106 protein-coding genes and 1 pseudogene (2 of these 107 only partly in view) are annotated in these 111,953 nt (G+C 68.3%); 35 read left to right on the top strand and 72 right to left on the bottom strand.

The window, feature by feature from the left end; translation table 11 throughout:
• The 5 genes from ACT54R_RS03610 to ACT54R_RS03590 form a co-directional block, all read right to left on the bottom strand.
• Positions 1–361, bottom strand: partial view of an ABC transporter ATP-binding protein gene (locus ACT54R_RS03610; RefSeq protein ID WP_476323757.1) — the 5' portion only. The gene continues 455 nt to the left of window position 1, outside the view; 361 of the gene's 816 nt are visible here — the first part of the coding sequence; it begins with the start codon at positions 359–361; the stop codon falls past the left edge of the window.
• Entirely contained in the window at positions 358–1,188 is an 831-nt protein-coding gene (locus tag ACT54R_RS03605; protein WP_476323754.1) for an ABC transporter permease, read from the bottom strand. Before ACT54R_RS03605 ends, ACT54R_RS03610 begins: the two co-directional genes overlap by 4 nt.
• Positions 1,178–2,059, bottom strand: a complete 882-nt coding sequence (locus ACT54R_RS03600) for an ABC transporter permease (protein ID WP_476323751.1) — start codon at positions 2,057–2,059, stop codon at positions 1,178–1,180. Before ACT54R_RS03600 ends, ACT54R_RS03605 begins: the two co-directional genes overlap by 11 nt.
• A 283-nt stretch (positions 2,060–2,342) precedes the next feature.
• On the bottom strand, positions 2,343–3,443 hold the full coding sequence (locus ACT54R_RS03595) for an ABC transporter substrate-binding protein (RefSeq protein WP_476323748.1): 1,101 nt from the start codon (positions 3,441–3,443) through the stop codon (positions 2,343–2,345).
• Positions 3,444–3,512: 69 nt separating this feature from the next.
• Positions 3,513–4,481 (bottom strand): TauD/TfdA dioxygenase family protein, encoded by a 969-nt coding sequence (locus ACT54R_RS03590; RefSeq protein WP_476323745.1) that lies wholly within the window; start codon positions 4,479–4,481, stop codon positions 3,513–3,515.
• A gap of 212 nt (positions 4,482–4,693) precedes the next feature.
• On the opposite strand from ACT54R_RS03590, the gene ACT54R_RS03585 reads away from it, so the two are divergent.
• Both ACT54R_RS03585 and ACT54R_RS03580 read left to right on the top strand, forming a co-directional pair.
• Entirely contained in the window at positions 4,694–6,319 is a 1,626-nt protein-coding gene (locus ACT54R_RS03585; protein WP_476323742.1) for an FAD-binding protein, read from the top strand.
• On the top strand, positions 6,316–6,639 hold the full coding sequence (locus ACT54R_RS03580) for a 4Fe-4S dicluster domain-containing protein (RefSeq protein WP_476323739.1): 324 nt from the start codon (positions 6,316–6,318) through the stop codon (positions 6,637–6,639). The genes ACT54R_RS03585 and ACT54R_RS03580 overlap by 4 nt, the downstream gene beginning before the upstream one ends.
• 131 nt (positions 6,640–6,770) lie before the next feature.
• Here ACT54R_RS03580 and ACT54R_RS03575 read toward each other — a convergent pair whose 3' ends face one another.
• From ACT54R_RS03575 to ACT54R_RS03540, 8 genes are all read right to left on the bottom strand, one after another.
• Positions 6,771–7,835, bottom strand: a complete 1,065-nt coding sequence (locus tag ACT54R_RS03575; protein ID WP_476323736.1) for an ABC transporter substrate-binding protein — start codon at positions 7,833–7,835, stop codon at positions 6,771–6,773.
• A 34-nt stretch (positions 7,836–7,869) separates the two neighbouring features.
• Positions 7,870–8,652, bottom strand: coding sequence for an ABC transporter ATP-binding protein (locus ACT54R_RS03570; protein WP_476323733.1), 783 nt, complete (start codon positions 8,650–8,652; stop codon positions 7,870–7,872).
• A 3-nt stretch (positions 8,653–8,655) separates the two neighbouring features.
• On the bottom strand, positions 8,656–9,513 hold the full coding sequence (locus tag ACT54R_RS03565; RefSeq protein WP_476323730.1) for an ABC transporter permease: 858 nt from the start codon (positions 9,511–9,513) through the stop codon (positions 8,656–8,658).
• 27 nt (positions 9,514–9,540) lie between these two features.
• Positions 9,541–10,761 (bottom strand): acyl-CoA dehydrogenase family protein, encoded by a 1,221-nt coding sequence (locus ACT54R_RS03560; protein WP_476323727.1) that lies wholly within the window; start codon positions 10,759–10,761, stop codon positions 9,541–9,543.
• Positions 10,762–10,988: 227 nt separating this feature from the next.
• Positions 10,989–11,657 (bottom strand): ABC transporter permease, encoded by a 669-nt coding sequence (locus ACT54R_RS03555; protein WP_476323724.1) that lies wholly within the window; start codon positions 11,655–11,657, stop codon positions 10,989–10,991.
• Between the two features lie 152 nt (positions 11,658–11,809).
• Entirely contained in the window at positions 11,810–13,012 is a 1,203-nt protein-coding gene (locus ACT54R_RS03550) for an ABC transporter substrate-binding protein (RefSeq protein ID WP_476323721.1), read from the bottom strand.
• Between the two features lie 36 nt (positions 13,013–13,048).
• Positions 13,049–13,258 (bottom strand): hypothetical protein, encoded by a 210-nt coding sequence (locus ACT54R_RS03545; RefSeq protein WP_476323718.1) that lies wholly within the window; start codon positions 13,256–13,258, stop codon positions 13,049–13,051.
• Positions 13,259–13,524: 266 nt separating this feature from the next.
• Positions 13,525–14,073 carry a hypothetical protein gene (locus ACT54R_RS03540; protein WP_476323715.1) on the bottom strand — a complete coding sequence of 183 codons (549 nt, stop codon included), beginning with the start codon at positions 14,071–14,073 and terminating at the stop codon, positions 13,525–13,527.
• Between the two features lie 229 nt (positions 14,074–14,302).
• Between ACT54R_RS03540 and ACT54R_RS03535 the strand changes: the two genes are divergently transcribed.
• Entirely contained in the window at positions 14,303–15,280 is a 978-nt protein-coding gene (locus ACT54R_RS03535) for a LysR family transcriptional regulator (protein ID WP_476323712.1), read from the top strand.
• Between the two features lie 68 nt (positions 15,281–15,348).
• Here the strand turns inward: ACT54R_RS03535 and ACT54R_RS03530 are convergent, their stop codons facing one another.
• Genes ACT54R_RS03530 through ACT54R_RS03515 form a run of 4 tightly spaced genes read right to left on the bottom strand, consistent with a single transcriptional unit; the run spans position 15,349 to position 19,380 of the window.
• Positions 15,349–16,584, bottom strand: coding sequence for an ABC transporter substrate-binding protein (locus ACT54R_RS03530; RefSeq protein WP_476323709.1), 1,236 nt, complete (start codon positions 16,582–16,584; stop codon positions 15,349–15,351).
• Between the two features lie 37 nt (positions 16,585–16,621).
• Positions 16,622–17,638, bottom strand: coding sequence for an SMP-30/gluconolactonase/LRE family protein (locus ACT54R_RS03525; protein ID WP_476323706.1), 1,017 nt, complete (start codon positions 17,636–17,638; stop codon positions 16,622–16,624).
• An 18-nt stretch (positions 17,639–17,656) separates the two neighbouring features.
• Positions 17,657–18,583 carry a 3,5-dioxohexanoate:acetyl-CoA acetone transferase gene (gene kce, locus ACT54R_RS03520; RefSeq protein ID WP_168462564.1) on the bottom strand — a complete coding sequence of 309 codons (927 nt, stop codon included), beginning with the start codon at positions 18,581–18,583 and terminating at the stop codon, positions 17,657–17,659.
• Between the two features lie 23 nt (positions 18,584–18,606).
• Positions 18,607–19,380, bottom strand: coding sequence for a cyclase family protein (locus ACT54R_RS03515; protein WP_476323703.1), 774 nt, complete (start codon positions 19,378–19,380; stop codon positions 18,607–18,609).
• 173 nt (positions 19,381–19,553) lie between these two features.
• Here ACT54R_RS03515 and ACT54R_RS03510 point away from each other — a divergent pair, with 173 nt between their 5' ends.
• A complete protein-coding gene (locus ACT54R_RS03510) occupies positions 19,554–20,321 on the top strand; it encodes a TetR/AcrR family transcriptional regulator (protein ID WP_476323700.1) in 768 nt (255 codons plus the stop codon).
• Here ACT54R_RS03510 and ACT54R_RS03505 read toward each other — a convergent pair.
• Entirely contained in the window at positions 20,318–21,094 is a 777-nt protein-coding gene (locus ACT54R_RS03505; protein WP_476323697.1) for an enoyl-CoA hydratase-related protein, read from the bottom strand. The two genes, ACT54R_RS03510 and ACT54R_RS03505, sit on opposite strands and share 4 nt — an antisense overlap.
• A 327-nt stretch (positions 21,095–21,421) precedes the next feature.
• On the opposite strand from ACT54R_RS03505, the gene ACT54R_RS03500 reads away from it, so the two are divergent.
• Entirely contained in the window at positions 21,422–22,588 is a 1,167-nt protein-coding gene (locus ACT54R_RS03500; RefSeq protein WP_476323694.1) for an acyl-CoA dehydrogenase family protein, read from the top strand.
• On the opposite strand, the gene ACT54R_RS03495 is transcribed toward ACT54R_RS03500, so the two are convergent.
• Complete coding sequence (locus ACT54R_RS03495) at positions 22,554–23,120, bottom strand: MarR family winged helix-turn-helix transcriptional regulator (RefSeq protein WP_476323691.1); 567 nt, start codon at positions 23,118–23,120, stop codon at positions 22,554–22,556. The two genes, ACT54R_RS03500 and ACT54R_RS03495, sit on opposite strands and share 35 nt — an antisense overlap.
• 209 nt (positions 23,121–23,329) lie before the next feature.
• Here ACT54R_RS03495 and ACT54R_RS03490 point away from each other — a divergent pair, with 209 nt between their 5' ends.
• From ACT54R_RS03490 to ACT54R_RS03465, 6 genes are all read left to right on the top strand, one after another.
• Positions 23,330–24,100: an SDR family NAD(P)-dependent oxidoreductase gene (locus ACT54R_RS03490; RefSeq protein WP_476323688.1), complete on the top strand. Its 771-nt coding sequence runs from the start codon at positions 23,330–23,332 to the stop codon at positions 24,098–24,100.
• A gap of 9 nt (positions 24,101–24,109) precedes the next feature.
• Positions 24,110–24,892 carry a 2-ketocyclohexanecarboxyl-CoA hydrolase gene (gene badI / locus ACT54R_RS03485; protein ID WP_476323685.1) on the top strand — a complete coding sequence of 261 codons (783 nt, stop codon included), beginning with the start codon at positions 24,110–24,112 and terminating at the stop codon, positions 24,890–24,892.
• Between the two features lie 219 nt (positions 24,893–25,111).
• Entirely contained in the window at positions 25,112–26,284 is a 1,173-nt protein-coding gene (gene aliB, locus ACT54R_RS03480; protein WP_476323682.1) for a cyclohexanecarboxyl-CoA dehydrogenase, read from the top strand.
• Between the two features lie 22 nt (positions 26,285–26,306).
• Entirely contained in the window at positions 26,307–27,965 is a 1,659-nt protein-coding gene (aliA, locus tag ACT54R_RS03475) for a cyclohexanecarboxylate-CoA ligase (RefSeq protein WP_476323679.1), read from the top strand.
• Between the two features lie 81 nt (positions 27,966–28,046).
• Positions 28,047–30,095, top strand: a complete 2,049-nt coding sequence (locus ACT54R_RS03470) for a 3-hydroxyacyl-CoA dehydrogenase NAD-binding domain-containing protein (protein WP_476323676.1) — start codon at positions 28,047–28,049, stop codon at positions 30,093–30,095.
• A 9-nt stretch (positions 30,096–30,104) separates the two neighbouring features.
• The gene (locus tag ACT54R_RS03465; RefSeq protein ID WP_476323673.1) at positions 30,105–30,539 is read left to right on the top strand and encodes an acyl-CoA thioesterase; all 435 of its coding nucleotides are present in this window, start codon (positions 30,105–30,107) and stop codon (positions 30,537–30,539) included.
• A 6-nt stretch (positions 30,540–30,545) separates the two neighbouring features.
• On the opposite strand, the gene ACT54R_RS03460 is transcribed toward ACT54R_RS03465, so the two are convergent.
• Positions 30,546–30,992, bottom strand: coding sequence for a MaoC/PaaZ C-terminal domain-containing protein (locus tag ACT54R_RS03460; RefSeq protein WP_476323670.1), 447 nt, complete (start codon positions 30,990–30,992; stop codon positions 30,546–30,548).
• Positions 30,993–31,153: 161 nt separating this feature from the next.
• Here ACT54R_RS03460 and ACT54R_RS03455 point away from each other — a divergent pair, with 161 nt between their 5' ends.
• The gene (locus ACT54R_RS03455) at positions 31,154–32,356 is read left to right on the top strand and encodes an ABC transporter substrate-binding protein (RefSeq protein WP_476323667.1); all 1,203 of its coding nucleotides are present in this window, start codon (positions 31,154–31,156) and stop codon (positions 32,354–32,356) included.
• A 62-nt stretch (positions 32,357–32,418) separates the two neighbouring features.
• Here the strand turns inward: ACT54R_RS03455 and ACT54R_RS03450 are convergent, their stop codons facing one another.
• From ACT54R_RS03450 to ACT54R_RS03400, 11 genes are all read right to left on the bottom strand, one after another.
• Positions 32,419–33,798, bottom strand: coding sequence for an aminotransferase class III-fold pyridoxal phosphate-dependent enzyme (locus ACT54R_RS03450; protein ID WP_476323664.1), 1,380 nt, complete (start codon positions 33,796–33,798; stop codon positions 32,419–32,421).
• Positions 33,799–33,817: 19 nt separating this feature from the next.
• The gene (locus tag ACT54R_RS03445; RefSeq protein WP_476323661.1) at positions 33,818–34,891 is read right to left on the bottom strand and encodes a tartrate dehydrogenase; all 1,074 of its coding nucleotides are present in this window, start codon (positions 34,889–34,891) and stop codon (positions 33,818–33,820) included.
• Positions 34,892–34,925: 34 nt separating this feature from the next.
• Positions 34,926–36,419: an NAD-dependent succinate-semialdehyde dehydrogenase gene (locus tag ACT54R_RS03440; protein WP_476323658.1), complete on the bottom strand. Its 1,494-nt coding sequence runs from the start codon at positions 36,417–36,419 to the stop codon at positions 34,926–34,928.
• 11 nt (positions 36,420–36,430) lie between these two features.
• Positions 36,431–37,357: a 2-hydroxyacid dehydrogenase gene (locus tag ACT54R_RS03435; RefSeq protein WP_476323655.1), complete on the bottom strand. Its 927-nt coding sequence runs from the start codon at positions 37,355–37,357 to the stop codon at positions 36,431–36,433.
• A 28-nt stretch (positions 37,358–37,385) separates the two neighbouring features.
• Positions 37,386–37,739 (bottom strand): cupin domain-containing protein, encoded by a 354-nt coding sequence (locus tag ACT54R_RS03430; protein ID WP_476323652.1) that lies wholly within the window; start codon positions 37,737–37,739, stop codon positions 37,386–37,388.
• 91 nt (positions 37,740–37,830) lie between these two features.
• A complete protein-coding gene (locus ACT54R_RS03425; protein WP_476323649.1) occupies positions 37,831–38,625 on the bottom strand; it encodes an ABC transporter permease in 795 nt (264 codons plus the stop codon).
• Positions 38,626–38,627: 2 nt separating this feature from the next.
• Complete coding sequence (locus tag ACT54R_RS03420; protein ID WP_476323646.1) at positions 38,628–39,500, bottom strand: ABC transporter permease; 873 nt, start codon at positions 39,498–39,500, stop codon at positions 38,628–38,630.
• Positions 39,501–39,581: 81 nt separating this feature from the next.
• Complete coding sequence (locus ACT54R_RS03415; RefSeq protein ID WP_476323643.1) at positions 39,582–40,619, bottom strand: ABC transporter substrate-binding protein; 1,038 nt, start codon at positions 40,617–40,619, stop codon at positions 39,582–39,584.
• A 62-nt stretch (positions 40,620–40,681) separates the two neighbouring features.
• Positions 40,682–41,986, bottom strand: a complete 1,305-nt coding sequence (locus ACT54R_RS03410) for an NAD(P)/FAD-dependent oxidoreductase (protein WP_476323640.1) — start codon at positions 41,984–41,986, stop codon at positions 40,682–40,684.
• 20 nt (positions 41,987–42,006) lie between these two features.
• Positions 42,007–42,729 carry an HAD-IA family hydrolase gene (locus ACT54R_RS03405; RefSeq protein WP_476323637.1) on the bottom strand — a complete coding sequence of 241 codons (723 nt, stop codon included), beginning with the start codon at positions 42,727–42,729 and terminating at the stop codon, positions 42,007–42,009.
• A 42-nt stretch (positions 42,730–42,771) separates the two neighbouring features.
• Positions 42,772–43,863 carry an ABC transporter ATP-binding protein gene (locus ACT54R_RS03400; protein WP_168461158.1) on the bottom strand — a complete coding sequence of 364 codons (1,092 nt, stop codon included), beginning with the start codon at positions 43,861–43,863 and terminating at the stop codon, positions 42,772–42,774.
• 217 nt (positions 43,864–44,080) lie between these two features.
• Here ACT54R_RS03400 and ACT54R_RS03395 point away from each other — a divergent pair, with 217 nt between their 5' ends.
• Complete coding sequence (locus ACT54R_RS03395) at positions 44,081–45,043, top strand: LysR family transcriptional regulator (RefSeq protein WP_168461156.1); 963 nt, start codon at positions 44,081–44,083, stop codon at positions 45,041–45,043.
• A gap of 33 nt (positions 45,044–45,076) precedes the next feature.
• On the opposite strand, the gene ACT54R_RS03390 is transcribed toward ACT54R_RS03395, so the two are convergent.
• A complete protein-coding gene (locus ACT54R_RS03390; RefSeq protein WP_476323630.1) occupies positions 45,077–45,964 on the bottom strand; it encodes a LysR substrate-binding domain-containing protein in 888 nt (295 codons plus the stop codon).
• Between the two features lie 155 nt (positions 45,965–46,119).
• On the opposite strand from ACT54R_RS03390, the gene ACT54R_RS03385 reads away from it, so the two are divergent.
• The 6 genes and pseudogenes from ACT54R_RS03385 to ACT54R_RS03360 all read left to right on the top strand — a co-directional run bounded on the left by ACT54R_RS03385 (position 46,120) and on the right by ACT54R_RS03360 (position 52,774).
• Positions 46,120–46,869, top strand: a complete 750-nt coding sequence (locus tag ACT54R_RS03385) for an SDR family oxidoreductase (protein WP_168461152.1) — start codon at positions 46,120–46,122, stop codon at positions 46,867–46,869.
• Positions 46,870–46,958: 89 nt separating this feature from the next.
• On the top strand, positions 46,959–47,798 hold the full coding sequence (locus ACT54R_RS03380; protein WP_168461150.1) for a transketolase: 840 nt from the start codon (positions 46,959–46,961) through the stop codon (positions 47,796–47,798).
• On the top strand, positions 47,795–48,814 hold the full coding sequence (locus ACT54R_RS03375) for a transketolase family protein (protein ID WP_476323625.1): 1,020 nt from the start codon (positions 47,795–47,797) through the stop codon (positions 48,812–48,814). The genes ACT54R_RS03380 and ACT54R_RS03375 overlap by 4 nt, the downstream gene beginning before the upstream one ends.
• A 43-nt stretch (positions 48,815–48,857) precedes the next feature.
• Positions 48,858–49,745, top strand: a pseudogene (locus ACT54R_RS03370) (NAD(P)-dependent oxidoreductase); the annotation flags it as partial.
• A gap of 54 nt (positions 49,746–49,799) precedes the next feature.
• Positions 49,800–50,825 carry a TRAP transporter substrate-binding protein gene (locus ACT54R_RS03365; protein ID WP_476323622.1) on the top strand — a complete coding sequence of 342 codons (1,026 nt, stop codon included), beginning with the start codon at positions 49,800–49,802 and terminating at the stop codon, positions 50,823–50,825.
• A 2-nt stretch (positions 50,826–50,827) separates the two neighbouring features.
• Positions 50,828–52,774, top strand: coding sequence for a TRAP transporter large permease (locus ACT54R_RS03360; RefSeq protein ID WP_476323619.1), 1,947 nt, complete (start codon positions 50,828–50,830; stop codon positions 52,772–52,774).
• Between the two features lie 187 nt (positions 52,775–52,961).
• On the opposite strand, the gene ACT54R_RS03355 is transcribed toward ACT54R_RS03360, so the two are convergent.
• Both ACT54R_RS03355 and tkt read right to left on the bottom strand, forming a co-directional pair.
• A complete protein-coding gene (locus tag ACT54R_RS03355; RefSeq protein WP_476323616.1) occupies positions 52,962–53,921 on the bottom strand; it encodes a D-2-hydroxyacid dehydrogenase in 960 nt (319 codons plus the stop codon).
• Positions 53,922–53,952: 31 nt separating this feature from the next.
• A complete protein-coding gene (tkt, locus tag ACT54R_RS03350) occupies positions 53,953–55,908 on the bottom strand; it encodes a transketolase (protein ID WP_476326356.1) in 1,956 nt (651 codons plus the stop codon).
• A gap of 334 nt (positions 55,909–56,242) precedes the next feature.
• Between tkt and ACT54R_RS03345 the strand changes: the two genes are divergently transcribed.
• The 5 genes from ACT54R_RS03345 to ACT54R_RS03325 all read left to right on the top strand — a co-directional run bounded on the left by ACT54R_RS03345 (position 56,243) and on the right by ACT54R_RS03325 (position 60,434).
• Complete coding sequence (locus ACT54R_RS03345; RefSeq protein WP_168461124.1) at positions 56,243–56,572, top strand: hypothetical protein; 330 nt, start codon at positions 56,243–56,245, stop codon at positions 56,570–56,572.
• A 271-nt stretch (positions 56,573–56,843) separates the two neighbouring features.
• On the top strand, positions 56,844–58,013 hold the full coding sequence (locus ACT54R_RS03340) for a zinc-dependent alcohol dehydrogenase (RefSeq protein WP_476323612.1): 1,170 nt from the start codon (positions 56,844–56,846) through the stop codon (positions 58,011–58,013).
• A gap of 11 nt (positions 58,014–58,024) precedes the next feature.
• Positions 58,025–58,843, top strand: coding sequence for an SDR family NAD(P)-dependent oxidoreductase (locus ACT54R_RS03335; protein ID WP_476323609.1), 819 nt, complete (start codon positions 58,025–58,027; stop codon positions 58,841–58,843).
• 169 nt (positions 58,844–59,012) lie between these two features.
• A complete protein-coding gene (locus ACT54R_RS03330; RefSeq protein WP_168461105.1) occupies positions 59,013–59,525 on the top strand; it encodes a ferritin-like domain-containing protein in 513 nt (170 codons plus the stop codon).
• Positions 59,526–59,555: 30 nt separating this feature from the next.
• On the top strand, positions 59,556–60,434 hold the full coding sequence (locus tag ACT54R_RS03325) for a manganese catalase (RefSeq protein WP_476323605.1): 879 nt from the start codon (positions 59,556–59,558) through the stop codon (positions 60,432–60,434).
• An 87-nt stretch (positions 60,435–60,521) separates the two neighbouring features.
• Here ACT54R_RS03325 and ACT54R_RS03320 read toward each other — a convergent pair whose 3' ends face one another.
• Positions 60,522–61,223: a Crp/Fnr family transcriptional regulator gene (locus ACT54R_RS03320; protein ID WP_476323602.1), complete on the bottom strand. Its 702-nt coding sequence runs from the start codon at positions 61,221–61,223 to the stop codon at positions 60,522–60,524.
• A gap of 142 nt (positions 61,224–61,365) precedes the next feature.
• Between ACT54R_RS03320 and ACT54R_RS03315 the strand changes: the two genes are divergently transcribed.
• Both ACT54R_RS03315 and ACT54R_RS03310 read left to right on the top strand, forming a co-directional pair.
• Positions 61,366–63,471 carry an alkyl/aryl-sulfatase gene (locus ACT54R_RS03315; RefSeq protein WP_476323599.1) on the top strand — a complete coding sequence of 702 codons (2,106 nt, stop codon included), beginning with the start codon at positions 61,366–61,368 and terminating at the stop codon, positions 63,469–63,471.
• Between the two features lie 22 nt (positions 63,472–63,493).
• Positions 63,494–64,303: a hypothetical protein gene (locus ACT54R_RS03310; RefSeq protein ID WP_476323596.1), complete on the top strand. Its 810-nt coding sequence runs from the start codon at positions 63,494–63,496 to the stop codon at positions 64,301–64,303.
• A gap of 12 nt (positions 64,304–64,315) precedes the next feature.
• Here ACT54R_RS03310 and ACT54R_RS03305 read toward each other — a convergent pair whose 3' ends face one another.
• From ACT54R_RS03305 to ACT54R_RS03295, 3 genes are all read right to left on the bottom strand, one after another.
• Positions 64,316–64,990, bottom strand: coding sequence for a L,D-transpeptidase family protein (locus tag ACT54R_RS03305; RefSeq protein ID WP_476323593.1), 675 nt, complete (start codon positions 64,988–64,990; stop codon positions 64,316–64,318).
• Between the two features lie 309 nt (positions 64,991–65,299).
• Positions 65,300–65,497 (bottom strand): transcriptional regulator, encoded by a 198-nt coding sequence (locus ACT54R_RS03300; RefSeq protein ID WP_476323590.1) that lies wholly within the window; start codon positions 65,495–65,497, stop codon positions 65,300–65,302.
• Between the two features lie 163 nt (positions 65,498–65,660).
• Positions 65,661–65,870: a cold-shock protein gene (locus ACT54R_RS03295; protein WP_024278120.1), complete on the bottom strand. Its 210-nt coding sequence runs from the start codon at positions 65,868–65,870 to the stop codon at positions 65,661–65,663.
• 257 nt (positions 65,871–66,127) lie between these two features.
• Between ACT54R_RS03295 and ACT54R_RS03290 the strand changes: the two genes are divergently transcribed.
• On the top strand, positions 66,128–66,409 hold the full coding sequence (locus ACT54R_RS03290) for a hypothetical protein (RefSeq protein ID WP_476323587.1): 282 nt from the start codon (positions 66,128–66,130) through the stop codon (positions 66,407–66,409).
• Positions 66,406–66,777: a hypothetical protein gene (locus tag ACT54R_RS03285; RefSeq protein WP_476323584.1), complete on the top strand. Its 372-nt coding sequence runs from the start codon at positions 66,406–66,408 to the stop codon at positions 66,775–66,777. The genes ACT54R_RS03290 and ACT54R_RS03285 overlap by 4 nt, the downstream gene beginning before the upstream one ends.
• 43 nt (positions 66,778–66,820) lie before the next feature.
• Here the strand turns inward: ACT54R_RS03285 and rpsU are convergent, their stop codons facing one another.
• Positions 66,821–67,105: a 30S ribosomal protein S21 gene (gene rpsU, locus ACT54R_RS03280; protein ID WP_168461079.1), complete on the bottom strand. Its 285-nt coding sequence runs from the start codon at positions 67,103–67,105 to the stop codon at positions 66,821–66,823.
• A gap of 135 nt (positions 67,106–67,240) precedes the next feature.
• Positions 67,241–68,056: a transglutaminase-like domain-containing protein gene (locus ACT54R_RS03275; protein WP_168461077.1), complete on the bottom strand. Its 816-nt coding sequence runs from the start codon at positions 68,054–68,056 to the stop codon at positions 67,241–67,243.
• Between the two features lie 116 nt (positions 68,057–68,172).
• On the opposite strand from ACT54R_RS03275, the gene ACT54R_RS03270 reads away from it, so the two are divergent.
• Entirely contained in the window at positions 68,173–68,988 is an 816-nt protein-coding gene (locus tag ACT54R_RS03270; RefSeq protein WP_476323580.1) for an N-formylglutamate amidohydrolase, read from the top strand.
• 37 nt (positions 68,989–69,025) lie between these two features.
• On the opposite strand, the gene ACT54R_RS03265 is transcribed toward ACT54R_RS03270, so the two are convergent.
• The 10 genes from ACT54R_RS03265 to ACT54R_RS03220 form a co-directional block, all read right to left on the bottom strand.
• Positions 69,026–69,730 carry an ABC transporter ATP-binding protein gene (locus ACT54R_RS03265; RefSeq protein WP_476323577.1) on the bottom strand — a complete coding sequence of 235 codons (705 nt, stop codon included), beginning with the start codon at positions 69,728–69,730 and terminating at the stop codon, positions 69,026–69,028.
• Positions 69,723–70,499, bottom strand: coding sequence for an ABC transporter ATP-binding protein (locus ACT54R_RS03260; RefSeq protein WP_476326354.1), 777 nt, complete (start codon positions 70,497–70,499; stop codon positions 69,723–69,725). Before ACT54R_RS03260 ends, ACT54R_RS03265 begins: the two co-directional genes overlap by 8 nt.
• A 29-nt stretch (positions 70,500–70,528) precedes the next feature.
• A complete protein-coding gene (locus tag ACT54R_RS03255; RefSeq protein WP_476323574.1) occupies positions 70,529–71,578 on the bottom strand; it encodes a branched-chain amino acid ABC transporter permease in 1,050 nt (349 codons plus the stop codon).
• Positions 71,575–72,447, bottom strand: coding sequence for a branched-chain amino acid ABC transporter permease (locus tag ACT54R_RS03250; protein ID WP_168461067.1), 873 nt, complete (start codon positions 72,445–72,447; stop codon positions 71,575–71,577). Before ACT54R_RS03250 ends, ACT54R_RS03255 begins: the two co-directional genes overlap by 4 nt.
• Before the next feature lie 100 nt (positions 72,448–72,547).
• Entirely contained in the window at positions 72,548–73,702 is a 1,155-nt protein-coding gene (locus ACT54R_RS03245; RefSeq protein ID WP_476326352.1) for an ABC transporter substrate-binding protein, read from the bottom strand.
• Between the two features lie 38 nt (positions 73,703–73,740).
• Positions 73,741–74,952: a xanthine dehydrogenase family Fe-S subunit gene (locus ACT54R_RS03240; RefSeq protein ID WP_476323570.1), complete on the bottom strand. Its 1,212-nt coding sequence runs from the start codon at positions 74,950–74,952 to the stop codon at positions 73,741–73,743.
• Positions 74,949–75,812 (bottom strand): FAD binding domain-containing protein, encoded by an 864-nt coding sequence (locus ACT54R_RS03235; RefSeq protein ID WP_476323567.1) that lies wholly within the window; start codon positions 75,810–75,812, stop codon positions 74,949–74,951. Before ACT54R_RS03235 ends, ACT54R_RS03240 begins: the two co-directional genes overlap by 4 nt.
• A complete protein-coding gene (locus ACT54R_RS03230; RefSeq protein WP_476323564.1) occupies positions 75,809–78,166 on the bottom strand; it encodes a xanthine dehydrogenase family protein molybdopterin-binding subunit in 2,358 nt (785 codons plus the stop codon). The genes ACT54R_RS03235 and ACT54R_RS03230 overlap by 4 nt, the downstream gene beginning before the upstream one ends.
• A complete protein-coding gene (locus tag ACT54R_RS03225; protein WP_476323561.1) occupies positions 78,163–79,026 on the bottom strand; it encodes an alpha/beta hydrolase in 864 nt (287 codons plus the stop codon). The genes ACT54R_RS03230 and ACT54R_RS03225 overlap by 4 nt, the downstream gene beginning before the upstream one ends.
• On the bottom strand, positions 79,023–80,300 hold the full coding sequence (locus ACT54R_RS03220; RefSeq protein WP_476323558.1) for an amidohydrolase/deacetylase family metallohydrolase: 1,278 nt from the start codon (positions 80,298–80,300) through the stop codon (positions 79,023–79,025). Before ACT54R_RS03220 ends, ACT54R_RS03225 begins: the two co-directional genes overlap by 4 nt.
• A 139-nt stretch (positions 80,301–80,439) precedes the next feature.
• Here ACT54R_RS03220 and ACT54R_RS03215 point away from each other — a divergent pair, with 139 nt between their 5' ends.
• Positions 80,440–80,958, top strand: coding sequence for a MarR family winged helix-turn-helix transcriptional regulator (locus tag ACT54R_RS03215; RefSeq protein WP_476323555.1), 519 nt, complete (start codon positions 80,440–80,442; stop codon positions 80,956–80,958).
• A gap of 50 nt (positions 80,959–81,008) precedes the next feature.
• Here the strand turns inward: ACT54R_RS03215 and cls are convergent, their stop codons facing one another.
• The 8 genes from cls to ACT54R_RS03175 form a co-directional block, all read right to left on the bottom strand.
• Positions 81,009–82,454: a cardiolipin synthase gene (cls, locus tag ACT54R_RS03210; protein WP_476323552.1), complete on the bottom strand. Its 1,446-nt coding sequence runs from the start codon at positions 82,452–82,454 to the stop codon at positions 81,009–81,011.
• A gap of 68 nt (positions 82,455–82,522) precedes the next feature.
• Positions 82,523–83,368: a beta-keto acid cleavage family enzyme gene (locus tag ACT54R_RS03205; RefSeq protein WP_476323549.1), complete on the bottom strand. Its 846-nt coding sequence runs from the start codon at positions 83,366–83,368 to the stop codon at positions 82,523–82,525.
• 15 nt (positions 83,369–83,383) lie between these two features.
• Positions 83,384–84,751 (bottom strand): sigma-54-dependent transcriptional regulator, encoded by a 1,368-nt coding sequence (locus tag ACT54R_RS03200; protein ID WP_476323546.1) that lies wholly within the window; start codon positions 84,749–84,751, stop codon positions 83,384–83,386.
• Positions 84,741–86,618, bottom strand: a complete 1,878-nt coding sequence (locus tag ACT54R_RS03195) for a sensor histidine kinase (RefSeq protein WP_476323543.1) — start codon at positions 86,616–86,618, stop codon at positions 84,741–84,743. Before ACT54R_RS03195 ends, ACT54R_RS03200 begins: the two co-directional genes overlap by 11 nt.
• 76 nt (positions 86,619–86,694) lie before the next feature.
• Positions 86,695–87,546: an ABC transporter ATP-binding protein gene (locus tag ACT54R_RS03190; protein ID WP_476323540.1), complete on the bottom strand. Its 852-nt coding sequence runs from the start codon at positions 87,544–87,546 to the stop codon at positions 86,695–86,697.
• 8 nt (positions 87,547–87,554) lie between these two features.
• Complete coding sequence (locus ACT54R_RS03185) at positions 87,555–88,376, bottom strand: ABC transporter permease (RefSeq protein ID WP_476323536.1); 822 nt, start codon at positions 88,374–88,376, stop codon at positions 87,555–87,557.
• 10 nt (positions 88,377–88,386) lie between these two features.
• Entirely contained in the window at positions 88,387–89,358 is a 972-nt protein-coding gene (locus tag ACT54R_RS03180; protein ID WP_476323533.1) for an ABC transporter substrate-binding protein, read from the bottom strand.
• A gap of 223 nt (positions 89,359–89,581) precedes the next feature.
• Positions 89,582–90,754: an MFS transporter gene (locus ACT54R_RS03175; RefSeq protein ID WP_476323530.1), complete on the bottom strand. Its 1,173-nt coding sequence runs from the start codon at positions 90,752–90,754 to the stop codon at positions 89,582–89,584.
• Between the two features lie 103 nt (positions 90,755–90,857).
• On the opposite strand from ACT54R_RS03175, the gene ACT54R_RS03170 reads away from it, so the two are divergent.
• Positions 90,858–91,781 carry a LysR family transcriptional regulator gene (locus ACT54R_RS03170; RefSeq protein ID WP_476323527.1) on the top strand — a complete coding sequence of 308 codons (924 nt, stop codon included), beginning with the start codon at positions 90,858–90,860 and terminating at the stop codon, positions 91,779–91,781.
• 73 nt (positions 91,782–91,854) lie between these two features.
• Positions 91,855–92,805: an HpcH/HpaI aldolase/citrate lyase family protein gene (locus tag ACT54R_RS03165; RefSeq protein ID WP_476323524.1), complete on the top strand. Its 951-nt coding sequence runs from the start codon at positions 91,855–91,857 to the stop codon at positions 92,803–92,805.
• On the opposite strand, the gene ACT54R_RS03160 is transcribed toward ACT54R_RS03165, so the two are convergent.
• Positions 92,772–93,935 carry a GGDEF domain-containing protein gene (locus ACT54R_RS03160; protein WP_476323521.1) on the bottom strand — a complete coding sequence of 388 codons (1,164 nt, stop codon included), beginning with the start codon at positions 93,933–93,935 and terminating at the stop codon, positions 92,772–92,774. The genes ACT54R_RS03165 and ACT54R_RS03160 overlap by 34 nt on opposite strands.
• A 403-nt stretch (positions 93,936–94,338) precedes the next feature.
• Here ACT54R_RS03160 and ACT54R_RS03155 point away from each other — a divergent pair, with 403 nt between their 5' ends.
• Positions 94,339–95,823: a carbohydrate porin gene (locus ACT54R_RS03155; RefSeq protein WP_476323518.1), complete on the top strand. Its 1,485-nt coding sequence runs from the start codon at positions 94,339–94,341 to the stop codon at positions 95,821–95,823.
• 67 nt (positions 95,824–95,890) lie between these two features.
• On the opposite strand, the gene ACT54R_RS03150 is transcribed toward ACT54R_RS03155, so the two are convergent.
• From ACT54R_RS03150 to ACT54R_RS03120, 7 genes are all read right to left on the bottom strand, one after another.
• On the bottom strand, positions 95,891–96,418 hold the full coding sequence (locus tag ACT54R_RS03150; RefSeq protein ID WP_476323515.1) for a DUF5943 domain-containing protein: 528 nt from the start codon (positions 96,416–96,418) through the stop codon (positions 95,891–95,893).
• A 27-nt stretch (positions 96,419–96,445) separates the two neighbouring features.
• Complete coding sequence (locus tag ACT54R_RS03145) at positions 96,446–97,420, bottom strand: dipeptidase (protein WP_476323512.1); 975 nt, start codon at positions 97,418–97,420, stop codon at positions 96,446–96,448.
• Positions 97,421–97,461: 41 nt separating this feature from the next.
• On the bottom strand, positions 97,462–98,517 hold the full coding sequence (locus ACT54R_RS03140) for an ABC transporter ATP-binding protein (protein ID WP_476323509.1): 1,056 nt from the start codon (positions 98,515–98,517) through the stop codon (positions 97,462–97,464).
• An 11-nt stretch (positions 98,518–98,528) separates the two neighbouring features.
• The gene (locus ACT54R_RS03135; protein WP_476323506.1) at positions 98,529–99,335 is read right to left on the bottom strand and encodes an ABC transporter permease; all 807 of its coding nucleotides are present in this window, start codon (positions 99,333–99,335) and stop codon (positions 98,529–98,531) included.
• A 7-nt stretch (positions 99,336–99,342) separates the two neighbouring features.
• Entirely contained in the window at positions 99,343–100,269 is a 927-nt protein-coding gene (locus ACT54R_RS03130; RefSeq protein WP_476323503.1) for an ABC transporter permease, read from the bottom strand.
• An 11-nt stretch (positions 100,270–100,280) separates the two neighbouring features.
• Positions 100,281–101,348 carry an ABC transporter substrate-binding protein gene (locus ACT54R_RS03125; RefSeq protein ID WP_476323500.1) on the bottom strand — a complete coding sequence of 356 codons (1,068 nt, stop codon included), beginning with the start codon at positions 101,346–101,348 and terminating at the stop codon, positions 100,281–100,283.
• A 232-nt stretch (positions 101,349–101,580) separates the two neighbouring features.
• Positions 101,581–102,291: an isochorismatase family protein gene (locus ACT54R_RS03120; RefSeq protein ID WP_168461011.1), complete on the bottom strand. Its 711-nt coding sequence runs from the start codon at positions 102,289–102,291 to the stop codon at positions 101,581–101,583.
• Positions 102,292–102,417: 126 nt separating this feature from the next.
• Between ACT54R_RS03120 and ACT54R_RS03115 the strand changes: the two genes are divergently transcribed.
• Positions 102,418–103,311 carry a LysR substrate-binding domain-containing protein gene (locus tag ACT54R_RS03115; protein ID WP_476323497.1) on the top strand — a complete coding sequence of 298 codons (894 nt, stop codon included), beginning with the start codon at positions 102,418–102,420 and terminating at the stop codon, positions 103,309–103,311.
• A 116-nt stretch (positions 103,312–103,427) separates the two neighbouring features.
• Here ACT54R_RS03115 and ACT54R_RS03110 read toward each other — a convergent pair whose 3' ends face one another.
• The 6 genes from ACT54R_RS03110 to ACT54R_RS03085 are packed head-to-tail and all read right to left on the bottom strand — an operon-like array spanning position 103,428 to position 110,876.
• Positions 103,428–105,227: a BatD family protein gene (locus ACT54R_RS03110; protein ID WP_476323494.1), complete on the bottom strand. Its 1,800-nt coding sequence runs from the start codon at positions 105,225–105,227 to the stop codon at positions 103,428–103,430.
• Entirely contained in the window at positions 105,224–107,272 is a 2,049-nt protein-coding gene (locus tag ACT54R_RS03105; RefSeq protein ID WP_476323491.1) for a vWA domain-containing protein, read from the bottom strand. Before ACT54R_RS03105 ends, ACT54R_RS03110 begins: the two co-directional genes overlap by 4 nt.
• Positions 107,272–108,330: a vWA domain-containing protein gene (locus ACT54R_RS03100; RefSeq protein WP_476323489.1), complete on the bottom strand. Its 1,059-nt coding sequence runs from the start codon at positions 108,328–108,330 to the stop codon at positions 107,272–107,274. The genes ACT54R_RS03105 and ACT54R_RS03100 overlap by 1 nt, the downstream gene beginning before the upstream one ends.
• Positions 108,327–108,959 carry a DUF4381 domain-containing protein gene (locus ACT54R_RS03095; RefSeq protein ID WP_476323486.1) on the bottom strand — a complete coding sequence of 211 codons (633 nt, stop codon included), beginning with the start codon at positions 108,957–108,959 and terminating at the stop codon, positions 108,327–108,329. Before ACT54R_RS03095 ends, ACT54R_RS03100 begins: the two co-directional genes overlap by 4 nt.
• The gene (locus ACT54R_RS03090) at positions 108,956–109,942 is read right to left on the bottom strand and encodes a DUF58 domain-containing protein (RefSeq protein WP_476323483.1); all 987 of its coding nucleotides are present in this window, start codon (positions 109,940–109,942) and stop codon (positions 108,956–108,958) included. Before ACT54R_RS03090 ends, ACT54R_RS03095 begins: the two co-directional genes overlap by 4 nt.
• Before the next feature lie 13 nt (positions 109,943–109,955).
• Complete coding sequence (locus ACT54R_RS03085) at positions 109,956–110,876, bottom strand: AAA family ATPase (RefSeq protein WP_051460815.1); 921 nt, start codon at positions 110,874–110,876, stop codon at positions 109,956–109,958.
• A gap of 485 nt (positions 110,877–111,361) precedes the next feature.
• Here ACT54R_RS03085 and ACT54R_RS03080 point away from each other — a divergent pair, with 485 nt between their 5' ends.
• Positions 111,362–111,953, top strand: the beginning of a protein-coding gene (locus ACT54R_RS03080) for a sarcosine oxidase subunit beta family protein (RefSeq protein WP_476323480.1). Its footprint extends 662 nt past the window's final position; the window shows 592 of its 1,254 coding nt (coding positions 1–592); it begins with the start codon at positions 111,362–111,364; its stop codon lies off the right edge, out of view.

Raw genomic sequence — 111,953 nt, 5'->3', positions numbered from 1 at the left:
CGGAATGCAGCAGGGCGGCACCCACATTGCCCTCCACCGTCAGCCACGGCAGCAGGCGGTGTTCCTGGAAGACGATGGAGCGCTCCGGCCCCGGCCCCTCCACCGCCCGCCCGTCGAGGCGGATGTCGCCGGCATAGTCCAGATCGAGCCCGAGGATGAGGCGCAGCAAGGTGGACTTCCCGCAGCCGGAGGCGCCGACGATGCTCACGAAGCTGCCCGCCTCCACCGAGAGCGAGATGTCGGAGAGCACCTCCACGGCCTTGCCGTCCACCACGAAGGCCTTGCTCACATGGCGGATGTCGAGGGCCGGAACGGCGGTTGCAGGAGCCTGCGGGGACGGAGAATGGAAAGGGGCATTCATCGGTTGTTCCAGCGGATCAGGAGAGCCTCGGCGCGCTCGGCCAAAGTATTGAAGCCGAGGCCGATCAGGCCGAAGAGGAGGATGACGAGGAACAGGAGGTCGATCTCGAACAATTGGCTGCCCTCGTTCAGCCGCCCGCCGAGGCCGGGCGAGATGTTGAGGAACAGCTCCGAGCCCACGGTAGCGAGCCACGCATAGATGAGGGCGCCGTGGAGGCCGGTGAAGATCATCGGCAGGGCGTGGGGGAGCGCGACGAGCCGCATGTAGTTCCAGCGGCTCAGCAGCAGCACGTCCGACAGTTCGCGATAGGTCGAGGGCACGAGGCTGATGCCGCGCCATGTGCCGATCACCACCGGCTGGAAGGCGGCCACGGCGATGAAGGTGATCTTGCCCGTGTCGCCGCCACCGAACCACATGGCGAGCAGCGGCACCCAGGCGAACAGCGCCGTCTGCCGATGCGCCAGCACGGTTGGCCCGACGATGCGCCCAACGAGGGAGGAGGCGCCCAGCAGCGCCCCCAGCGCGAGGCCGGCCGCGACGCCGATGACGAGGCCGGAGAGATTGCGCCGCAGGGTCTCGTGCAGGTCGTGGAGCAGCGTGCCCGTCGTCACCTCGCGCACCAGGCGCTGCACCACGGCAACGGGCGAGGGCAGGTATTTGGCCGGCACCCAGCCGAAGCGATGGGCGGCGAACCACACGGCGAGCAGGGCCGCGAATGCGGCCCATGGCCGCCAGTTCAGCCGGGGCGTCCCGCCGCGCCGGGCGCTGGCTTGCCGTGTTTCAGGGCGGGCTTCGGCGGGCAAAGCGGTGGCGGTGTCAATGGACATCGCGCGTCCCCCGCTTCCACGGCTGCGCCCGGCGCTCCACCCAGCGCAGGACGAGGTCCATAGCAAGGCCGGCGAGGGCCACCACGATCATGGCGATGATGACGAGATCGAGCTGGAACAGCTGCCGGCCCCAGGTCATCAGATAGCCCAGCCCCTCGAAGGAGGCGAAAAGCTCGGCCAGCACCAGCGTCTGCCACGCATTGGCGAGCCCCTCGCGCAGGCCGGCGAAGATGGAGGGCACCGCGCCGGGCAGCACCACGAGGCGCAGGGTGTCCCGCGTGTTGAAGTGCAGCACGCGCCCGAGTTCCCGGAAGGCCGGCGAGACATTCTCGATGCCGCGCGCCGTACCGAGGATGATGGGGATCGCTGCCGACCAGCCGATGACCACGTATTTCAGAGGCTCGTCGATGCCCATGAACAAGGTGAGGAGCGGCATCCAGGCGAGGACATTCACCCGCGCCACCGCCTGCACCGGCGGATAGAGGAAGGCCCGCACGGTGGGCGAAAGCCCCGCCGCCGCGCCGAAGACGAGGCCGAACAGGGCGCCGAGGCCGAAGCCCACCAGCACGCGGTGGGTGGAGACTTCGAGATGCGTGGCCAGCGAGCCGTCGGCGATGAGGCTGGAGACGGTCTCATAGATGGTCGCTGGCGCGGGAAGGATCTGTTCCGGCACGAGACCGAGGCGCGCCGCCCACCACCAGGCCACCAGCAAGGCCAAGGGGAAGGAGAGGCCGAGCAAGACCGAGCCGAGGGCCGTCGGGCGGGAGGGCCCACGCCGGCGGGCGCGTCGCCGGGCTGCGGTATCGGCCGCGGCGCCGTCGCGGGGCGATGTGTCGAAGGCCGGTTTGTCGAGCGTCTCTGCAAGGCTCATGCTGTGTCACCTTCCGTCTCTGCTGCGTGCCGGCGCTTTGAACCGGTCCTGCCGCTCGCCGATGCCCAACCGCGCGCTATGGTCGTTCCTCGTGTTTTCGCCGTTCGTCATCCCCCGCCTCGTGCGGGGGATCCACGGCATGGCCGGGCGCGGTATCTGGCCGGAAACACCCGATGCGCGGCCCGGTGGATTCCCCGGACAAGCCGGGGCACGACGGCTGAACGAGGAGCGCGGGGCGCGGGCGCATCAGCCTCCGTCCGTCGTCGAGCCTGCGTGCCGCCCGCTAGTTTGACGCCTTCTGGTCGATGCGCCCGCGCGTCTCGATGTTTCCGCGCCCGTCGCGGGTGGACCAGAAATCGTCGAGCTTCAGCGTCTTCAGCGCCGCGTCGAGATAGGTGCGGTCGAACCAGTGGTCGATGTCGGGATCGCCCTTGAGCAGGCCGTAGTCCTTGGCGGCCTGGGCCTGTTCCTTGTAGCGGGCGACCACATAGTCATCGATCAGCGGATTGACGATGAGGGAGAGCCGCTGGCCCTCGAAATTGGTGGCAAAGGTCTCCTTGGGCAGCCCCGAAAGTGCCCAGGCCTCGAACGCCTCGTCGCGGTTCTCGTCCTGCGAGATGAAATGGGCGGCCTTGATGAAGGCGGTCACCACGCGCTGGGTGATGTCCGGGTGTGCGGCGGCGAAGGCCTCGGTGACGAAGTAGGAGGAATTGCGCCCCAGCGTCGGGTCGTCGCCCTTGGTGGTGTAGACGATCTTCACCACGCCCTTGGCCGCCAGCGGCAGATATTCCTGCCCGCCGAACACCGCATCCACATTGCCGGAGGTCAGGGCGGCGACCGCGGCGTTGGCGTCGAGATTGATGAAGCGCACGTCCCTTTCCGAAAGCCCGTGCAAGGCGAGGATGCGGTCGGTGGCGTTCTGCAAATTGGTGCCCTTGAACAGGGCGACCTTCTTGCCCTTCACGTCCTCCACCTTGGTGATGGTGCTGTCGGTGGGCACGGCGAGGAAGATGGGGTTGTTGCGCCCGGTGGCGAAGATGAACTTGTGCTTCAGCCCCCGCGCGCGGCCGACGATGGCGGGCAGGTCTCCCAGCAGGAAGAAATCGAGCTGGCCGGAGGCCACCGATTCATTCAGCGCGGGGCCGGCGCCGCGGAAGAAGGTCCATTCGATCTTTACGTCCTTGTCGTTCGCGAACTCCTTCTCGATCAATTCGCGGGCGCGGGCATAGGTGGTTGCGTCGCCATAGGAATAGGGCCGCTGCTCGGCACCGACGCCGGGATGGCCGAAGCGGATCACCGTCTCCGCCGCGGCGGGGAGAGTGAGAAGGGCGAGGCAGGCCAGCCCGTAAACGGCGCGGGCGAAAGGACGGAGCAGGGCGGGCATCGATCTCGAACTCCAGAAATGGCGAGGGGGAGGCCGGCGGCGGGACACCATCCGCCGGCCTCCGCGAGGTCAGGCGGCGCGGTCGGTCGGCTTGTCGAAGCGGTTGCGGGTGACGCTGGTGCGGCCGTCCACGCTCACCGGCACCTCGCCATCCACGGTCACGCGACGCACGACGCGATGGGCGTCGCCATAGTCGTTCACCGCGTAGTGCTGGGTGGAGCGGTTGTCCCAGATGGCCACGTCGCCGGCCCGCCAGCGCCAGCGCACGGTGTTCTCCGGCGCGGTGATGTGGCTCTGGAACAGGTCGTAGAGCTTCTGGCTGTCGCCCTTGTTGAGGCCGACGAAGCGCTGCACGAAATTGCCCAGCACCAGCGAGCGCTCGCCCGTCTCGGGATGCACCCGCACCACAGGATGGTCGGTCTCGAACACGGTCTTGGTGAAGGTGCGGTCGAATACCTGCCGGTCGTCGGCGGTGGCGTGGGGGCGCACGGCGGCATAGTCGTAGGCGTTGGAATGGGTCGCCCACAGGCTGTCGGCAAGCTGGCGCAGCGGCGCGGGCAGGTGATCGTAGACGGCGGCAGTGTTGGACCACACGGTGTCGCCGCCGGCCGCCGGGATGACCACGCCGCGCAGCACCGAGATCTTCGGGTAGGCGTCCACGAAGGTCACGTCGGTATGCCACTGGTCGGCCCGGCCGGCGCCCTGGCCGGAATCGCGCTCCCCGGTGCGGCGGGTATCCAGCTCCAGCACCGAGGAGGTGCCGGTGAGCGCCCCGATAGTCGGGTGGGGGACAAGCCCGCCGAAGCGCGCGCCGAACGCCTCCTGCGCAGCGTCGTCCAGATGGTGCTGGTCGCGGAAGAACAGCGCCTTGTGCTTCAGCAGCAGGCGGTGGATCTCGTCGAACAGCGGCTGCGGCAGGTCGCCGGCGAGGCGCACGTTGCGGATCTCGATGCCGATGCGGCCAGAGAGCGGGATGATGTCGCTCTCGGGAATGACGGGCTCGGGCGAATTGGGAAGGGTGCTGATCGAAGCGCTCAATGGGGCCTCCTGACAGGCTGCAGCGGACCAAGGGACCGCATCTCGGCGACCGCACCTCGCCGGGCGGCCGAGGGATATTAATCTTGATAATTTCAATTAAGTCTATAAACTAAATGAACAATAAATTGTCGTTATTTGGCGCGGCCTGCCCGTCCCCTCCGCCGATGCGCGAGGCGGGGGTCGCACGGGCCATCCTTGCGAAGGCATTCCCCATGGGCTTTTCCTCCTCGCCCCCCTCGGGGCTCCACCTCACCTGCGACGTGCTCGTGCTCGGCGGCGGTCCGGCGGGCACCTGGGCCGCCTTCGAGGCGGCGCGCGCGGGGGCGCGGGTGGTGCTGGCGAACAAGGGCTTCTGCGGCACCTCCGGCGCCACCGCCCCGTCCGGCACCTCCATCTGGTATGTCGAGCCGGACCCGAAGCTGCGTGCCGCCGCCATCGTCAGCCGGGAGGCGCTGGGCGGCTTTCTCGCCGATCGCGACTGGTCGGCCCGGGTGCTGGAGACCACCCACGCGGCCCTCCATGAACTTGGCGCGCGCGGCTATCCCTTCCCCGTGGACGGCGAGGGCAATCTCATCCGCGTGTCGCTGCAGGGGCCGGAATACATGCGCCTCATGCGCAAGCTGGCCAAGGGCGCGGGCGTGCGCATCCTCGATCATGCCCCGGCGCTGGAGCTGCTGGTGGACGAGGCCGGCGCGGCGGCCGGCGCGCGTGGCATCCGCCGGCAGCAGGGGGATGGCTGGCAGGTGAATGCGGGCGCGGTGGTGATCGCCACCGGCGGCTGCGCCTTCCTCTCCCGCGCGCTCGGCTGCACCGCCCTCACCGGCGATGGGCACCTCATGGCGGCGGAAGCGGGGGCGGACTTTTCCGGCATGGAATTCTCCAACGCCTATGCCATCGCGGCGGATTTCGCCTCCGTCACCAAGACCCTGTTCTTCAAGTGGGCGACCTTCACCGACGAGGCTGGAGAGGTGATCCCCGGAGCCGCCTCCAACGGCGGGCGTTCGGTGATCGCCCGCCATCTCCAGAAGGGCCGCGTCTTCGCGCGCCTCGACCGCGCCGATGCGGCCATGCAGGCCAACATGCGCGCGGCCCAGCCCAATTTCTTCCTGCCGTTCGATCGCATGGGCATCGATCCGTTCACGGATCGCTTCCCCATCACCCTCCACCTCGAAGGCACGGTGCGCGGCACCGGAGGCCTGCGCATCGTGGACGAGACCTGCGCGACCCGCGTGCCGGGCCTCTATGCGGCAGGCGATGCGGCCACGCGCGAGCTGATCTGTGGCGGGTTCACCGGCGGCGGCAGCCACAATGCGGCCTGGGCGGTCTCGTCCGGGCGCTGGGCCGGCCGTGCCGCGTGGGAGTTCGGCCGCCACGTCCGGGACGGGCGTGTGCGCCGGGGCGCCGGCACCGTGGGGCTGCGGGATGCCGGCGCCCGCCCCTTCGATCCCGCCGAGGCGGCGCGGACGGTGGTGGGCGAGGTCCATCCCTTCGACCGCAATTATTTCCGCACCGAGGAGGGCCTGACGCGCTCCCTCGAACGGCTCGACAGCCAGTGGGCGCGCCTTGCCGCCTCCGCTCCGGCCGATGCGGCCAACGTGCTGCGGGCCCGCGAGGCGGTAGCCATGACGGCGGTGGCCCGCTGGATGTATCGCAGCGCCCTCGCGCGCACCGAGAGCCGGGGGATGCACCGGCGGATCGATCACGCGGCGGCCGACCCGGCCCAGCGCCACCTCCTCACCTCGGGCGGGCTCGACGCGGTGTTCGTCGCCCACCGGCCGGCCCCGCCCCTTGCGGCGGATGTCGTGGAACAGCGCGCGGGCGAGGGGATCGCGGCATGATCGAGATCATCAGCGCCGCCCGCTGCACCGGCTGCAACATCTGCGTCGCCGCGTGCCCCACCAATGTGTTCGCGCCGTCCCCGTCCGGTCCCCCGGCCATCGCTCGGCAGCAGGATTGCCAGACCTGTTTCATGTGCGAGCTGTATTGTCCCGAGGATGCGCTCTACGTGGCGCCAACGGCCGGGACGCCCCTCGGCCTCGCCGGTGAGGCGGACGCGCCGCTGCCGCTCGGCACCTATCGCGCCGCCATCGGCTGGACCCCCGCCACCGCCACCAGACGCTCGGTGGACGCCATGCACGCGGTGCTGTCGGCGAAGTAGCGGGACAGGCGCTTTACGAAGCCCAAAAGGCAACGGCTCCTGCCCATGGCAGGAGCCGCTTTCGTTTGTCTGTCAGGACAGCTCAGGTGACGCTTGCGGGGCCCGCCCCCCGCCGACACCGCGGCGCCCAATTAATTGGTCGGGGCCTTGTCGCCGCTGAGAATCTGCTCGGCGTAGCGGCCGTCTACCACGGTCGCGAAATCCACCGGGCGGGGATAGAAGCCGGCCTTCACCAGCTTTTCGGTGGCTGCGATCTCCTTCTCGAAGCCCGGGCTGCCGGGGTTGACGGGAATGAGGGTCACGGCCTTGGCCCGCGCGGCGGCGAGGGCATCGCGTTCGGCGAGCTGCTGGGTCTTCACATAGGACTTCGCGGTCTCCTCGGGCCGGCTCGAAGCCCAGCGCAGATAGCGGGCCAGCCGGTTGAGGAAATCGCCGATGGCCGGGCCGAGCTTGGGATCATCGACGGCGGCGGTGCGGGCGGTGACCGAGACAAAGCCGGGGAAGCCCACGTCGATGTCGCGCGCGATCTCGATGAGCGTGCCGTCCGCGAGGGCATCGGCGACGCGGGCGCGGGTGACGGGCGCGGCATTCACTGCGCCGGCGATCAGGGCGGTGGAGGTTGCGTCATAGGTCAGCAGGCGCACCTGCACGTCCTTGGTGGTCAGGCCGGCGGCGTAGAGGCCGAGCAGTGCGAGGGCGTTGATGTTGCCGCCTTCGTTATAGGCGTAGGTCTTGCCCTTGAGATCGGCGAGCGTCTTGATGCCGGCGCTCTTGTGAGCGGCGATGAGGCTGTTGGAGAACTTCTCTTCATCCAGGGGCTTCAGCAGCGCCACCACCTTGATGGGCGCGTTCTGGGCGGTCCAGTTCTGCCGGTCCTCGGACGAGGCCTTGGCGGCCGCCGTGTCGCTGAGGCCCCAGGAGATGTCGATGGCATTGCCGCCCAGCGCCTGCACGGTCGGCCCGGCGCCGTTGAGCCGCGCCCACTGGATCTTGTAGGGCGTGCCCTTCAGGAAGTCGGTGGCCTCGATGGCGTCGCGGGTCACATCCTCGAAGATGCCGATGCGCAGGGTGACGCCGGAGAGGTCCGGCTCAGCCGCCGAGGCGGAGGCGCCAAGCCCGATGGCGAGCGCCGAGGACAAAGCGAGGGCGAGCGCGCGGCGGCGCGAGAACGGCGGTTTCGTCGGGAAACGGGTCATCGGTGGGTCCTTGGCTGGTCAGGGGAAACGAAGGTCAAGGCGCGCGGCCGGACGCGCCGGTGGCTTCCAGCCCCAGCGGGTCGACGCCGAGTTCGGCATAGAGGCGGGCGCGCAGCCGGGCACCGGCGGGCGTGGTCCCGTCGCGGGCCTCGCCCACGGTCGCGTCGAGGGTGAGGCGGCGGTCGCGCAGCACCAGGACGCGGTCGGCGAGACGCGCCGCCTCGTCCACGTCGTGGGTGACGAGCAGCGTGCCGGGGTGGTGGCGGGCGCACAGGCGGCGCACCAGATCCTGCATCTTGAGGCGGGTCAGCGCATCGAGGGCGGCGAAGGGTTCGTCGAGCAGCAGCAAGGTGGGTTCGAGCACCAGCGCGCGGGCGAGCGCCACCCGCTGCGCCTCCCCGCCGGAGAGGGTGACGGGCCAGGCATCGGCGTGATCGGCGAGGCCCACCTCGGCCAGTGCATCGAGGGCCTGCCGGCGCTGGCGGGCGCGGCGGGGCACGCCCATCAGCACGTTGCGCCACACGGGCTGGGAGGGCACCAGCCGCGGCTCCTGGAACACCGCCGCCCGGGGCGTCGCGACCTCTCCGACGCCGGCATCCAGCGTGTCGAGGCCCAGCAGGATGCGCAGCAGCGTGGTCTTGCCCGAGCCGGAGGCACCGAGCAGCGCCACGAATTCGCCCCGGCGGATGGTGAGGTCCAGCCCCTCGAACAGGGTGCGCCCGCCGAAGCCCTTGGCAGCGCCCTTGAGTGAAACTGCCTCCTCCTGAAAATGCACGGCCTCGGCGGGCAGGAGGGGGGTGCGGATGGCCTGGTTCATGGCTCAGCGCGCCTTTTCGAGCACGCTGCGATGCCATGGCAGGAGCCGGCTCTGGGCGATGCGGATGAGGAAATCGACCGCAAGGCCGAGGACGGAATAGAGCAGCACCACGCCGAGGATGATGTCGGTGCGCAGCGAGGCGCGCGGATTGAGCGCGAGATAGCCGATGCCGGAGGTGGCGTTCACCTGCTCGGCCGCCACCAGCGAGAGCAACGCGACGCCCATGGCATAGCGCACGCCCACCATGATGGAGGGCAGCGCCAGCGGCGCGACGATCTCGGTGGCGATGGCCGCCCTGCTCATGCCGAAGACGGTGGCCGCCTCGATGATCTTCGGGTCCACGTTGCGCACGCCGGAGAAGGTGTTGAGATAGACCGGGAAGATGCAGGCGAGGGCGATGAGGAGGATCTTCGGCTCCTCGTCCACGCCGAACCAGATGACGAACAGCGGGATGACGGCGAGGAACGGCACCATGCGCAGCATCTGCAGCAGCGCGTCATAGGCCCGCTCCCCGGTGCGCCAGAGGCCCGCGACGATGCCGAGCCCCAGCCCCAATCCGCCGCCGATGAGGAAGCCGGCGGAGGCCCGCTTGAAGGAGGCGACAAGGCTTTCCCACAGCACGCCCGAGACGGTCAGCTCCACCAGCGCACCCACCACCGCCACCGGCGATTCCAGCGTGCGCGGGCTGATGAAGCCGAACGAGCAGGCGCCCTGCCAGATCGCCAGCAGAGCGAGCGGCAGCACGAGGCGCGCGGCATCCGCGCCGACGAGCTTGAGCCGACCCGCGCGCGGCCGGGGCGTGAGCTTCAGGGCGATCTTCCCGGGGGCAGGGAAGGCGGAGGCCGTGGCTGTGTCGGTCATGGATGATCCCGGCTTCGGCGCGCGGCCTCAGAAGAAGGCGGCGGACGGCAGCGGCGTGCCGTCGAGCAACTGCCGGCCGAGGGCGCGGGCCTTGTAGGAAACCGGGTTGTGCGAGGCCAAGGTGCGGATGTTGCGCCAGTGCCGGTCGAGCCCGGCGCGGCGGGTGGCGGCCGAGGCGCCGCCCACGTCGAACAGCCGGCTCGCGGCATCGAGGGCGAGCCCGTCCAGCACTACCTTGGACTGCGCCGCCCGGCGCGCCGACTCCTCGAACAGCTCCGCATCGGGTGCACCGGCGCGGGCACTGTCGATGGCGCGGTCCAGCGCCTCGGCGGCGCGCAGCACGGCGGCCTCCGCCACATAGGCGGCGCTGGCGATTCGGCCGAGCGCCTCCTGCAATTGCGGGTCTTCCGCCGGCTGCGCGGCCGTGGCGTGGTAGAAGTTCCGGTCGCGGGACCGGATCAGCCCCGCCGCATCGCGCGCCACCGCCTTCAGGATGCCGGTGACGATGGACGTGAGGTAGAGCTGTGCGAGGGTGGCGTCGTGCGGCACCGGCACCTCGTCCTGCGCCTGGACGATCACCTCGTCCGCCGAGAGCTTCACGCCGGAGAAGGTGGTGGTTCCCGAGGCCGTCAGCTCCTGGCCGATGCCGTCCCAGTCGTCGAGCACGCTCACGCCCTCGCGCTTGCGTGGCACGACGGCGGCGACAGGCACGCCCTCCGGGGTGCGGGCATTGACGTAGATGTAGTCGGCGAAGGCATTGCCGGTGCTGTAGTATTTCACGCCGTCGAGGACAAAGCCCGCGCCCTCCGGCCGCACCACGGTGTTGCCGCCGCCCGCGCCGATGTTCTGGATGCCGGTCTCGCTGGCGCCGAGGCCGAACAGCTTGCCGGCGCGCACCGCATCCAGCCATCGGGCGAACTTCGGGCTGGCCTTGGAGCGCTGGGCCTTCTCGACGAAGAGGAAATGGTTGCGCAGCACATGCGGCAGGTTGGAATCGACCTCGGCGAGTGCGATCACCACGCCGATCAGATCGGGGACGGAAGCGCCGGCGCCGCCCTCGGCCTTCGGCAGGCGGAAGGCGCCGAAGCCGGCAGCGCGCAACAGTTCGACATCGGCCCGCACATCCTGCGGGCTGCGTCCCGCCGGGGCGCGGCTCGCGGCGATGCGCGCGATGATGGGGGCCAGCTCCGCCGGTCCAGCGAGAGAAGAGGATGGCGCTGCAACGATCTTCTGGGCGGCGATGGTCACGGCGCGAACCTCTTGATTCAGGGAAGGACAGAGCCGCCCAGGCACCGGGAAGGCGCGCCCTCTTGCCACCCGCGGCAGCGGCGAAGGTTCGGGCGATCTGCAATTATTTTATAATTTAGATCGAAATAATAGACAATAGGAAATGCCGCCCCCGCGCGCAGCCGGGACCGCCCGCGTGCGGTTCGGCACCGGGCGGGCCGCCTTGCGTCAAGGGATGGGCTTTGGGCTCAGGACCAGCGGCGGCAGAGGGCGCGGGCGAGGGCGTCGAGGGCGAAGCCGAGCACGCCGATGAGCAGCACCATGGCCATCAGCTCGGAATAAGCGAGCCGGTCGCGGGTATCGAGGATGAAATAGCCGAGCCCGGCCGAGACGCCCAGCATCTCGCATGGCACCAGCACGATCCACAGGATGCCGATGGCGAGCCGCACGCCGGTGAGGATGTGCCCCACGACCCCCGGCAGGATCACCCGAGAGAGCATTTCCCACCGCGTGGCCGCGAGGCTGCGCGCCAGCAGCAGCCAGCGCGGGTCGAGCTGGCGCACGCCGGCGGCGGTGGACAGGAGGATCGGCCACACGGCGGCGAAGGCGAGCAGGAAATAGATGGGCCGGTCGCCCACGCCGAACACCATCACCGCCAGCGGCATCCACGACAGCGGCGAGATCAGGCGCAGGAACTGGAAGGCGGGCGTCGTCGCCGCTTCCAGCGCGCCGAAGGTGCCCGCGGCGAGCCCCAGCGGCACGCCGATGGCGAGCGCGAATCCGAGGCCGATGACGATTCGCTGGAGGCTCACATAGACATGGATGGGCAGATCGGAATGCGGCAGCAGTTCGCCGAGGCTGGCGAAGGCGCTCGCGGGCGAGAAGCGCCGCGCGAAGCTCCCCGGCGCGGCCAGCACTTCCGTCCCGAGCTACCAGAGGGCGACCAGCACGACGAGGCCGGCGATGCCGAGCAGCGCGCGCCCAAAGCGGTGCCGCGCCGCCCCGCTCGGCCGCGCGGCGGTCCCAGATTTGTCCCCGGAGACGAAGGACTCCCGCTGCGGCTCCGCATTCAAGGCGCGATCACCTCGGTGCGGTCGAAGGAGGCCGGAAAGCCGAACGCCGGCAGGCCGCCGGAGGCCGCCAGTGCCGTCTTCACGAACCGGTCGTCCACCAGTTCCTTCGCCGCGGTCGCGGGGTCGAGCTGGGCGAGGAAGGTGGCATCGCCTTCGATCAGCGTGCCCTTGAGGCGGCGCACCAGTTCCTCCGTGTAGCTGGGGAACGGGTAGGGCTGGAAGTCGATGCGCTTCTCCCTCCAGTCCGCATGGCGGATGGCGCCGGACTTCAGATAGGCCTCGGTGTCCGCCTCGGACGGGGATAGCACCTTGTCGCGCACCGCCTGGGCGTGGGGCGTGTAGCGGTTCGGCCCCTCCTTGGAGAGGAGGCGCGCGGTCTCGGCGCGGTTGGCGCGGGTCCACAGCTGCGCCCTCACGATGGCATTCACCACCTTCTGCGACCACTCCGGTCGCCCGTCGAGGTCGCGCTCGTGCATGAAGACGACGCAGCAGGCGTGGTCCTTCCACACGTCGCCGGTGAAGCGGAGAATCTTGCGGATGCCCTGCGTTTCCGCCACCGCGTTGAACGGCTCGGCGACGATGTAGCCGGCCACCTGACGGGTGGCGAGGGCGGGGGGCATGTCGGCCGGGGCCATCACCACGAGATTGACCTCGTTGGCCGCGGGCGCGCCGGTCTTCTTGGTCACCGGGGTCAGGCCGTTTTCCCGCAGCAGGTTCTGCACCACCACATTGTGGATGGAGTACCAGAACGGCACGGCGATCGTCTTGCCGCCCAGATCCGCGACGCTGCCGATATCCGGGCTCACGGTGAGGGCCGAGCCGCTGACATGGTTCCACGCGACGACGCGCGCCGGGGCCCGCGAGCCGAAGCGCGCCCAGATGGTCATGGGCGAGAGCAGGTGGATGACGTTCACCTGACCGGAGATGAAGGCCTCGATCACCTGCGCCCAGCTGCGGAGCAAGACGGGCTTTTCCGCCTTCAGGCCCTCGGCCTCGAACAGGCCGTTGGCATGGGCGACGAGGAGGGGCGTCGCATCGGTGATGGGCAGGTAGCCGATGCGCACCGGGGCGTCCTGATCCTGCGCGCGGGCCTCGGCGGCGCGCAGCAGGGGGAGGGCGCCGGCGGCGGTGAACAAAGCGGAGAGCTTCAGCATCTCGCGGCGGGAAAAGCCGCCGCGGGGAAGGCAGGCCATGCACATGGTGGGGTCTTCTTCGCCAGATTCTCTTTGGCTGCGTCAGTGGCGGCGGACGGCGCCGCGCAGCGCCTTCAGAATGTCGATGCGGAGCGCCCCGAGGGCCGCCACCTCGTCACCGCGCGGCTTGGGCAGATCGAGGGTCCAGCTCGCGACCTGCCGGGCCAGCGCGCCGCCGATGAGCACCACCCGGTCTGCGACCAGCAGCGCCTCTGGCGCAGGGCACGCTCGTCCGAGCGGGTGACACAGCATGGGACATCCCCATCGAGATCCATCTCTTCCGCCCGCGCACGCGCCTTTCCAGCACCGCCGAGGCGTTCTGGGCGACCGTTGCCGGCGGTGGAGCTGCGGACCGGCGATAGTCTAAGGCTGCCCCGGGATCGCACGCCGGACGGCCCGCATCCGAGATGCTACCCCCATGTAAACCTTGACCAGAAGATCGCCGGGGCGAACCTCCGGCGACACGTCGCCGAGATGGAGCACGTCGGCCGGGCCCAACGCATCCAACACGATCGCTTTCATTTCGCCGCGGCCTTGGCGAGCGCACGGCGTCCGATGCTGGCGGCGAAGAGCGGCGTCTCCCGGCGGTTGTGATCGCCACCGGCTTCCTGCCGGGCGATGGCCGCCTGCTCGAAGGTCTGGCCGTGGGTGGCGAGGAAATCCATGAACACGTCGGTCGGGTGGGAGGTGACTCGATTGGTGTAGCGGGTCCTGCCGCCCTCGATCTCCTCGGCCATCAGCTCCCAGAGCACATTGACCTGCGTGCGGCCGACGGGCGTGAACACGTTGGAGATCGAGTTCATCCGGCAATAGTTCGCCGTCGCCTCCTCGGCGATGTAGTGCTGGATGACGAGGCCGGTGCCGATCATCTCCACATTGATGACCATGCGGCGACCATCGTCGGTGGTCGTGACGCCGGAGCCGATGTGATCGGGCGGGCAACAGCGCAGATATTCCGCTTCCGGCAAGTTGAAAAGCCATTCCGCGATGTCGATCTTTTCAAACCGAACGTCGATCTCCGCAGTATAGGCAGACTGCGAGAGGATCTTATCAGTCAGAATCTTCATGGAGTTTTCCTTCTAGATAAGCGTGCGAATGAGATGGCTCGCGTGCGCGGGACGCAGATACGCGAGGCAGTGAAACAGAATCGGCCGCGCGCGGCCCCGGTGCCGGCGTATTTCAGTATGCCTGCGACCCAGTGATATCTTGCGAGATGGAACGTCGGCGCGCTGCGATTGCGATGAACCCGGCCGAGTGGAGCGGCGCCGCCGATGTGGTGACGCTGCGAATATGCGAGTGTCCCGCATCGGCGATAAGCCGGAGCCTCCTGCAAATGGCTTTGCCCGGATCGCAAAGATGAGACCCCACTTCGCCGAATTCCTTGCCACCTTCGTGGATGTCGTCCGGGCTGGGAGTTTCTCCGGGGCCGCGCGACGACGCGCCGTGACGCCGTCGGCGATCGTCCGTCAGATCGATGCGCTGGAGGAGGATCTGGGTGTCGCGCTTTTCATCCGCTCGACTCGTGCGCTGACTCTTACCGATGCCGGCCGGCGGCTTCACGAGCGCGCGCAGCGGCACCTGGACGACCTCGCCGACACCCATGCGGAAGTGGCCGCCTTCGATGGCTCCGTCTCGGGCACATTGCGGATCGCCTGCTTCCCCTCCTTCGGCAAGCGCTACGTGCTGCCGGTCGTCGCTACCCTGCAGGCCGAGCATCCCGCATTGCACGTCGAACTCGATCTGACGGAGCGGCTGGCCGATCCAGTCATCGAGCGCCTCGACGTCGTCATCCGAATGGGCGCGCTGAGCGACAGCACGCTGATCGCGACCAAGGTGGCGCCCTTGGAGCGCCAGCTGGTGGCGAGCCCGGACTATCTGAAGCGGGCCGGCAGGCCCGACAGCGCAGAAGACCTGCCAGCGCACCGGCTGATCGACAAGCTGCACGGCGCCGACCTCCTCGGCTGGCGCGATGTGCTCGGCCGCCCGGCCGGCCATGCCGGGACTGGAACAGTGAGCTTTCGTTCGGATGATTTCGACGCCCAGCGCGCGGCGGCCGAGGCGGGTCTGGGGATCGCATTTCTGCCGAGCTGGGTCGTCGGCCCGGACGTGATGGCCCGCCGGCTCGTGCGCCTGCCGGTCGGGGGCGAGTCCTGGAACGAAGGGGCCGCGGGCATCTATCTCCTGCGTGCCCTGCCGCAACCAAGCGCGAAGGTGCGAGCTTTTTCCGAGGCGTTGCGCACGTTCATTGGCAGTCCCCCCCTATGGGCGTCATGACCCGCGGACGATTGGCGGCTGGCGTGGATGATGGGGAACAGGGCCGCGCAGGGGCGCGGCCCTTGATGTCAATTCGACTTCTTCTCCCCACGCGCGGCGATCACCGCGGGACAGGCGCTCTCGGAGAGGGGGCGGAAGGCCTCGTCGCCGGGCAGCGTGGCGACCAGCTTGTAGAGGTCCCACTCGCCCTTGGAGGCCTCGGGCGACTTCACCTCGAAGACGTAGAAATCGTGGACCATGCGCCCGTCCTCGCGGAGCTTGGCGTTGCGCACCACGTCGTCCTTGATGGGCAGTTCGCCCATCTTCTTCACCACGGTCTCGGCATCATCGCTCTTCGTCGCCGCCACCGACTTCAGATAGTGCAGCACGGAAGAATAGACGCCGGCATGGATTGCGGAGGGGATCTTGCCGTTCTGCGCCTTGAAGCGCTCGGAGAAGGCGCGGGTGCCGTCGTCGAGGTCCCAGTAGAAGCCTTCCGACAGCAGCGTGCCCTGCGCCACCGGCAGGCCCACGCTCTTCACGTCCAGCGCGGTGAGGAAGAAGGCGACGAGCTTCTGCTTGGAGGTGGTGATGCCGAATTCGCGCGCGGTCTTGATGCCCGTCACCGTGTCATTGCCGGCGTTGGCGAGGGCGATGATGTCCGCGCCCGAGCCCTGCGCCGTCAGGAGCGGCGAGGAGAGGTCCACCGCAGGGAAGGGGTGCCGCACGGAGCCGAGGAACTTGCCGCCCTTCCTGCCCACCACGGTCTTGGCGTCGGCCTCCAATTGCTGGCCGAGGGCATAGTCCGCTGTCACGAGATACCAGGAGGTGCCAGGCTGGGTGAGGCGGTTGGCGATGCCAGCCACCTGCACATAGGTGTCCCACATCCATTGCACCACATGGCCCGGCTGGCAGGCATCGCCGGTGAGGCGCGCGGTGCCGCCGGGGAAGAGGGCGACGCGGTTCTTCTCCTTCACCAGCGGCGCGATGGCGAGCTGGATGGAGGCGTTGGACATGTCGGCGAGGACGTCCACGCCCTCCTGGTCGATCCACTTGCGCGCGGTGGCGGAGGCGATGTCCGCCTTGTTCTGGTGATCGGCCGAGACCATCTCGATCTTCATGCCGGCGCACTCGGCCTTGAGGCAGTCGTCGATGGCCATCTGGGCGGCGATCAGCGAGCCCTTGCCGGTGATGTCGGAATAGACGCCGGACATGTCGGTGAGCACGCCCACCTTCACCGTGCCGCCGGAGATTTCCGCCGCCGCGGGCGATGCGGTGAGGCCCGCCGCGAGGGCTAGAGCGAGGGGGCCGAATTTCGCTGTCATGGATGTCCTCCCGGTCGTTCTTGTCATTGATCGTCCCTCACCAGTGGACCATGGGCAGGCCCGCCACCGGGGAACGGAAGAAGGGAATACGGGTGCCGCGCAGGCTGCCCACATAGACGGTTTTCAGGTCCGGTCCGCCGAAGGTCACGCTGGCGAACCAGGGGGCAATGGTGCCGCCGCAGGCGAGCATCAGCTCGGGCGTCACGGCGTCTTTATCCAACGCCGCCATCAGCGCCTTGCCGGCGGCGCTGCCGCGATCGTCGTCGAGGATGATGCGCAGGTCGCCATCGGGGGTGATGGCGAAGATGCGGTCCGTCATCACATGGGTGCCCCAGAGGTTGCCATAAGTGTCGAAGGCGATGCCGTCGATGAAGGCGCCGTGGTCCGAGGGCCCGAAGGTCTCGCGGTCCACGAGGTCGCCATTGGGCAGCGCCCTGAGGCGCGTCACCCGCTTGCCGCCCGTCTCCACCACATAGAGCCATTCCTCCTTGGCGTCGAAGCGGATCTCGTTGGTGAAGCAGAAGCCGTCGGCAACGATGCGCAGATGGCCGTTCTCATAGAGCGCCACATAGCCGTCGGAGACGTTCGGGCTCATGGCCTGCATCCAGTTCTTGATGCGGGTGGAGATGGTGAGCCAGATGCGGTCCCTTCTGTCGCGCAGCACGAAATTGACCTTGCCGATGGGCGTGCCGTCGATGGTGTCGGCGAGCACACGGGACTGGCCGTCGCGGGTCATGATCTCCAGCCGGTCGGTGCCGAAATTGGAGATCAGGATGTCGCCGTTGCGGGCGAAGGCGAGGCCGTTCGGCAGGGTGCCGGAGACGAAGCGCGTCTCCTCGTCGGTAGCGGAGGCGAAATGCGTCGCCTCGCTCTGCGCGATCAGCGTCTGGGTGCCGTCGGGGCGTATGTGCACCACCCCGCCACGCGCGTCCGCGCTCCAGAGCGAACCGTCGCGCTCGGCGAGAATGCACTCGGGACGCTGAAGGCCCTCGCCCACGTAGGCGATGGCGGCGGGGTCGACCGTAAAGCCGTCGATGGGGTTGGGCGATGCCATGGCGTTGCTGCCCTTTTTCTAGAAGCTCACCTTGTCGGCGCCCTTGAGGCCGAGGGTGGCGCGGGCCTCGTCCGGGGTGGCGATCTCGTGGCCGAGTTCTTCCAGAATACGGCGGATCTTGGCCACCTGCTCGGCATTGGAGGAGGCGAGCTTGCCGCGGCCGATGAACAGGCTGTCCTCCAGCCCCACCCGCACGTTGCCGCCCATCATGGCCGCCTGCGTCGCGAACGGCATCTGGTGGCGGCCGGCGGCGAGCACGGACCAGTGATAGTCCTTGCCGAACAGCTTGTCCGCCGTGCGCTTCATGAACATCAGATTGTCCATGTCCGGCCCGATGCCACCGAGAATCCCGAAGATCAGCTGCAGGAACACCGGCGGGCGGAACCAGCCCTGATCGAGGCAATGGGCGAGATTGTAGAGGTGGCCCACGTCGTAGCATTCGTGCTCGAACTTGGTGCCGTGCTCCTCGCCCAGCATCTTGTAGATGCGCTCGATGTCGCCGAACGTGTTGCGGAAGATGAAGTCCTTCGTGCCGGTGAGGTACGGTTCCTCCCACTCGTGCTTCCAGTTGGAATAGCGCTTCGCCAGCGGGTGCAAAGCGAAGTTCATGGAGCCCATGTTCAGGGAGCACATCTCCGGCGCGGCCTTGAGCGGCGCGGCGAGGCGGTCCTCCACCGTCATGTTCAGGCCGCCGCCGGTGGTGATGTTGATGACCGCATCGGTCGCCTGCTTGATGCGCGGCAGGAATTCCATGAACACGGCCGGATCGGGCGTCGGCCGCCCGTCCTTGGGGTCGCGGGCGTGCAGGTGCAGGATGGCGGCGCCGGCTTCCGCCGCGGCGATGGCCTGCTCGGCGATCTCGTTGGGCGTGATGGGCAGCGCGTCGGACATGGTGGGCGTGTGAATGCCGCCCGTCACCGCGCAGGTGATGATGACCTTGCTCAAGACATGTCTCCGCGAAAATGCGTTCAATCGGGAAGGATGGCGACGGCCCGCGTCCAGCCGGCGGAGGCGGCGCGCACCTTCACCGGGAAGCAGCTGATGGTGAAGCCGGTCGAGGGCAGCGCTTCGAGATTGTGCAGCTTCTCGATCTGGCAATAGCCCTTCTCGCGCCCGGCCTTGTGGCCTTCCCAGATGAGGGAGGCATCGCCCGTCTCGGCGAAGCGGCGGGCCGTAAAGGAGAAGGGCGCGTCCCAGCTCCAGCCGTCCGTGCCGACGACGCGCACGCCCTGGTTCACGAGGTGGAGGGTGGCGTCCCGGCCGAAGCCGCAGCCCTTGTCCACGTAGTCGGCCTGACCATAGGCGGTGCCGGCGGCGGTGTTGGCCACCACGATGTCGAGGGGGCTCAGCGTGTGGCCGATGCGGGCCAGCTCCGCGTCGATCTCGGCCGGCGTCACCACATGGCCGTCGGGCAGGTGGCGGAAGTCCAGCTTCACGCCGGGGCGGAAGCACCAGTCGAGCGGGATCTCGTCGATGGTGATGGCGCGGGCCCCGCCGTCCATGGTGGGGTGATAATGCCAGGGGGCATCCACATGGGTGCCATTGTGGGTGGAGATGTGAGCCGTCTCCACCGCCCAGCCCATGCCCTCGGGAAGCTGCTCGGGCGTGAGGCCGGGGAAGGCGGCGCAGAGGGTGGCCGCGGTTTCCGTGTGGACGGAATAGTCGATGCGGACCCGCTGGAAGGGCGGGTCGGCGGGCACGTCGTTTTCCAGCGGAATGGAGATGTCGACGAATCTTGGCACGGCGTCTCGTCCTCCCGGCCCCGAGCGTGAGCATCGCTCTTGCAGCCTTCATTTTGTACAGGCGTACAGGTTATTGTACGATTGTACAAGATGGAGCAGGCGGGGCGCCGCCTTTGCCGCCTCGTGTGACGCCGCGGCTGGTGCGGATGCAGCGGCAACGCTAGAAAAGGCCTATGGAGACGAAGACGAAGACATCCGCCGCCAGGCGCTCCGCCTCGCCGTCCGGGCGCGGGAAAGGCGCGCGCCGCTCGGCGGTCGCGCCCGGCGATCCGCAGCGGCCCGATCGCCGGCAGGACATTCTGGCCAGCGCGGAATTTCTCTTTGCCGAACGGGGCTATGCCGCGGTCTCGGTGCGCGATATCGCCGCCCGCGCCGGCGTGCCAGTGGCGCTGGTGGGCTATTATTTCGGTCGCAAGCCGGAATTGCTCGCCACCGTCTTCGCCCATCGCCAGGCCAATCTGGACGAGCGCATTTCCCGCATCCGCGAAATCGGGGCGCGTGGCCCCGGGGAGGGGCGGGTCGCGGAGATCGTCACGGCCTGGGCGGAACCGGTGGTGCGGCTGCACGGCTCGGCGAGCGGCGACAGCTTCTCCCTGCTGGTCGCCCGCACCGCCTGGGACCCCGGCCCGGAAGCCACCGAGACCATCGAGCGCTTCTATGATCCGCTGGTCCGCGCCTTCCTGGAGGCCATGGCCGTCGCGATTCCCGGTTGCCCGCATGACCGGCTGCTCTGGGCCTACGAGTATGCGGTCGGGGCCCTCTTGATGTACGTGGCCGACAAGCGCATCGAGCGCCTGTCCGATGGCCGGGCGACGGCGGGCGATCCGGCGCTGTTCGAGGATTTCGTGCGGTTCGTCACCGCCGGCCTTGAGGCGATGTGCGGTTCGCCGCCGGCGGCGCCTGCCGGTGCCGGCGCGGTCCGGCGTCGACCGCCGGGCTAGATGTTGCGGAACGTCGGCCGGCGTTTTTCCGCGAAGGCGTTCATCCCCTCGCGCCGGTCCTCAAGGGCAAAGGTGGAATAGAGGAGCCTGCGTTCCACATAGAGGCCCTCCTGGAGATGCGTTTCATAGGCCTGGTTCACCGCCTCCTTGGCGAGGCGGATTACGGGCCGGGATGAGCCGGAAATCCGAGCGGCGATCGCCACCGCCTCGGCGACATGCGTGCCGGCCGGCACCACGCGGCTGACGAGGCCCATCGCCAGCGCCTCTCCGGCGGACAGCGCCCGGCCGGTGAGGATCATGTCCATGGCCACGGCCTTGCCGACGATGCGCGTGAGCCGCTGGGTTCCGCCCGCGCCGGGAATGATGCCGATGGTGGTTTCCGGCAGCGCGAACCGCGCGGTCTCCGACGCGATGATGATGTCGCACATCAGGGCCAGCTCGCAGCCCCCGCCGATGGCATGGCCCGACACCGCCGCGATGGTGGGCTTGCGGACCCGCGAAAGGCCTTCCCAGGTAGCGGTGATGAGCTGCTCCTCGTAGACCTCGGCGAATGTCTTGTCCTTGATCTCCTTGATGTCGGCCCCGGCGGCGAACGCCCGCTCCGAGCCGGTGACGACGATGGCGCCGATGGCGCGGTCGGCGTCGAAGGCGGCCGCCGCGTGGGACAGCTCGGCGGTGATCCGGCTGTCGAGGGCATTCAGCGCCTCGGGTCGGTTGAGGGTGATGATGCCGACGGCGCCGTCCGTGGCCGTGAGGATGGTCTCGTAGGTCATGGGATTCTCACGAAATCAGGATCAGGATCAGGATTTGGGCGAGGCGGGCCGGCTCCTCGAGCCGGGCGAAGTCCGTCCCGCCGGCATGGCTGGCCCGGGCATGTCTCGCTGGATGGCGCCGACACCGCTGCATATCGCCGGAACAATGGCCTGCTGGCCCTCCGCAATTAGGAAATGTATTGTTATAATCTCTCGCAGGCAAGGCATCCCCTTGCGCAATTGCGGCGATTTCTCCGTTGAGGCATGGCATGCGTTCGATCGCTTGCGGGGCGGTCCCATCGCGAATATATATGACAATATATTTCCATAGAAGCGGGAGGGAATGTCATGGCTCTGGATCCGGGAACCCTGTCCCAACTCATCGAGGCGATCCGCCGTTTCGTCGATGAGCGGCTGATCCCCGCCGAGGCCGAGGTGGCCGAGAGCGACGCCATTCCGGCCGAGATCGTGGCCGGGATGCGGGATCTCGGCCTGTTCGGCCTCACCGCGCCCGAGGAGTTCGGCGGCCTTGGCCTCACCATGGAGGAGGAGGTGCTGGCCCTGTTCGAGCTGGGCCGCGCCGCGCCCGCCTTCCGCTCCCTGTTCGCCACCAATGTGGGCATCGGCATGCAGGGCATCGCCATCGACGGCACACCCGAGCAGAAGGCGAAATACCTGCCCGGCCTCGCCTCCGGCGACATCATCGGCTCGTTCGCCCTCACCGAGCCGGACGTGGGGTCGGACGCGGGCGCGGTACGGACCACGGCGCGGCGCGAGGGTGACGTCTATGTGCTGAACGGCACCAAGCGCTTCATCACCAATGCGCCTCACGCGAGCCTGTTCACCGTCATGGCCCGAACCGACCCGGCCCAGAAGGGCGCGGCCGGCGTGTCGGCCTTCGTCGTGGAGCGCGGTACGCCGGGGCTTTCCACCGGCAAGCCGGAAAAGAAGATGGGCCAGCAGGGCGCCCATGTGTGCGACGTGATCTTCGAGGATTGCCGGGTGCCGGCATCTGCGCTCATCGGCGGGGTCGAGGGGCAGGGCTTCAAGACCGCCATGAAGGTGCTCGACAAGGGGCGGCTCCATATCGCGGCCGCCTGCGTCGGCCTCTCCGAGCGCATCCTCGAAGACATGCTCGCCTATGCGGTGGGGCGCCGGCAGTTCGGCCGTCCGCTGGCCGATTTCCAGCTCCTCCAGGCCATGTTTGCCGATTCGAAGGCGGATGCCTATGCCGCCCGCTGCATGGTGCTGGACGCGGCCCGCAAGCGGGATGCGGGCGAGGATGTGAGCGTGGAGGCCTCCTGCGCCAAGATGTTCGCTTCCGAGGCAGTGGGCCGCATCGCCGATCGCAACGTGCAGGTCCATGGCGGCAACGGCTATATCCGCGAATACCGCGCCGAGCAGCTCTATCGGGACGCGCGCCTGTTCCGGATTTACGAGGGCACCACCCAGATCCAGCAGATCATCATCGCCAAGGCCCTCACCGCCGAGGCGAAGGCACGCGCCGGACTCTAGGCGCCGGTGCGGGCGCGGCAGCCCGCACCTCCTCCTCTTGGCGGGCGGAGGCTTCCGGGTCGAGAGCCTTGAAGTTGGTCAGCATCTTGTCGAGGTAGTGGATCATGTGGATGCGGTCCTCGGTGGAGAAGCCGGCGAGGGCCGCGTCGTAATAGTCGGCGATCACGGGGCGCATGTTGGCGTCCCACAGGCTGCGCCCCTTGGGTGTCAGGCGAATGAGGCGGGAGCGGTTGTCGTTGGCGTCGACCGTGCGCTCCACATAGTCCATGGCCTCGAGCCGCTGCAGCACGCCGGCGAGATTCTGCCGGGTGACCAGCAGGAAGGCGGCGAGGTCGCCCACCGCCACCCCTTCCGCGAAAGCGGGGCGGGTCAGCGCGCCGAGCACCGCCCATTGCTGGGTGGTGATCTCGTAGTCGTCCAGCGCCCGTGTCCCGGTCTTATGCAACATGTTGGCGCATTGATAGAGCCGGAAGAAGAGCCTGTTGCTCAAGCCCGGCGAAATGCCCCGCGAACCGCCGCCATCCTTTGTCATGCCTGCACTCTGACTGCGCCGCACGGTGCGGTCAAGGGCGACTGCTGCGGCGCAATAATGGAAATATATTGACATAAAAATGCGAGTGCCCGTAGATTGAATATACGGAGTTCGGCGCGGTTCCGGGGATGTCGATATCGATCCATAGGCAATAACGGAGCGGTTCTCGTCGTTTCGGTCCCGGCTTGCGATTTGGAAGAGGTGCCGTCGTGCGAGGCTTGAAAGGCAAAGTTGTTGTTGTAACTGGCGGCGGCGGCGGTATCGGCTCTGCCACCTGTCGCCGCTTCGCCGAGGACGGCGCGCGGGTCATCGTGGCGGACATCGGCGCCGCAGCGGCGGAGAAGGTGGTGGAGGGGATCAGGGCCGGCGGCGGCGAGGCGGTCGCGCTGGTGGTCGATCTCACCGACTACGATGCCGTTGCGAAGGCGATCACCGCGGTGGAGGTCGATTTCGGCCCCATCGACATCCTCGTGAACAATGCGGGCTGGGACCTGTTCGTCCCCTTCCTGAAGTCGGAGCCCGACTTCTGGTCGAAGATCATCGATATCAACCTGCGCGCCGTGCTCAACATCACCAAGCCGGTGCTGGCCTCCATGGTCGCACGCGGGCAGGGTGGGCGCATCGTGTCCATCGGCTCGGACGCCGGGCGGGTCGGCTCGTCCGGCGAGGCGGTCTATGCCGCCTGCAAGGCCGGCGTGATCGCCTTCATGAAGACGCTGGCGCGCGAGAATGCCCGCCACGGCATCACCTTCAACACCGTCTGCCCCGGGGTGACCGAGACGGCGATGCTGGAGAGCTTCATGGAGGCGGCGGGCGACAAGGAAAAGCTGCGCACCGCCTTTACCCGCGCCGTGCCGCTCGGCCGCCTCGGCAAGCCCGAGGACCTGCCCGGCGCCATCCTGTTCCTGTCCAGCGACGACGCCGCCTTCATCACCGGCCAGGTGATCTCGGTTTCCGGCGGCCTGACCATGCACGGCTGAGGATCAATCATGAACTATACGGATATCCTCTACGAGATCCGCGGCGGAGCCGCCTGGATCACCATCAACCGGCCGGACAAGTACAACGCTTTCCGCGGCCACACCGTGGACGAGCTGATCCACGCCTTCCAGACCGCCGGCTGGGACCGCAAGGTGGGCGTCATCGTGCTCACCGGTGCCGGCGACAAGGCCTTCTGCACCGGCGGCGACCAGTCGGCTCATGATGGGCAGTATGACGGGCGCGGCGTCATCGGCCTGCCCATCGACGAACTGCAAAGCCTCATCCGCGACGTGCCGAAGCCGGTCATTGCGCGCGTGAACGGCTTCGCCATCGGCGGCGGCAATGTGCTGGCCACCATCTGCGACCTCACCATCGCGTCCGAGAAGGCGCAGTTCGGGCAGGTCGGCCCCAAGGTGGGCTCGGTCGATCCGGGCTTCGGCACCGCCTATCTCGCCCGCGTGGTGGGGGAGAAGAAGGCGCGGGAGATCTGGTACCTCAACAAGCGCTACAGCGCCGCGGAGGCCCTCGCCATGGGCCTCGTCAACGCGGTCGTGCCCCACGAGGACCTCGACGCCGAGGTGGACCGCTGGGTGGCCGAGCTGATGGAGCGCTCGCCCACGGCGCTCGCCCTCGCCAAGGTGTCCTTCAACGCCGACAGCGAAAGCATCCGCGGCATCTCCGCCCTCGGGATGCGGGCGCTGAGCCTCTATTACGACACCGACGAAAGCAAGGAAGGCGGCGTCGCCTTCCGCGAGAAGCGCAAGCCCGACTTTCGCAAGTTCGGCAAGTAGGGTCCCCGCTTCGGGGAGGTCCGTTGCCGCCGCGCGCGCCCGTCCCGCAGGGGGTGCGAGGGGCCGGACGGTTCCACCATGCCGCGCGTCAGGGCGCCGGCATGGCGGGCCTGCCACGTGCGGCCGCGCCAGTGGAGCGGCCGCCAGACGCTCCGCCCGCGCTCGCTCCGCATGGCGGCTCATTTCATCCGGCAAGAAGACGTCCAGGCAGGAAATCCCATGACGCCCACGGCCTATCCCACGGTTTTCGACACGGAAGACCTGATCGCCCTGCGCGATCTCGCCGCGAGGTTCGCCGCCGACAAGCTGGCCCCCGGCTACAAGGAGCGCGAGCGGACCGGCACGTTCGGCGCGGAGCTGGTGCGCGAGATGGGCAGCCTTGGCCTGATCGCGCCCGAGCTGCCCGAGGAATTCGGCGGCAGCGGCGCGGGCTCCATCTATTCGGGCGTCATCATCGAGGAGATCGCCAAGGGCGACTTCAACTTCGGCTATATCAACGTCCTCGCCTCCCTCAACGGCCAGATCCTCGCGAACTTCGCCAATCCCGAGATCAAGCGCCACTGGCTGCCCAAGCTGACCGCCGGCGAGATCCTGCTGGCCATTGCGCTCACCGAGCCGCGCGGCGGCTCGGATGCGGCCAATCTGGGCCTGCGGATGGAGCGCGACGGCGACCATTACGTCATCAATGGCGAGAAGACCTCCATATCGGCGGCGGACCAGGCCGCGGCCGCCGTCGTCTTCGCCCGCACGGGGCGGCCGGAGGACAAGGCGCACGGCGTCTCCGCCATCTTCGTGCCCATGGACACCCCCGGCATCTCGACGACCCGCTTCACCGACCTGGGCCAGCATGCCATCGGCCGCGGCTCCATCTTCTTCGACAATGTGCGGGTGCCGGTCGATCACCTGCTCGGGGCGGAGAACAAGGGCTTCGTGCAGGTGATGCAGGGCTTCGACTTCTCCCGCTCGCTCATCGGCCTGCAATGCCTCGGCACGGCCCGCCAGTCTCTCAACGAGGCCTGGGCCTACATCGGCGAGCGGCGCGCCTTCGGCAAGCCGCTGGCGTCCTTCCAGGGCATCACCCACCAGCTCGCCGACTTCGACACCCGCGTCGAGGGCGCCCGGCTGCTGAGCTACAACGCCCTGTGGCTCAAGGACAATGGCCTGCCGCACGTGGCGGAGGCGGCGATGGCCAAGTGGTGGCCGCCGCTGCTCGCCTATGAGGCGATCCACGCCTGCCTGCTGATCCACGGCCACGCCGCCTATTCCACCGAGCTGCCGTTCGAGCAGCGACTGCGCGATGTGCTCGGCCTCCAGATCGGCGACGGCACCGCGCACATCATGAAGAACATCATCGCCCGCGAACGGGCGGGTCGGGTCGCGGTCAACGGCTGATCCGGCGACAGGGGAGGGAACCATGCAATTCGACGCCGTGCTCATCGCGCCCCGCCGCGCCCGGATGGAGGCGGAAGGCTTCTGGCCAGGCAAGACCCTGCTCGACTATTTCGAGATCTGCCTCGCCGAGAAACCGGATGCCGTGGCTGTCCTGACCGTGCTGACGGGCGCGGGCACGCGGCGCGAACTGACCTATGCTGAAATCGACCGCCTCGCCTGGCGCGCCGCCGCCGGGCTGCGCCGCCTCGGCCTCGGAAAGGACGATGTGCTGTCCTGCCAGTTGCCGAACGGCTGGGAATTCGTGGTGCTCTACATCGCCTGCCTCAGGCTGGGCGTTGTCTTCAACCCGGTCATGCCCATCTTCCGCGAGCATGAGCTGTCCTTCATGCTCCGCCACGGCGAGACCAAGGTGTTCGCCATTCCCCGCATCTTCCGCGGCTTCGACCATGAGGCGATGGCGCACCGCCTGAAGGCGGACCTGCCCGACCTGGCCCACCTCGTGGTGGTGGGAGGGGAGGGGCCGGACGCGTTCGAGGCGTCGCTCCTCGATCCCGCGCTCGATGCGGAGGTGCCTGCCGCCCAGGAGATCAGCGCCCGGGACCGCAGCGACGCCAACGCGGTGTGCCAGCTCATCTACACCTCGGGCACGACGGGCGAGCCCAAGGGGGTGATGCACACCGCCAACACCATGTATTCCAACCTCGTCGCCTATGCGCAGCGGCTCGGTCTCGGCGCGTCGGACGTGGTGCTCATGGCCTCTCCCATGGCCCACCAGACCGGCTTCATGTACGGCCTGCTGATGCCGTTCATGCTGAAGGCCCGCATGGTGCTGATGGACAGCTGGGACAAGGCGCTGGCGGCGCGGCTCATCGCGCAGGAGGGCGTCACCTTCACCATGGCCTCGACGCCGTTCCTCATGGATATCACCAACACGGTCGAGGAATTGGGCACCGAATCGTCTTCGCTGCGCATCTTCCTGTGCGCGGGAACCGCCATCCCCGGCGTGCTGGTGGAGCGGGCCCGGAAGGTTCTGGGCACCAAGATCATCTCCGCCTGGGGCATGACGGAAAACGGGGCGGTGACCCTCGCTTCTCCCTCGGACCCCGACGAGCGCTCCATCAACACCGACGGCTTCGTGCTGCCCGGCATGGAGCTGCAGATCCGCGGCGCCGACGGCTCCGTGCTCGCGACCGGACAGGAGGGCGCGCTCTACGTGCGCGGCTGCTCCAATTTCGGCGGCTATCTGAAGCGTCCGCAGTGGAACGCCACCGATGCCGAAGGCTGGTTCGACACTGGCGACATCGCCCGGATGGACGAGCAGGGCTACATCCGCATCTGCGGGCGGACCAAGGATGTCATCATCCGCGGCGCCGAGAACCTGCCGGTGGTCGAGATCGAGGCGGTGCTCTACAAGCACCCGGACATTCAGCAGGTGGCCATCGTCGCCTATCCGGACGAGCGCCTCGGCGAGCGCGCCTGCGCCTTCATCGTGCCGAAGGCCGGCAAGACCTTCACCTTCGAGGACATGGTCGCCTTCCTCGATCGCCAGCATCTCGCCAAGCAATATTATCCCGAACGGATCGAGGTGCGCGACCAGCTGCCCTCTACCGCCTCCGGCAAGATCCAGAAGTTCGCGTTGCGGACCCTGCTGCGCGAAGACTACGAAAAGTCGCGCGCCTGATGGCTCCCTCGCGCCTTGGCCCGCCGTCCGCGTCCGATCCGCGCCCGGCGCGCTCCCCTCATGTGTGCAGGTGAGGCCGCCATGCCCGGACCCGTCCATTGCGTCCTCGACGAGGGCATCGCCCTCGTCACCATCGACAATCCTCCGGTCAACGTCACGTCCCTCGCCGTGCGGCAGGGGCTTGCGGCCGCGCTCGATGCTGCCGAGGCGGCAGGCGTGCGGCGGGTGGTGCTGACGGGCGCCGGAAAGACCTTCGTCGCCGGTGCGGACGCCAGGGAGTTCGCCGCCGCTCCCGTGGCGCCGCATCTGCCGGACCTCGTGCGCCGGATCGAGGCTTTTCCGGTTCCGGTGATCGCCGCCATCACTGGCGCGGCCCTCGGCGGGGGACTTGAGATCGCGCTTGCCTGCCGCGCGCGCATCGCTGCCCCGGGCGCCACGCTGGGACTGCCGGAGGTGACGCTCGGCGTCGTGCCGGGCGCCGGTGGCACGCAGCTTCTGCCCCGGCTGGTCGGGCTGGAGGCGGCGCTTTCACTGATCGTCGAGGGCCGGATCCTCCCGGCGCAGGAAGCCGAGGCCCTGGGGCTGGTGGACGCCATCGCCGCTGATCCGGTGGCCTCGGCCCGAACCCTCCCGATCCCGGCGCGGCCCGCGACCGGCGCGCTCCCGGCTCCCGGGCCCGATCCGGCAGCGATCGAGGCCGCGCGCAAGCTGGCGGGAAAGCGCAGCCCCGGCCAGATCGCGCCCTTGAAGGCCATCGATCTCCTTGCAGCCGCCACCCGCCTCCCCCTCGATGAGGGGCTGGCGCTGGAGCGCGCGACCTTCCTCGATCTCAGGACGTCCGATCAGGCGGCGGCCCTGCGCCACGTTTTCTTCGCCGAGCGCGCCGCCATGGCGCAGGGCAAGACCGGCGGTGCGGAGATCGGCTCCGCCGTGGTGGTGGGCGGCGGCACCATGGGCGCCGGGATTGCCTATGCCCTGGCCGCCATTGGCATTTCCGTGGCGCTGGTGGAAAGCGATGCGGCCGGCGTCGCGCGGGCGCGGACCAATGTGGCCCGGCTCTATGCGGATGCGGTGAAGCGGGGCAAGAGCACCGTCGAAGCCGCCGCAGCGGAGCAGGCGGCGCGCTTTTCCTTCCACGAAGGCTATGGCGCCCTGCCGCCGGCGGATTTCGCCATCGAGGCGGTGTTCGAGGACATGGAGGTGAAGCGGCAGGTCTTTGCCGCCCTCGATCAGGCGTTGCCCGAGACCGCCATCCTCGCCACCAACACCTCCTATCTCGACGTGAACCGGGTGGGGGAAGGCCTGCGCTGTCCCGAACGGTTCCTGGGCCTGCATTTCTTCAGCCCGGCCCACGTGATGAAGCTGCTTGAAGTGATCCGGGCGCGCACCACCTCCGCCGAAACGCTGGCAACGGTCCTGCGCCTCGCCGCGCGGCTGAAGAAGATCCCGGTACTGGCCGGCGTGTGCGACGGTTTCATCGGCAACCGCATCCTCACCCGCTATCGGCAGACCTGTGACATCATGCTGATGGAGGGCGCCCTGCCGGCCCAGGTGGACCGGGCGCTGCGCGGCTTCGGCATGGCCATGGGGCCTTACGAGGTGCAGGACCTCTCCGGCCTCGACATTGCCTATGCCAATCGCAAGAGGCTCGGCTGGCGCACGAAGGACGGCTTCCGTTACATCCCAATCGCCGACCGCATCGTCGAGGAGACCGGCCGGCTCGGCCGCAAGACCGGCGCCGGGTGGTACGACTACGACGGTGGCAAGGCTTCCGCCTCCGCGGTCATCGACAAGATCGTGGCGGAGGAATCGGAGCGCGCGGGTCTCACGCGCCGGAGCTTTTCCGACGACGAGATCGTCGCCCGTGCCGTGACCGCCATGGTGGAGGAAGGCTTCCGCATTCTCGAGGAAGGCATCGCCGCGAACCCGGCCGACATCGACCTCGTGATGATCCATGGCTACGCGTTCCCGCGCTGGCGCGGTGGTCCCATGCACTATGCAGGCCGGCTCGGCTTCGGAGAGATCCTGCGCCGGATCGAAGCATTTGAGGTTCAGGACCCGCTGTCCTGGGGCGTGCCGGACCTCCTGCGCCGCGCAGCGGTCGACGGGACGCACGATCCCACCACCTGATGAGGGCCCATGGGCGACGACGCATTCATCTGGCAGCGGCGGGTCGGCTTCGGCGACTGCGATCCCGCGCGCATCGCTTACACGGGCCGGATTCCGGACTTCGCCCTGGAGGCGATCGACGCCTTCTGGGAGGACCTGCTGGACGGCACGAACTGGTTCCGGATGAACGTGGACCAGGGCATCGGATGCCCGTTCGTGCACATGGAGATGGACTTCAAGGCGCCGATCACGCCGCGCGCCCCGCTGTTCTGCCATGTGGAGCCCGCGCGGCTGGGCACCTCCTCGCTCACGTTTCGCGTGACGGGCAGGCAGGACGGGCAAATCTGCTTCACCGCCGGCTTCGTCTCAGTCTTCGTGGTGGCGGGGGATCTGCAGAAGATTCCGGTCCCCGACTCCATCCGAACGCCGCTGCTCGCGCGCTTCGCGCATCTGCGCGAGGCCTGACAGGAGCTATCCGGCCGCGGGCGAGTTCGCCAGCCACGCGAGCGTGTGGGAGGCGACCGCCACCAGCGTGCCGTGCTGGTTCGTCACCTCGATCCCGGCGCTGGCGCGCCTGCGGGCGATGTCCACACTGCTGACGCGGTAGAGGGTGGTCACCGTGTCCCCCAGGAAGACCGGCTTGATGAAGCGGATGCGGTCATAGCCGAGCGCCACGGCGATCTCGTTCGCCTCGGGCGGCGTGCGCGCCGCGATCAGTCCGGCGGTGGTGGACATGAAGCCCACCAACAGCGCGCCGTGGGCCTGCAGACGGCCGAAGCGGGAGCGCTGCATATAGGTCAGGTTGACGTGGTTCGGGGCGAAGTCGCCGGTGATCCCGGCGAAGAGATACACGTCGCTTTCGCCCACGGTCTTGGTGAAGACCGCCGAGTCCCCCGGCTTCACATGGAAGTCCTGCATCACCCTGTCCTTTCCGCTCGGAGCATCCCGCGAAAGGCGCGGGAGAACAGCGTAGCGCGGGCTTTCAGATTGGCAAATATATTTACACAATATATGGAATGTGATTGACATAAATTGGCGCCGAAAATGGCAGAGATATAAGGCGCCATGGAGGATACGCCATGCGTAATTATATCAGTATATGTGTGCTTCTGTCCGTAATCGCCCTGGGCCTGGGGCCGGCGGTGGCCGAGACCCGGATCAAGATCGGAATCCTCAGCGACATGAGTGGACCCTACTCGGACCTCGCCGGTCCGGGCTCTGTCGCCGCCGCCCGCCTCGCGGTGGAGGATTTCAAGGGGAAGGACAAGGGCATCGAGGTGGAGATCGTCTCGGGCAATCACCAGAACAAGGCGGACATCGGCTCCGTCATCGCCCGCTCATGGATCGATCAGGAGGGCGTCGACGTCATCGGCGACGTCACCGGCTCGCCCGTCGCGCTGGCGGTCAGCCAGATCGTCAAGGACAAGGACAGGATCCAGCTCAATGCCGGGGCGGCGACGGCCGACCTCACCGGCTCCAAATGCACGCCCAACACCATCCATTGGACCTACGACACCTGGGCCAATGCCAACGGCACCGGCAGCGCCATGGTGCGCCAGGGCGGCAACAGCTGGTTCTTCATCGCGGTGGACCAGGCGTCCGGCCACGCCATGGAACGCGATACGGTGGCGGTGGTGAAAGCAGCCGGCGGGCAGGTGCTGGGATCGGTCAAGCACCCGCTCGGCACCAGCGATTTCTCATCCTACCTGATCCGGGCGCAATCCTCCGGCGCCAAGGTGGTGGGCCTCGCCAGCGGCGGCGAGGACATGATCAACGCCATCAAGCAAGCCTCCGAGTTCGGCATCGTGCAGGGCGGACAGTCCATCGCCGGCCTGTTCACCTTCATCACCGACATCCACGCCCTCGGCCTCAAGCTGGCGCAGGGGCTGGTGCTGACGGAGGCGTTCTACTGGGATCGGGACGACGCGAGCCGCGCATTCGCCAAGCGCTTCGCCGCCCTCCACAAGGGCAAGATGCCGACGCAGGTCCATGCCGGCGTCTATTCCTCCATCATGCACTATCTGAAGGCCGTGGAGGCCGCCGGCACCAAGGATACGAACACCGTGCTCGCCAAGATGCGCGCGATGCCCATCGACGATCCCCTGTTCGGCAAGGGCGAGGTGCGCATCGACGGTCGCGCGGTCCACGACATGTTCCTGTTCAAGGTGAAGACTCCGGCGCAATCCAAGGGCGAATGGGACGTCTACGAGACCCTCGCGACCATTCCGGCCGCGCAGGCCTTCCGCCCCCTCGCCGAAGGTGGCTGCCCGCTGGTGAAGTAGGGCGGTCCGGGTTCGCAATCCCGGGCATCGCCAGAAGGCCCGACGAAAAGCCGAAGTCCGGTCTACGCGAGCGCCGCCCGGACCTCGGCGTCGTCGAGCGCATCATCCAGGGTACGGGCGAGGCGCGACAACAAGAGGTCCATCTCGTCGGCCGTGCAGGTCAGCGCGGGGGCGAGGCCGATGGTGCCGTCGGCGAAGGCGCGGAAGATGAGGCCGTTGCGGTAGCCGGCCTCAAACAGACGGCGCGGCAGCTCCGTGGCGGGGTCGAAGCGCGTCTTCGCCGCCTTGTCGCGCACGAGTTCCAATGCACCGAGCAGCCCGCGCGCGCGGGCATCTCCCACGAGGGGATGATCGCGCAGGGCTTCGAGCCCCGCGGCGAAGGCCGGTCCACGGGCCTCTCCATTGGCGAGGATGCCGCCCTCCGTATAGAGGCGCAGCACTTCGCGGCCCACCGCCGCGCTCACAGGGTGGCCGGAATAGGTGAAGCCGTGCCCGATGGGCGCCTCCGGCGGCAGCCCGTCGGCGATGGCCTGATAGATCCGGTCCGACATGAGCACCGCGCCCATGGGCACGTAGCCGGCCGTCAGGCCCTTGGCGACGGTCATCAGGTCCGGCGACACCGCCTCTGCGTGGCAGGCGAATATCGGCCCCGTGCGGCCGAAGCCGGTGATGACCTCGTCGGCCACGAACAGGATGTCGAGGCGCGTGCAGGCCTCCCGCATGGCCTTGAGCCAGCCGTGCGGCGGCACGATCACCCCGCCCGAGCCCTGCACCGGCTCGCAGAAGAAGGCGGCCACGTTGTCGGCCCCGAGTTCGGCGACCTTCGCCTCCAATGCGGCGACGGAGGCGGCGATCACCGCCGCGGGGTCGCCGCCCACCGGGTTGCGGTAGGGGTAGGGCGAGGCGATCGTGTGCTGGCGCGGCGTCGGCACATCGAAATGGGCATGGAACGCCGGCAGGGCGGTGAGGCCCGCCCCGGTGGAGGAGGAGCCGTGATAGCCGCGCTCCAGCGAGATGAAGTGCTTCTTCGCCGGCCGTCCGGTGGAGTTGAAGTAATGCGTGATGTAGCGGACCGCGCTGTCCACGGCGTCCGATCCGCCGAGGGTGAAGTAGACGTAGTCCAGTCCCTCCGGCGCCAGCTCCGCGAGGCGCGCCGCAAGGCGGATGGAAGGTTCCGAGCCGAAGCCGAAATAGCCGGTGGCGTAAGGCAGGCGGCGCATCTGCTCCGCCGCGACCTCCACGATGCTCTCCTGCCCGTAGCCGACATTCACGCACCACAGGCCGGCGAAGGCATCCAGCAACTCATGCCCCGAGGCATCCCGCAGGAACATGCCGGACGCGGACTGCAGCACAGTGACGCCATGCTTCTCATGGCCACGGAACGACATGACCGGATGGATGAGGTGATCGCGGTCGAGCACCTGGAGGGAATTCGCGGGCATTGCGGGGCGCTGCCGGGCGTCAGGCGAGGGCATCGGCGATCGCCTTTCCGCAGCTGAGCGTGTTGGCGGTCCCGCCGATGTCGGCCGTGCGCCCCGCAGGATCGGCCAGCACCCGCTCGATGGCCCGCTCTATGGCCGCGGCGGCGTCCATTTCCCCGAGATGCTCGAGCATCATGGCCGCCGACCAGATCTGGCCCACCGGATTGGCGATGCCCTTGCCGGCGATGTCAGGCGCCGAGCCGTGCACCGGCTCGAACAGCGAGGGGAAGGTCCGGTCCGGATTGATGTTGCCCGAAGGCGCGATGCCGATGGTGCCGGTGCAGGCGGGGCCGAGATCGGAGAGGATGTCGCCGAACAGGTTGGAAGCGACCACCACGTCGAAGCGGTCCGGGTGCAGCACGAACTGAGCGGTGAGGATGTCGATGTGGTACTTGTCGGTGCGCACCTCCGGATAGGTCGCCGCCATCGCTTCCACCCGCTCGTCCCAATAGGGCATGGTGATCGCGATGCCGTTGGACTTGGTGGCCGAGGTCAGGTGCCGGTTCGGCCGCCGCATGGCCAGCTCGAACGCGAATTTCAGCACCCGGTCCACGCCGTGGCGCGACATGACGGTTTCCTGAATCACCAGTTCGCGGGGCGTGCCGGGATACATGCGCCCGCCGATGGAGGTGTATTCGCCCTCCGTGTTCTCGCGCACCACCCAGAAATCGATGTCGCCCGGCTTGCGGCCGACGAGGGGGCAGGGGACGCCGGGCATCAGCCGCACGGGGCGCAGATTCACATACTGGTCGAACTCCCGCCGGAACTGGAGCAGCGAGCCCCAGAGCGAGACATGATCCGGCACCGTGTCCGGCCAGCCAACCGCGCCGAACAGGATGGCGTCCGAGGTGCCGACCCGCGCCTTCCAGTCCGCCGGCATCATCTCGCCGTGGCGGGCGTAGTAATCGCAGCAGGCAAAATCATGCCAGGCGAGATCGAGGCTGAAGCCATAGAGCGCCGCCGCCTTCTCCAGCACGCGCACGCCCTCGGGCATCACTTCCTTGCCGATGCCGTCTCCGGGGATGACGGCGATGCGATAGTGTCTTGCGGCCATGGTCACGTTTCCTGCGATATGTGGGAGATTGGGGTCAGACGGCGGCCGTGAGGCGCAGCCCGCCCATGTGGAAGGCCTTGGGTTCCAGATATTCGGCGATGCCGAGGTAGCCGCCCTCGCGGCCGAGCCCGGACTGCTTCACGCCGCCGAAGGGCGCCACCTCCATGGAGATGGCGCCGGTGTTGAGCCCGACCATGCCGAATTCCAGCGCCTCGCCGACCCGCCAGGCGCGGTGCATGTCCTCGGTGAAGAAATAGGCGGCAAGGCCGTAGGGGGTGCCATTGGCGATGGCGATCGCCTCCGCCTCGGTCTCGAACCGGAACACCGGGGCGACGGGGCCGAAGGTCTCCTCATTGGCGAGCCGCATGTCGGTGGTTGCGCCGGTGAGGAGGAGGGGCGCGACGAAATTGCCCTCCGCGCAGGACTCTTCGGCCTGCTGCGCCACGCGCGCGCCCTTGGCCAGCGCGTCGGCGACGTGCGCGTGCACCTTTTCGGCGGCAGCGCGGTTGATGAGCGGGCCGATGCCGACGCCCGGCTCCGTGCCCGGTCCGACCTTCTGCGTGGCGATGCGCGCGCCGAGGCGGGCGACGAAGGCGTCGTGGATTCCCGCCTGCACCAGAATGCGGTTGGCGCACACGCAGGTCTGTCCGGCATTGCGGAACTTGGAGGCCATGGCCCCCTCCACCGCAAGGTCGAGGTCGGCATCGTCAAAGACGATGAAGGGCGCGTTGCCGCCCAGTTCCAGGCTGAGCTTCTTCAGCGTCCCCGCCGAGGCGCGCATGAGATGGGCGCCGACACGGGTCGAGCCGGTGAAGGAGATCTTGCGCACCACAGGGTTCGATGTGAGTTCATCACCGATGGCGGCCGGCAGGCCCGTCACCACGGAGATGACACCGGCGGGAATGCCGGCCCGCTCCGCCAGCTTCACCACAGCCAGAGCGGAAAATGGCGTCAGCTCCGACGGCTTGATGACCATGGTGCAGCCGGCGGCGAGGGCCGGCGCGCATTTGCGGGTGATCATCGCGATTGGGAAATTCCATGGCGTGATGGCGGCGGTGACGCCGACGGGCTCTTCCAGCATCAGGATGCGCCGGTCAGCCCCGGGCGCGGGGATGGTGCGGCCGTAGATGCGCCGCGCCTCCTCCGCGAACCACTTCACGAAGGAGGCGCCGTAGCGCACTTCCCCCTCCGCCTCGGCGAGGGGCTTGCCCTGTTCGGCCGTCATGATCCGCGCGAGGTCCGCGCCGTTGGCGAGGATCAGGTCGTTCCAGCGCTCCAGCAGACGCGCGCGCTCGGCGGCCGGCACGGCGCGCCACGAGCGGAATGCGATCTCGGCCGCCTCGATGGCCCGCCGCGTCTCGGCCGCGCCGCAGGCCGGAACGGTGCCCACGGTCCGGACGGTGGCGGGATCCTCCACGGCGAGCGTCGCGCCGTCATCGGCGGCGCACCACTGCCCGCCGATGAACGCCGCTTGGACGAGGAGGCTCGGGTCGGCGAGGTTGAGGACGTGTTCAGCGGCCAGGGACATGGGCGAGGCTTTCAATAGCCGCGGCTGCGTTCGACGAGGCCGACCATCGGCTCGCCCGCGGCGTGGCGGCGGAGATTGTCGAGGAGGCTGATGACGGCGGTCTCGGGCCGGGTGAGGCTCGCGACGTGGGGCGTCAGCAGGATGCGCGGATGGCTCCAGAACGGATGCTCCGGCGGCAGCGGCTCCGGCTCCGTGACATCGAGGACCGCGCCGGAGAGGGTGCCGGCATCAAGGGCGGCGACCAGATCCTCGGCCACCACATGGCCACCGCGGCCCGCATTGACGATCCGTGCGCCCGTCGGCAGCCGCGCGAACAGCCGCGCATCGAGAATGCCCCGCGTCTCGGCGGTGAGCGGCAGCAGGCAGACGAGGATGTCGGTGCGGGCCAGGAAGGGCCCGAGCCCGGCCTCGCCCGCGAAGGTCTCCACATTCGGAATGTCCCGGGGCGAGCGGCTCCAGCCCGCCAGCGGAAAACCGAAGGCCGCAAGCGGCGCGAGCGCCGCCTGTCCCAGCGAGCCGAGCCCCATGATCCCGACGCGCCGTTGCGCTGCCGGGGTTTCATAATGCTGCGCCCAGAGGTGCCGCTTCTGCTGGTCGATATAGGTCGGCAGGTCGCGGTGGAGCGCGAGGACGGCCATGGTCACGTATTCGACCATGCCCTCCACGATGCCGGGCTCCACCATGCGCACCACGGGAATGCGGGGCGGGATGCGGGTGAGGTCGAGGTGGTCCACGCCGGCCCCGGTGGAGAAGATCACTTCGAGGTTCGGAAACGTTGCGGCGAGGTCCACCCGCACGTCCCAGACGGCGACCCAGCGGATGTCGGCCGGGTCTCCCATGTCGGGCCAGATGCGCACGTCGATATCCGGCGCCATTTCGCCGATCAGCCGGCGCCAGATCTCGCCCCGGGCGGGATCGGCCATGTAGAGGAGTGCCATGGGTGAAGCCTGATGTGCGTGAGGGGGTTCAGGAAACGGCGACCCACAGCTTGCGCACGGTCTCCAGCGTTTCCCAGGTTCCGACGAAGCCGGGCCGCAGCACGAACGTGTCGCCGGCGCAGAAGCGACGCGGGGCGCCGCCATCCTCCGTCAACACGACCACGCCGGAAAGGATCGTGCAATATTCCCAGGTCTCGCCCTTGATGGAGCGCGTGACGCCGGGCGTCGCCTCCCAGATGCCGGTGCGGATGTCCCTGTGGCCGGCCGCCGCGATTTCCCAGGTCTTGTAGCTCGGGTCGCCGGCGATCAGCCGGTCCGGCGCCGGCTTGCTTTCGCGCGGCGTTCCGGGGGCGGCGAGGTCGAAGGCGATGAGGTTGCTCATGGTCGCGGTTCCAGACGGCAGATCGGGAGGCAGAGGGAGGCAGGCGCCGGCCTAGCTGGGCCACCGCATCTGAGAGGAAGCGTGCAGGGTCTCAGGCGTCGGCGTTCTTCCGCGGCGCGGTGCGGGCGCTGAGGGAGACGAGGATCACCATGAGGAAGGAAACCGCCGTCAAAAGCGTGCTGATGGACGCAATCGTCGGATCGATCTCGTCGCGCAGCGCCGTGAACATGCGCTTGGTCAGCGTCTGATTCTCGCCGCCCGAGACGAAGATGGCGACCACCGTCTCGTCCAGCGCCGAGATGAACGCGAACAGCAGGCCCGAGATGACGCTCGGGCGGATCTGCGGCAGCGTCACGATGAAGAAGGTGCGCAGCCGGTTCATGCCGAGGCTGCGGGAGACCATCTCCTGCGCGGGATCGAACTTCCTCAGGCCCGTCAGCACCGAGATGATGACGAAGGGCAGGCCGAGCATGACGTTGGCGAGGATGAGCCCGCTCATGGTCGCGAGCAGTCCCACATTGGCATAGACGAGGAAGACGCCGACGGCGGTGATGACGATGGGCACGACGAGCGGCAGGAGCAGCACCACCTGCAGGCTGCGCACGAGGCGCGACGTGGAGAGGTTCAGCGCATAGGCCGCCGCCGTTCCCAGCACGGTCGCGAGGATCGCGCTTGACACGGCGAGGATCAGGCTAACCCGCGTCGCCTGCATCCAGGCGGCGCTTTCCAGATAGGCCTCGTACCACCTGAGCGACCAGGAGGGCGGCGGGAAGGCGAGGAAACGGGCGCCGGAGAAGGACATCGGAATGATGATGAGGACGGGGATCATCAGCCAGACGAGGATGAGGCCCACGGCCACGTACAGGACGATGCGGGAGAGGGACATGATCAGCGCGCCCCCATGATGCGTTCAAACGGGATGATGAGGCTCGCCAGCCGGAAGATGAGGAAGACGCAGGCGAGCAGCACGATGCTGATGGAGGAGGCGGCGCCCCACTCGTTGTAGACCTCGATGTTCCGCGAGACGAGCATGGAGACCATGTAGGTGCGCCCGCCGCCCAGGAGTTCCGGCGTGATGTAGAAGCCCAGCGTCAGCACGAAGACTAGGACCATGCCAGCCACCACCCCGGGGAGCGACAGGGGCAGGAAGACCCGCGTGAAGACGTAGAAGGGCGAGCCCCCGAGGCTCGCGCCTGCCATGGTGAGCTCGGCCGGAATCTTCTGCATGGTGGCGTAGAGCGGCAGCACCATGAAGGGCAGGAGAATGTGGACGGTCGCGATCACGGTGCCCAGCTCGTTGTTGACCAGCGCCAACGGGTTCTGGATCAGCCCGAGATCGGTCAGCAGCGTGTTCACGAGGCCGCGCCGCTGCAGCAGGATAAGCCAGGCGTAGGCGCGCACCAGCACGCTGGTCCAGAAGGGCAGGATCACCATCGCGAGGATGACGATGCTCCATCGCCGCGATGCGCCGGCCGCCACATAGGCGATGGGATAGCCGAGAAGCACGGTCGCCGCGGTGACGATGAAGGCGATGCGGAAGGTCTGCAGGAAGGTCGTCAAATAGACGGGATCGCTGAAGAACCGCGCATAATGGGCCAGCGTGAAGGCGCCGTCCTGGCGCACCGACTGCCACACCAGCCAGCACAGCGGCACGATCAGCAGGCAGCCGACCACGGCAAGCGAGGGCGCGAGCAGCAGCAGGACGAGACGCTGCTCCCCCCTCTTGTGGGCAAGCGACGGATCGGTTGACGAGGCCGACATGGCGGGCTCCTGGAGGATCTTTGGGAGCAGTGTTGCGGGGCGGGCGTCGGCCCGCCCCGAAAGAGGCATTGCCGCGGGGGCTTACTTCTGGACGAAGCCCGCCCAGCGCTTGATGGCGTCTTCACCGGCGGGCGAGGCCCACCAGGCCTGCGACACCAGCGCCTGCTTGGACGCATTCTCCGGAGCGCTCGGCATCTGGGCCGTGCGCTCGGGCGAAATCTTGCCGGTGGCGTAGGCGGCCGGGTTGCCCGGGCCGTAGTCGATATAGGCGGGGAAGTTCGCCTGGATGTCCGGCGTCATGGCGGCATTCACGAACTTGTAGGCGGCCTCAAGATTGGGCGCGCCCTTCACGATGCACAGGGAGGTTTCCTGCAGCAGGCCCTGGTTGAAGGTGAAGCTCACCGGGGCCCCTTCCTTCATCACCGCGGCGACGCGGCCGTTCCAGGCCATCTCCATGTCGATCTCGCCATCGGCCAGGAGCTGCGCCGACTGGGCGCCGGAGGTCCACCACACCGTGATGTGCGGCTTGATCTGCTCCAGCTTCTTGAACGCCCGGTCCACGTCGAGCGGATAGAGCTTGTCGGCCGGCACACCATCGGCGAGCAAAGCGGCTTCCATGGTCGCCTGCGGATGGTTGCGCAGGGCGCGGGTGCCGGGGAAGGCCTTCACGTCCCAGAAGTCCGCCCAGGTCTGCGGCGCCTTGCTCGCGAACTTCTTCTTGTTGTAGGCGAGCACCGACGAATAGAACTCGTAGGCCACCGAATAGGGCGTCTTGTATTGCGCCGGCATGGACGCCGCATTGGGGATCTTGGAGAAGTCCAGCTTCTCGACCATGCCTTGGTCGCCGCCGCGGACGCAGATGGTGGTCGGCGCGTCGATGACATCCCAGATGGGCTTGCCGGTGGCGGCCTGGGTCTTCAGGACCGGCCAGGCATCCGGGGCGCTGTCCTGGTTGATGGTGATGCCCAGCAGCTTGGCCGCGGGATTCAGGATGGCCTTGGTCTGGGCCTCCTGATAGGCGCCGCCCTGCGAGACGAAGGTGATCTGCTCTGCAGAGGCGGTGGCCACCGACAGGGCCAGCGCCGCGGTCATCACCGGGATCGAGACTGAAAAGCGCATGCCTTTTCTCCTCTTGGCCGCTTCGGGCCCTTGCCGTCTGGAAGCTTCTTGCTCGTTCGCCGTCATCGTCCGATGGCGTCGAGGAATTGATAGGCGCCCGCGACCAGCCGCACCGCCGGCTCCCGCAGGGCATAGAAGGGAATGGGGTGGAGCGGCTGCCGGGTGATGAGCCCGAGGTCGGGCCGGCCCCCCGTCAACAGGTTTGCAACATGCCGTCCGATGCCGGAAGCGAGCGCGACGCCGGTACCGTTGTAGCCGACGCTGTAGACGATCCGGTCATCGAGCCGCCCGAGATGGGGGAGGCTGTCCATGGTCATTGCGACGAGGCCGGACCAGCGGTGGGTTACCTTCACCTGCGCGAGTTCCGGAAACTGCCGCACCATTGCCTTTTCGAGCGCGGTGTAGGCGCTCTGCCGGTCGGTCTTTCCGAAGGCGCCGCGGCCGCCATAAAGCAGGCGATCGCCGGCTTTGCGGAACCAGCGCATCATGCGCCGCGTCTCGGTGTAGCTGCGGCCGGTGCTGAGCAAACGCGCGCCCGGCGTGCCGGCCAGCGGCTCGGTCGCGATCATCGCGGAGCGGAAGGGAATGATGGAGGTGCGCACGGCCGCGGTGGCGGGGGTGATATCGGAATAGGAATTGGTGGCGATCACCACCTGCCGGGCGGTGATGCGCGCATCGTGCGTCTCGATCACCACGCCCGCGCCCTCGCGGCGCAGGCTCAGGACCGGCGAGCGCTCATGGATGGCGATGCCCGCCGCCTTGAGCCCGGCGGCGAGCCCCAGTACGAAGTTCAGCGGATGGATGATGCCGCCATGGGTGTTCAGCATCCCCCCGGTGAACCCATCCGAGCCGGTCTCCGCCGCGACCTCCTCCTTGCTGAGGATGGAGATCGCGGTGTCGCCGAGCGCCCCGCGCAGCCACTCCGCCTCGGTCTTCAGTTGCTCCAGCGTATGCGCGTTGTGGGCACAGCGGAGCGAGCCGGTGGGACGGTAGTCCGCCCCCGCGATGCCCAGCTCCGCGATCAGCTCGCCCACGTGTGCGATCACCTCGATGCCCAGATCGTGCATCGCGCGGGCGGTGTCGATGCCGTGCCGGGTGGCGATGTCTCGGAAGCCCAGCCGGAACTTGCCGGAGACGACGCCGCCATTGCGCCCGCTGGCACCCCAGCCGATGCCGTTGGCCTCCAGCACCACAGGCGACAGGCCGGCCTTGGCCAGATAGTGAGCGGTGGTGAGGCCGGTATAGCCGCCACCGATCACCGCCACGTCGAAACTCTGGTTCCCCCGCGCGCTCGCGAAGGTGGGCCGGGCGACCGACGTCGCCTGCCACAGCGAAGGAATGTCGGTCGGGAGCGCGGGGGTGAGCATGGTGTCGTGCCTTCTTTCGCTCAGGCTGCCGCGCGGGAGGTGTCGAGTTCCGCATCCACGGCATCCGCAAGTTGCTTCAGCGTGGAGAAGTGGAAGTCCGGCTTGGTCAGCACCTTCGGGTCCGGCGTGCCGCCGAAGCCCTTCAGGCCCTGGCGCCGCTCGATCCAGCAGGTGGTGTAGCCCTCGGCCTTGGCGACGCCGATGTCGTGATACTGGCTCTGCGCCACATGCAGGATCTCCGACTGGCGGAAGCCGTGGGCGGACTGGCGGCCCTTGTTGAAGGCGAAGAAGCGCGGATCGGGCTTGGCGCAGCCGGTCTCGTCGCAGGTCACGCTGTCGTGGAAGGGGTTTTCGAGCGTCGCGGAATAGGCCGAAAAGGCGGTGCGGTCGGCATTGGTCATGGCGACGAGGCGGAAATTCTTGCGCAGCCGCCGCAGGGCGTCCACCGAATCCGCGAACGCCGGCCAGCGCAGCACGGCGAGCTGGAAGGCCTCGGCGGTGGCCTCATCGTCGTTGAAGCCGCGTTCCGCCGCGAGGGACAGATAGACGTCTTTCATGGCAAAGGAAGACCGGCCATAGAACTTGTCGCGGCCGCGCTTGTAGGGCTCGAAGATGTCGTCGTCGCTGGCGGCCGCGGCCTTCGGGCCGCCCAGTGCGCGCACGGCGTTCAGGACACCCGTCTCGAAGTCGATGAGCGTGCCGACCACGTCGAACGTCAGGACCTTGAACTGAGAGAGCTTCATCTTACGCTTTCCTTGTGAATCTCGCATTCGGGAGCGGGGAAGTCAGGGCGCCTGAGGCACCACGATGGTGTCGTCGGGATGCAGGCGGACGGCGATGCGTTCGCCCGGCGCCTTCATCCTGGAGCGGTTTTCGTGATTGCTGGGCACCCTCAGGCTCAGCCGCGCGCCGTGGTCCAGATCCACGAACATGCGCACGCTCTCGCCCTGATAGAGCGCCTCCGAAACGGTGCCGGTGAGGATGTTCGCGGAGGTGTCCGCGCCGTCCTGCACCACCGTGAGTTTCTCGGAGTGGATGGCGAGGAAGAGCTTCAGATTGTGCGGGATCGGCCGTCCCGAGACGATCCGCGTGCCGCCCAGATCGACGCTATTGTCGTCGATGCGCGACACCGGCAGGAGCGTCGCCTCGCCGATGAAGCCGGCCACGAAGGAATTCACCGGATGGTCGTGCAGCCGCTCCGGCGCATCGACCTGGACGATACGCCCCTTGTTCATGATGGCGATACGGTCGCTCATGGTCAGCGCCTCGCGCTGGTCGTGCGTCACGTAGATGATGGTGGCGGCCAGCTTGCGGTGCAGATGCTTGAGTTCGATCTGCATCGTCTCGCGCAATTGCTTGTCGAGGGCCGAAAGCGGCTCGTCCATCAGGATGAGCCGCGGCTCGAAGATCATCGCCCGGGCGAGCGCGACGCGCTGGCGCTGGCCGCCGGACAATTCGTGGATCTTGCGGTCGCCGTAGCCACCAAGCTCCGTCATCTCCAGCGCCGCCTTCAACTTGGCCGGCCATTCGGACTTCGGCATGCGGCGGGCGCGCAGGGGAAAGGTCACGTTCTCGGCGACGCTCATGTGCGGAAAGAGCGCGTAGTTCTGGAAGACGATGCCGATGTCGCGCTTGTGCGGCGGGGCGAACGTGATGTCCCGTTCGCCCAGGAAGACCGACCCGGAGGAGGGCTGGACGAAGCCGCCGAGGATGCCCAGCAGCGTCGTCTTGCCGGACCCTGAGGGTCCGAGCACGGAGACGAACTCGCCGGGCGCCACCTCCAGGCTGACGTCGTTGAGGGCGCAAAAGCCGGCGTAGTGTTTGGTGGCGTTCCGGATCGATACGCCGACGGTTCCGGAAGATGCTGGCCTGGTCATCTTGCCCCGCTCTGAAAAGCAACGCGGCAACGTTACATCGCATGTGCGGCCAGACGAAAAGGCCCGTGCGCGTGCGCACGTCCGCTCGCCGTCGCGATGCCGTTCCCCTTTGTCTCTGGCTTTATGGCTCTTCGCGAGCCTTCGTTGGGCCTTAGAAGACCAACGTTGCGCGGCCGGTTCAATTGAAAAAAAATCCCGGCTAAGTTACATCATGTAAATGCGTAAAATCCGGCTCGCCCTGCCGTCCATGAACGGCTTCTTCACGTTCGAGGCCGCGGCACGCTGCGGGAGTTTCGCCCGCGCGGCCGGCGAGCTGAATGTCACGCCGGCCGCGGTCAGCCGCATGATCGGTCGCCTCGAGGACCACATCGGAACCGTGCTGTTCAACCGCCTGCCCGGGGGCGTGACGCTCACCGAGGCCGGGCTCATTCTGTACGAGGCCATCTCGCGGGGATTTTCCGGCATCGAGCACGCGCTGCGGGAAATCGAGGATCGCAATGCGGGGGTGGAGACCGTGACCCTTTCGGTCTCGACGGGGTTCACCACCCATTGGATCATGCCGCACATGGCGGAACTGAAGCGCACCTTCCCGACCGTGGAGCTTCGGTTCGAGCTCATCATGTCCGCCTTGACCGGGCCGGTCACCGACGTCGATCTCGGCATGCGTTTCGTGAACGGGCCGGATGAGCGGCACGAGGCGGCCTACATCATGCCCGAGACGCTGCTGCCCATCTGCAGCCCCGGCTACAGCGAGGCGCACCGCGGCCCGCTGAAAGCGACCGAGGAGACGCTCATCTTCCTCAGCGAGGCGCAGCCCGACTGGTCGCATCTGTTCTTTCCCGAGGACCCGAACTCGGCCGTCAATTCGATGATCTTCTCGGACTACGCCATCGTCGTGCAGGCGGCGCTGCTGGGGCAGGGCGTGGCGTTGGGCTGGCTGAATGTGATCTGCCACTGGCTGCGCAACAAGATGCTCATTCCCGCGAGCCCGCGGCTGATGACGACCGGGCGGCACTGCCAGTTCGTGCGCTCGCGCGACAAGGCCGCGAGGGCGATTGTCACCGAGGTGCGGGACTGGATCATCGCCCGCATCCAGGAAGACATCGCCGTCGTCGCCGAACTCCATCCCCAGCTTGGCCTCGATGAGGTGCTGGAGCAGGGGGCGCGTCTGGTGCCGTGATCCGGGCCGGGTTCGTGCGGAAGAGCCGGGTCCTCAGATGCGCGGCGTCGGCAGATCGAGTTCCTGCGTGATCCAGGTGGCGAACATGCGCACCGCCCGCCGCGCTTTCGCGGCACGGGGGAAGACCAGATAGTGCCCGACATAGGTGACGTCGTTGGCCTTGCCGGCCAGTGGCGCCACCAATTGCCCGCGGGCGATCTCGCGCTCGGCGAGGCGGGTGGATTCGAGCGCGATGCCGAGCCCGTCCACCGCCGCCGCGATGGCCATGAAGGAGCGGTCGAAGCGCGAGCCGCGCGGGCCGGGCGGGGCGACGCCGTTGGATTCGAACCAGTGGTTCCAGCGCACGCGCTTGTTGTCGCTCTCGATCAGGTCGTGTTCGAGCAGGTCCAGCGGTCCTGATATCCGCGCGGCCATTTCCGGCGCGCAAAGGGGCGTCACCGTCTCCTCGCCGAGGGGCACCACGATCAGCCCTTCCTGCCGGGGCGGGCCGTAGCAGATGTCGGCGTCGAACTCGTCATGCTCAAAGCGGGGATAGTCCACGCCGGCCGCGAGGCGCACCTCCAGCCCCGGCTGCTTGGCGAGCAGCGTGCGCAACCGGGGGAGCAGCCATTGTGCCGCCAGCGAGGGCGCGCAATGCAGCCGCAGCAGGTTCACCGAGCGGGCGCCGACCATCTCGATGCCCTGCCGCATCTCGTCGAAGCCGGCCGACACATGGCGCATCAGCGCCTCGCCCGCCGGATTGAGCCGCACCGCTCGACCTTCACGCTCGAACAGGGCCGCGCCCATCAGATCCTCCAGCTTGCGCACCGCGTGGCTAATGGCGCTGGGCGATATGCCCAGCTCCTCGCCGGCAACACGGAAGGAGCCGCGCCGCGCGGCGGATTCGAAGGCCTGGAGGGCGGAGAGGGGAAGGCGCTTCATGCGATCACTCATGAAGGAAGCCGCTGGGGAAGGGCGGATGGTTCGAGGCGTTAGATGAGCATGGTTCATCCATTCGCGCAATTTTTGCGTTTTTCAGCCGGGAAAAGGCGAGCCAGTATCACCCTTACAAAAAGAGGCCCCTCGTGGAGGAAACCATGTTGCTTCAGAACAAGACCGCCGCCATTTCGGGGGCGGCCAGCGCCCGCGGCATTGGTCTTGCCACGGCGAAGCTGTTCGCCGCCCATGGCGCGCGCATCGCCATTCTCGACATCGACGAGGCCGCCGCCAAGGCCGCTGCCGCCGAGCTCGGCCCGCAGCACATCGGCGTCGGCTGTGACGTCGCCAACAAGGCGTCCTGCCAGGCGGCCGCCGATGCAGTCATTGCCGCGTTCGGCCATGTGGACATCCTCGTCAACAATGCCGGCGTGACCCAGCCGGTGAAGACCCTCGATATCGACGAGGCGAGCTGGGACCGCATCCAGGACATCAACTGCAAGGGCGTCCTGTTCCTCAGCCAGGTGTTCATCCCGCACATGCAGGCGCGCAAGTCCGGCTCCATCGCCTGCATGTCGTCGGTGTCCGCGCAGCGCGGCGGCGGCATCTTCGGCGGCCCGCACTATTCCTCCGCGAAAGCCGGCGTGCTCGGCCTTGCCAAGGCGATGGCCCGCGAGTTCGGCGTGGACGGCATCCGCGTGAATTGCGTCACCCCCGGCCTGATCCAGACCGACATCACCGGCGGCAAGCTGACCGACGAGATGCGCAAGGACATCCTGAAGGGCATCCCGCTCAATCGCCTCGGCGACGCAAGCGACGTGGCCGGCATCTATCTGTTCCTCGCCAGCGACCTGTCTGCGTACGTCACCGGCGCGGTGATCGACGTCAACGGCGGCATGCTGATCCACTAATCCCGGTCCGCCTCGGCGCGTGCGGGTCGGCGGTCGCAAGGCGGCCGGACCCGTCCCGGCGCGGGCGCTCCTCGACAGGAACAGGGACAATGACCACGACAACTTCCAACGTCTCGCTGGAGCGGCGCGCCTGGAACATCCGGCGTCATGCCATCCGCATGGGCGAGGTGCAGGGGCAGGGCTATATCGCTCAGGCTCTCGACATCGCCGATGTGCTGGCCACCGCCTATTTCCACGCCATGCGCTACGAGCCCCAGAACCCAGAATGGGAGGGGCGCGACCGCTTCCTGCTGTCCAACGGCCATTATGCGATCGCGCTCTACGCGGCGCTGATCGAGGCCGGCATCGTCCCCGAGGACGAGCTGGAGACCTACGGCTTCGACGACAGCCGCCTGCCCATGTCCGGCATGGCGGCCTATACCCCGGGCATGGAGATGTCCGGCGGCTCTCTCGGCCTCGGCCTCTCCATCGCGGTGGGCAAGTGCCTCGGCCTGAAGCGCAAGGGCTCGGACAGCCGGGTCTACACCCTGTTCTCCGACGGCGAGCTGGATGAGGGCTCGGTGTGGGAGGCCATCATGTCGGCCGCCCACTACAAGCTCGACAACCTCATCGCCATCGTCGACGTGAACAACCAGCAGGCGGACGGCCCCTCCACCTCCATGCTCGGCTTCGAGCCGCTGCCGGAGAAGCTGGAAGCCTTCAACTGGTTCGTGCAGCGGGTGGACGGCAACGACCTCGACGCCGTGCGCAACGCCTTCGATGCGGCCAAGACCGCCAATGGCGGCCGGCCCAGCATGATCATCGCCGACACGCTCATGGGCAAGGGCATCCCCTTCCTCGAGGCGCGCGACAAGAACCACTTCATCCGTGTGGATGCCCATGAGTGGCAGCTGGCCCTGGCCGCCCTCGACGAGAGGAAGCCCGCATGAAACCCGCTCCCGCCGCCAGGGCTGATACCCCGGCCAAGCCGCGCCTGACCACCTCCGCCATGATCGCGTCCATCGCGGGCGAGGGGCAGCGCACCAAGCCGGCGCCGTTCGGTCATGCGCTGGTCAAGGCTGCGCAGAACGATCCCTCCATCGTCGGCATGACGGCGGACCTCGGCAAGTATACCGACCTGCACATCTTCCAGCAGGCCTTCCCGGATCGCTACTACCAGATGGGCATGGCCGAGCAGCTGCTGTTCGGCGCCGCCTCGGGCCTCGCGGCGGAAGGCTTCACGCCCTTCGCCACCACCTATGCGGTGTTCGCCTCGCGGCGGGCTTATGACTTCATCCACCAGACGATTGCGGAAGAAGACCGCAACGTGAAGATCGCCTGCGCCCTGCCGGGTCTCACCTCCGGCTACGGCCCCTCGCACCAGGCGGCGGAAGATCTGGCGCTCATGCGCGCCATTCCGAACATGACGGTCATCGACCCCTGCGACGCGCACGAGATCGAGCAGGCGGTGCCGGCCATGGTGGCCCACAAGGGCCCGGTCTACATGCGCCTGCTGCGCGGCCAAGTGCCGCTCGTGCTCGACGAGTACGGCTACACCTTCGAGCTGGGCAAGGCCAAGATGCTGCGCGACGGCTACGAGGTGCTGTTCATCTCGTCCGGCATCATGACCATGCGGGCGCTCGAAGCCGCCAAGGCGCTTGAGGCGGACCGCGTGGACGTGGGCGTGCTGCACGTGCCCACCATCAAACCCCTCGACACGGCGACCATCCTGGAAGCCTGCGCCAAGCCCGGCCGCCTCGTGGTTGTGGTGGAAAACCACACCGTCATCGGCGGCCTCGGCGAGGCGGTGGCGGGGCTGCTGATGCGCGAGGGCGTTCACCCCGCGTTCCGCATGATCGGCCTGCCGGACGAGTTCCTGGCCGCCGGCGCGCTGCCCACCCTGCATGATCGCTACGGCATCTCCACCGACGCGCTCTCGGCGCAGGTGAAGGGCTGGCTCAAGTAATCCATCCGGTCCCAGCCCCCGGCAAGAGGGGCGGGCCGAGCGGGAGGAAACGATGAAGAAAATCGGCTTTGTGGGGCTCGGCTCCATGGGCCTGCCGATGGCGGCCAACCTCGCCCGTGCCGGCTTCGCCGTGACGGGCTTCGATATCCGGCCCGAGGCCGGGGCGAAGCTCGCCGGTGCCGGGGGCGTGGCTGCGGCCAGCCTCGCAGAGGCCTTCGCCGGCCAGGATGCCGTGGTGCTGATGGTGGTGAATGCCGCCCAGGCCGACGACATCCTGTTCGGCGCGGGCGCTTTGGCGCATCTGCCTGAGGGCGGCACGGTCATCCTCATGGCCACCTGCCCGCCCGCCGCCGTCGCGGCCCTCGCCAAGCGCGTGGAGGCCCAGAGCCGCCGTCTCGTGGATGCCCCCGTCTCGGGTGGTGTGGTCGGGGCGGAAGCCGGCAGCCTCACCATCATGGTCGCGGCGGCGGGAGACCTGTTCGCGCAGGTGAAGCCGGTGCTGGACGCCATGGGCTCCAAAGTGGTGCTGCTGGGCGACAAGGCCGGGCAGGGCGCCACCGCCAAGGCGGTGAACCAGCTCCTGTGCGGCGTGCATCTCGCGGTCGCCGGCGAGGCCCTGTCGCTGGCCGAGACGCTCGGCCTCGACATGAACGCCATGCTCGACATCGTCTCCGGCTCCGCCGCCTCCAGCTGGATGCTCAGGGATCGCGGCCCCCGCATGCTGGAGAGCGAGCCGCGCGTGACCAGCGCGGTGGACATCTTCGTGAAGGATCTCGGCATCGTTCTCGAAGCCGGCGCAGGCGCCAAGACCGCGCTGCCGCTCGCGGCAACCGCCCACCAGATGTTCCTCTCCGTCTCCGGCCGTGGCCGGGGCGCCGAGGACGACAGCCAGGTGATCGCCGCCTACCGCGCCCTGCAGGGCCGGGCCTAGTCCCCTCTTTCCAACGATCAAGCCGCCGAAACGGCACACTAGGGAGAAGACACCATGAAACCGACCAAGACCGGCCTGACCCGCCGTCACGTGCTTGCCGCAGGCGCCGCGCTGCCCCTGTTCAGCATCCTGACCCGCCGCGGCGAGGCTGCCGAATTCACCTACAAGTACGCCACCGGCCAGGACCCCACCCACCCGGTGAACAAGCGCGCCCAGGAAGCCCTCGACCGCATCCGCGAGGCCACCTCCGGCCGCGTCGAGATCAAGCTGTTCCCGGCCAACCAGCTTGGCTCGGACACCGACCTGCTCGCCCAGGTGCGCTCGGGCGGCGTCGAGTTCTTCAACCTCTCCACCTCGATCCTCGCGACGCTGGTGCCCGTTTCCGGCATCGTCAACACCGGCTTCGCGTTCCCTGACTACGCGACCGTGTGGAAGGCGGTGGACGGCGACCTCGGCAAGTATATCCGCGCGCAGATCGAGAAGACCGGCCTCGTTGCACCCGCCAAGTTCTGGGACAATGGCTTCCGCCAGATCACCTCGTCCACCCGCGAGATCCGCACGCCGCAGGACCTGAACGGCTTCAAGATCCGTGTCCCGCCGGCGCCGATGCTGACCTCGGTGTTCAAGTCCCTGAACGCCGGCGCCACGCCGATCAACTTCAACGAGCTTTATTCCGCGCTCCAGACCAAGGTGGTCGAGGGCCAGGAGAACCCGCTCGCGATCATCGCTTCCACCCGCCTCTACGAGGTGCAGAAGTCCTGCTCCATGACCGGCCACGTCTGGGACGGCTACGTCATCCTCGGCAACCGCCGCGCCTGGGGCACGCTGCCGGAGGACGTTCGCGCCGTCATCACCCGCGAGCTGGACAAGTCGGCTGTGGACCAGCGCGCCGACATCGCCTCGCTCAACCAGAGCCTGCGCGCCGACCTCACCGCCAAGGGCATCACCTTCATCGACGTGGACCGCGAGCTGTTCCGCAAGGCGCTGGCCGCAACTCCGTTCTACGGCGAGTGGAAGGCCAAGTACGGCGATGAGGCGTGGGGCCTGCTCGAGGCCGCCGTCGGCAAGCTCGGGGGGTGAGCATGTCCCAGCACGTATCCCACTCCATGCCGCCGCCCGGGCACGCGCTGGACGAAACCCACGCGCTGCACGAAGCCTACGCCACAGAGGACGCGCCGCCCCCGGCGCTTCCCACCGGCTGGCGCCGCGCCGTCTTCGGCGTGGAGACGGCCCTCTGCCGCGTGGTGGAATATCTCGCCGCCGCCCTCGTGCTGGCCGAGATCACCGTGCTCTTCGTCGGCGTGGTGAAGCGCTATGCGCTGCACAGCCCTATCGTATGGTCGGACGAGCTTGCGTCCGTCCTGTTCATCTGGCTCGCCATGTTCGGCGCCGTGCTGGCCCTCCAGCGCGACAGCCACATGCGCATGACCGCCCTCGTCAGCATGGCCTCGCCCCGCGTGCGGTCGGTGCTGGAGACGCTGGCCCTCGCGGCGCCCCTCGTCTTCCTCGTGGCGGTGCTGCATCCCGCCATCGAGTATGCCGAGGACGAGATGTTCGTCACGCTGCCGGCCCTCGACGTGCCGAACACGTGGAAGGCCGCGGCGCTGCCCATCGGCATCGGGCTCATGGCGCTGGTCAGCTTCCTGAAGCTGCTGCGCGCGGTCAATCCGAAGCAGGTGGCGGTGGTCTGCGTCTGCCTGGTTCTGGCGGTTGCGCTCGGCCATTTCGCCTCGCCGTGGCTGAAGACGCTGGGCAATTACAATCTGCTCATCTTCCTCGTCGGCCTCGTGGCGGCGTCGGTGTTCGCCGGTGTGCCCATCGCCTTCTCGTTCGGCCTCGCGACGGTGGGCTACCTCACCTTCACGACCACCACGCCGCTCGCGGTGGTGGTGGGGCGCATGGACGAAGGCATGAGCCACCTCATCCTGCTCTCGGTGCCGCTGTTCGTCTTCCTCGGCCTGCTGATCGAGATGACGGGCATGGCACGGGCGCTGGTGGGCTTCCTCGCGAGCCTTCTGGGTCACGTGCGCGGCGGCCTCTCCTACGTGCTGATCGGCGCCATGTATCTCGTCTCCGGCATCTCCGGCTCGAAGGCGGCGGACATGGCGGCGGTGACGCCGGTGCTGTTCCCGGAAATGGTGAAGCGCGGCGCCAAGAAGGGCGATCTCGTGGCCCTGCTCGCCGCCACCGGCGCGCAGACGGAGACGATCCCGCCCTCCCTCGTGCTGCTGACCATCGGCTCGGTCACGGGCGTGTCCATCGCGGCGCTGTTCACCGGCGGCCTTTTGCCCGCCTTGGTGCTCGGTCTCGCGCTCTGCCTCCTCGTGCGCTACCGCTACCGCAACGACGATCTCTCCAACGTCAAGCGCGTCTCGGCCAAGGACATCCTGTGGTCCGCGGGCATCGCGCTGCCGGCCATCGCCCTGCCGTTCGTCATCCGCGGCGCGGTGATGGAGGGCATCGCCACGGCGACGGAGGTCTCCACCATCGGCATCATCTATTCGGTGGTGGTGGGCCTGCTCGTCTATCGGCAGTTCGAGTGGAGCCGTGTTGTTCCGATGATGATCAGCACGGCCGCGCTCTCCGGCGCGATCCTGCTCATCATCGGCGCGGCGACGGGCATGGCCTGGGCGCTCACCCAGTCCGGCTTCTCGCAGAACCTCGCCAGGGTGATGTCCGGCCTTCCGGGCGGTGCGGCGACCTTCATGGTGGTCTCCATCCTCGCCTTCATCATTCTCGGCTCGGTGCTGGAAGGCATCCCGTCCATCGTGCTGTTCGGGCCGCTGCTGTTCCCGATCGCGCGGCAGATGGGCATCCACGAGGTCCACTATGCCATGGTGGTGATCCTCGCCATGGGCATCGGCCTGTTCGCGCCGCCCTTCGGCGTCGGCTACTACTGCGCGACGGCCATCGGCGACGTGAACCCGGACGAGGGCATGAAACCCATCGTCGGTTACATGCTCGTGCTGCTCATCGCGCTGGCGGTGGTGGCAGCCGTGCCGTGGATCTCCATCGGCTTCCTGCCCTGAGTATCCTGCCTGAGGAGGTGCCCGGCGCAGACCGGGCCCCCCTTTGCTCGCAAGCTCCCTAGCCTGAAGGCCCGCCGGTTCGCCGGTGGGCCTTTTTTTGTGCCCTGTCCGCAGGGCAAAAGAAAACGCCGGCCGGACGATGATCCGGCCGGCGCGGCTCGCCGGGACTGGAACGTTGAGGGGCGCCTCAGTCGGGCGAGACCACGTTGGTGGGGCTGCCGGCGACGAAGTTCTCGATGTTGTCGATGAGCTGGTCGGCCAGCGCCTGCTGCGCTTCCAGCGAGGCCCAGGCGATGTGCGGCGTGCAGATGACATTGCGCCGCCGTGCGAGGCGCATGAAGGCGCTGTCGAGCGCCGGGGGCTCGGGCAGGGTCACGTCGAGCCCGGCGGCGCTCACCAGCCCCTCGTCGAGGGCGATCTCCAGATCCTCCTCCACGATCAGTCCGCCGCGCGCGGTGTTGATAAGGATCGGCCGGTTCTTCATGCGCCGGAAGGCGGACAAGTCGAACATGCCGCGCGTCTCTTCCGTGAGCGGGCAGTGCAGGGTGATGGCGTGGGAGGTTTCGATCAGCTCGTCGAGGCTGACGACGCCCGGCGTTCCGGGCTTTGCACCGGGATCGTAGAACACCACGTCCATGCCGAAGGCGCGCGCGATGCCCGCCACCTGCGAGCCCAGCACGCCGGCGCCGACGATGCCGAGCCGGCGGCCCGCGAGGTCCACGATGGGGTTGGTGAAGAAGCAGAACTGCTGCGCCGCCTGCCACGCGCCCTCCAGCACCTCGGCCCGGTAGGGCACGATGGAGCGGGCGAGGGAGAGCAGCAGCGCAAAGGTGTGCTCCGGCACGGTGGCCTTGGCATAGCCGCGAATGTTCACCGTGGAGATGCCCCGCGCCGCCGCAGCCTTTTTGTCCACGCAATCGGTGCCGGTGGCGGCGATGGCGATGAGCTTGAGGTTGGGCAGCTGGGCGAGTGTGGCGGCCCGAAGGTCCACCTTGTTGTTGATGAGGATGGTGGCGTCCTTGGCCCGTTCGGTCACTTCGCCTGCGCTGGTGCGATCATATTCCACCCACTCGTGGGGGAAGGACGGGCGGCGGACATTCACTTCCGGCGCGATGGTGTCGCGGTCGAGAACGACGATCCTGTGCATGGTCTTGGTCTTTCCGATTGGCGCGACAGGCTCAGAGGCGGACGCGGGCGGCGTCGGCCACGGCCTTGGCGGTGATGCCGAAATGCCGGTACAACGCATCCGCCGGGCCGGAGGCTCCAAAGCCCGTCATGCCGACGAAGCCGCCATCCTCGCCGATCCAGCGCTCCCAGCCGAACTTCACCGCCGCTTCCACCGCGACGCGCACGGTGCCGGCGCCAAGCACCGCATTGCGGTAGGCGGCATCCTGAGCCTCGAACAGGCTCCAGCAAGGCATGGAGACTACCGCCGTGGGAATGCCCTCGGCCTGTAGCTGGGCGCGGGCTTCCACGGCGATCTGAACTTCCGAGCCGGTGGAGAGGAGGGTGACGCGGCGCGGGCCGCCCTCGGCCTCCTGAAGCACATAGGCGCCGCGGGCCGAGCGGTTCTCCGCGCTGCCGTCGCGGCGCAGGGCCGGCAGGGACTGGCGGGCGAACACGAGGGCCACCGGGCCGGTGCGATGATCCAAAGCAATCTCCCACGCCTCAGCCGCCTCGATGGCGTCGCAGGGACGCAGCACGGTCATGTTGGGCATGGCGCGCAGCGAGGCGATGATCTCCACCGGCTGGTGGGTCGGCCCATTCTTGCCGATGCCGATGGAATCGTGGCTGAACACGAACTTCACCGGCAGCCCCATGAGCGCCGCCATGCGCAGGGCCGGGCGCTCATAGTCCGAGAAGGGCAGGTAAGTGACGGCTAGCGGGATGACGCCGCCGTGGGCCGCCATGCCGTTGGCGAGCGAGCCCATGGCATGCTCGCGCACGCCGCAATGGATGTAGCGGCCGGCCCGGTCCTTCGCGGTGAAGGCGGAGAGCTGGCGCTTGTGGTTGGTGGGAGCCTCCAGATCTGCGCAGGCGGTCATGATGTCCGGGAGGACTTCATAGAGCGCCGCCGCGATGTCCCCGGAGGTGGCGATGGAGAAGTCCGCCTTCTCCTCGGCCGCCACCTTCGCCTTGTAGGCGTGGATGGCCTCGCGCGCCCCGGCGGCCAGCGTGCCGGAGACGGTGCGGTGGAATTCGTCCTGCACCTGATTGCCCGCCGCCGCGAGCCGCTTGCGCCAGGCCGCCCGGGCCTGCGCGCCCGGCGCGCCCGTGGCCCGCCAGTCGGCGCCGATGGCGGCCGGAATGTCGAAGCTGCCGCCGGTCCAGCCGAAGCGCTCGGCCATGGCGGCACGATCTTCGGGGAAGAGCTTGCCGGAATGGCCGCCGCGCTGGCCTTCGAGGCGCGGGATGCCACGGGCGATGGTGGTCTTGCAGGCGATCATGGAAGGTCGGGGATCGGCCTTGGCGGCGCGGATGGCCGCATCCACCGCCGCGATGTCGTGGCCGTCGATCTCCACCACGTGCCAGCCGGCCACGCGGAAGCGCTCGGCGACATTCTCGGAGATGGACAGCTCGGTGGAGCCATCATCGGTGATGGCGTTGTCATCCCAGAAGAACGTGAGCTTGCCGAGCTTCAGGTGACCGGCCAGCTGGATCACCTCCTGCCCCACGCCCTCCTGCAGACACCCGTCGCCGACGAAGGCCCAGGTGCGGTGATCGATGAGGTCGTCGCCGAAGCGGGCGTTGAGGTGGGCTTCGGCGATGGCCATACCCAGCGCATTGGCGATGCCCTGCCCGAGGGGACCGGTGGTGGTCTCGATGCCGGCGGCCGGCTCGTATTCGGGATGGCCGGCGCAGGTTGAGCCGAGTTCACGGAAGCTCTTCACCGCGTCGAGCGAGATGTGGTGATAGCCGGTGAGGTGCAGCAAGGAATAGAGCAGGGTGGAGCCGTGCCCGTTGGAGAGCACGACGCGGTCGCGGTCCGGCCAGGTGGGGTCGGCCGGATCGAATTTCAGGTGGCGGCTGTAGAGAACCGTCGCGATCTCGGCCATGCCGAGGGGAACGCCCTGATGGCCTTCGCCCGCCGCGAGAATGGCGTCCACCGCGAGGAAGCGGATCGCATGCGCCATGGGCTGGAGCGCCGCCGAAAGGGGCGCGCCATCGTGGGCGGAAATGGCGATATCGCCAATGGGGGCAGGGGCTTGGCCGCTCAACGTTCGTCTCCTCATCGTGCCTTGGTCTTTTAGGGTCGCGATGATGCCGAAAGCGGCTTGAGGCCGGTAACGCGAAATACACACCGATTGCTGAAGACGATTCACCGGTGTGGTGAATTTTCACCGGGTTGCGGCTTCTTCCGTTCATCCCGAAGCGGGGCGGGGGAGCGGCTGGGGGAGACGCCGGGAACGTCTCGCCGGGCCGGGCACTTCTTTCGCCAGAACAGACATGAGCGAAAGGAGCGTTGCCATGACCGAAGACGGATCGGATGCCGAGCGGACCCGCCACGCCACGGACACCGGCCGGAACCGCGACAAGGTGCGCGGGCCGGACTTCGCCGCCGCGCCGCTGGGGACGGATGACGAGGCCGGCGGCCATGCCCCGCAGCAGGACTGGCGTCCGCCGGAGAAGGGCGACCGCATCGCGGACGGCGACCCCAGCGTCGGCGAGCTTTATCGCCCCCAGAGCGAGGAGGACAACCGCGCCCACGCGAATGCGCCTCCCAACTGGGGCACTTGGGCGCTGGTCGCGGCCGGACTTCTGGTGCTGGGGCTGGCGGCGGCCAGCTTCGCGAGCTGAGGGGCCGCCATCCGCATCTGGCGGGCGGGTGCGCCCATCGCAGCGGCCCGCCCATCGGCAGGCTGCGCGCCCCCAAACGGGGCTGAAACGCCTTCGCGCTCCCGCCTCCTTCCACGGCGCAGGAAGCACGGACGCTGCCGCAAATCTTTGATTTTAAAGCCTTGCCGGAGGAACAACCGCTCCCCCCGGCTGTTCGCCAGTGGAGATGGACCGGACATTTCCGGTGGTTTGACATGGCGTGCCGCGGCGCGCTCCCGGCAGGAGGCTTTTGATGAAGGCGCTGACCTTCCACGGCAAAGGCGACATTCGATGCGAGCAGGTGCCGGACCCTCAGATCCTGCACGCGCGCGACGCCATCATCAAGGTGACGGCCTGCGCCATCTGCGGCTCGGACGTGCACATCTATGATGGCGTGATCCCCTCCATGGAACATGGTGATGTGCTGGGGCACGAGACCATGGGAGAGGTGGTGGAGGTAGGAAGAGGCGCATCGAACCTCAAGGTGGGCGACCGCGTGGTGGTGCCCTTCACCATTTCCTGCGGCGAATGCTTCTTCTGCCGGCGCGGCTTCTATTCCGGCTGCGAGCGCTCGAATCCCAACCACAAGATGGCCGAGGAGATGTGGGGTTATTCCCCAGCGGGCCTCTTTGGATACTCTCATATGCTTGGCGGATATTCAGGTGGCCAAGCGGAATACCTGCGCGTGCCTTATGCCGACGTCGGTCCCATCAAGGTGCCGGACGGGCTGACCGACGAGCAGGTGCTCTTCCTCTCCGACATCTTCCCGACGGGCTATATGGCGGCCGAATTCTGCGACCTGAAGGGCGGCGAGACCGTGGCCATCTGGGGCTGCGGTCCGGTGGGTCAGATGGCCATCCGCAGCGCCTTCATGCTGGGCGCGGAGCGCGTCATCGCCATCGACACGGTGCCCGAGCGCCTCGCTCTGGCCCGGGCCGGCGGCGCGGAGACGCTCGATTTCCTGGATGAAGATATCTACGCGCGCATTCGCGACATGACCAACGGCCGCGGCGCGGACGCCTGCATCGATGCGGTGGGCACTGAGGCGGATGCCTCGTCCTCCCTTTACGCCCGCATCGACCGCATCAAAGTCGCGACCTTCATGGGCACGGACCGGCCCCATGTGCTGCGGCAGGCGATCCAGTGCTGCCGCAACTTCGGCGTCGTCTCCATCGTCGGCGTCTATGGCGGCTTTCTGGACAAGATCCCCATGGGCTCGGCCATCAATCGCGGTCTCACCTTCCGCATGGCCCAGACCCCGGTCCAGCGCTACCTGCCAATCCTGATGCAGCGCATCCAGAACGGCGACATCGATCCCTCCTTCGTCATCACCCATCGCGCTGGCCTGGAAGACGGGCCGGACCTCTACGCCCAGTTCCGCGACAAGAAGGACGGCTGCATCAAGGTCGTCCTCAAGCCCTGAAAGGACACGCCATGGCTGAGGCCACCCCCCAAACCCGCGCCCCCGATACGCGGGCCCTCGCTGTCGTGACGGGCGCATCCTCCGGCATCGGCTACGAGCTGGCGTTGCTCCTGGCGCGGGACGGCTTCGATCTGGTCATCGCCGCAGATCAGCCTGACATCGAGACCGCTGCCGAGGCTCTGAGCGCCGTGGGAGCAGAGGTTCATTCCCTCCAGACGGATCTGGCCACGATCGAGGGGGTGGACAAGCTCTATGCCGAAGTGGAGCGCCTCGGGCGGCCTGTGGAGGTGCTCTGCGCCAATGCCGGCCACGGGCTCGGCAAAGGCTTCCTCGATCAGGATTTCAACGCCGCGCGCCATGTGGTGGACACCAATGTCACCGGGACCATCTATCTCATCCACCGCATCGGCAACGCCATGCGGCGGCAAGGCTCCGGCCGTATCCTCATCACGGGGTCCATCGCGGGCTTCATGCCCGGCAGCTTCCAGGCGGTCTACAACGGCACCAAGGCCTTCATCGACTCCTTCGCCTGGGCACTGCGCAACGAACTGAAGGACACCGGCCTCACTGTCACCTGCCTGATGCCGGGGCCGACCCAGACCGAGTTCTTCGAGCGCGCGGACCTGATGGACACGCAGGTGGGGCAGGGCGAGAAGGACGACCCCGCCGACGTCGCCCGTGCCGGCTACGACGCCATGATGTCCGGCCAGGGCGATGTGGTGGCGGGATGGAAGAACCGCATCGAGAGCGCCATCGCCAATGTCACGCCGGCAGCACTGCTTGCCGAGCAGCATCGCAAGATGGCTGAGCCGGGATCAGGGCAGAGCTAGAAGCGGAACAATACTGCGCCATCGGTGAAGCTTTCTAATCAGAAGCTGCATTTTCACCGCATTAAACTTGACGTTACGGAACAATAGGCAGTCCCAGGCCTTACCCATCTGGTGGCCGCGGCACGATTGGCCGGCCCCGAAAAATTCAGACATCCAGTGGAGACGGCAAATGGCGACGAGCCCGACCCGAGACCTCTTCGTCGTGGGCCTCAGGAATGCCCATGCGGTGGAGAACGAAGCGCTTTCTATCATGAACCGGCAGATCGACCGGCTGGAGAACTATCCCGAACTTTCCGCCCGGCTGCGCACCCATGTGGAGGAGACCAACGGCCAGCTCAAGCGGCTGGACGATATCCTCGCCAGCCTCGGCGAGGACAATTCCACGCTCAAGGATGCCGCGGCTTCCTTCATGGGGAACATGGCCGCCCTTGGCCATTCCATGGCGGGCGACGAGATCCTCAAGAACTCCTTCGCGGACTACGCCTTCGAGAATTACGAGATCGCCGCCTACCGCTCCCTGGTGACCATGGCGGAAGCCTGCGGCTCGCTGGCGGCGGTGCCGCTGCTGAAGGCCTCGCTGGAGGAAGAGCAGGCCATGGCCGAATGGCTGGAAATGCACCTGCCGCAGGTCACGCAGCGCTACATCGCGCTCGAGACTGCCGGCGAGAAGGCGAACCGCTGACGCGGCCTATGGCGCCAAGGAGATCCCTTCATGTTCATCCATCGCAAGCAGCTGCAGTATCACGCCAAGCCCGACGCGCCTGATCCCCTGTTCGCCAAGCTTCTGCAGGAGCCGCTGGGCGGACAATGGGGCGAGATCAGCGTGATGATGAGCTACCTCTGGCAGGGCTGGTCCTGCCGGGGGCCGCAGAAATATCGCGACATGATCCTCGACATCGGAACCGAGGAGATCGGCCATGTGGAGATGCTCGCGACCATGATCGCGCGCCTCCTCGAAAGTTCTCCGGTGGAGGCGCAGGAGAATGCCGCGAAGGATTCCGCCGTCGGCGCCATCCTCGGCGGCGCGCGCATCGAGGATGCCATCATGGCCGGCATGAACCCGCAGCATGCCATTGTCGCCGGCTCCGGCCCGCGCCCGGTGGACAGCGCCGGCAATCCCTGGACGGCGGGCTATATGACCGCCAGCGGCAACCTTCTCGCCGACTTCCGGTTCAATTTGACGGCGGAGAGCCAGGGGCGGCTGCAGGTGGCCCGGCTTTACAATCTCACCAGCGACACCGGCGTGCGGGATATGCTGTCCTTCCTCATCGCGCGGGACACCATGCACCAGAACCAGTGGCTCGCCGCCATCCAGGAACTGGAGGCTGAAGGCTTCGACCGCACGCCCGTGCCGGCCAACTTCCCGCGCGAGATGGAGATGCAGGACGTCTCCTATCTCTACATCGATGCCTCCGAAGGCACGCAGGCCAGGGCCGGACAATGGGCCAAGGGGCGCTCGCCGGACGGGCAGGGCGAACTCGCCTACGACGAAATCCGCCCGCTCGCCGACGACGATGGTCTGCTCGGCGATGCCGATCCCCGCATGTATGGCACCGCGGCGGTGCCTGCCCCTCCGTCGGCTGCGGAATAGACCCGGCGAGCCTCGTCCCTCCCACGTCGGGTTCTCGGGCCCGGAGGACAGCTGGTCCTCCGGGCCTTCTTTTTGTGTCCCGGTGCGTCAGGCCTCGCGCCGGCGCCGGAGCCCTTCGAGATTGAGAACGGTCACCGTCCGATAGCTCCGGCTGATGAGGCCGCGCGCCTCGAACGCGTCGAGGATGCGGCCGGCGCTCGAACGGGACAGGTTCGCCATGGAGGCGAGATCGTCCTGGCTGATCTCGATCACCGGGCGCTCCGCCGCGGCTGTGGCCCTGGCGCCGGCATCCGCGCCCATCGCCAGAACGGCGAGGATGGCGGCCAGCCGGTCTTCGGAGCGGCGCATGCGGAGCGCATCGATCACCGCGAGGGCAAACAGTTCATTGCGCAGCGTCAGGAATGCGAGCCAGCGCCACGCCTGCGCATCCGCCCGCACGATCGCATCCCATTGGCCGAGCGAGAGATGCGCCACGAGACTGTCGCGCGCGGCCACGATGCCGATGGCGCGCGGGCCGCGGGTGATGACGGAGGCTTCGCCGATCCAGAAGCCGGGCTGCGCCAGGATGCCGAGGAAGGGCGCCCGCGCACCGGGCGCGACGATCACCCCGAAGGCGCCGTCCACGAGGCCATAAAGCCCCCCTGCTTCGTCGCCCGCCCGATACAGCGTCTCGCCCCGCGGGTAGCGCTTCAGCACGCAGCGTTCGAGCACCGCATTGCGGAACGACTCCGCCGTTTCCGACAGCCAGCCGTGCGCGCGCAGGGCATCCAACTCGGTCGGCCGGTTCATGGCGGGGCTCCAGCTTAGATTGCGGAAATCTACCCAATCCGGCCGGTTCCGATCAACTAAGGTCGAAGCCAAATCACCCGTCCCGCGCTGCGGCCGAGAGGCATGTTCGGCCGCCGAAGTGGGATCAAAAGAGGCAACGTCCATGGTTTCCCGGCGCGATCTCCTGAAATCCGCTCCCGCCTCCGCCGCCGCTTTCGCCATCGGCAGCAATTTCCTCATGGAGGGCACGGCGGCCCACGCCGATACGCCCGCGCCGTCGCTCGCCGGCCATTTCCACCCCCGCGGCAAGGCGCCTTCCAAGCACACGGTCGCGGTACTCAAGGCCGCGCGCGAGGGACTACCGTTCGACGATACGCGCGATTTCGAGGAGCAGAAGCGCGGCCTCATCGCGCCCATGACGGAAATGGTCATTCCCGTCGATGCCGGGCATGTGGCGTGGGACATGAAGAGCTTCCAGTTCCTCGACCAGCAGGAGGAATTCGACTCCATCCATCCCTCGCTGCACCGGATCTGCCGGCTCAACAACAATTACGGGCTCTATGAGGTGGTGCCCGGCATCTATCAGGTGCGCGGCTTCGACCTCTCCGACATCAGCTTCGTGCGCGGAAAGACCGGCTGGATCGTGTTCGATCCGCTCGTCTCGACCGAGACGGCCCGTGCGGCGTGGAAGCTCTTCCAGGCGCACAAGGGCGAGGGGCTGCCGGTCTCGGCGATCATCTATTCCCACACCCACGGCGACCACTGGGGTGGCGTGCGCGGCATCGTGGATGAAAAGGACGTGCGCTCCGGCAAGGTGCCGATCATCGCCCCGGCCGACTTCATGGACTTCACCGTCTCCGAGAACGTCTACGCCGGCAACGCCATGAATCGCCGGCTGTTCTACCAATATGGCCTGCTGCTCACGGCGGCCCCCCACGGCTACGTGGGACAGGGGCTCGGGACGCGTGTCTCGGCGGGCGCCGTGGGGCTGATCGCGCCCACGCACTTCGTGCGCGAGCCCATCGAGGAGTTGGAGGTCGACGGGGTGCGGATGGTGTTCCAGAACACCCCGAATACCGAGGCGCCCCGGGAGATGAACACCTGGATTCCCGACCTCAAGGCCCTGTGGATGGCGGAGAACGTCACCGCCACCCTCCACAACATCTACACGCTGCGCGGCGCGCAGATCCGCGATCCTCTCGCCTGGTCGAAGTACATCTCGGAAGCGCTCTACCGCTTCGGGCTTCAGGCGGAGGTGATGTTCGCCTCCCACCACTGGCCGCGCTGGGGCAATGCCCGCATCCAGCAGGTGCTGCGCGCCCAGCGCGATCTTTATGCCAATTTGAACAACCAGGTGCTGCACTTCGCCAATCAGGGCGTCACCATCAACGAGATCCACAACGTCTACGAGGTGCCGAAAAGCCTTCAGGCCAAGTGGGAATGCCGCGGCTATCACGGCTCGGCGCAGCACAACGCGCGCGGCGTGATCCAGCGCTATCTCGGCTTCTGGGACTGCAACCCGGCGACCCTGATCCCGCTCTCGCCGTCGGACTCCGCGCCGCTCTACGTGGAGATGATGGGCGGCAGCGCCAAGATCATCGCCCGCGGCCGCGCGCTGCATGACGAGGGCAAATACATGCTCGCCGTCGAGATCGTGAACAAGCTGGTGCAGGCCGAGCCGCAGAACACCGAGGCGCGGGAGCTTCTGGCCGACATCTTCGAGCAGATCGGCTACCAGCAGGAAAACCCCGGCCTGCGCAACAGCTTCCTCAACGGCGCCTATGAATTGCGGTCCGGCATCTCGCAGGGCGAAAAGGCGAGCTCGTCGAGCCCGGACGTCATCCGCGCCATGACCACCGAGCTGTTCCTGAACTTCCTTGGCATCCGCATGGACAGCCGGAAGGCGGAGGGGCTGCGCTTCACCATCAACCTCTCCACGCCGGACAATGGCGAGAAGTTCATCGTCGAGCTGGACAACGCCACGCTCACCAACATCGCCGGCTTCCAGTCGGAGAAGCCCGATCTGACGCTGACCATCAACCGCTCGGACCTCGAGCAGACCATGATGGGAACGAAGACCCTTGCAGCCCAGATTGCCGACGGCACCGCGAAGGTCTCCGGCGATGTCAGCATCCTCGCGAAGCTGGCCGCAACCATGGTGGACTTCGATCCGCGCTTCGAGGTGATGCCCGGCACGCGGGCGCGGCCGAAGGAGGTCGTGGCCGCCGACGGCTTCGAGGCGGTGCCCGAAAAGATCATCGCGGAATAGTGGCGCGGCAGGCGGAACGACGATGGGCCATTCACACCACGCCATGGGCCGGCGCCTGCTGCCCGCTCTCTTCACGCTCGCCAGCCTCGCCGGTAGCGCCGCCGCGGCGGATCTCGCCGCTCCGCCGCCCGCGGCGAAGCAAGTGGAGAGCGCTGATCCGGACACCTGGACCTTTTCGGTGATGCCCTATCTGTGGGCGGCCGGAAACTCCGGGCAGACGGCCCAGTTCGGCCTGCCGCGGGTCGATTTCGACCTGCCATTCCGGGATGTGCTGGATCATCTCGACTTTGCGGCGATGGCCATGGCGGAGGCGCGCCATGGCGACTTCAGCCTGTTCGGCGATCTGGTCTATCTCGACCTGTCCCATGAGACGGCGACGCCGCAAGGGGTGCTGGCGCTGACGGCGGAGCTGTCTTTCGCGGCGACCGCAGGCACGGTGGGCGCCGGCTATAGCCTGCTCAGGGACGGAGACAGCCATCTCGACATCGCGGTCGCGGCGCGGATTTGGCACTTCGACACCGGGCTTGCCTTCTATGGCGGGCTTCTCAACGGCCTGTCGCCCAATGATGGTGCGACCTGGGTCGATGGCCTCGTCGGCTTTCGCGGCACCTACGCCATCAATTCGAGCTTTTACCTCACCGGCTGGGCGCTGGCCGGTGCCGGCGGCGCCCAGCTGGACTGGGATGTGGCCGCCGCGGTCGGCTATCGCTTCAACAGGAGCCTGTCCATGCTCGCCGGCTACCGCGCGGTCGGCATCAATTACGACCGTGGCGGCTTCGTCTTCGACGCCGTGCAGCAGGGGCCGCTGGTGGGGCTGAAACTGGAGTTCTGAGCCGCGCGCGCCTCAGGCCGGCAGCACCACGACCTTGGTCTTGACCGGCGTCTTTTCGTAGAGGTCGATCATGTCCTGGCTGAGCAGGCCGACGCAGCCGCTGGTGACGCCGGTGCCGATCGACTCGGGATCGCTGCTCGCATAGATAGTGTAGAGCGTGTACTGGCCGTTCTGGTAGAGATAGAGCGTGCGGGCGCCGAGGGGGTTTTCCAGGCCGCCCGGCATGCCGTTGGCCCATTTGGCGGCTTCCGGCTGGCGCTTGATCATCTCCTTGGGCGGGGTCCAGACGGCCCACTCGCCCTTGCGGCCCACATAGGCGTCGCCGCTCCACAGGAAGCCCGCGCGGCCGACATTGGCGCCATAACGGGTCGCCTTGCCCTCGCCCTCGATGCGGTAGACGTAATAATTGCTCGGATCGACGATGATCGTGCCCGGCGCCTCATTGCTCTCGTAGCTGACGGTCCGGCGGTAATATTTGGGGTTGACCTTGCTGATGTCGGGCGCGGGGATCGGAAATTTCTCGTTGGGCATCGGCCCATAGAGCTTCTGTGCCTCGGCAAGGCTCATGACGTCCGCGGAGCAGCCGGCAAGCCCGAGCGCGCCAATGCTGAGGGCGGAGCCGAGCAGGAAAGAGCGGCGGCTGATTGCGCCGGACCCGAGCCCGGACATGGCGACGTCGTCCCTCATGATGATCTCGCAGTGTCCCTTTGTGCCGTTGCCAGCGGTGCGTCCGCACCGGACGATACCGTTAAGCATTTTTCGGCGCGGACTTTGCCGCCAAGCGGCGCGGCTGGCAAGCGTCAGGCTTCACCGCGCAGGGCTGCCATGCATGGGGGAGGCCTGTATCGGCGCTGTTCTGGCGCGGCTTGCCCGAATTCGGGATAGGGCGTCCCAGCGAGAGGTGTGGCAATTCCGCCTGTCGCGAACGCCTCGACCGTCACCGGGAGCGTGCGTTGCCGGCAGGCATCGCGGGTCCTCTGGATCCGTCCGCTCGCGTCAGGCCTTGCGGCGGCGCTTGGGGGGCGGTGCGGCCGCGGCTTCCTTCTCGCTGGCCTCGCGGAGGGCCCGTAGCCGCGCGCTCTTCGCGCGCACCGCTTCCAGTTCGCCCCGGTTGCGTTCCATGGCGCGTTCGATGGATTCGTCCAGCTGACGCCGGCTCTCTGCGCTGGAGAGGGTCTTCTGATGTGTGGTCATTGGGGTCATTCCGAAGGATACCATGATCCCGGTGGAAGCCCGAGGACTAAGATCAAAGAAAATAAGATAAAGAAAAAGGCCCCGCCTATGCAGGCGGGGCCTTTCTCGAACTCAGTGTGCATCAGTCCAGCGGCCAGTACATCCGTGGTCCGCCAGAGCGATGTCACGCGGCCTGGAGGTTCCCGGCCGAGTTCTTGCCGGACTTGTTGTCCCGGACGATATCGAACTGGAGCTTCTGGCCTTCGGCAAGGCCCTGCATTCCGGCGCGCTCGACGGCCGAGATATGCACGAACACGTCAGCGCCGCCGTTGTCGGGCTGGATGAAGCCGAAGCCCTTGGTGGCGTTGAACCACTTCACGGTACCGATATTCATGACGATTTCCTTTCAATCGCGCGTGGGTGCTCAGCCCGAGCGATCGAGCTGAACAAGAAGTTAGAAATTGAAGGGAGGTATCGTCAGACGCGGCTTGGCGTCAGAAAATCAGCCGTCAAATTCAGACAAACACAACATAGGGGGCTATTGTGTTGATAGCAAGGCCCGGAAATTTTTATCCGCGCCGCTCTATTTGCCGCCTATATTTCGCCGGGGCGCCGCAGTTCGGATTCTCTTGCGATCCTCTCGAACGCCTCGTGCTCGCCTTTTACGCGATAGCTCGGCTCGCCCTTGTCATGGGGCATGATGCGAACGATCCTGAACCGCCCTTGCGGGGATCGGAAGCCTGCGACGAACTCAACGAGGCCGTCGGCGTCAAATTTGGTGTTCATCGTTTCCCTGTAGCACGGTTTTACGCGCGGGCGCGATCAATTCTCGTCGAGACGAAAGAATTGCCCCATAGTTTTGGTGCCGGTCCGGGGCCCACCTATGCTAGCATCATCGCGGCTTCGAAGCGGAAGCTGAAGGAGCTGTCATGAAAAAGACGTATGTTCTGGCCTGCCTCATCTCGGCAAGCATATCCTCCGCTTGGGCGAACGCCCCGGACATGACGCTGGATTTCACCTGGCTCGGAACGACCCTGTGCGCGCCGCGGCCCAACAGCCCGGAATTCCAGGTGGGCAACGTGCCGGCGGGCACCGCCAAGCTGCGGTTCGCTCTGGTGGGGCCGAGCGGGCGGGAACTGGGCGGTGCTGATGTGCAGCTTCCCCCGCGCGGCGCCATCCCGCGGGGCGCCGTGTCCTACAGATCACCGTGTGTCGGCGGCATCTACACCTGGACCGTCGAGGCCCTCGACGCGGACGGCAAGCGCCTCGCGTCGACCAGCCTCGCGCGGCCGTTCTACTGAAGGCGGGCGGAGCCGGGGCCTGCGCCCCAGCCCACCACTGGAGTCAGCGGGCGGTGGAAGACGGTGCCGCGCCGGTTGCCGGGCCCCGGCCATTCGCCGGCCGGGCGCGGCGCTTGGGGGCGGCGATCAGGCCTTCATACTGCGCCTTCTTGCGTGCAGCCTTGCGATGCCGACGCACTGCCTCGTCATGCTCGCGCGCCTTGCGTTCGGAAGGCTTCTCATAGGCCTTGCGCTGCTTCATCTCCCGGAAGATGCCCTCACGCTGCATGCGCTTCTTGAGAACCTTGAGGGCCTGCTCGACATTGTTGTCTCTGACGAGAACCTGCAAAAGATATCCAATCTGAAGATCAGCCCGGTTCCCCGGCCAGAGGTCTGGCCGTTTGCCCGGAGGCCGGCCGGGGCCGGTGGGGGGAGAGTGTAGAGGGGACGGGCCGCCAAAGCGATGGGCTTCGTCGCCATACACCTATGCGGCCGCCGCAGCCTCGTCCGTCACCACCTTGAACGACGTGAGTGTCGCCGGACCGAAGGATGTCACGAGCGCCACATCGGTGGCGTCCCGCCCCCGTGCCATGAGGATGCGGCCGACCCGGGGCGTGTTGTGCCGGGCGTCGAACGTGTACCACCGCCCCCCGAGATAGACCTCGAACCACGCGCTGAAGTCCATGGGCGCCGGATCGGCCGGAACCCCGATGTCGCCGAGATAGCCGGTGCAGTAGCGGGCCGGAATGTTCATGCAGCGGCACAGGGTGATGGCGAGATGGGCGAAGTCGCGGCACACGCCTTCCTTGCTGGTGTAGGCGTCGAAGGCGGTCTTCAGCGGGCTGGCGTGGGCATAGCCAAACGCGATGTGATTGTGGACGAAATCGCAGATGGCCTGCACCAGTGGCCAGCCCTTGGGCAGGTGACCGAACTTCGACCAGGCGAATGCGCTGAGGCGATCGGTCTCACAATAGCGGCTGCCCAGAAGAAAGAGGAGCACGTCCACCGGCAGGTCGCCGAGGGCATGCTGGGGCGCATCGGGGGCCACGTCGTCAGGCAGGCCGCTGTCGCGGATAACGAAATCAGTGCGCATGGTGAGGCCGCCGGCCGGCGCCTCGATGACATGGCAGAAATTGCCGAAGCTGTCGTGATAGGTGTTGGCGGCAAGCGGCGGGTCGAACATCACCCGGTCGGGGTTCAAAAGATCGCTCACCCGCGAGGGATGGACGCTCAGGGTGAGAATCATGGGCGTCGGCTGCGGGCAACCGTAAGTAATTTCGTAGCCGGCGTGAATCAGCATGTGGGCCTCAGCTCTGTGCGGACATGGCCCGCGGATCGGTTATGGTGCGCGCGGCCCCGGGGCTGTCGCGCTCGTTCGAGCCCGACTCTCTTGGCCCGTGCCGGAAAGGTCCTGACGTGAGCGCGCCTGTTTCCCTGTTGACGGCGGACGACATTCCGCCGGTCACGGTGTTAAATCCCGAAGGTCGTTCCGCGTTCCTTCTCGTCGCGGATCACGCGGGAAACAGGCTTCCCTGCTCGGTCGGAACGCTCGGCCTCTCGGCGATGGACCGTGAGCGCCACATCGCGTGGGACATCGGCATCGCCGGCGTCTGCCAGGCTCTGTCAGACCTACTCGATGCCACGCTTATTCAACAGAACTATTCTCGCCTGCTGATCGACTGCAACCGGCCGCTCGGCGTCGCGCAGTCCATCCCGGCCGAGAGCGATGCGACGCCCGTGCCCGGAAATGAGGCGATCGGGGCGCAGGAGCGGAGGGCGCGCGAGGCGGAAATCTTCGTGCCCTATCACGCGCGCATCGCAGCCGAACTCGATCGGCGGCAGGCGGCCGGCGCGCCGGTCATCCTGATCGCCATGCACAGTTTCACGCCGGTTTTCGCGGGCTTCGTGCGGCCGTGGCACGCGGGCCTGCTTCATCACCGCGACAGCCGGCTCGCGCAGGCCCTGCTTCCGCTACTGCGCGCCGATGCCGCGCTCACCGTGGGCGACAATGAGCCCTACGCGGTGAGCGAAGAGACGGACTGGACCATCCCGGAGCACGGCGAGCGGCGCGGCATCCCCCATGTGGGCATCGAGATTCGGCAGGATCTGGTGACCCACCCCGACGGCCAGCGGCAATGGGCGGAGCGGCTGGCGCCCCTTTTCAGGGCCGCCGCCGCGCGGCTCGAAGACGCCGGCCAACTGGCTGCGAGAAGCCCGCTGCTCCAGGATTGACCTGCCCGCGCGGCGGGGCCGGCCCGAGCGAGGCGGCTCAGCTGCCGAGATAGGCCGCCCGCACGTGCGGATCGTCGATGAGATCCGCGCCCTTGCCGGACATCACGATGCGGCCGGCCTCCAGCAGATAGGCGTAGTCGCACAGCTCCAGGGCGGCGAAGGCGTTCTGCTCCACCAGCAAAACGGTGGTGCCGGCGTCGCGGATGGAGCCGATGATGGCGAACATCTGCTCCACGATGTTCGGCGCAAGGCCAAGCGAGGGCTCGTCGAAGAGCACGAGGCGCGGCCTCGACATGAGCGCGCGGCCGATGGCCAGCATCTGCTGCTCGCCGCCGGAAAGTGTGCCCGCCATCTGGTGGCGGCGCTCGGCGAGGCGGGGAAAGCTCGTGTAGATGCGCTCGTAGTCGGCTTTCAGCCCGGCATCGCTGGCGCGCAGATAGGCGCCCATGGCGAGGTTTTCCGAGACGCTCATGTGCGGAAACACCCGACGGCCTTCCGGACAGTGGGCGACACCCAGCTTCAGCATCTTCTGCGGCCCGGCGCGGGTCACATCGTCGCCCTTGAGGCGGATGGAGCCGGAACGGGCCGGCACGAGGCCGGAGATGGTGCGCAGCGTCGTGGATTTGCCCGCGCCGTTGGCGCCTACGAGCGCCACGAGCTGCCCTTCGCCCACAGTCAGCGAAATGCCACGGAGCGCCGCCACCTGCCCATAGCCGCAGACGAGATCGGAAATCTCAAGCATGCGCTGCCTCCCGCTGCTCCAGCTTCGCGGCGCTCTTGCCGAGATAGGCCTCGATGACCTTCGGGTCCGTGCGGATGGCCTCAGGCGGGCCTTCCGCGATCAGCCGGCCATAGTTGAGGCAGACGATGCGGTCGGAGACCTCCATCACCATGGGCATGTCGTGCTCCACGAGGAGGATGGTGACGCCCTCGTCCCGCACCTTGCGGATGAGGCGCACGAAGCCCTGCGTCTCCGAGGCGTTCATGCCGGAGACCGGCTCGTCCAGCAGCAGCATCTTCGGCTCCACGGCCAGCGCCAGCGCGAAGCCTACGAGGCGTTGCTCGCCATAGGAGAGGGAGCCCGCCTTGTCGCCGGCGCGGGCGGTGAGGCCCACCATGTCGATGATGGCGTCTGCCCGCTCGCGCACCGCATGCTCCGCCCGCCGGGCGGCGGGGGTGGGGAACAGGCGGTCGAGGAGGGCCGCCGCGCGCTGGTCGTCGCCGTGGCGGTGCAGGCCGATCAGCACGTTGTCGCGCACGCTGTCGTCGGCGAAGACGCTGGTGCGCTGGAAGGTGCGGGCAAGGCCGAGGCGGGCGATTTCGTTGGGCCGCGTCTGCGAGAGGTCGCGGCCGCGGAACAGCACCCGGCCCTGCGTCGGCTTCAGGAAACCGGTCATGATGTTGAAGGCGGTGGTCTTGCCGGCGCCGTTGGGGCCGATGAGGCTCAGGATCTCGCCTTCATGCACGTCGAAATGCAGGTCGGCGATGGCCGTGAGGCCGCCGAACTTCATGCCCACGTGCTCGACATTCAGGATGGCGGTCACGGGTTCGCTCCCATCTTGGCGGGCAACACGTCGGTCGGCTTGTCGCCGGCCTTGCGGCGAGCGGCGATGCGTTCGCCGAGGCCTTCCAGCGCCGGCACGATGCCGCGCGGCATGAGGAACAGGATGGCGATGAGGATGGCGCCGTAGACGATCCACTGCGCTTCCGGCGCCATCACCGGGCGCAGCGCCACCGGCAGAAGGCCGAAGATAATGCCGCCCACCAGCGGCCCCGCCAGCGTGCCCTTGCCGCCGGACACCACCATGATGACCATGGTGACCGTGTAGGAGAACAGGAACACGTCCGGATCGATGATGCGGATGTAGTGGGCATAGAGGCTGCCCGCCGCCCCCGCCATGGCGGCCGAGACGGTGGCGGCGATGGTCAGGGTGCGGGTGGCGTTGATGCCGAGAGAGAGCGCGAGGGATTCGTTCTCCTTCAGCCCCCGCATGGCGCGGCCGAAGCGTGAGGCGACGAGCCGCGCGATGAGGAGATAGCTCGCCACCCCAACCGCCAGCACCAGATAATAGTTCTGCATCTTGGAGCGCAGCGCCACGTCGCCGAGGCTGGGCACCGGCAGCACCATGTTGGGAATGGCGGTGAGGGCGAGGGGGCCCTGGGTCAGCTCCACCCAGTTCAGCGCGACGAGCCGCACCACCTCCGCGAACGAGATGGTGACGATGACGAAGTAGGCCCCGCGCACCCGGAACGACAGCCGCCCGATGAGGTAGCCGCAGAGCCCGGTCAGCACGATGGCAAGCCCGAAGCCGAGGAGGGGCGAGCCGCCCTCGTGCGTCACGCGCAGGCCGAAGGGCAGGCTCACGTCGAAGCCGAGTGCGGTGAGCGCGCTCACATAGGCGCCGATGCCGAAGAAGGCCACGTGCCCGAGGCTGAGCTGCCCGGTGAAGCCGAGCAGCAGGTTCAGGCTCATGGCGCAGATGGTGAGGATGCCCGTGATGATGAGGGCATTCAAAAGGTAGGGGTCGGTCAGGCCCAGCGGCAGCAGGGCGAACACGACGAGGAAGAGGGGGGCGATGAAGCGCGTCATCCGATCCGCTCCGCACGCGCGAACAGGCCGGTGGGCTTCACCAGCAGAACCGCGATGATGATGAGGAAGCCCATGGCGTCGCGGTATCCCGAGGAAATGTAGCCGGCGCCCAGCTCCTCCGCGAAAGCGAGGATGAAGCCGCCGATAGTGGCGCCGGAGATGGAGCCGAGGCCGCCGAGAATGACGATGGCGAAGGCCTTCACCGCCGCGAGGTCGCCCATCTGCGGCGTCACCACATAGACCGGCCCGAGCAGCGCGCCCGCCGCCGATGCCAGCGCCGAGCCGATGGCGAAGGTGGCGGTGTAGATGAGGGAGACGTTGACGCCCATGAGGGACGCCGTGTCGTGGTCCTGGAAGGTGGCGCGCATGGCGCGGCCGAGCTTGGTGCCGTTGATGGTGAAATAGGTGATGGCGATGAGCGCCACCGCCGCGCACAGCACGAACAGGTTCACATAGGAGAGCGACACCGGCCCGAAGGTGAGCGGCTGCGCCGGGAAGGGCGTGGGCACGGCCTTCGCGACGCCGCCGAAGATCCACAGCGTGCCAGACTGCATGATGATGCCGGCGCCGATCATCACCAGCATGGTGGTGTCGATGTCCGAGCGGCGCAGCGGCCGCAGCAGGGTGAACTCGATGAGGGCGCCGAGCACGAGGCCCGCCACGAGGGCCACCGGCAGCGCCACGAAGAAGTTCAGTCCCAGCGCCACGGCGGCCAGATACATGGCGTAGCCGCCGAAGGTGTAGAGGGCACCGTGGGTGAAGTTCACCACGTTCATGATGCCGAAGATCAAGGTGAGGCCGATGCCCAAGAGCGCATAGGTGCCGCCGAGCACCAGCGCGTTGAAGATGTGTTGCAGCAATTGGTCCATCTGGCCTGTCCGGTCTGGCGTTCGGGGCAGGGTGAGGGGCGGCCTTGGCCGTCCCTCACCTGAAGCGCCGCCCGAGGGCGGGGATTTACGAAGCGCCGGCTCAGCCGCCGAGCTGAACCTGGTTCACCTTCCCGCCGGAGATTTCGATGATGTAGACGTTGGGCTTGGACTGGCCGCTTTCCTTGCCCGCCGGGCCGCTCTTGTTGAACTTGATGGGGCCGTTGAGGCCCATAAAGTCCACCTTCCAGAAGCCCTTCTGGATGGAGGCGGGGTCGGTGCCGCCGCCGGCCGCGATGGCGGCCGCGACCGTGCGGATGCCGTCATAGCCACGGAAGCTCTCGGTGGCGCCGGCGAAGTCGAAGCCGCGCTTCTTCCATTCGTTGAGGAAGTAGGCGGTGGCCTCGGGGTTGGGGGTCTTCTCCGGCCACCAGGGGAGGAAGGTGGTGAGGTGCATGGTGCCGTCCGCCGCCGCGCCGGCCTGGGCGATGATCTGGTCCGGGTTCTGCGAGCCGCCGGTGGTGATGATGCGCTTCTTGAGGCCGAGCGCCGCCATCTGCTTGAACAGGAGGGTGAGCTGGTCCACGGCGCTCGTCACCATGATGGTGTCGGCGTCGGAGGCCTTCAGCTTGGCGAGCTGGGCGCTCATGTCCTGCGCCGACTGGTCCATGGTCTCGACGAGGCCGACCTCGACGCCGTTGGCCTTCAGCATCTTGGAGAAGTCGGCGGCAGCGCCGCGGCCCCAGTCGTTGTTGATGACGAGGAAATCCACCTTCTTCAGGCCGAGCTTCTTGACGCTGGGCTCGAACGCCTCGGCCTCGACGGAGGAGGGCGGCGAGATGCGGAAGATGAAGGGGTTGCCGGAGGTGGTGATCTTGCCGGAAGAGGAGGTCTCCACCAGCATCGGCACGGAATACTCTTCCAGCTTCGGCATGGTGGCCAGCGTCAGCGAGGAGCCCCACGCGCCCATCAGCACCGGCACCTTGTCGGAGGTGATGAGCTTTTCTGCCACCGAGGCGGCCTCGGTCGGGTTGCTCTTGTTATCCTCGATGACCAGTTCGACCTTCTTGCCGAGGATGCCGCCCTTGGCGTTGATCTCGTCGGCGGCGATCTTGGCGCCATTCACCACATAGGTGCCGGACGCCGCGAAGGCGCCGGTGAGGGGCTCATTGACGCCGATCTTGATGGTGTCGGCCGCGAAGGCCGTGCCGGCAAGGAGGCTGAAGGCGAGGGCGGCGAGCGTGGTGCGGCGTGACATCAACATGGATGGTCTCCAGTCTCGAAGGGCAGTCAGGGTCAAGCGGATGGGCCGCCACGGCGCCACAGGCGGCCGATGCGGTCGGAAATGAGGGAGATGAGAAGCTTCAGCGGATCGAGGCCGCGCGCCTCGGCGGGTGGGGTCTCGCTCCCGGAAAGGCGCGCTTCGAGGTTCGCCGCGAACTCGGCGATGAGGCGGCCCGCCACCTCGCGCACGAGGCCGGGGCGGCCGAACTGGGCGAGCGGCCCCTTCAGCGTGTAGCCCACATCCAACGCCACGCGGGCCGTCGCGGGTGCGGTGCCGTCCGTCACGCGATAGCGGATGAGGCCTTCCGTGCGCGAGCGGCCGTCGGCGCCCGCGCCATGGATGGTGCCGCTCCGGGCCGCCTCGTCGCGGCCGATGCGGGCGCTGCCGCGGAAGGTGGTGGCGATGGGGCCGAGCTTGACCCGCATGCCGCCCTGCACGTTGTCCGGCGAAGGCATGGCATCGATGACGGCGCCGGGCAGGCACGCGGCAACCTCCTCGATGCGGCTGAAGAAGGCGAACACCTCGGTCGGCGGGAAGGGTACCTCGAAGCTCTGCTCGAAGCTGTGGGCGGGGGTGAAATCCTCGGCGAGAGAGGTGGTGACGGAGGGAACCGCAGCGGCGGCGACGGCAGCGGGCAGCGCAACGGAAACAACTCCCCCCGTCCGCGCGCCAACCGGGCCAAGGCGGCGCTCGGCGGTCATCGGGCCGATGCCCTGTGCGCGGCGCGCGGCGATGACGGAAGCAACCGCCTTCACGATGCCCGCATAGCCGGTGCAGCGGCAGAGGTTTCCGGCGAGGCCGAGGCGGATGCGCGTCTCGTCCGCTTCCGGCAGGCGCAGCACGAGGTCGCGGGCCGACACCAGCATGCCGGGCGTGCAGAAGCCGCACTGGAGCGCGTGCTCGCGATTGAAGGCGGCGCGCAGCTCGGCGGTGACGGGATCGTCGTCCAGCCCCTCGATGGTGACGACATCCGCGCCCTGGCAGGCGCCGGCAAAGGAGAGGCAGGCGCGCGCCGGCTCGCCATCCACGAGAATGGTGCAGGCGCCGCACACGCCGTGCTCGCAGCCGATATGGGTCCCGGTGAGGTCCAGCGTGTCGCGGACGAAATCGGCGAGGTTGGTCCGCCCCTCCGCCTCGGCGGTCACGGGACGGCCGTTGAGGGTCAGCGAAATCATGCGGGACGCGCCCATGGCGGTGGTCTCGGGCCTTGGCGAAGCGGTCATGCGGCGCTCCGCGTGTCGGTGAACAGGCTGGCGGCCTGCGCGGCGGCGCGGCGCAGCACTTCCACATGGACGTGGCGATCCACCGCGTCCGTCAGTCCGGCGGCGGCGAGGGCCGCGTCGGCGGCGGGGGCGTCGAAGCGGGCGGCAAAACCGGCATCGATGCGGCCGCCGAAGAGTGGCGCAGCATCGGCGAAGACGAGGGGCGGCGCGTCGATGGCGCCCATCAGCGCACGGCCCGTGCCGGCGGCGGGATCGATGAGCACGGCGCCGATGGCATGGGCGAATTCGCCCACCTTGCGGCAGTGCTTCACGTATCCGAAGCGGCCGGTGGCGGGCACCTTCGGCACGCGCACGCCGACGAGGATTTCGCCCGGCTCCAGCGCCGTCGCCAGAGCCCCGGCGAGGAAGGTGCTCAGGGGGAGGCGCCTCGTGCCAGCCGGGCCGGCGATCTCGACTTCAGCGCCGAGCACAGACAGGGCGTTCACCCAGTCGGCGGCCGGGTCGGCATGGGCGAGGCTGCCGCCCATGGTGCCGCGGTTGCGCACGGCGCGATAGGCGATGCCGCCGGCCACGCGGCGTAGGATGTTCGTTCCCACGTCCGGGGCGCGACCGTCCTCCACGTCGGCGTGGGTGACGAGGGCTCCGTAGACCATGTGCCCGGCCTCTTCGCGCACGGTGCGAAGTTCGTCGATGCCGGACAGATCAACGATGAGATCGGGCGTCGCGAGCCGCAGGTTGAGCATGGGGCCGAGCGACTGGCCGCCGGCCATCACCTTCGCGCCGTCCCCGCCGGAGACGAGGAGCGCGACGGCGTCGGCGATGGTGCGCGGGCGCTCGATGCGGAAGGGAGCGGGCTTCATGCCGCGCTCCTTTCGCCGGCGCGCACCGCCAGCACCTGCTCCATGATGCGCCGGGGCGTCACGGGGGAGCGCAGCATCTCCGCGCCCAGCGGGCGCAGCGCGTCGTTGATGGCGTTGGCGATGGCGGCGGGCGGCGCGATGGCCCCGCCCTCGCCGATGCCCTTCACGCCGAACTTGGTGTAGGGCGAGGGCGTTTCCATGTGGCCGATGAAGGGCATGGGCACTTCCGGCGCGCCGGGCAGCAGATAGTCCGCCAGCGTCGAGGCCAGCGGCTGGCCGGAGGCGTCGAACGCCATCTCTTCGTAGAGCGCGGTGCCGATGCCCTGGGCGAGGCCGCCGATGATCTGGCCGTCCACCACCATGGGGTTCACCAGCGTGCCGCCATCTTCAACGATGGCGTAGTCGAGGATTTCCACCTCGCCGAGGTCCGGGTCCACAGCGACGACCACCGCATGGGCGGCGTAGCTGAAGGTGCCGCTGTCGCGCACCGGCTTGTAGCCGGCGGTGACTTCGAGGCCATGCGGGTCCACGTCCGCCGGCAGATCCTGCGGGCGGCGATACCAGGTGTGGGCCACCTGCTGGATGGTCACGTCGCCTGAAGGCCCGATGACGCGCCCGGCTTCGAGCCGCACGTCCTCCGGCCGCGCCTGCAGCATGTGCGCACCGATGCGGCGGATGCGGTCAGAAAGCTCGGTGCAGGCGGTCGCCACGGCGCCGCCGGCCATCACCATCACGCGCGAGCCCCAGCTGCCGGTGGAATAGGGTGTCATGGCCGTGTCGCCATGCACGAGGCGGGTGCGGGCGACGGGCATTCCAAGGATTTCGTGCGCCACCTGCGCCAGCGTCGTCTCCAGCCCCTGGCCGTGGGAATGGGCGCCGATGCGCAGTTCCAACCCGCCATCCGGCGTCAGGCGCGCGCCGGCCTGCTCGTGGCCGGGGACCATGGGAATGCCCCAGCCGGAATAGACCGAGGTGCCGTGCGCCGCCTGCTCGCAATAGATGGAGAGGCCAAGGCCGATGCGGCGGCCGTCCGGCTCCCCCGCGAGCTGGCGCATGCGCACCGCATCGACCTTGATCGCGTCGAGCGCCTGCCGCAGCGCTTCCGGATAATTGCCGCTGTCGAAATGCTTGTTGGTGATGTTGTCGAACGGCATCTGTTCCGGCCGCACGAGGTTCTTCAGCCGCACCACTTCGGGGGCGAGGCCGAGTTCCGCGGCGAGCGCGTCCAGCGCCACTTCCAGCGCGAAGCACACGCCGGTGCGGGCCACGCCGCGATAGGGCAGGATCGGGCACTTGTTGGTGGCGACCGACCAGGTGCGGCAGCGATAGGCGGGGAAATCATAGGGGCCGGGCAGGATGCTCGCCACCTGCGCGGCCTCGAGGCACGCGGAGAAGGGATAGGCGGAATAGGCGCCGCTATCCACGCTCGCCTCGCAATCGATGCCGCGCAGCGTGCCGTCGCGCTCGGCATAGAGCGTAATCTCGTAATGGTGCTCGCGGCAGTTCGCGCTCGCGGTCAGGTGCTCGCGGCGGTCCTCCAGCCAGCGCACCGGCCGGCCGATCTTCCGCGCGAGCCAGCCGAGGCAGACGTCTTCCGTCAGCAGGATGGCCTTGTAGCCGAAGCCGCCGCCCACATCCGGCGAGATGATGCGGACCTGGCCCTCTTCCAGCCCCAGGCATTCGGAGAGGCCCGAGCGCACGATGTGTGGCATCTGGCTGGCGGTGTGCACCACCAGCTGGTCGGTGCGGTGATCGAAATGCACCACGGTGCCACGCCCCTCGATGGGCGCCATGCACTGGCGGGCGGTGGAGATGGTGCGCGAGATCTTCACCGGCGCGTCGAACGCGGCCTCGATGTTGATGTTCACGGGGCTTTCGAGGAAGACGTTGTCGCCCCAGTGCTCATGCACCAGCGCCGCGCCGGGCTTTCTCGCCTCCAGCATGTCGTGGAGGGCGGGCAGCTCTTCGAGGTCGAGTTCCACGCGGGCGGCCATGTCCTCGGCCTCGGCGCGGGTGTCGGCGACGCACATGGCGATGAGCTCGCCCACCTGCCGCACCTTGCCGGTGGCGAGCACCGGCTGCTCGGACACCTTGAAGCCGGGCAGGCCGGAGACGGCGCGGATGGGCTTCACCCCGTCGAGGTCGGCGGCGGTGAAGACGCGCCCCTTCAGGTCCTCCGGCACATGGATGGCGCGGATGCGTGCATGCGCCAGCGGGCTGCGCACGAAGGCCACGTCCTGCATCCCGGCGAGGCGGATGTCGGCGATGAACTGGCCGCGCCCGCGCATCAGCCGGTCGTCTTCCTTGCGGGGAAGACGGGCGCCAACGCCCTCTTTCGTGCGCGGCTCGCTCATGCGTGGGCTCCCGGCATCAGGTCGAGCGCGGCGCGCACCAGAAGACCGTCGGGGCGGCGCAGCTCGTCCAGGATGGAGAAGTGGTTGGCGCCGAGGATGGGCAGCAGCGCACCCGGCGCATGGGCGGCCACGCGCTTTGCCGCCAGCGCGCGGGAATCATGCACCAACGCCGGCACTTCCGCCGTGCCGTAGGCGATGGCCAGCGGCTTCGGCGACGGGGCATGGCGCAGCGGCGAGCAGGCGGCGATTTCGGGGTCCGTCAGGTCCAGCGCGCCGTTCAGAAAGGTGTCGCGCAGCGGCGCCAGCTCATAGACGCCGGAGATGGCAAGGCCGGCGGCGACGGCGGGATGGTCCAGTTGCATCACCGCCAGCTGTGCACCGGCCGACCAGCCGGAGAGAACCACCGGGCCGGTGAGGCCATACTGCGGGCCGTCCTTGGCGATGAGGTCCAGCGCCGCGCCCATCTCGGCGATGATCGCGCCGAGGCGCGCCTGCGGCGCCAGCGTGTAGCTGGGCATCGCCACGGACCAGCCGTGGGCGAGGAGACCCTCCGCATAATGGGCGAAGACTTCGCGGCTGTTGCGCTGCCAGTAGCCGCCATGAATGAAGACGAGGCAGGGCGCGCCCGGCGTGCCGGGATAGATGTCCAGCTTCTGCCGGGCGCCGGAGCCATAGGGAACGTCCAGATGGCCGGGCGTGGCGGCGCGGAAGCGCGGGGCCGCCTTGTCGCGCGCCTCCACCCATGCCGCGCTGTCCTTCACCGCGGCATTGTTATTGTAGGCCGCATCCCGCTCGGCCTGGGACAGGGTGTCCCAGACCTCCTGCGGGGCCGGCCGCACCGTTGCGGATGCCGGGCTCACGCCGCCACCGCCCGGGGCAGGATGACGGCGTCGGCATCGAACTTCTTGCCGGCGCGCAGGCAGAAGGCGGGGGTGAGCAGGCGCTCGGCCACCACTTTCGTGTCTTCGTTGTCGCGCAGCAGGAAGCGGCCGCGATGGTCGTCCAGCACCGAGACGTCGGCCGCATAGCCCACGGTGAGCGAGCCGACCCGGTCGGTGAGGCCGATCATCTTCGCCGGGTTGATGGTGACCATGGGCACCACCTGCTCCAGCGAGAGGCCGAGCGCCATCATGGAGCTCATGGCCTGGGTGAGGCTGAAGCGGGCCTGCCCCTTGAAGGGGTGGTTCTCGTCGTCATAGTGCTCCTCCGGCGTGCCGGCGGGGGCGGGGACATGGGTGTTGTAGCCGTGCATGTCGGCGCCCAGCGTGTGCGGCACGACGCCGGCGGCGATGGCCTTCTTCGCGAGCCGGTAAGAGAAGTGGCTGCCGTGGCCCACATCCACCTTCAGGCCGCGGTCGAGGGCCGCCTGGATGACGTGGTGCACTTCGCCCTTCTGGTTCACGAAGCCGCCGGGATGGCGGGTGAAGGGATGGGCCAGCACATCGCCCTCCTTCAGCAGCGGGATGACCCGCTCGAGGATCGTGTCGGCATCCTCGCCGTTGGCGCCGCTTTCCGGCAAGCCCCAGAGCGTTCCGAAATGGACGTAGAGCGGGATTTCGGCCCGGCGGGCGATCTCCGCCGCCATCTCCATCACCTTGATGCCCCAGCGGGCGAAGCCGCCGATCTCCGCATGGCCCTTGATCCCGCGCACGAGGTCGCGGTTGGCGACGGCGGAGCGCACGGTGGCGTCGATGTCCACGCAGTCCGGGCTGTAGAGGTTGGGGTAGTAATGGCCTTCGAGGCCGCCCACGAGATAGGCCGAGAGGAAGGCATAGATGCGCGTGTCGGACGGTTCGGCGATGAACTTGCGGAAGCCCGGCAGAGTCATGCAGGAGGGGCCGCCCTGGTCGATCACGGTGGTGACGCCGGAATGCACGCCCACCATATCCGGGTTCAGGCCGAAGCGCCCGGTCACGTACTGGTAGATATGGCCGTGGGTGTCGATCATGCCCGGCAGCACCAGCTTGCCGGAGACGTCGATGGTCTCGGTGGCGCTGGAGGGGAGGATCGTCTCCTCCACGGCGGCGATGCGTCCGTCGCGGACGGCCACGTCGCGGATGCCGTCGATGCCGTTGGCAGGGCAGATGACATGTCCGCCCTTGAGGAGGATATCGTAGCCGGCGGGTTCAGCCATCAGGGGTCTCCGTTCCTGCGTGCGGTCGTTGGGACCGCTTTTGGAAAAGCGAAGCATACGTCGCATTTTTCAAATGCAGGGGGCGTGCCAGTTTTGATTTGGATCAATTTTTCGAGATCGGCGCCGGGCGCCAGAGGGGATGGTCGTGACGAGATCGCGTAAAGATTCAAAGGGCTCCAACGTTGAACCCGAGGTCGTCGCCGATGCGGAATGGCCGCTGTCCGACCGCCCCGGCTTCCTTGCGAGACGGGTGCACCAGATCCACGTCAGCCTGTTTTCTGAGCTGTGTGCCCCGTTCGGCGTAACGCCCGTGCAGTACAGCCTCCTGTCGGCGCTGGCGGGGCGGGAGGAGGCCGACCAGACCACCCTTTCACGCATCGTCGCGCTGGATCGCACCACCACCACCGGAGCCTTGAAGCGCCTTGAGGCGCGGGGCCTGGTGCGGCGCGGCACCTCGGCCACGGATCGGCGCTCGCAAAGCTGCTCGCTGACCGATGAGGGCCGTCGCATGCTGGAGGAGATGGAGGCCGCCGCGCGCCGCGCCCATGCGGTGACGGTGGAGATGCTCGCGCCCGAGGAGCGCCGGCAATTCATTGAGGCCATGAAGAAAATCGTCGCGGCCCATGGCGGGCGGCAGGCGTCGTCCGACCTGCTCTGATTTCGTCCGCGGCCGCCTAAAAAGTGGGCGGCGCGTAATCGGGCAGGCGGCTAGAGCACCGGCCCAAGCATGGCGATGGTGTTGTTCCACAGGCGGCGCGGCGCGCTGAAGGCGTCGGCGTCGTCCTGCGTTACCAGCGTCGCGGCATCGAGGAACACCTGCTGGCGCGCCCGCATGGCGTGGGTGAAGGCGCCGTCGCAGAGGAGGATGTTGTTCTCCGCATTCAGCTCGAAGCTGCGGCGGTCGATGTTGGCGGAGCCGATCAGCGTGATCTCGCCGTCGAGGGTCAGCGTCTTGGCGTGCAGCAGGCCGCCGACATATTCGCGGATCTCCACGCCCGCTTCCAGCAGCTCGCTGTAATAGCTGCGGCTGGCGGCGGCGACGATCCAGCTGTCGTTGCGCTTGGGGAACACGATGGTGGTGGCCACCCCGCGCCGGGCGGCGGAGCAGAGCGCAGCCTGCAGGGGCTCGTCCGGCACGTAATAGGGCGTAGTGATGACGAGTTCGCGCCGGGCCGCGTTCATCAAGGCGACGAAGGTCTCCGGCATGGCCGAGTAGCGCACCCCGGCGCCGGTGCCGATCACCTGCGCCACGAAGCCGTGCTGCGGCGGCGGCAGGGGCTCGGTGAAGAGGGGAGCGAGGTCTTCCTCCACCTGCGCCATCCAGTTGCTGGCGAAAAGATGCTGGTTCTGCCGCACCACTGGGCCTTCGAAGCGGGCCATCACGTCCACCCAAGGGGCGAACTTCGCCTTCACGGCGAAGGCGGCATCGGCGCAGTTCTGGCTGCCGCAATAGGTGATGCGGTTGTCGATCACCACGATCTTGCGGTGGTTGCGCATGTCGATGCGCCCCTTGAACGGGCGCAGCAGCGGGTTGCCGATGGGCAGGGCCGTCGCGAGATGCACCCCCGCCGCCGCCATGTCGCGCCACAGGGGCGAGCGGATGAGCGCGCGCGAACCGAGATCGTCCGCCATGGCCCGGCAGATGACGCCCCTTGCCGCCGCGCGCTTCAGCGCCTCCATCACCGACCGGCCGCTCGCGTCATCGAGCCAGATATAGAAGAGCACATGGACGCTCGAGCGGGCGGCGTCGATGTCCTTGACCATGGAGGCGATGGCGGCGGCGGAATCCGGCAGCAGCTCGGCCCGGTTTCCCGCCACCGGCAGGAAATGGTTCACCGACTGGCCGACGCGGAACAGCGGGACATGGCGCTCGGCGATCTGCGCTTCCGCGGAAGGACCGGCGACGCCCTCGGCCGGCGGCAGCTCCGCCACCGCCGCGCGCAACCGCTCCACCGCCTTGCGCCCCAGGTTCACCTCGCCGAACAGGATGTAGGCCACGACGCCCACCACCGGCGCCAGGGCGATCACCAGCACCCAGGCCATGCGCGAGGACGGCTCGCGGTGCGGTCGAAGCAGGGCGCGGACGATGAAGATGATCTGGAGGGTCAGATGGGCGGCGAAAAGCGCCCAGGTGATGACGGTGGACTCATCCATGTTGGTGGCACGCCCAGCGGGAGAAGCACCGCCGTTCTAGATCAACTTTGCGTCCGGCGCGAACGCCCTCAGGCCGCGTAGAGCCCGCGCAGCGTGTCGGCGGTGGCGAGCGGGCGGTTGAGCAGCCGTGCGCCTTCTGCCGCGCGCCGCACCTGCGCGGCATTGTTCTCCGCCACCGTGCCGTCCGGCGCGAAAAGATTGTTCTCGAAGCCGACCCGCACATGGCCGCCGAGGCCGGCGGCGACGGTGGCGCAGGCGTTTTCCTTCGGCCCGAAGGCGCACATGGCCCACAGGCGGGGCGGCGTGCCGGCGGCGAGGAAGGGTACGAGATCGGCCGGCGTCGACACCTGTCCGCTGGTGTAGCGGCCGAGCACGAAGAGGGGGAAATCCTCGCCCTCGCCCAGCACGCCGCGCCCCTTCAGCGCGTGATAGCGCAGCACCTCTTCCGCCGAATAAAGGATGATCTGCACCAGGACGCGCTCGCGCCGCAGCCAGGCGAAGAAGTCGGCGGCGGCGGCTTCGTGCGCCTCATCGGGGATGATCTCCCGCAAGGCGAGGGAGACCGCCTCCGGCCGCAGGGCGCGCACCACCGCAATCTGCTCCGGCGCGGTGTAGCGCCCGGCCGCTTCCGAGGTGGCCTGCACGACCAGCCGGTCGCCCACCTCCCGGCGAATGGCGGCGGTGGCCGCGCGATAGGCATCCGCATCCAAGAGATGGCGGCCCTCGGTGTCGCGTACATGGATGTGGATGAGCGCGGACCCTGCCTCGACGATCTCCGCCGCGTTGCGCGCCAGCTCCGCCGCGGTCATGGGCAGGGCCGGGTGGTCCGCCTTGGTGCGGGTGGCGCCGTTGGGTGCGTTGGCGATGACAAGCGGCGGCCAGAGGAGGGCCTCGGCGGGGGCGATAGCAGTCATGACGGTCCGGATGTGTCAGTCGGTGGTGGTGAGGCCCAGCCGCTTCATGCGGTCGTGCAGGGTCTTGCGCGGAATGTTGAGGGCGAGGGCGGCGGCGGAGATGCGGTGGCCGGAAGCTTTCAGCGCATCCTCTATGACGAGGCGTTCCACCCGGTCCAGCAATTCGTTGAGGCTCGGCGCGGCCGCGGCGCCGCCCGTGAAATCCGGCGCGAGGAAGCCGAGCATGTGGCGCTCGGCGGCATTCTTAAGCTCGCGCACGTTGCCCGGCCAGTCGGCGAGCATCAGGGCGCGTCGCAAGGAGGGAGGAACCTCCACCACCGGCCGCTGGTACTTCACTGCCGCCTGCACCAGGAACAGCTCAAAGAGGAGTGGGATGTCCTCGCGCCGCTCCCGCAACGGCGGAAGGGCGAGCTTCACCACGTCGAGGCGGAAGAACAGGTCCTTCCGGAAGCGTCCGGCATCGGCGAGCGCGCCGAGGTCCTCCTTGGTGGCGGCGATGACGCGCAGGTCCACCGGCACCGGCGTGTTGGAGCCGAGGCGCTCGATGCGCCGGTCCTGCAGCACCCGCAGCAGCTTCACCTGCATGGCGAGGGGCATGCTCTCCACCTCGTCGAGGAAGAGCGTGCCGCCGGAGGCGTGCTCGATCTTGCCGATGCGCCGCTTGCCCGCCCCGGTGAAGGCGCCGGCCTCGTGGCCGAACATCTCGCTCTCGAACATGCTTTCGGGGATGGCGCCGCAATTGACGGCCACGAAGGCCTTGTCGCGCCGCGCGCCGCCCTCGTGCAAGGCGCGGGCGACCTGCTCCTTGCCCGCCCCGGTCTCGCCCAACACCAGCACGTCGGCACTGGTGGAAGCGAGCTGGGCCACGTCGTCCCGCAGCCGACGCATGGCCGCGGACTGGCCGACGAGATGACGCTCGATGGCATCGCCCCGGTCCAGTGCCGTGCGCAGGCGGCGGTTCTCCAGCACGAGGGCGCGCTTCTCCAGCGCGCGCTTCACCACCTCCACGAAGGCATCGCTGACAAACGGCTTCTCAATGAAATCGTAAGCGCCCTCGCGCATGGCGCTGACGGCCATCGCCACGTCGCCATGGCCGGTGATGAGCACCACCGGCAGCTCTGGATCGCGCCGGCGGATATCCGCCAGAAGCTCCAGCCCGTCCCGCGCGGGCAGGCGCACGTCGGTGACGACGATGCCGGGATAATCCCGGCCGATGGCCGGCAGGGCGTCCTCGGCGCTGGCGAACGAGGCCACATCGATGCCGGCGAGGTCCAAGGTCTGCTCGATGGAGAGGCGGATCATCTCCTCGTCGTCCACCAGCAGCACGCGGGGGCGGCTGGCGTGGCGGGGGGCCTCGGCGGAGAGGGCGCGTTCAGGAAACATGGCGCAGCGGCTCCGCGGGAATGGTCAGGTGTGGTTCGGCCTCGGCGGCGTCCATCACGAGATCGAAGGCGGTGCCACCTTCTGGCCGGGTGCGGGCGGAAAGGGTAGCGCCGAAATCGCGAGCGATGGCGAGCGAGATGGGCAGGCCGAGCCCCAGCCCCTCGCCGGCCGGCTTGGTGGTGAAAAAGGGGTCGAAGATGCGTTCCGCCGCCCCCTCGGCGAGGCCCGGCCCATTGTCCTCCACCGTAAGGACGATGCGGCCGCCCTCCCGATGCGAGAGGATGCGGACCGCCGCGTCCGGCCGCCCCTTCACCGCGTCGAGGGCATTGCCCACGAGGTTCACCAGAACCTGGCTGAGGCGGATGGGCTCGAACATCACCTGCGTGGCGTCGGGGTCCAGGGCGCTGACGACGCGCGCGCCCGATGCCCGCAGGCGCGGCGCGAGGATGGCGAGGCTTTCCGCCAGCACCGCGGCGGCATCCACCGGCCCCTTCTCGCTGGAGGTGCGGCGGGCGAACGCGCGCAACTGGCCGGTTATCTTGCCCAGGCGGTCTACCAGCGCGGCGATGCGGGCGAGGTTCGCCTCCGCGTCTTCTTCGCGGCCGTGCTGGAGCAGCTTGGCGGTGTTGTCGGCGAGCGCCCGGAGCGCGGTGAGGGGCTGGTTCAGCTCGTGGGTCACGCCGGCCGCCATCTGGCCGAGGGTCGCCATCTTGGCGGCCTGCACCAGCTCGTCCTGTGCGGCGCGAAGGTCGGTCTCGGCACGGCGCCGCTCCTCGATCTCGGCGGCGAGGCGGGTGTTGGCGGCGGAGAGGTCGGCGGTGCGTTCCGCCACCTTGCCCTCCAGCTCCCGATGGGCGGCCGCGAGCGCCGCCTGGGCGGCGAGGGTTTCGCGGGCGCGCTTGAGATGCTGGCGCCAATAGAGCCCGACAAGGCCGAGGATGACCAGCGCCAGCGTCATCCCGATGCGGGCCGAGCGCCCGGCCAGCACCACGGGGGCGGCATCGGTGAACAGCAGCAGGCGCCAGTCGTAGGTGGGCAGCTCCTTCTCGTCGCGGAGGACGAGGCCGGCGGGGCTGATGTCCGAGCCCGACAGCACCTTGAGGCCGCCTTCGTCCTCGCCTTTCCCCATACGCAGCAAGGGATAGGACTTGTGGCCGTACTGGCGGGTCTTGGCGATTTCGGCGGCGGCGGTGGCGTCGACGGGCCGAAGCGCGCGGAACTTGAACTTCGGGTCCGAGGCGAGGAAGACGATGCCGTGCTCGTCCGCCACCAGCACGGTATCGGCGGCCTCGTGCCAGACGGCCTCCAGCGGATCGAGATTGACCTTGGTTGCCACCACGCCCGCGACCTTGCCCTCCACCATGACCGGCGCGCTGATGAAATAGCCGGGCACGCCGGTGAGCGTGCCCACCGCGTAGAAGCGGCCGGTGCGGCCGTCCATGGCCTCGGTGAAATAGGGGCGATAGCTGAAATCGGTGCCCACGTAGGTTTCCGGCGTGTTCCAGTTGGAGGCGGCAATCGTCATGCCGCCCGGCGCCAGCAGATAGAGCACGGTGCCGCCGGCGGCGCGGTTCAGCGTTTCGAGATACGCATTCACCCGCGCCACCTGTTCGCCATCCGCCGGCATCGCCAGGAGGCGCTTCACGTTTTCATCGAGGGCGGCGGCGGCGGGCAAATAGCCGAACCGCTCGATGGCGCCTTCGAGGCTCTGGGCATAGATCTCCGCCCGGTGGCGCGCATCGGAGGCGAGGCGCTCACCCACCCGCGCCTCGGCCATCTCGCCGGCTTCGAGAACGGCGAAAACCGCAGCCGCCGCCAGCACGGCGGACAGCACGGCGCCGAGGGCCGTGATGCGGTTCGCTCGCATGAATATCCTGCGTCCTCAAGGTGGTGCGGCCGGGCCTTTGGCGGCCCGGCCATGGAGGCCGGATGCTGGTCCGCCCTCAGTCGGTGGTCAAGCCTTTGACCTCGACCTCCTCGAAGCGGTGCTGCTCGGCGGTGACGAGCGCGGACAATTCCCTCTTCAGCTCGTTGAAGACGGTGGAGGCAGAATCCCGCGGGCGCGGCAGCTCCACCCTGATGTCCCGCTTGATGGTGCCCGGCCGGTAGGTGAGCACGACGATGCGGTCCGCCAGATAGATGGACTCCTCGATGGAGTGGGTTACGAACACGATGGTCTTGCCCGTCGCCGACCAGATGCGGATGAGTTCATCCTGCAGCGAGCGGCGGGTGAGGGCGTCGAGCGCACCGAAGGGTTCGTCCATCAGCATCACCGGGCTGTCGAGCGCCAGAACGCGGGCGATGGCCACGCGCTGGCGCATGCCGCCGGAGAGGTCCTTCGGGAAGCGGTCGCGGAACTCCGCGAGTTTCAGCATGGCGAGCAGCTCGTTCACCTTGGGCTCGATCTGGGCGCGGCTCATGCCCTTGATCTCGAGTCCGAAGGCGATGTTCTGCGCCACCGTCATCCACGGGAACAGGGCGTATTCCTGGAACACCATGCCCCGGTCGGGCCCCGGATCCTTCACCGCGCGGCCGTCCACCGTGATGGTGCCGGTGGTGGGGGCCGAGAAGCCGGCGATGGCGTTCAGGAGAGTGGACTTGCCGCAGCCCGAGGGGCCGAGCAGGCACACGAACTCGCCCTGGTTGATGGTGAGGTCGATGTCCTTCAGGGCGACGATCTCGCCGCCCGGAATGACGAAGCGCTTGTCCACCTCGGACACCACGATGTGGGGCTGCGCGGCGTGCGCGAGGGCGGCGGGGGCGGGCACGGATGCGAGGGACGTTGCGATGGACATGGCGTTCCTCACGATTCCAGGCCGCGATGCCAGCGCAGCAGATGATTGTTGAGGCGGCTGACGGCGAGATCGATGGCGAGTCCGATGAGGCCGATGGTCAGCATTCCCGCGATGATCTTGTCCGACCAGAAATATTCTCGCGCCTCCAGGATGCGGAAGCCGAGGCCGTTATTGACCGCGATCATCTCGGCCACGATCACCACGATGAAGGCGGTGCCGATGCCGATGCGCGCGCCGGAGAGGATGTAGGGCGTCGCCGCCGGCAGGATCACCCGCCGGAAGATGGTTAGGCGGCTCGCGCCGAGGCTGCGGGCGGCGCGGATGTAGATGCTGTCCACGTGCCGCACGCCGGCGATGGTGTTCATCAGCACCGGGAAAAAGGCGCCGATGGCTATGAGGAACACCGCCGGCGCATTGCCGAGGCCGAACCACAGGATGGACAGCGGGATGTAGGCGATGGGCGGGATGGGCCGCAGCACCTGCATCAGCGGATTGACATAGCGATAGATGGAATCGCTCGTGCCCATGAACAGGCCCAGCGGCAGCGCGAGGCCCGCGCCGACGACGAAGCCCATCACCACCCGCGACAGGCTGGCGAGGGAATCGTGGATCAGCTCCCCGGAGAAGATCCACGCGATCCGGCTTTCCGTCGCCGGATCAAACGGTTCGAGCGGGGCGAGATAGCTCCACCAGCGCGCCGCGACGGCGGCGGGGGAGGGGAGCACCATGGGGTTCACCCAGCCGGCGGAGCAGGCGATCTGCCAGATCAGGAGCACGCCGACGGGCACGAGCAGCCCCTCGCCGAGCGCCTTGAAGCGCGAGATGTTCATGGGGCCGCCCTCACTTCACGCCGTTGGCGGACTTGGCGGCATTCAGCAGGTCGAGCTTCACCCAGTCCTCGGCCTTGGCGGGGGCGGACATCTTGCCGACGCCGTACTTGGCCATCACGTCCGTGGTCTTCTGGATGTGGTCGGCGCTCATGTCGAGGGAGTAGGGCGAGTTGGCGAGGGCTTCCTGGAATTCCTCGCCGGTGAGCTGGCCCTTGAACACGTCCTGCGTCACGAACTTCTCGGCGGCCTTGGGGTCGTTCATGAAGGTCTTCTGTGCCTTCACGAAGCAGTCCATCAGCTTCTTCGCCGTCTCGGGGTGTTCCTTGTAGAACTTCTCGCTCATCACCAGCGTGCGGATGGGCGAGCCGATGGGCGTGTCGTAGGGCTTCAGCACCTCCACGCCGAAGCCGCGGGCGATGGCCTGCGCCGACTGTGGCTCGGTCTGCATGATGGCGTCAACCTGCTTCTGCAGGAGCGCCTGGTTGAGGTCGGGATAGCCGAGGTAGACGATGGTGATGTCCTTGGCGGACATGCCGTTCTTGCCCAGCTCGGCGGCCAGCAGAACTTCCTGGATGGAGCCGCGGGTGACGCCCACGCGCTTGCCCTTCATGTCGGGCACCGACTTGATGCCGCTGTCGGGCGTCGCCAGGAGGCGCGCGCCGCCGCTGGCGAAGCCGCCGACGATGTAGATGGGCGCGCCGTTGCCACGGCCGGAGATGGCCGCCTCGGAGGCGGTGGCGCCCACGTCCAGCTCGCCGGCGAGGATCGCCTGCATCACGTCCGGACCCTTGGGGAAGAGCTTGAGGTCGATGTTGATGCCGCAGCTCGGCGCGATCTCCTTCATGTAGGAGACGCCGGCGAAATGGGCGAGCTTGAGGTTGCCCACCCGCACCGTCTCCTGCGCGGATGCCGCGCCCGCAGCAGCGGCGGACATCAGGACGGCGGACAGAAGGGTGGCGGTGATGCGGAGTTTTTTGAGCACGGCGCGTCTCCCAGAGATCCCGGCGTTGGTGCCGGTTCGGATGCGCCAGCCTTTGCACTGCGCATGCCACCCATGCGGCAGCTGCGGATCTATATTAACGTTCAGTAATCATTGAAACTTTTTCCGCCCGCCGCGGGAGGGGCGGCGGAATTCCGCCACCCGCGGCGTGGCGGCGGCGGAATTCCGCCACCGCTGGAGAGCCGCGCCGCCGGGAGGGCGGGCGTCAGCCGCAGGCCGGCGCGGCTTCGGTCCGCTGGCGGCCGCGCCGCAGCAGCACGGTAAAGACGAGGCCGGCGAGGGCCGTGCCTGCCCCGGCAAGGGAGACGGCGGGATAGCCGAGCCCGGCGTCGATCACCGCGCCGCCCAGCGCGGCACCCAGCGCATTGCCAAGGTTGAAGGCGCCGATGTTCATGGCCGAGGCGAGGTGCGGCGCCTCCGCCGCCTCGTGGACCACCCGCATCTGCAGCGGCGGCACGAGGGCGAAGCTGGCGATGCCCCAGAGGAAGACGAGCGGCACCGTGGCGATGTGCGAGCGCATGCCGGGGACGAACAGCACCAGCAGCACCGCCACCGCCGTCAGCGAGCCGATGAGCGTGCCGTCCAGCGAGCGGTCGGCGAAGCGCCCCCCGAGCCAGTTGCCCAGCGCGAGACCCAGCCCGTAGACCACCAGCATGGCGGTGACGAAGCCGGAGGCGGCACCGGTCTCCACCTGCAGGATGGGCGCGATATAGGTGAAGACCGTGAACATGGCGCTGGAGCTGACCACGGTCAGCAGCAGCGCGGCGAGCACCGGGCCGCGCATGAGCACCTTCAGCTCCGAGCGCATGTCGCTCTCGCCTTCCACCTCTAGCGGGGGCAGGGAGAGGCGCACCGCCAGCATGGCCACGGCACCGATGACGGCGATGCCGAAGAAGGCCGCGCGCCAGCCGATGGCCTCGCCCACCCAGGCGGCGAGCGGAACGCCGCCGATGGTAGCGATGGTGAGGCCCGAGAACATGGCGGCGACTGCCCCGGCGCGCTTGTCCGCCGGCACCACGCTCGCCGCCACCACCGCGCCGACGCCGAAGAAGGCGCCGTGATTGAACGAGGTGACGATGCGGCCGGCGAGCAGCATCCAATAGCCGTCGGCGAAGGCGGAGATGAGGTTGCCCACGGTGAAGATGCCCATGGAGAGCACCAGCAGACGGCGTCGGGGCATGCTGGCGAAGGCGAGCGTCATGATGGGGGCGGTGACCAGCACGCCGAAGGCATAGGCGCTCACCAGCAGGCCGGCGGCGGGAATGGAGACGCCGAGGTCCGTGGCGATGATCGGCAGCATTCCCATGGGCGAGAATTCTGTGACGCCGATGCCGAAGGCGCCGATGGCGAGCGCCACCAGCGGCAGGTTGATCTTCATGGGAGGAACTCCGGGGCAAATCGTGTTGTCCCGGAATATGGTTGACATTGCAGTGCAGCAATAGAGAGCATCCGAGACCAGAATCTGTGCGCCGGAGTCACGAATGGACCGCCCCGACCGGACCGGAGAGATGGCCGCCTTCCTCAAGGTCGCGTGCGCGGGGAGCCTCTCCGGCGCCGCCCGGGAGCTGGGCCTGACCCCTTCGGCGGTGAGCCGGACGGTGGCCCGGATCGAGGCACGGCTCGGTGTCCGCCTCATGGTGCGAACGACCCGCCAGTTGCGCCTCACCGAGGAGGGGGAGGCCTATGCCCGCGCCGCCCGGCGCATCCTCGCCGACATTGACGAGACAGAGGCGGCGCTGGCCGACCGGGCCAATCCGCGCGGCCGCATCCGCGTCAGCGCCTCCATGGCCCATGGCCGCCTCGTCATCGTGCCCCTGCTCGGCGAATTCGTGGCGCGCTATCCGGACATCGAGGTGGAGATGGAGCTGAGCGACGAGATCGCCGACGTGCTCGGTGGGCGGGTGGACGTGGCCGTCCGCTTCGGCCCCCTCGCCGACAGCCCTTTGACCGCCCGCCGGCTTGGCGAGACGGGACGCACCGTCATTGCATCCCCGGCCTATCTCGCGCGCCATGGCACGCCCCAGGTGCCGGCAGACCTCGCCCGGCACAACTGCCTCGATTTCAGCTTCCGCCGCATCGAGCCGGGCTGGCCGTTCCGGGAGGACGGGCGCGACTACATGCTGGAGGTGAAGGGCAACATCACCGCCAACAATGGCGAGACGCTGGTGCAACTCGCGGCGCAGGGCGTGGGCATCACCCGCGTCGGCAATTTCCACATCGATGAAGCCAATGCGCGCGGCGAATTTGCCAGCGGCGCGCTGGTGCCGTTGCTGGAGGAATTCAATCCGCAGGATCGCGAGAGCATCCACGCGGTGTTCGTCGGCGGCGCCAATACGCCGGCCCGCGTGCGCGTCTTCGTCGATTTCCTCGCCGAAAAGCTCCGGGGCGCGCATCCGGGAGCCTGACGTCGCCCCGCGCTAGCCTCTTGTGCGCCGGGCGCGTTCCGGCTCATCTCGCCGCCTCGGGAGAGGAAGACCCATGTCGGCGACACAAGAGAAGACACCCGCGCAAACGGGCGCCCGCAGGCCGCCGGCGCTCAGGCGCAGCTGGCTGTTCGCGCCGGGTGGCGACAAGGGCGCGCTCATGGCGGCGACCCATTGCGGTGCGGATGCGCTGATTCAGGAACTGGAGGATTTCACGCCGCCGGAGCTGCGGGCCTCGGCACGGGCCATGTCGGCCGAGGTGATGGCGGTGTGGCGCGCGGCCGGTATCGTCGCCTGCGTGCGCATCAACCCGCTGGAGGGCGACGGCGTCGCCGACCTCGCGGGCGTGATCGAGGGGCGGCCGGACGCCATCCATCTGCCGAAGATCGCCGAGCCCGCTCAGGTCATCGCGTTGGATGCGGAGATCACCCGCCACGAGGCGCGGCTCGGCCTGCCGCCGGGCGCCATCGAGATCGTGCCCAACATCGAGACCGCGCGCGGCATCATGCAGACCTACGCCATCGCCACCGCCAGCCCGCGCGTGACGGCCGTCCTATGCTCCACCGAGGATCTCGCGGAAGACCTCGACGCGCCGCGCAGCCGGGCGGCGGTGGAACTGGCCTATGCCCGCCAGCGCCTGCATCTGGAAGCCCGGGCGGCGAAGATGCTCTCCATCGACTGCCCCTACACCTTCGCCGACCCGGACGGCTGCGCCGCCGATGCCCGCACCGGCCGGGCGCTCGGCTACAGCGCCAAGAGCGCGGTGGAGCCCGGCCATATCCCCCTCATCAACGCGGTGATGACCCCCTCCGCCACAGACGTCACCGAGGCGGAGGCGGTCGTCGCCGCCTTCGAGGCCGCCCGCGCGGCCGGGCAGGACCGGGCGCGGCTCGGTGACCTCCTCATCGAGGTGCCGTCCTATCTGTCGGCGAAGCGCCTTCTCGCCCGGGCGGCGGCGCTGGGGGAATTCGGTCAGGCGGCCTCTGGGCGTTCCGCCATCCGGTAGCGGTTCCGCCCGTCCGCCTTGGCCTGATAGAGGGCGACGTCGGCGCGGCGGATGGCGGAGGCGAGGGGTTCGCCGGGCGCGACCAGCGTGCCGCCGAGGCTGGTGGTGATCCGCCGCTCCTCCGGCAGCCAGGCGAAGCGCATCTGCTCCGCCCCGGTCTTCAGCAAAGAGGCGATGCGGGCCAGGGACTCGGCGTCGGCGGCGGGCAGCAGCAGGCAGAATTCCTCGCCGCCGATGCGCCCGCACACATCCTGCGGGCCCGCGCAGGCGGCGAGCAGCGCGCCGAACCGGCGGATCACCTCGTCGCCGGCCGGATGGCCGAACCGGTCGTTGATCGACTTGAAGTGATCGAGGTCGCAGATGAGCAGGCCGGCCCGCGTTCCCGACGGCGCGCTCTCCGCCAGCCTCTCCGCGCGCTCAAGGAAGGCGGTCCGGGTGAGGACCCCTGAAAGGCCATCCCGCTCCAGCCGGCCGGTGGCCTCGCCGATCACCTCCGTCACGACGAGGGCGAGTAGCGCCACGCCGAGCATGAGAGACAGGATGCTGCCGGCGGTCTGCGAATAGCGGGCATAGGAACTCAGAAGATAATCCCGGACGCCGTTGTCGGCCCCGTTCAGCGGGATGAGCACGGACTTGGCGGCGAATTGCAGCGCGCAGAGCCCCAGCACGGCGGCGAGCACCAGATCCACCGCTCGCCGGGGCGCGAGCCGCAGGACGATGCCGGCGGCGAACGCCGTCATGGCCGCGAATGGCAATTGGTAGGTCACCGCCTGCGCCCAGCCACCACGCGGCAGATCGACCCCCACGAGCGCTTTGAACGCCACCGCTCCGACACACGCTGCGCCCAGCCACCGGAGGGACGAATCGGGCCGGTAATGGCGCCGAAGCCCCGCCGTGATGAAGAACAGCGCGGCGACCAACGAGCCGAACGAGAGGGTGGAGGCGAGCCGGACGGAAGGGATGTCGCGGGCCAGCGCCTCGATGGTGACGGTGGCGGCCGCGCACACGAACGCCGCGGCACACCAGCGCCCGAGGCGGATGGAGGACCGCCAGCTGGTTCCGAGGAAGGCTGCCGCGAAGGTCAGGCCGATCGCGCAATTGATGAGCAGCAGGAATGTGGCGTCGGTCATCGCGCTCCCTGGCTGGCCCACGTCATGTCGCCGACGTGGCGTTGCATAGTTACCACATCTGCCACCGAACCATCATGCCCCGTCCGGCCCGTCCGGCCGGCGGCCCACATAGGCGGTAACAAAATCGGGCGACATAATCGACGGAGAAGTCTCAGCTATTCCGGCATGGTGCCAAAAATTCCCGTCATCTTGGTACCGCCAGTTTAGAGATATTCTATATCAATAAGAGCGCTTCCCTGATTGACAAAGCGTGGCCGCTCGCCCCCAATCCCGCCCGTTAGCGGCGATTTGCGGGCCTTTTTCAGCCTTGCGGCAGGCCGCGCTGTAACATGGTAGTCGCGCCGGCGAGGTAGGCAGTTCGGGCCATCTGTCGCGATCCTTCTACCGATTGGGGGACTTTGAGATGCTGGATACCGTGTTTCGGACCGCCGCCCGCGGCAGCCGCGGGGACCTTGCCGGAACGCGATCCCTTCTCGCCCGCTATCTTCTGGCCGGCGTCGCCGCCGGTGCGCTGCTCGCAGCGCCCATGCTCGGCACCGCCCACGCCGCCGACGTGGCAACCAAGGCGCCTGCCGCGGCCGCGCCTGCGGAAGAGGAGGCCGAGCCCTCCATCGCCCCGCAGCTCGGCTGGCTCGGCGACTGGGGCGGCTACCGTCCGAAGCTGGCGGAAGCCGGCATCAAGATCGGCGTGAACTACATCGGCGAACTCTGGCGCAACACCGAGGGCGGCCTCGGCACCGGCACCGCCTATAACGGCCGCTTCCAGTTCTCGCTCGATGCCGACCTCGACAAGCTGTTCAACTGGAAGGGCGCGACCTTCCACGCCAGCGTGCTGCAGATCCAGGGCTCGGGCTTCTCCGGCCAGTATCTCGGCAACATCATGGGCGTCAGCAATGTGGACGCCCTCTCCACCACCCGCCTGTTCGAGCTGTACATCGAGCAGGCGTTCGGCGACGGCAAGTCCTCCATCCGCTTCGGCCAGCTCTCCGCCGATTCGGAATTCGCCATCTCGGACAACGGCGCGCTGTTCCTGAACTCGACCTTCGGATGGCCGGCCCTGTTCGCCGCCGACCTGCCGAGCGGAGGTCCGGCCTATCCGCTGGCCACCCCCGGCGTGCGCGTGAAGTGGGTGCCGGATGAGAACTGGACCGTGCTCGTCGGCCTGTTCAACGGCAATCCCGCGCCGTGCTGCGGCGACCCTCAGGAAGAGAACAAGTACGGCCTGAACTTCATCGTCAATCAGGGCGTGTTCGTCATCGGCGAAGTCGGCTACAGCTACAACAAGGGCGAGAACGCGGCCTGGCTGCCGGGCACCGTGAAGGTCGGCGGCTGGTACAATTCCAACTCGTTCGACAGCCAGGTCTACGACATCTTCGGCGTGCCGCTGGCCAATCCCGCCTCCATCGGCTGGGCGAAGCAGATCCAGGGCGACTATTCGTTCTACGCCATCATCGACCAGATGATCTGGCGCAAGCCCGGCACGAAGGACAAGGGCATCAGCGTGTTCGGCCGCGTCACCGCGGCGCCGAGCGAGCAGAACCAGATCGGCCTCTACTGGGACGGCGGCGTCACCTTCAAGGGCCTCGTCCCGGGCCGCGAGGACGACGCGTTCGGCGTCGCCTTCGGCAATGCGCGGGTGACCAGCGCGGCCCAGCAGGCCGACCTCTACACCGCCGTCTACAACGGCGCCTACTACCCGATCCGCAGCAGCGAGACGGTGCTGGAAGTGACCTATTCGGCGCAGGTGATGCCCGGCTGGACCATCCAGCCCGATTTCCAGTACATCTGGAATCCGGGTGGCGGCCTGCTGAACCCCAACGATCCGCTCGGCATCTCCCTCATCAAGAATGCCGCCGTGTTCGGCGTGCGCACCACCATCAACTACTGATCCGACGTAAAGAGCCGGGCGGCCGCGAGATGCGCGCCGCCCGGCTTTTTTGTGCCTGCCCTCCTGGTCACGGGGCTGGCGTCACCTCGAACAGGCAATGGTCGAAGCCCTCGGCGGCGCACTGCACTTCGTGCGCCGCAAGCCGGCGCGGCGCGCCCGCCTGCTCGCAGACGAATTCCAGCGCTCCGGCGAGCCAGGGCGCGAACATGTAGCAGAGCTTGCGGCCTGCCCCCTTCGTCGCCTCGGTGACGAAGGAGGAATGATCGAGCCGGATTGTCCCCGTCCCCGCCGCCGGGGCGAGCGCGAGGATGGAAAAGCGCCCCCAGCCGCGCTGGGACAGGCGCTTCATGTAGTGCGCGAACACGTCCGCGCCGGCGAGGCCATAGACCTGCGCCTGCCGCTCGCACCACACAAAGGCCGAGAGCCGGCCGGCGGGCGCCAGCGTGGCGTCGAACGCCTCCGCCCCCAGTGCCGCCTCGATGGCGAAGTGGTTGTTGTTGTAGAAGTGCTGCGGCACGAGGATCATGGGCATCTTGTCCACGAACCAGCGGCCGGTGGCCTCGTCCACGTCGATCTCGACTTCAGGCTTCGCCATCGGGACCTCGCTCCGGAGCAGGGGGACTCACTTCCCCCACACATCCTTCAGCAATTGCAGCCAGTTTCCACCTATCACCTTCTCGATGCGCCCCGTGGACCAGCCGCGCTTCTCCATCGCCGCGGTGAGGTTGGGGAAGTCACCGATCACGCGGAAGCCTTCCGGATTGATGACCTCGCCGAAGTCGGTGAGCTTGCGACCGGTGCCCTTGTCGTGGGTGATCCAGTCGAAGAAGGGCTTGCCGTAGCCCTGGGTGAAGTCGGTGCCGACGCCCACCATGTCCTCGCCGGCAATGTCGATCACGTATTCCATCGCCTCCACATAGTCCGCGACGGTGGAGGCCGGCCCCTTCTTCAGGAAGGGCGGGAACATGGTGACGCCGATGAAGCCACCCTTGTCGGCGATGAAGCGCAACTGCTCGTCGGTCTTGTTGCGCGGGTGCGCCTTGAGGCCCGCCGGGAGGCAGTGGGAATAGGCGACGCGCTGCTTCGAGGCCAGGATGGTGTCTTCCGAGGTCTTCGGACCGACGTGGGAGAGGTCGCAGAGGATGCCGAGGCGGTTCATCTCGGCTACCACGTCGCGGCCGAAATCGGACAGGCCGCTGTCGCGGCTCTCGTAGCAGCCGGAGCCCACCCAGTTCTGGGTGTTGTAGGTCATCTGGATGATGCGGACGCCCAGCTCGTGGAACAGCTCGAGATATTCCAGATGATCCTCGATGGCCGTGGTGTTCTGCCAGCCGAGGATGATGCCGGTCTTGCCGTCCTCCTTCGCCTTCAGGATGTCGGCGGTCGTGTAGACCTGCGAGATGAGGTCCGCATTCGCCGCAAAATCCTTCTTCCACTTGGCGATGTTGCGCATCGTCTCGGTGAAATTGTCCCAGATGGAGCAGGTGCAGTTGGCGGCGGTGAGGCCGCCCTTGCGCATGTCCTCGAAGACGGGACGGGAGAAGTCGGAGATGATGAGCCCGTCGATGACGATGAGCTTGTCGTGGAGATCGGACACCGGGTTTCCCCCTTTATTGGGACGCGAAAATTCGGGAAGGCTCAGGCTGCCACCAGCGTGCCGGCGTCGGGATGCCAGGAGACGCGCACCGGCTGGCCGGGCTGGAGCGGGGCAGGGCCGCCCACGGCGGGCGAGGGGCGGCGGGCGATGAGGACGAGGCCGGAGGCGGTGGCCACGCGATAGTCGATGACGAGGCCGCGATAGGTGGCGAGTTCGACCACGGCGGGAAGGGCATTGTGGTCGTCGTCCGCGCCGTCGAGCACCAGCCGCTCCGGCCGCACCGCGAGGGAGAGGTCGCCGGAGACACCCGCCGGATCGACGCGCACCTCCTCGCCGCTCGCCAGCCGGAAGCGGCCGACGCCTGCAAGCTCCCCGGGCAGGAGGTTCGTCACGCCCATGAACTCGGCGGCGAAGCGGGAGGCGGGCCGGCCGAACAGATCGTCCGGCGCGCCCTGCTGCTCGATCCTGCCGTTGCGCATCAGAACCACGCGGTCGGCCACCGACAGCGCTTCGTCCTGGTCATGGGTGACGAAGATGGTGGTGATGCCGAGCTGCTGCTGCAGGGTGCGGATCTCGGTCTTCATCTCGTGGCGCAATTGCGCGTCGAGGTTGGAGAGCGGTTCGTCCAGAAGCAGAACGTCCGGCTCGATCACCAGGGCGCGGGCCAGCGCCACGCGCTGCTGCTGGCCGCCGGAGAGCTGCTTGGGCAGGCGCTCGGCGAGGTGGGAGAGCTTCACCCGGTCGAGCGCCGTCTTCACCTTTCCGGCGATTTCGGCTTTGGGGAGCTTGCGCATCTCCAGCCCGAAGGCGACGTTCTCGGCGACGCTCATGTGCGGGAACAGCGCGTAATTTTGGAAGCCGAAGCCCATGTTGCGCTTGTTGGGTGGCAGATGGGTGAGGTCGCGTCCGCCCACGAGGATGCGCCCCTCGGTGACGGGGATGAAGCCGCCCACCATGCGCAGCGTCGTGGTCTTGCCGCAGCCGGAGGGGCCGAGCAGCGCCACGAGTTCCCCCTCGCCGATGGTGAGGGACACATGGTCCACGGCGGTCATGGCGTCGTAGCGCTTGACGATGGATTGCAGCACGACATCGGACATGAGCACGCTCCTCAGAAGGCGCGGGAGAGGCGGGCGTAGCGGTCCGACACCAGGAGCAGCACGCCGATGATGAGGATCTGCACGGTGGCCACCGCCGCCACCGTCGAATCCAGATTCCATTCGAGATAGGAGACGAGCGCGATCTGCAGCGTGGTGCGCCCCGGCCCCACGAGGAAGATCGACTTCTCCAGATCGATGAAGGAGATGACGAAGGAGAACAGCGCCGCCGCCACGATGCCTGGCTTGATGATGGGCAGCGTCACCCGGAAGAAGGTGGTGAGCCGCCCCGCCCCCAGCGATTGGGCCGCCTCCTCATAGGAGGGGCTCATGCCCACCAGCGAGGCGGTGACGAGGCGCACGGTCCATGGCAAGGCGATGAGACCGTGGGCGACGAACAGGCCCGGCAGGGTGCCGGAGATGTCCACGTCGAGCAGGATCTCCAGCTCGATGAAGGCCATGAACAGTGCCGCGCCGCCGACGATGCCCGGCACCACCATGGGCGAGAGCAGGAGCGTCTGGATGGCATCGCGACCGGGGAAGCGGTAGCGCACCAGCGCGAGGCTCGCCGGCACGCCCAGCGCCAGCGAGATCGCCACCGCCACCAGCGCCGTCTCCACGCTGGTGATGAAGCCGTTGCGGAAGGAGTCGAGCGCCCACGCGCGGGCGTACCAGTCCAGCGTGTAGCCCGTGGCCGGGAAGGAGAGGATGCGGTTGGCGAAGAAGCTGACCCAGATCACCGCGCCCAGCGGCAGCACCACGAAGGCGAGCACCAGGGCGGTGATGGCGGCATAGATGCGGTTGACGGCGAGAAGTCCCATCGGTCCCTCACTCGCTCCAGCGCCGGTAGCGGCGCTGCACCAAAACGTTGGCGGTGGTGGTGAGCACCAAAGTCACGGCCATAAGCACGAAGGCGAGCGCCGCGCCGAACGGCCAGTTCATGGCTTTCGCCACCTGCTGGTAGACGGTGGGCGCCATCATGTGGAAGCTCGGCCCGCCGATGAGCACCGGCGTCGCATAGGCGTTCATGGAGAGGATGAAGCAGAGCATGGTGCCGGCGAGGATGCCCGGCAGGGCCAGCGGCAGCACCACGCGCCACAGCACGGTGAGATGCGAGGCGCCGAGCGACTGGGCGGCGGATTCCAGGTTCGCGTCGATGCCCTCGATGACGCTCTGGAGTGTCACGATCATGAAGGGCAGCAGCACCGAGACGAGGCCGATGACGACTGCGGTGGGCGTGTACATGAGCTTCACCGGCGAGAGGCCGATGGCGCCGATGACGGCGTTGAACAGCCCCTTGTCGCCGAGGATGACCATCCACGCCGCGGTGCGCACCGCATTGCCCATGAGCAGCGGCAGCACGATGAGGAGGAGGAGCCGCCCCTTCCATTTGTCGCTCGCCTGCCGCACGAGGAAGTAGGCGACCGGGAAGCCCGCCACGAGGCACAGGAGCGTCGAGAGGGCGGAGATCCAGAGCGTGGTGCCCAGCACCTCCTGATAGAAGCTGTCGGCGAAGAAGCGCGCGTAATTATCGAGCGTCAGCGCCTCCACCATCATCTGCCCCGGCACGAACCGGTTCAGCGAATAGCGGAACATCAGCGCCAACGGCCCCATCAGCGCCAGCAGAACGTAGATCGTCGCGGGCGCCGTGAGGCCGTAGGCGGGGGCGAGCCGCCGCCCCTCCCGCCCGCGCGGTGCGGGCGGGGATGCTGTCGCCGCCGGCGCGGTGGCGCCGGAGCTTGCGGAGGAGGACATGTCGGCCTCGCTCAGCGGGCGATGTTCTTGTTCCACCACTCCAGCCATTCCGCCGTATTCTTGGCCACGTGCGCATAATCCGGGAACTTCAGCGCGGCGGCCTCGGCGGCGGTGAAGTCCACCTTCGCCTTGAGCTCGGGGGACAGCTCCGCCTTGCCGTTGGCCGGAGCGTAGAAGCTCGCGCCGGCCAAGCCGGCCATGGCCTTCGGGTCCAGCATGGCGTTGAAATAGATGTAGGACAAATCCGGGCTCGGCGCCTTCTTCGGCAGGGCCGCGCCGAACATCACCGCGATGGCGCCCTCGGAGGGATAGCCGATGGCGAGGGGGGCGCCGTCATTGGCCCATTGCAGGCCGCGCGCCTTGTAGTTCACCGCGATATCCACCTCGCCATTGACGAGGCCCGCGCCAAGCTGCTGGTGGGCGGCGTAGATGCGCGGCTGGGTAAGTTCCTTCAGCTCGAGGAGGCGGGCCTTGCCTTCCTCGGTATTCGTCACGTTGCCGCCTTTGATGAGGCCGGCCATCATGATGTAGTTGAAATAGAGCTGGTTGGTGAGGCCGATCTTCCCGGCCCATTTCTTGTCCCACAGCTCGGCATAGGACTTGGGCGGGTTCGGCACCTTGTCCTTGTTGTAGATGATCGTCACGCCGCTGTAGAGCCACGGCACGAAGAAGGGCTTGGACTTCAGCGCCGGCACCACGTTCGCGTAGTTCGGCACCTTGGAGAAGTCGATGTTCTCGATCACCTCCTGCCCGTAAAGCTCGACGCTGTCGCCCTCGTTGATGTGGATGACGTCGATGGTGCCACGGCGCAGCCGCTTCTCGGCGATCAGCTTCGCCTTGCGCTCGGGCTCCATGCCGAGGTCGCGGACGATCTTGATGCCCTGGCTCTCCACCAGCGGGGCTTCCACGAACTTGATGGTGCGCTCGTTCCAGTCGCCGCCCCAGTTGGAGACGACGAGGGTCTTCTCCTGCGCCGCCGCGAGGCCGGGCAGGGAGACGGCGGCCGCGCCCGCGCCGAGGCCGGCGAGGACGGCGCGGCGGGAGGGGGCGCCGATGAGCTGGTCGATGAGCTTGGTCATGTTCGCCTCTGGATTATGATTTGAAGTCGAACGCTTAAAGCCGGCGGCGCTGGGGGGCGCCGCCGGGGAATTCACTCTTGTGCACGCGCCCTTGCCCCACGACCGACCGTCATCCCCCGGCTTGTCCGGGGGATCCACCGATGGGCCGGGGCGGCTCCCGCATAGGAAGCACCGCGGTGGCGGCCGGGTGGATGCCCCGGACAAGCCGGGGCATGACGGCGGTCCGAGAAGGTCACGCCGCCGCCTTGGACTTGCCGCCCACCTCGTCGAGATAGGCGATGCAGCGTTCCAGCGGCTCCACGTCGGCGAACTTGGCGTCGATGTCGAACAGGTTCCACGCCACCGCGCCGGGCACCCGATCACCGATGCACTCCTTCACCGCGATGGTGCGGAAGCCCTCGGCGAGGCCGTCGCACAAAGTGGTGCGTACGCAGGCCGAGGCGGTGACGCCGGTGACGAGGATGGTGTCCACGTTGTTGGCGCGCAGGAAGCCGGCGAGATAGGTGCCGTGGAAGGCGGAGGCACGCTTCTTGATGAGCACCTGCTCGCCCGCCACCGGCTCGATGCGGCTGTCGATGGCCCACAGCTCGGGCTTGGCCTGATCCACCACCTCGATCGGGATCTTGTGGTGCCAAAGGCCCATGTCGGTGGCGGCCTTGGTCTCGTCCGTCACCTGATAGCAGGTGGTGACGTGGACCACCGGGTGGCCGTTGCGCCGGCAGGCGGCGAGCAGCGCCTGCACGCCGGGGATGATCTGGTCGTCGATCTTCTCGCAGGTGAAGGGATTGCCCGGGCGGGTCCACGCATTGGCGAGGTCCACATTGATGAGCGCCGGTCGCCGACCGAAGCCGACCCGCCGCTGGAAGCCGTTGCGCTGGTAAAGCTGGGTTGCCTGCTCGAAGGCGCGCGTCAGCGCTGCGTCGAGGTCTTCCTCGAAGGCCATGTCCTTGATCCCTGATGGTTTTGCGCCCGTTGCCACCGGGCTCGCAGGGAGAAGATTGGGCGAGGTCAGCCGGCTTGGGAAATTCTAATTTCGCCGCTATTGATATCTCATGTGGTATCAATAAGCATGCGCTTCGATCTTCGCCACGTCCGCTGCTTCGTGCTCCTCGCCGAGGAACTGCACTTCGGCCGCGCCGCCCAGCGGGCCCACATGACCCAGCCGGGCATGAGCCGCCTCATCCGCGATCTGGAGCAGGACGTGGGCGTGCCGCTGTTTGCGCGCACCACCCGCACCGTGGTGCTCACCGAGGCCGGGAAGGCCTTCCTCGCGGAAAGCCGGGAGGCGCTGGCGCGGCTGGAGCGGGCGGTCACCAGCGCGCGGCGCACGGCCGGCGGGGAAGTCGGCGTGCTGCGCATCGGCTACATGGACTTCGCCATCAACGGCCGGCTGCCGGAGTTTCTCAACAGCTTCAGCCGCTACCGTCCGGAGATCCGGCTCGAATTGTCCTTCACCCCGACATTGCAGCAGCAGGAGGCGCTGCTCGCGGACCGCATCGACATCGGCTTCATGATCGGGCCGTTCGAGGAGGCGGGCATGGCGAGCTACGCCTTCGACGACAACCGTTACGTGGCGCTGCTGCCCATCACCCACCCCCTCTCCAACGTGCGCGTGCTGCGCCTCGCCGACCTCGCGGACCAGCCGTTCGTGCTGGGCTCGGGCCAGAACTGGGGCGCGTTCCGCACCGCTTTCTTCGCCGTCTGCCACCGGGCTGGTTTCACTCCGCGCATCGTGCAGGAGGCGTCGTCGTCCGAAGGCATCTTCGGGCTGGTGGCGGCGGGGGCGGGGGTGTCGGTGTATGCCAGCTGCGTGCGCAACCTGCAGCGGCGCGGCATCGTCATCCGCGACCTCGACGACGTGGCCGACAAGCTCGTCACCTGCGCTGCGTGGGCCACTCCGGTGCGTGCGCCGGCGGTGACGGTCTTCACCGACTACATGCGGCGGGTGTGGGGCGGGAGTTGAGCGCAGCTTCGCTCCGTCGCCGCGCGGGGTCTTTGGGGGCTTTCGCTCAAGCGCCGCGCGGGTTCTTCCGGGGCTTTCGCTCCGTCGCCGCGCGGGCTTTGAGGGCGGGGACGCCCTCAGCGCGCTTTCGGATAGAGCGGGGCGAGCCCCCGGGCGGTGCCGGACTTTGGCGGCGTCCGGGCAGCCTTGCGCTCGGCGGCGAAGGCGGAGCTGAAGCCGCGGCCGTCCCAGGTGTCGCCTTCCCCCGCATAGAGATGGCGGCTGATCTCATGCAGCGCCGCTGCCATGGCCGGCGTGCGGGCCGAGGCCGTGCCCGCATGGCCCGGCCCCGAGGCCCGGTTCCAGTCGAGATAGGCGCGATAGGCGGCGGTGGCGTGGCCGGCCTTGCAGGCGGCCTCCACCGCACCGGCGGCGGTCTTCTCGTCGGGCGCCACCATCCTGGGCCGCCGCACGGTGGGGCGCGCCGGGGACGGGCGGCCGGGGCGCGCGGGGCGGCGGAGATCGGGCCGCTCGGGCGGCTCGGCGACGGCGCTGGCCTTTCGCCCCGCACGCCGTCCGGAGAACAGGAGGAAACCGGCGATCATCACCACCACCAGGGCGATAGCGGCCATGTCGCGGAGCGGCAGCGGGCCGGCATCGTCGGCGGGCGCCGCCTGCGGCTTGGGCTCAGTCTTCGCCGCGGGCGCCGGCGGCGGGGCGAGACCGGCGGGGTCGGCCGATCCCGACACCTCCAGCGTCACCGGGGGAAGCTGGGCGGTCTCGGCCCGGCTGGCGGCGATGTTCCACCAGGGCACCGTGATGGCGGGCAGCGTGATCGATCCGGCGCGGGTCGGCACCACGGTGATATGGACTTCCGCAACGGCGCCGGGCGCGCCTCCCACCTGGGCGGCCTGGGGATGCTCCTCGTCGGCATACTGGCGCACGCCGTCCGTCTCCGCTGGCTTCAGCGGCGGCAGCTGGGCGGGGCTCGCGCCCTGCACCTCCAGCCGCAGCGTGCGGGTGAGGGCGACGCCCACCTTCGCCTTGGCCGGCGGGCTGCTCCAGGTCTCCTTGAGGCGCACCGCACGGGCCGGCAGGAACCAGCCGGTCACGCCGGCCGGGCGGGGCTGTATGGTCACCTCCACCGGATTGGCGAACACCGTGACCTTGCGGCCCGAATCGAAATTGCCGCCGAGCCACGGCATGGCGGGACGCCCGAGCGCGCGTGCCTGCTCCTGCGCGCCGGGCGGGGAGGCGGGGATGGAGGCGCGCAGGGCGACCGAGGCGATCTGGATGGTGCCGGTGCGCTGCGGCCGCATGATGTAGCGCAGCTCCACCACGCGGTAGCGCTGGCGGTCATAGACGCGGCTATAGCGCTTCAGCGTGCCGTCCGGGGTGAAGGTGGCGCCGTCCGCCGCGGGCTGGTCCGCCTGCGCCTCAAGCGCGCCGATGCGGTCGTACATGCGCACGACCACTGGAATTTCGCTCTGGAGGTAGAAGGGCGGGGTGCCCTGCACGTCTACGGAGAGCGAGACCGGGCCGTCGTCCGGCGGCTCGGCGATGGAGCCCGGCGCCACGTCCATCTCAATGGGGGCGCTCGTCTCGCTGCCGAGGGTGAGGGCGGGAATCACGAGATGGCCGGCGCGCTTGGGCGCCAGCGTCAGCACCCATTCGTTCACCTCCACCATGCGGCCGTTGACGCTCTCCATGCGGCTGCGCTTGCCGCGATCGAGAATCTCGAAATCCCTGTTGAGGGGGCTGATGTTGGGCGGCTCCAGGCTGTCCCGCCCGATCACGCTGAGCACCAGCTCGAAGGTGTCTCCCTGGTCCGCGGGGGGCTTTTCCACCGTGGCCTTGAAGGCCGCGGCGAAGCCCGCCGTCGCCCACAGCGCGAGCGCGAGAGAGACGAGGCCGGTGCGGAGGGCGGCGCGGATCATTGTGCATCCCCCTCGGAGAGGAAGACCGGCGCGCCGGTGTACTGGGACCGGATCCGCGCGCGCAGGAGCCCGCCGGGATCGTCCGGCACCTGCCGCAGCGCCTGCTCGCGGCTCTGGTCGTCGTCGCTGAACGCCACGGCCGGGGGTGTCTGGGCCGGCGGCTGGGGCGGCTTCGGCTGCGCGACCTGGGAGGGCGAGGTCGGCGGCGCGGAGAAGGCGGCGTTGGGGTCCTGCTTGGCGGCGTTCGGCCCACCGTCCTTGTCGTCCGGCATGGGCGGCGGGGGAGCCTTGGGCGTCACCGGCTCGGCAGGGATGTCGCCGGCCATCGTCTCCGGCTGCTCCTTGGCGGGCTGCTGCTGCGACGGCTGGGGAGGGGAATCGGGCGGCGGCGCCTGTTGCCCCTGCTCCTGGGGCTGCTGGCGGGGCGGAGCGGGCTGCTGCTGCGCCAGCTCGGGCGGACGGCGCGGCGGCAATGGCGCAGGCGGGGGGAGGGGACCCGACTGCGGGCTGTTCTGTGCGTCCTGCGGCTTGTCCCCGCCGGGCTTCTGGTCCTGCTTCTGCTTCTGGTCGGACTTGGGATCAGATTTGGGGTCGGGCTTCTGGTCCTTGTTCGAATCCTGCCCACCACCACCGCCGCTGGCCTGGTTCTGCTTCTGGTCCTGCTTCTGCTTTTCTTCCTCTTGCTCCTTCTTGGCGTCGATCAGCTTTTGCACAAGATCGCGGTTGAACTTGGCGTCGGCATCGTCGGGCTCGGCGGCCAGCGCCTTGTCGTAGGCGGCCACCGCCTCCTCGAGCCGCCCGGCGCGCGCCAGGGCATTGCCGCGGTTGTAGTCGCCGCCGGGCAGGCGGGAGAAGGCCGCACCGGCACCGGAATAGTCGCCGGATTTGTAAAGCGCAGCGGCCTTCCAGGCCGGGTCCTCGAACTTCTGCGCGCCTGCGGCAGAGTCGCCCCGGGCGAGGTCCGCCGCGCCCTGCTGGTCGGGTCGCCACCACAGGTCCGCCCAGCTCTGCGGCAGGTTCTGCGTGAGGGTCTGCTGGATCGTCTGCGCGTGCACCGGCTGCGGCGACCCGAGGCCGCCGAGGGCCGCGACGGCGAGGACGGCGATCCAGCCGCGCCGAAAGGCGAGGGGGGCGAGCAGCACCGCGAGAAGCAGCACGTAAGGCCCCATGTCCGCCCACACGTCGGCGGTGAAGCCCTCGCTGTCGGTGACGGCGCCGTTCGAGCTGGCCGCCGGGGGCAGGGCGTAGGCGATGTCGCGATCGTCGGCGGTCAGCGGGGTATAGGCGCCCTGGCCGGCCGAGGCGATGGCCGTCAGCGCCGCGGTGTCCACCGCCGGTGCGCCGTTGGCCCCGCCCGCGCCGACGCCGATCACGTTGACCTTGTAGCCGTCCGCCGCGGCCGCCTTCGCCGCCGCCTGCGTCTTGCCCGGCTCGTCGCCCGGGCCGTCGGTGACGAGCAGGATGCGCCCGCTCACCGCCCCGGCCCCCTTGAGCAGGTCGATGGCCATGGCGATGGCATCCTGCGGGCGGTTGACGTTGCCGCGCATGAGGTTGGTGGAGAGGTCCGGCAGCATCTGCGCCACCACGTGGGCATCCTCGGTCAGCGGCGCAGCGGCGAACGGGATGTCCGAATAGAGCACCAGCGCCACCTCGCTTCCGCGCATGCGCTGGAGCACGTCGGCGATCTTGTAGCGGGCGGCGACGAGGCGCGACGGGCTGGCGTCCGGGGCGTTCATGGTCGGGGAGAGGTTGACCGCGATCACCAGCGGATCGAGCCGGCCCGTCACCGGCTGGGGCAGCTTCTGCCAGGTGGGGCCGGCCATGGCGAAGACGGCAGCGACCCAGCCGGCGAACAGCAGCACGGCCGGCCATTGGCCCGAGGCGCGCCGCCCCGGCAGAGCGAGGTGGGCGAGGAGGTGGGGGTCCACCACGCGCGCCCAATCGTTGCTGCCCTCGCGCAGCCGGCGATGGAGCAATCCGGCGAGGAGCGCCGCCGGCAGCAGCGCCAGGAGCCATTCCGGCCGCAGGAAGTGGAAGCTCGCCATCAGCGTGCCTCCGCAACCGGCAGGGCCGGGGTCTCGCCCGCCGGGGCGTCCTGCGGGGCGGGCGCATCGGCCGCGCGGCGAGCGGGCAGGCGCAGCAGCAAGACGGCGGCGAACAGGAAGCTCGCGACCAGCGCGGCGCCGAGCGGCCAGAAGAACAGGGTGAGGGCCGGACGCACATATTGCGGATCGCCGGCCACCGGCTCCAGCTTGTCGATCTCGGCATAGATGCCGGCGAGCCCCTGCTGGTCGCGGGCCCGGAAATACTTGCCGCCGGTGAGGCCGGAAATGGCCTTGAGCGCGCCCTCGTCGAGGTCGGAGGACGGGTTCATGGGCGCGCCGGGGATGAACTCCCCAGCATCCGAGCCGACGCCGATGGTGTGGATGCGCAGATGCTCCTTCGCGGCGATGGCGGCGGCCTGGAGCGGATCGAGCACGCCGGAGGTGTTGGCGCCATCGGTGAGCAGCACCACCACCCGCTCCTTCGCCGGGCCGTCGCGCAGGGTCTTCACCGCGAGGCCGATGGCGTCGCCGATGGAGGTGTTGCGCCCGGTCATGCCGATGGTCGCCTGGGCGAGCAGGTCGCGCACCACCCGGCGGTCGAGGGTGAGAGGCGCCTGCACATAGGCGCGGGTGCTGAACAGGATGAGGCCGACCCGGTCGCCGGCGCGGCGGGCGATGAAGTCGTCCGCCACCTGCTTCACCACCTGCAGGCGGTCCATGGGTCTGGTGAGGGCAAGGTCGCGCTGCGCCATGGAGGCGGAGAGATCGATGACCAGCATGATCTCGCGCCCTTCGACCGGAACCTCCACCGGCCGGCCCACATAGATGGGCTGGGCGGCGGCGACCACGAGCAGGGTCCAGATGAAGGCCAGCGCGGCAAGGCGCGTCTTGCTCCAGGCCGGTCGGCCGGGCGTCACCAGTCCGGCCCGGGCGAGGGCGGCGAAGAAGGGCAGGCGCAGCGCGCCGGCCTTCTGCTCGCGGGCGCGCGGGATCGCGAAGTAAGCGAGGAGAGGGGCCGGCAGCAGCGCCAGCATCCAGGGCCAGGCGAGCGTAATCATCGGCGCGCCCGGATATGGCGCCGCACCGCGTCGGCGAGGGCGGCGGGGGTGATGCTGCCGGCGGCCACCTGCTCCGCCGTCTGCGCCGGCATGTAGGGGGCACGGGCGAGAAAGGCCGCCTCCCGCGGGGCGAAGGGGGCGCGGCCGGTGACGAGCAGGCGCGCCCAGGCCTCGCCGGTGAGCGTCGCCTTCGCCTCGCCGGACTCGGCGCGCACCAGACGGCGCAGCACGTCGGAGGCGGCAACCGCGACGGCGTGGGTGTCGTCCGGCTCGGCGCGGCCGACCTCGGCATCGAACATCTTCAGGGCCTTGTAGGCGAGCGTCTGCCGCCAGCGCCACTCGCGCACCGCGAGGATGATGGCGACCAGCACCACCAGCCCGGCGAGCATGTACCAGCCCGGCGCCAGCGGAAAGAACGGCACGTCGGGGGGCAGGTGGATGTCGCGCAACGCCGCCAGCGGGTCCTCGGCCGAGCCCGGCACGGGCGGGGGGGCGGGCGGTGCTCCGTTGAGGAAATCCGGCGTCTGGAAATTGGGCGGCGTCGCCGTGCCGGGCGGCGGAATGAGGGTCGTCGGGCCGGTGCTGGCCGCCGGAACGGACGTGTCGGGCGCGAGTGCGGGGCTGGTCATCGCGTCCCCGTCCGTCCTGTGCCGGGCGCGATGGCCCCGGCTGCGCCGGCCCGGGCCGAGACCGCCGCCTGCCGCATCCGCTCGGGATTGAGGACCTCCGCCGGGTCGCAGCCGGTCTCGAGGTCCATCAGGGTGAGGCCGCGCTCGCGGCACAGCCGCTCCAGCGCGCCGCGCCGTTCGGCGAAGCGGCGGGCATAGCCCTCCCGCTGCGCCGCGCGGCTGTCGTCGAGCCGGGCGACCGACACCCCGTCGGTGACGGGGAAGACGCCGCCGGAGGGCATCTGCGTCTCGAGCCGGTCATAGACGAACAGGCAGGTGACGTGCCCGTCCAGCGCGATGCGGCCGAGTTCGCGGGCGGCGTGCTCGTCGAGATCGGCGAAATCGGAGACGAGGAAGATCAGCGTGCCGGGCTTCACCAGCGGCCGCAGCCGGGCCAGCGCCTCGCCCAAGGTCGGCTCCGAGCCCGGCGGGCCGAGGCGTTCGGCGGTGGCGTCGGCGATGGAGCGCACGAAGGCGAGGATGCGCCGGCGGGTGCGCTCGGCACGCAGCGCGATGATGCCGGAGGGCGCCAGCACCAGCCCGCCCACCCGGTCGCCGCCGCCGATGCCGATCCAGGCCAGCACCGCCGCCGCCTTGGCCGCCAGCACGGACTTGAAGCAGTCGCGCGTGCCGAAGCGCATGGAGGCGCGCGTATCCACCAGCACCAGCACCGGACGCTCGCGCTCCTCCTGGAACAGCTTGGTGTGCGGCGTGCCGGTGCGGGCCGTCACCCGCCAGTCGATGGTGCGCACGTCATCGCCGGGATGGTAGACGCGCACCTCGTCGAACTCCATGCCGCGGCCGCGGAAGGAGGAGCTGTGGCCCCCGTAGAGCTGGCTGCTGACGCGCTTGCCGCCCGAAAAGCCGCCCTGGACGCGCGGACGCGCCGCCACCAGGTCGGCGAGGCGGGCAACGACGCCACGGAGCGGATCGCGCTCTGCCATGGAGTGTGTCGCCTCAGCCCACCGGCACGCGGGCGAGCAGCAGGTCGATGAAGTCGTCGCTGGTCACGCCGTCCGCCTCGGCCTCGAAGGTCATCAGCACGCGATGGCGCAGCACGGGCTTGGCGATGGCCTGCACGTCCTCGGGAATCACGTAGTCGCGCTTGCGCCGCCAGGCGTGGGCGCGGGCGCAGCGGTCGAGGGCGATGGTGCCGCGCGGGCTGGCGCCGAAGCCGACCAGGCCCTGGAGATCCGCGCCGTAAAGCTCGGGACGGCGCGTCGCCTGCACCAGCTGGAGCAGATATTCCTCCACCTGCTCCGCCATGTGGACGGCCAGCACCTCGCGACGGGCGGCGAACACGACCTCCTGCGGCAGCGGCGCGCCGAAATCGGGCGACTCGCCCCGCGCCTCGCCGCGCACGAGGCGCAGAATCTGGCGCTCGGCGTCGAGATCCGGGAAGTCGATGCGCACATGCAGCAGGAAGCGGTCGAGCTGCGCCTCGGGCAGGGGATAGGTTCCTTCCTGCTCGATGGGGTTCTGGGTCGCCATGACCATGAAGAGCGGGGGCAGGCGGCGGGTGGTGCGCCCCACCGTCACCTGACGCTCCGCCATGGCTTCCAGCAGCGCCGACTGCACCTTGGCGGGGGCGCGGTTGATCTCGTCCGCCAGGATGAAATTGTGGAACACCGGCCCTTCCTGGAACTGGAAGCTGCCATCCTCCGGCCGGTAGATGTCGGTGCCGGTGAGGTCGGAGGGCAGAAGGTCCGGCGTGAACTGGATGCGCTGGTCGGTGAGGTCGATGGCATGGGCCAGCGCCTTGATGGCCTTGGTCTTGGCAAGGCCCGGCGCGCCCTCCACCAGAAGGTGGCCATCGGCGAGCACGGCGATGAGCAGCAGCTCCACGAAGGCCGGCTGCCCGAGGATGCAGGCATTCATGTAGACCGAGAGGTCGTCGAAGGCGCGGGCGAGGCTGGTGCGGTCGATGACCGGGGGGCGCGGACGGGCGGAGGAGGCGGCGGGCGGCTCCCGGCGCGCGGCATCGAGGAAGGACGCGTCTCGGCTCGTGCTCATCTCTTGCTCGCGCTCGACTTTCGGGTTCGGCCACGGGCCCGTCGGCGCCATGGCGGGACGGCGGTCCTCCCTGCACCACCGCCGGAAGAGCGCCTCGTCGGCTCCTTATAGCGTCGCGGCTTCCGCGTCACACCTAATCTTGCGTTCATTTTTGAGGGATGGCGCCATTTTCTGACCCGCCGCGCCGCTACCGGAGGGGCAGACGGCGCAGCGGCAGACGGAGGGGCAGGCAAGCGGCGGTGTCGCCTGCATTCCAGTTTGCCGTCGCATTTCCACGAGAGCGGGGTGGCGGGCGGGCGCATTGTCGCGGTCGAACAGGGGACACCCTTGGATACCCATCAGGGAAACCGATGCGCCGCTTCTCCCTTCCCACCCTCCTCGCCGAGGCGCTGAACGCCCATCAGGGCTGGAGCCGCCAGTGGCGCAACCCGACGCCCAAGCCCGCCTACGACGCCCTCATCATCGGCGGCGGCAGCCATGGGCTTGGTGCCGCCTATTACCTCGCGAAGGAGCACGGGCTCCGCAACATCGCGGTGCTGGAGAAGGGCTGGATCGGCGGCGGGAATTCCGGCCGCAACACCACCATCATCCGCTCCAACTACCTCTATGATGAAAGCGCCGCCCTCTACGAGCACGCGGTGAAGCTATGGGAAGGGCTCTCCCAGGAGCTGAACTACAACGTCATGTTCTCCCAGCGCGGCGTGCTGATGCTGGCCCACAACCAGCACGACGTGCAGAGCTTCAAGCGCCACGTCTATGCGAACCGCCTCAACGGCATCGACAATGAGTGGCTGACGCGGGAAGAGGCGAAGGACTTCTGCCCGCCGCTGAACATCTCTCCGGACATCCGCTATCCCGTGCTGGGTGCCGCCCTCCAGCGGCGCGGCGGCACGGCGCGGCATGATGCGGTGGTGTGGGGCTATGCCCGCGGTGCCGATGCGC

Source organism: Xanthobacter sp. DMC47, from assembly GCF_056313845.1.
The sequence above is the reverse complement of the archived record's forward strand: the minus strand, read 5'-3'. Positions and strand labels throughout refer to the sequence as shown.

Bases quoted from the DNA above. Each gene is read 5' to 3' on its own strand.
- ACT54R_RS03605 (WP_476323754.1), bottom strand. From the start codon at position 1,188: ATGTCCATTGACACCGCCACCGCTTTGCCCGCCGAAGCCCGCCCTGAA.
- ACT54R_RS03600 (WP_476323751.1), bottom strand. From the start codon at position 2,059: ATGAGCCTTGCAGAGACGCTCGACAAACCGGCCTTCGACACATCGCCC.
- ACT54R_RS03595 (WP_476323748.1), bottom strand. From the start codon at position 3,443: ATGCCCGCCCTGCTCCGTCCTTTCGCCCGCGCCGTTTACGGGCTGGCC.
- ACT54R_RS03585 (WP_476323742.1), top strand. From the start codon at position 4,694: ATGGGCTTTTCCTCCTCGCCCCCCTCGGGGCTCCACCTCACCTGCGAC.
- ACT54R_RS03580 (WP_476323739.1), top strand. From the start codon at position 6,316: ATGATCGAGATCATCAGCGCCGCCCGCTGCACCGGCTGCAACATCTGC.
- ACT54R_RS03575 (WP_476323736.1), bottom strand. From the start codon at position 7,835: ATGACCCGTTTCCCGACGAAACCGCCGTTCTCGCGCCGCCGCGCGCTC.
- ACT54R_RS03570 (WP_476323733.1), bottom strand. From the start codon at position 8,652: ATGAACCAGGCCATCCGCACCCCCCTCCTGCCCGCCGAGGCCGTGCAT.
- ACT54R_RS03565 (WP_476323730.1), bottom strand. From the start codon at position 9,513: ATGACCGACACAGCCACGGCCTCCGCCTTCCCTGCCCCCGGGAAGATC.
- ACT54R_RS03550 (WP_476323721.1), bottom strand. From the start codon at position 13,012: ATGTGCATGGCCTGCCTTCCCCGCGGCGGCTTTTCCCGCCGCGAGATG.
- ACT54R_RS03545 (WP_476323718.1), bottom strand. From the start codon at position 13,258: ATGCTGTGTCACCCGCTCGGACGAGCGTGCCCTGCGCCAGAGGCGCTG.
- ACT54R_RS03540 (WP_476323715.1), bottom strand. From the start codon at position 14,073: ATGAAGATTCTGACTGATAAGATCCTCTCGCAGTCTGCCTATACTGCG.
- ACT54R_RS03530 (WP_476323709.1), bottom strand. From the start codon at position 16,584: ATGACAGCGAAATTCGGCCCCCTCGCTCTAGCCCTCGCGGCGGGCCTC.
- ACT54R_RS03525 (WP_476323706.1), bottom strand. From the start codon at position 17,638: ATGGCATCGCCCAACCCCATCGACGGCTTTACGGTCGACCCCGCCGCC.
- ACT54R_RS03510 (WP_476323700.1), top strand. From the start codon at position 19,554: ATGGAGACGAAGACGAAGACATCCGCCGCCAGGCGCTCCGCCTCGCCG.
- ACT54R_RS03505 (WP_476323697.1), bottom strand. From the start codon at position 21,094: ATGACCTACGAGACCATCCTCACGGCCACGGACGGCGCCGTCGGCATC.
- ACT54R_RS03500 (WP_476323694.1), top strand. From the start codon at position 21,422: ATGGCTCTGGATCCGGGAACCCTGTCCCAACTCATCGAGGCGATCCGC.
- ACT54R_RS03495 (WP_476323691.1), bottom strand. From the start codon at position 23,120: ATGACAAAGGATGGCGGCGGTTCGCGGGGCATTTCGCCGGGCTTGAGC.
- badI (WP_476323685.1), top strand. From the start codon at position 24,110: ATGAACTATACGGATATCCTCTACGAGATCCGCGGCGGAGCCGCCTGG.
- aliB (WP_476323682.1), top strand. From the start codon at position 25,112: ATGACGCCCACGGCCTATCCCACGGTTTTCGACACGGAAGACCTGATC.
- aliA (WP_476323679.1), top strand. From the start codon at position 26,307: ATGCAATTCGACGCCGTGCTCATCGCGCCCCGCCGCGCCCGGATGGAG.
- ACT54R_RS03470 (WP_476323676.1), top strand. From the start codon at position 28,047: ATGCCCGGACCCGTCCATTGCGTCCTCGACGAGGGCATCGCCCTCGTC.
- ACT54R_RS03465 (WP_476323673.1), top strand. From the start codon at position 30,105: ATGGGCGACGACGCATTCATCTGGCAGCGGCGGGTCGGCTTCGGCGAC.
- ACT54R_RS03460 (WP_476323670.1), bottom strand. From the start codon at position 30,992: ATGCAGGACTTCCATGTGAAGCCGGGGGACTCGGCGGTCTTCACCAAG.
- ACT54R_RS03455 (WP_476323667.1), top strand. From the start codon at position 31,154: ATGCGTAATTATATCAGTATATGTGTGCTTCTGTCCGTAATCGCCCTG.
- ACT54R_RS03450 (WP_476323664.1), bottom strand. From the start codon at position 33,798: ATGCCCGCGAATTCCCTCCAGGTGCTCGACCGCGATCACCTCATCCAT.
- ACT54R_RS03445 (WP_476323661.1), bottom strand. From the start codon at position 34,891: ATGGCCGCAAGACACTATCGCATCGCCGTCATCCCCGGAGACGGCATC.
- ACT54R_RS03440 (WP_476323658.1), bottom strand. From the start codon at position 36,419: ATGTCCCTGGCCGCTGAACACGTCCTCAACCTCGCCGACCCGAGCCTC.
- ACT54R_RS03435 (WP_476323655.1), bottom strand. From the start codon at position 37,357: ATGGCACTCCTCTACATGGCCGATCCCGCCCGGGGCGAGATCTGGCGC.
- ACT54R_RS03430 (WP_476323652.1), bottom strand. From the start codon at position 37,739: ATGAGCAACCTCATCGCCTTCGACCTCGCCGCCCCCGGAACGCCGCGC.
- ACT54R_RS03425 (WP_476323649.1), bottom strand. From the start codon at position 38,625: ATGTCCCTCTCCCGCATCGTCCTGTACGTGGCCGTGGGCCTCATCCTC.
- ACT54R_RS03420 (WP_476323646.1), bottom strand. From the start codon at position 39,500: ATGTCGGCCTCGTCAACCGATCCGTCGCTTGCCCACAAGAGGGGGGAG.
- ACT54R_RS03415 (WP_476323643.1), bottom strand. From the start codon at position 40,619: ATGCGCTTTTCAGTCTCGATCCCGGTGATGACCGCGGCGCTGGCCCTG.
- ACT54R_RS03410 (WP_476323640.1), bottom strand. From the start codon at position 41,986: ATGCTCACCCCCGCGCTCCCGACCGACATTCCTTCGCTGTGGCAGGCG.
- ACT54R_RS03405 (WP_476323637.1), bottom strand. From the start codon at position 42,729: ATGAAGCTCTCTCAGTTCAAGGTCCTGACGTTCGACGTGGTCGGCACG.
- ACT54R_RS03400 (WP_168461158.1), bottom strand. From the start codon at position 43,863: ATGACCAGGCCAGCATCTTCCGGAACCGTCGGCGTATCGATCCGGAAC.
- ACT54R_RS03395 (WP_168461156.1), top strand. From the start codon at position 44,081: ATGCGTAAAATCCGGCTCGCCCTGCCGTCCATGAACGGCTTCTTCACG.
- ACT54R_RS03390 (WP_476323630.1), bottom strand. From the start codon at position 45,964: ATGAAGCGCCTTCCCCTCTCCGCCCTCCAGGCCTTCGAATCCGCCGCG.
- ACT54R_RS03385 (WP_168461152.1), top strand. From the start codon at position 46,120: ATGTTGCTTCAGAACAAGACCGCCGCCATTTCGGGGGCGGCCAGCGCC.
- ACT54R_RS03380 (WP_168461150.1), top strand. From the start codon at position 46,959: ATGACCACGACAACTTCCAACGTCTCGCTGGAGCGGCGCGCCTGGAAC.
- ACT54R_RS03375 (WP_476323625.1), top strand. From the start codon at position 47,795: ATGAAACCCGCTCCCGCCGCCAGGGCTGATACCCCGGCCAAGCCGCGC.
- ACT54R_RS03365 (WP_476323622.1), top strand. From the start codon at position 49,800: ATGAAACCGACCAAGACCGGCCTGACCCGCCGTCACGTGCTTGCCGCA.
- ACT54R_RS03360 (WP_476323619.1), top strand. From the start codon at position 50,828: ATGTCCCAGCACGTATCCCACTCCATGCCGCCGCCCGGGCACGCGCTG.
- ACT54R_RS03355 (WP_476323616.1), bottom strand. From the start codon at position 53,921: ATGCACAGGATCGTCGTTCTCGACCGCGACACCATCGCGCCGGAAGTG.
- tkt (WP_476326356.1), bottom strand. From the start codon at position 55,908: ATGGCGCATGCGATCCGCTTCCTCGCGGTGGACGCCATTCTCGCGGCG.
- ACT54R_RS03345 (WP_168461124.1), top strand. From the start codon at position 56,243: ATGACCGAAGACGGATCGGATGCCGAGCGGACCCGCCACGCCACGGAC.
- ACT54R_RS03340 (WP_476323612.1), top strand. From the start codon at position 56,844: ATGAAGGCGCTGACCTTCCACGGCAAAGGCGACATTCGATGCGAGCAG.
- ACT54R_RS03335 (WP_476323609.1), top strand. From the start codon at position 58,025: ATGGCTGAGGCCACCCCCCAAACCCGCGCCCCCGATACGCGGGCCCTC.
- ACT54R_RS03330 (WP_168461105.1), top strand. From the start codon at position 59,013: ATGGCGACGAGCCCGACCCGAGACCTCTTCGTCGTGGGCCTCAGGAAT.
- ACT54R_RS03325 (WP_476323605.1), top strand. From the start codon at position 59,556: ATGTTCATCCATCGCAAGCAGCTGCAGTATCACGCCAAGCCCGACGCG.
- ACT54R_RS03320 (WP_476323602.1), bottom strand. From the start codon at position 61,223: ATGAACCGGCCGACCGAGTTGGATGCCCTGCGCGCGCACGGCTGGCTG.
- ACT54R_RS03315 (WP_476323599.1), top strand. From the start codon at position 61,366: ATGGTTTCCCGGCGCGATCTCCTGAAATCCGCTCCCGCCTCCGCCGCC.
- ACT54R_RS03310 (WP_476323596.1), top strand. From the start codon at position 63,494: ATGGGCCATTCACACCACGCCATGGGCCGGCGCCTGCTGCCCGCTCTC.
- ACT54R_RS03305 (WP_476323593.1), bottom strand. From the start codon at position 64,990: ATGAGGGACGACGTCGCCATGTCCGGGCTCGGGTCCGGCGCAATCAGC.
- ACT54R_RS03300 (WP_476323590.1), bottom strand. From the start codon at position 65,497: ATGACCACACATCAGAAGACCCTCTCCAGCGCAGAGAGCCGGCGTCAG.
- ACT54R_RS03295 (WP_024278120.1), bottom strand. From the start codon at position 65,870: ATGAATATCGGTACCGTGAAGTGGTTCAACGCCACCAAGGGCTTCGGC.
- ACT54R_RS03285 (WP_476323584.1), top strand. From the start codon at position 66,406: ATGAAAAAGACGTATGTTCTGGCCTGCCTCATCTCGGCAAGCATATCC.
- ACT54R_RS03275 (WP_168461077.1), bottom strand. From the start codon at position 68,056: ATGCTGATTCACGCCGGCTACGAAATTACTTACGGTTGCCCGCAGCCG.
- ACT54R_RS03265 (WP_476323577.1), bottom strand. From the start codon at position 69,730: ATGCTTGAGATTTCCGATCTCGTCTGCGGCTATGGGCAGGTGGCGGCG.
- ACT54R_RS03260 (WP_476326354.1), bottom strand. From the start codon at position 70,499: ATGAAGTTCGGCGGCCTCACGGCCATCGCCGACCTGCATTTCGACGTG.
- ACT54R_RS03255 (WP_476323574.1), bottom strand. From the start codon at position 71,578: ATGACGCGCTTCATCGCCCCCCTCTTCCTCGTCGTGTTCGCCCTGCTG.
- ACT54R_RS03250 (WP_168461067.1), bottom strand. From the start codon at position 72,447: ATGGACCAATTGCTGCAACACATCTTCAACGCGCTGGTGCTCGGCGGC.
- ACT54R_RS03245 (WP_476326352.1), bottom strand. From the start codon at position 73,702: ATGTCACGCCGCACCACGCTCGCCGCCCTCGCCTTCAGCCTCCTTGCC.
- ACT54R_RS03240 (WP_476323570.1), bottom strand. From the start codon at position 74,952: ATGACCGCTTCGCCAAGGCCCGAGACCACCGCCATGGGCGCGTCCCGC.
- ACT54R_RS03235 (WP_476323567.1), bottom strand. From the start codon at position 75,812: ATGAAGCCCGCTCCCTTCCGCATCGAGCGCCCGCGCACCATCGCCGAC.
- ACT54R_RS03230 (WP_476323564.1), bottom strand. From the start codon at position 78,166: ATGAGCGAGCCGCGCACGAAAGAGGGCGTTGGCGCCCGTCTTCCCCGC.
- ACT54R_RS03220 (WP_476323558.1), bottom strand. From the start codon at position 80,300: ATGGCTGAACCCGCCGGCTACGATATCCTCCTCAAGGGCGGACATGTC.
- ACT54R_RS03215 (WP_476323555.1), top strand. From the start codon at position 80,440: ATGGTCGTGACGAGATCGCGTAAAGATTCAAAGGGCTCCAACGTTGAA.
- cls (WP_476323552.1), bottom strand. From the start codon at position 82,454: ATGGATGAGTCCACCGTCATCACCTGGGCGCTTTTCGCCGCCCATCTG.
- ACT54R_RS03205 (WP_476323549.1), bottom strand. From the start codon at position 83,368: ATGACTGCTATCGCCCCCGCCGAGGCCCTCCTCTGGCCGCCGCTTGTC.
- ACT54R_RS03200 (WP_476323546.1), bottom strand. From the start codon at position 84,751: ATGTTTCCTGAACGCGCCCTCTCCGCCGAGGCCCCCCGCCACGCCAGC.
- ACT54R_RS03195 (WP_476323543.1), bottom strand. From the start codon at position 86,618: ATGCGAGCGAACCGCATCACGGCCCTCGGCGCCGTGCTGTCCGCCGTG.
- ACT54R_RS03190 (WP_476323540.1), bottom strand. From the start codon at position 87,546: ATGTCCATCGCAACGTCCCTCGCATCCGTGCCCGCCCCCGCCGCCCTC.
- ACT54R_RS03185 (WP_476323536.1), bottom strand. From the start codon at position 88,376: ATGAACATCTCGCGCTTCAAGGCGCTCGGCGAGGGGCTGCTCGTGCCC.
- ACT54R_RS03175 (WP_476323530.1), bottom strand. From the start codon at position 90,754: ATGAAGATCAACCTGCCGCTGGTGGCGCTCGCCATCGGCGCCTTCGGC.
- ACT54R_RS03170 (WP_476323527.1), top strand. From the start codon at position 90,858: ATGGACCGCCCCGACCGGACCGGAGAGATGGCCGCCTTCCTCAAGGTC.
- ACT54R_RS03165 (WP_476323524.1), top strand. From the start codon at position 91,855: ATGTCGGCGACACAAGAGAAGACACCCGCGCAAACGGGCGCCCGCAGG.
- ACT54R_RS03160 (WP_476323521.1), bottom strand. From the start codon at position 93,935: ATGACCGACGCCACATTCCTGCTGCTCATCAATTGCGCGATCGGCCTG.
- ACT54R_RS03155 (WP_476323518.1), top strand. From the start codon at position 94,339: ATGCTGGATACCGTGTTTCGGACCGCCGCCCGCGGCAGCCGCGGGGAC.
- ACT54R_RS03150 (WP_476323515.1), bottom strand. From the start codon at position 96,418: ATGGCGAAGCCTGAAGTCGAGATCGACGTGGACGAGGCCACCGGCCGC.
- ACT54R_RS03140 (WP_476323509.1), bottom strand. From the start codon at position 98,517: ATGTCCGATGTCGTGCTGCAATCCATCGTCAAGCGCTACGACGCCATG.
- ACT54R_RS03135 (WP_476323506.1), bottom strand. From the start codon at position 99,335: ATGGGACTTCTCGCCGTCAACCGCATCTATGCCGCCATCACCGCCCTG.
- ACT54R_RS03130 (WP_476323503.1), bottom strand. From the start codon at position 100,269: ATGTCCTCCTCCGCAAGCTCCGGCGCCACCGCGCCGGCGGCGACAGCA.
- ACT54R_RS03125 (WP_476323500.1), bottom strand. From the start codon at position 101,348: ATGACCAAGCTCATCGACCAGCTCATCGGCGCCCCCTCCCGCCGCGCC.
- ACT54R_RS03120 (WP_168461011.1), bottom strand. From the start codon at position 102,291: ATGGCCTTCGAGGAAGACCTCGACGCAGCGCTGACGCGCGCCTTCGAG.
- ACT54R_RS03115 (WP_476323497.1), top strand. From the start codon at position 102,418: ATGCGCTTCGATCTTCGCCACGTCCGCTGCTTCGTGCTCCTCGCCGAG.
- ACT54R_RS03110 (WP_476323494.1), bottom strand. From the start codon at position 105,227: ATGATCCGCGCCGCCCTCCGCACCGGCCTCGTCTCTCTCGCGCTCGCG.
- ACT54R_RS03105 (WP_476323491.1), bottom strand. From the start codon at position 107,272: ATGGCGAGCTTCCACTTCCTGCGGCCGGAATGGCTCCTGGCGCTGCTG.
- ACT54R_RS03100 (WP_476323489.1), bottom strand. From the start codon at position 108,330: ATGATTACGCTCGCCTGGCCCTGGATGCTGGCGCTGCTGCCGGCCCCT.
- ACT54R_RS03095 (WP_476323486.1), bottom strand. From the start codon at position 108,959: ATGACCAGCCCCGCACTCGCGCCCGACACGTCCGTTCCGGCGGCCAGC.
- ACT54R_RS03090 (WP_476323483.1), bottom strand. From the start codon at position 109,942: ATGGCAGAGCGCGATCCGCTCCGTGGCGTCGTTGCCCGCCTCGCCGAC.
- ACT54R_RS03085 (WP_051460815.1), bottom strand. From the start codon at position 110,876: ATGAATGCCTGCATCCTCGGGCAGCCGGCCTTCGTGGAGCTGCTGCTC.